General features: G+C 71.0%; 96 protein-coding genes and 1 tRNA gene (2 of these 97 running past the window's edge). 56 read left to right on the top strand and 41 right to left on the bottom strand.

The annotated features are described in order from the left end of the window. From ABD240_RS14500 to mobA, 3 genes are all read right to left on the bottom strand, one after another. Positions 1-969, bottom strand: partial view of an aspartate aminotransferase family protein gene (locus ABD240_RS14500; protein ID WP_344338023.1) — the 5' portion only. Its footprint begins 345 nt before the window's first position; only the first 969 of its 1,314 coding nucleotides appear in the window; its start codon is at positions 967-969; its stop codon lies off the left edge, out of view. Next, entirely contained in the window at positions 966-2,435 is a 1,470-nt protein-coding gene (locus ABD240_RS14495; RefSeq protein ID WP_344338022.1) for an APC family permease, read from the bottom strand. Before ABD240_RS14495 ends, ABD240_RS14500 begins: the two co-directional genes overlap by 4 nt. Positions 2,436-2,694: 259 nt before the next feature. Continuing rightward, positions 2,695-3,546 carry a molybdenum cofactor guanylyltransferase gene (gene mobA / locus ABD240_RS14490; RefSeq protein ID WP_344338021.1) on the bottom strand — a complete coding sequence of 284 codons (852 nt, stop codon included), beginning with the start codon at positions 3,544-3,546 and terminating at the stop codon, positions 2,695-2,697. Positions 3,547-3,686: 140 nt separating this feature from the next. Between mobA and ABD240_RS14485 the strand changes: the two genes are divergently transcribed. The 6 genes from ABD240_RS14485 to ABD240_RS14460 all read left to right on the top strand — a co-directional run bounded on the left by ABD240_RS14485 (position 3,687) and on the right by ABD240_RS14460 (position 9,934). Beyond that, positions 3,687-5,021 (top strand): MFS transporter, encoded by a 1,335-nt coding sequence (locus ABD240_RS14485; RefSeq protein ID WP_291795981.1) that lies wholly within the window; start codon positions 3,687-3,689, stop codon positions 5,019-5,021. Positions 5,022-5,214: 193 nt separating this feature from the next. Next, positions 5,215-5,838, top strand: coding sequence for a cyclic pyranopterin monophosphate synthase MoaC (gene moaC / locus ABD240_RS14480; protein ID WP_344338020.1), 624 nt, complete (start codon positions 5,215-5,217; stop codon positions 5,836-5,838). Then, positions 5,835-6,935, top strand: a complete 1,101-nt coding sequence (locus ABD240_RS14475; protein WP_291795984.1) for a molybdenum cofactor biosynthesis protein MoaE — start codon at positions 5,835-5,837, stop codon at positions 6,933-6,935. Before moaC ends, ABD240_RS14475 begins: the two co-directional genes overlap by 4 nt. A 38-nt stretch (positions 6,936-6,973) precedes the next feature. Further along, positions 6,974-8,140, top strand: a complete 1,167-nt coding sequence (locus tag ABD240_RS14470; RefSeq protein ID WP_425547034.1) for a ThiF family adenylyltransferase — start codon at positions 6,974-6,976, stop codon at positions 8,138-8,140. Further along, entirely contained in the window at positions 8,125-8,985 is an 861-nt protein-coding gene (gene fdhD, locus ABD240_RS14465; protein ID WP_291795991.1) for a formate dehydrogenase accessory sulfurtransferase FdhD, read from the top strand. Before ABD240_RS14470 ends, fdhD begins: the two co-directional genes overlap by 16 nt. A gap of 145 nt (positions 8,986-9,130) precedes the next feature. After that, positions 9,131-9,934, top strand: coding sequence for a metal-dependent hydrolase (locus tag ABD240_RS14460; protein ID WP_291795994.1), 804 nt, complete (start codon positions 9,131-9,133; stop codon positions 9,932-9,934). 69 nt (positions 9,935-10,003) lie between these two features. Here ABD240_RS14460 and ABD240_RS14455 read toward each other — a convergent pair whose 3' ends face one another. From ABD240_RS14455 to ABD240_RS14440, 4 genes are all read right to left on the bottom strand, one after another. Beyond that, positions 10,004-10,579 (bottom strand): TetR/AcrR family transcriptional regulator, encoded by a 576-nt coding sequence (locus ABD240_RS14455; RefSeq protein WP_344338015.1) that lies wholly within the window; start codon positions 10,577-10,579, stop codon positions 10,004-10,006. Next, positions 10,572-11,840, bottom strand: a complete 1,269-nt coding sequence (locus ABD240_RS14450; RefSeq protein WP_344338013.1) for a glycosyltransferase — start codon at positions 11,838-11,840, stop codon at positions 10,572-10,574. Before ABD240_RS14450 ends, ABD240_RS14455 begins: the two co-directional genes overlap by 8 nt. A gap of 103 nt (positions 11,841-11,943) precedes the next feature. Continuing rightward, positions 11,944-12,726, bottom strand: coding sequence for a DedA family protein (locus ABD240_RS14445; RefSeq protein ID WP_344338011.1), 783 nt, complete (start codon positions 12,724-12,726; stop codon positions 11,944-11,946). An 83-nt stretch (positions 12,727-12,809) separates the two neighbouring features. Next, the gene (locus ABD240_RS14440; protein WP_344338009.1) at positions 12,810-13,538 is read right to left on the bottom strand and encodes a FadR/GntR family transcriptional regulator; all 729 of its coding nucleotides are present in this window, start codon (positions 13,536-13,538) and stop codon (positions 12,810-12,812) included. 187 nt (positions 13,539-13,725) lie between these two features. Between ABD240_RS14440 and ABD240_RS14435 the strand changes: the two genes are divergently transcribed. From ABD240_RS14435 to ABD240_RS14420, 4 genes are all read left to right on the top strand, one after another. After that, positions 13,726-14,502, top strand: coding sequence for a crotonase/enoyl-CoA hydratase family protein (locus tag ABD240_RS14435; protein ID WP_291798934.1), 777 nt, complete (start codon positions 13,726-13,728; stop codon positions 14,500-14,502). Continuing rightward, on the top strand, positions 14,499-15,653 hold the full coding sequence (locus ABD240_RS14430) for an acyl-CoA dehydrogenase family protein (protein WP_291798931.1): 1,155 nt from the start codon (positions 14,499-14,501) through the stop codon (positions 15,651-15,653). The genes ABD240_RS14435 and ABD240_RS14430 overlap by 4 nt, the downstream gene beginning before the upstream one ends. Beyond that, positions 15,653-16,900: an acyl-CoA dehydrogenase family protein gene (locus ABD240_RS14425; protein ID WP_344338007.1), complete on the top strand. Its 1,248-nt coding sequence runs from the start codon at positions 15,653-15,655 to the stop codon at positions 16,898-16,900. Before ABD240_RS14430 ends, ABD240_RS14425 begins: the two co-directional genes overlap by 1 nt. A gap of 120 nt (positions 16,901-17,020) precedes the next feature. Next, a tRNA-Gly gene (locus tag ABD240_RS14420) sits at positions 17,021-17,093 on the top strand. A gap of 85 nt (positions 17,094-17,178) precedes the next feature. On the opposite strand, the gene ABD240_RS14415 is transcribed toward ABD240_RS14420, so the two are convergent. The 3 genes from ABD240_RS14415 to def all read right to left on the bottom strand — a co-directional run bounded on the left by ABD240_RS14415 (position 17,179) and on the right by def (position 18,863). Continuing rightward, entirely contained in the window at positions 17,179-17,601 is a 423-nt protein-coding gene (locus tag ABD240_RS14415; protein ID WP_291798926.1) for a YccF domain-containing protein, read from the bottom strand. Between the two features lie 73 nt (positions 17,602-17,674). Further along, on the bottom strand, positions 17,675-18,160 hold the full coding sequence (gene yiaA, locus ABD240_RS14410) for an inner membrane protein YiaA (RefSeq protein ID WP_291798923.1): 486 nt from the start codon (positions 18,158-18,160) through the stop codon (positions 17,675-17,677). Between the two features lie 106 nt (positions 18,161-18,266). Continuing rightward, positions 18,267-18,863 carry a peptide deformylase gene (gene def / locus ABD240_RS14405; RefSeq protein ID WP_344338006.1) on the bottom strand — a complete coding sequence of 199 codons (597 nt, stop codon included), beginning with the start codon at positions 18,861-18,863 and terminating at the stop codon, positions 18,267-18,269. A 146-nt stretch (positions 18,864-19,009) separates the two neighbouring features. Between def and ABD240_RS14400 the strand changes: the two genes are divergently transcribed. The 3 genes from ABD240_RS14400 to epsC all read left to right on the top strand — a co-directional run bounded on the left by ABD240_RS14400 (position 19,010) and on the right by epsC (position 22,307). After that, on the top strand, positions 19,010-20,284 hold the full coding sequence (locus ABD240_RS14400) for a hypothetical protein (protein WP_291798919.1): 1,275 nt from the start codon (positions 19,010-19,012) through the stop codon (positions 20,282-20,284). Positions 20,285-20,680: 396 nt separating this feature from the next. Next, positions 20,681-21,610, top strand: coding sequence for a cysteine synthase A (gene cysK / locus ABD240_RS14395; RefSeq protein WP_291798917.1), 930 nt, complete (start codon positions 20,681-20,683; stop codon positions 21,608-21,610). 7 nt (positions 21,611-21,617) lie between these two features. Next, positions 21,618-22,307, top strand: a complete 690-nt coding sequence (epsC, locus tag ABD240_RS14390; RefSeq protein WP_291798914.1) for a serine O-acetyltransferase EpsC — start codon at positions 21,618-21,620, stop codon at positions 22,305-22,307. Positions 22,308-22,358: 51 nt separating this feature from the next. Here epsC and ABD240_RS14385 read toward each other — a convergent pair whose 3' ends face one another. From ABD240_RS14385 to ABD240_RS14375, 3 genes are all read right to left on the bottom strand, one after another. Beyond that, entirely contained in the window at positions 22,359-23,237 is an 879-nt protein-coding gene (locus ABD240_RS14385) for a DMT family transporter (RefSeq protein ID WP_344338002.1), read from the bottom strand. 280 nt (positions 23,238-23,517) lie between these two features. Then, a complete protein-coding gene (locus ABD240_RS14380) occupies positions 23,518-25,143 on the bottom strand; it encodes a solute symporter family protein (protein ID WP_291798909.1) in 1,626 nt (541 codons plus the stop codon). Next, positions 25,140-25,514 carry a DUF485 domain-containing protein gene (locus ABD240_RS14375; protein WP_291798906.1) on the bottom strand — a complete coding sequence of 125 codons (375 nt, stop codon included), beginning with the start codon at positions 25,512-25,514 and terminating at the stop codon, positions 25,140-25,142. The genes ABD240_RS14380 and ABD240_RS14375 overlap by 4 nt, the downstream gene beginning before the upstream one ends. A gap of 343 nt (positions 25,515-25,857) precedes the next feature. Here ABD240_RS14375 and ABD240_RS14370 point away from each other — a divergent pair, with 343 nt between their 5' ends. From ABD240_RS14370 to ABD240_RS14355, 4 genes are all read left to right on the top strand, one after another. Further along, the gene (locus tag ABD240_RS14370; protein ID WP_291798903.1) at positions 25,858-26,901 is read left to right on the top strand and encodes an ABC transporter substrate-binding protein; all 1,044 of its coding nucleotides are present in this window, start codon (positions 25,858-25,860) and stop codon (positions 26,899-26,901) included. Between the two features lie 83 nt (positions 26,902-26,984). After that, positions 26,985-28,013: a FecCD family ABC transporter permease gene (locus ABD240_RS14365; RefSeq protein WP_425547044.1), complete on the top strand. Its 1,029-nt coding sequence runs from the start codon at positions 26,985-26,987 to the stop codon at positions 28,011-28,013. A gap of 95 nt (positions 28,014-28,108) precedes the next feature. Continuing rightward, on the top strand, positions 28,109-29,191 hold the full coding sequence (locus tag ABD240_RS14360) for a FecCD family ABC transporter permease (protein WP_425547042.1): 1,083 nt from the start codon (positions 28,109-28,111) through the stop codon (positions 29,189-29,191). Beyond that, the gene (locus ABD240_RS14355; protein WP_291798898.1) at positions 29,188-30,033 is read left to right on the top strand and encodes an ABC transporter ATP-binding protein; all 846 of its coding nucleotides are present in this window, start codon (positions 29,188-29,190) and stop codon (positions 30,031-30,033) included. The genes ABD240_RS14360 and ABD240_RS14355 overlap by 4 nt, the downstream gene beginning before the upstream one ends. A gap of 4 nt (positions 30,034-30,037) precedes the next feature. Here the strand turns inward: ABD240_RS14355 and ABD240_RS14350 are convergent, their stop codons facing one another. Both ABD240_RS14350 and ABD240_RS14345 read right to left on the bottom strand, forming a co-directional pair. Beyond that, positions 30,038-31,210 carry an acyl-CoA dehydrogenase family protein gene (locus ABD240_RS14350; protein WP_344337998.1) on the bottom strand — a complete coding sequence of 391 codons (1,173 nt, stop codon included), beginning with the start codon at positions 31,208-31,210 and terminating at the stop codon, positions 30,038-30,040. Between the two features lie 39 nt (positions 31,211-31,249). After that, a complete protein-coding gene (locus ABD240_RS14345; protein WP_291799496.1) occupies positions 31,250-32,803 on the bottom strand; it encodes an AMP-binding protein in 1,554 nt (517 codons plus the stop codon). A gap of 147 nt (positions 32,804-32,950) precedes the next feature. On the opposite strand from ABD240_RS14345, the gene ABD240_RS14340 reads away from it, so the two are divergent. From ABD240_RS14340 to ABD240_RS14315, 6 genes are all read left to right on the top strand, one after another. After that, entirely contained in the window at positions 32,951-33,607 is a 657-nt protein-coding gene (locus ABD240_RS14340; RefSeq protein WP_291799494.1) for a TetR/AcrR family transcriptional regulator, read from the top strand. A gap of 405 nt (positions 33,608-34,012) precedes the next feature. Continuing rightward, on the top strand, positions 34,013-34,921 hold the full coding sequence (locus ABD240_RS14335; protein ID WP_344337995.1) for an ABC transporter permease: 909 nt from the start codon (positions 34,013-34,015) through the stop codon (positions 34,919-34,921). Continuing rightward, the gene (locus ABD240_RS14330; protein WP_344337993.1) at positions 34,921-36,612 is read left to right on the top strand and encodes a dipeptide/oligopeptide/nickel ABC transporter permease/ATP-binding protein; all 1,692 of its coding nucleotides are present in this window, start codon (positions 34,921-34,923) and stop codon (positions 36,610-36,612) included. Before ABD240_RS14335 ends, ABD240_RS14330 begins: the two co-directional genes overlap by 1 nt. Beyond that, positions 36,612-37,406, top strand: a complete 795-nt coding sequence (locus ABD240_RS14325) for an ABC transporter ATP-binding protein (RefSeq protein WP_344337991.1) — start codon at positions 36,612-36,614, stop codon at positions 37,404-37,406. Before ABD240_RS14330 ends, ABD240_RS14325 begins: the two co-directional genes overlap by 1 nt. Then, positions 37,403-38,593, top strand: a complete 1,191-nt coding sequence (locus tag ABD240_RS14320) for a serine hydrolase domain-containing protein (protein WP_344337989.1) — start codon at positions 37,403-37,405, stop codon at positions 38,591-38,593. Before ABD240_RS14325 ends, ABD240_RS14320 begins: the two co-directional genes overlap by 4 nt. A 72-nt stretch (positions 38,594-38,665) precedes the next feature. Further along, positions 38,666-40,261 carry an ABC transporter substrate-binding protein gene (locus tag ABD240_RS14315; RefSeq protein ID WP_344337987.1) on the top strand — a complete coding sequence of 532 codons (1,596 nt, stop codon included), beginning with the start codon at positions 38,666-38,668 and terminating at the stop codon, positions 40,259-40,261. 77 nt (positions 40,262-40,338) lie between these two features. Here the strand turns inward: ABD240_RS14315 and ABD240_RS14310 are convergent, their stop codons facing one another. Then, positions 40,339-42,417 (bottom strand): alkyl/aryl-sulfatase, encoded by a 2,079-nt coding sequence (locus ABD240_RS14310; RefSeq protein ID WP_344337985.1) that lies wholly within the window; start codon positions 42,415-42,417, stop codon positions 40,339-40,341. 198 nt (positions 42,418-42,615) lie between these two features. On the opposite strand from ABD240_RS14310, the gene ABD240_RS14305 reads away from it, so the two are divergent. The 5 genes from ABD240_RS14305 to ilvD all read left to right on the top strand — a co-directional run bounded on the left by ABD240_RS14305 (position 42,616) and on the right by ilvD (position 48,132). Further along, positions 42,616-43,785, top strand: a complete 1,170-nt coding sequence (locus tag ABD240_RS14305) for a CE1758 family FMN-dependent luciferase-like monooxygenase (protein WP_291796262.1) — start codon at positions 42,616-42,618, stop codon at positions 43,783-43,785. Further along, entirely contained in the window at positions 43,785-44,522 is a 738-nt protein-coding gene (locus ABD240_RS14300; RefSeq protein ID WP_291796259.1) for a CE1759 family FMN reductase, read from the top strand. The genes ABD240_RS14305 and ABD240_RS14300 overlap by 1 nt, the downstream gene beginning before the upstream one ends. A gap of 29 nt (positions 44,523-44,551) precedes the next feature. Further along, positions 44,552-45,019 carry a MarR family winged helix-turn-helix transcriptional regulator gene (locus ABD240_RS14295; RefSeq protein ID WP_344337982.1) on the top strand — a complete coding sequence of 156 codons (468 nt, stop codon included), beginning with the start codon at positions 44,552-44,554 and terminating at the stop codon, positions 45,017-45,019. 121 nt (positions 45,020-45,140) lie between these two features. Continuing rightward, positions 45,141-46,142, top strand: a complete 1,002-nt coding sequence (locus ABD240_RS14290; protein WP_291796253.1) for a 2-hydroxyacid dehydrogenase — start codon at positions 45,141-45,143, stop codon at positions 46,140-46,142. A 256-nt stretch (positions 46,143-46,398) separates the two neighbouring features. Then, complete coding sequence (ilvD, locus tag ABD240_RS14285; RefSeq protein ID WP_425547033.1) at positions 46,399-48,132, top strand: dihydroxy-acid dehydratase; 1,734 nt, start codon at positions 46,399-46,401, stop codon at positions 48,130-48,132. 173 nt (positions 48,133-48,305) lie between these two features. Here the strand turns inward: ilvD and ABD240_RS14280 are convergent, their stop codons facing one another. The 5 genes from ABD240_RS14280 to ABD240_RS14260 all read right to left on the bottom strand — a co-directional run bounded on the left by ABD240_RS14280 (position 48,306) and on the right by ABD240_RS14260 (position 51,867). Next, positions 48,306-49,127: an aldo/keto reductase gene (locus ABD240_RS14280; RefSeq protein WP_291796250.1), complete on the bottom strand. Its 822-nt coding sequence runs from the start codon at positions 49,125-49,127 to the stop codon at positions 48,306-48,308. A 124-nt stretch (positions 49,128-49,251) separates the two neighbouring features. After that, positions 49,252-49,872 carry a hypothetical protein gene (locus tag ABD240_RS14275; protein WP_344337979.1) on the bottom strand — a complete coding sequence of 207 codons (621 nt, stop codon included), beginning with the start codon at positions 49,870-49,872 and terminating at the stop codon, positions 49,252-49,254. Further along, positions 49,869-50,090, bottom strand: a complete 222-nt coding sequence (locus ABD240_RS14270; RefSeq protein ID WP_344337977.1) for a helix-turn-helix transcriptional regulator — start codon at positions 50,088-50,090, stop codon at positions 49,869-49,871. Before ABD240_RS14270 ends, ABD240_RS14275 begins: the two co-directional genes overlap by 4 nt. Positions 50,091-50,332: 242 nt before the next feature. After that, positions 50,333-51,544, bottom strand: coding sequence for an NAD(P)/FAD-dependent oxidoreductase (locus tag ABD240_RS14265; protein WP_344337975.1), 1,212 nt, complete (start codon positions 51,542-51,544; stop codon positions 50,333-50,335). A 116-nt stretch (positions 51,545-51,660) separates the two neighbouring features. Next, positions 51,661-51,867: a hypothetical protein gene (locus ABD240_RS14260; protein ID WP_344337973.1), complete on the bottom strand. Its 207-nt coding sequence runs from the start codon at positions 51,865-51,867 to the stop codon at positions 51,661-51,663. 83 nt (positions 51,868-51,950) lie between these two features. Between ABD240_RS14260 and ABD240_RS14255 the strand changes: the two genes are divergently transcribed. Then, entirely contained in the window at positions 51,951-52,484 is a 534-nt protein-coding gene (locus ABD240_RS14255; RefSeq protein ID WP_344337971.1) for a MarR family winged helix-turn-helix transcriptional regulator, read from the top strand. A gap of 32 nt (positions 52,485-52,516) precedes the next feature. On the opposite strand, the gene ABD240_RS14250 is transcribed toward ABD240_RS14255, so the two are convergent. From ABD240_RS14250 to ABD240_RS14240, 3 genes are read right to left on the bottom strand one after another with little or no spacing between them, the layout of a single operon-like run. Then, positions 52,517-53,194 carry a hypothetical protein gene (locus ABD240_RS14250; protein ID WP_344337969.1) on the bottom strand — a complete coding sequence of 226 codons (678 nt, stop codon included), beginning with the start codon at positions 53,192-53,194 and terminating at the stop codon, positions 52,517-52,519. A 54-nt stretch (positions 53,195-53,248) separates the two neighbouring features. Continuing rightward, positions 53,249-55,105 carry an ABC transporter ATP-binding protein gene (locus ABD240_RS14245; protein ID WP_344337967.1) on the bottom strand — a complete coding sequence of 619 codons (1,857 nt, stop codon included), beginning with the start codon at positions 55,103-55,105 and terminating at the stop codon, positions 53,249-53,251. Next, positions 55,102-57,048 carry an ABC transporter ATP-binding protein gene (locus ABD240_RS14240; protein ID WP_344337965.1) on the bottom strand — a complete coding sequence of 649 codons (1,947 nt, stop codon included), beginning with the start codon at positions 57,046-57,048 and terminating at the stop codon, positions 55,102-55,104. The genes ABD240_RS14245 and ABD240_RS14240 overlap by 4 nt, the downstream gene beginning before the upstream one ends. Before the next feature lie 140 nt (positions 57,049-57,188). Here ABD240_RS14240 and ABD240_RS14235 point away from each other — a divergent pair, with 140 nt between their 5' ends. Beyond that, positions 57,189-57,752 (top strand): GNAT family N-acetyltransferase, encoded by a 564-nt coding sequence (locus ABD240_RS14235; RefSeq protein ID WP_291796231.1) that lies wholly within the window; start codon positions 57,189-57,191, stop codon positions 57,750-57,752. A gap of 160 nt (positions 57,753-57,912) precedes the next feature. Here the strand turns inward: ABD240_RS14235 and ABD240_RS14230 are convergent, their stop codons facing one another. Then, the gene (locus tag ABD240_RS14230) at positions 57,913-59,322 is read right to left on the bottom strand and encodes a methyltransferase domain-containing protein (protein WP_344337962.1); all 1,410 of its coding nucleotides are present in this window, start codon (positions 59,320-59,322) and stop codon (positions 57,913-57,915) included. 372 nt (positions 59,323-59,694) lie between these two features. On the opposite strand from ABD240_RS14230, the gene ABD240_RS14225 reads away from it, so the two are divergent. The 5 genes from ABD240_RS14225 to ABD240_RS14205 all read left to right on the top strand — a co-directional run bounded on the left by ABD240_RS14225 (position 59,695) and on the right by ABD240_RS14205 (position 67,023). Then, positions 59,695-61,560, top strand: a complete 1,866-nt coding sequence (locus ABD240_RS14225; protein WP_425547030.1) for an acetolactate synthase large subunit — start codon at positions 59,695-59,697, stop codon at positions 61,558-61,560. Continuing rightward, positions 61,560-62,066 (top strand): acetolactate synthase small subunit, encoded by a 507-nt coding sequence (ilvN, locus tag ABD240_RS14220; protein ID WP_291794235.1) that lies wholly within the window; start codon positions 61,560-61,562, stop codon positions 62,064-62,066. The genes ABD240_RS14225 and ilvN overlap by 1 nt, the downstream gene beginning before the upstream one ends. 173 nt (positions 62,067-62,239) lie before the next feature. Further along, positions 62,240-63,271 carry a ketol-acid reductoisomerase gene (ilvC, locus tag ABD240_RS14215; RefSeq protein WP_344337960.1) on the top strand — a complete coding sequence of 344 codons (1,032 nt, stop codon included), beginning with the start codon at positions 62,240-62,242 and terminating at the stop codon, positions 63,269-63,271. A gap of 205 nt (positions 63,272-63,476) precedes the next feature. Further along, positions 63,477-64,805, top strand: coding sequence for a GNAT family N-acetyltransferase (locus ABD240_RS14210; RefSeq protein ID WP_344337958.1), 1,329 nt, complete (start codon positions 63,477-63,479; stop codon positions 64,803-64,805). 97 nt (positions 64,806-64,902) lie between these two features. Next, positions 64,903-67,023: a 3-hydroxyacyl-CoA dehydrogenase NAD-binding domain-containing protein gene (locus tag ABD240_RS14205; RefSeq protein WP_344337956.1), complete on the top strand. Its 2,121-nt coding sequence runs from the start codon at positions 64,903-64,905 to the stop codon at positions 67,021-67,023. A 56-nt stretch (positions 67,024-67,079) separates the two neighbouring features. Here ABD240_RS14205 and ABD240_RS14200 read toward each other — a convergent pair whose 3' ends face one another. The 4 genes from ABD240_RS14200 to ABD240_RS14185 all read right to left on the bottom strand — a co-directional run bounded on the left by ABD240_RS14200 (position 67,080) and on the right by ABD240_RS14185 (position 73,257). Continuing rightward, positions 67,080-69,650 carry an FtsX-like permease family protein gene (locus ABD240_RS14200; RefSeq protein WP_344337954.1) on the bottom strand — a complete coding sequence of 857 codons (2,571 nt, stop codon included), beginning with the start codon at positions 69,648-69,650 and terminating at the stop codon, positions 67,080-67,082. Beyond that, on the bottom strand, positions 69,647-70,498 hold the full coding sequence (locus tag ABD240_RS14195) for an ABC transporter ATP-binding protein (protein WP_425547029.1): 852 nt from the start codon (positions 70,496-70,498) through the stop codon (positions 69,647-69,649). The genes ABD240_RS14200 and ABD240_RS14195 overlap by 4 nt, the downstream gene beginning before the upstream one ends. 150 nt (positions 70,499-70,648) lie before the next feature. Next, positions 70,649-71,470: a response regulator gene (locus ABD240_RS14190; RefSeq protein WP_425547028.1), complete on the bottom strand. Its 822-nt coding sequence runs from the start codon at positions 71,468-71,470 to the stop codon at positions 70,649-70,651. Further along, positions 71,467-73,257: a sensor histidine kinase gene (locus tag ABD240_RS14185; protein ID WP_344337952.1), complete on the bottom strand. Its 1,791-nt coding sequence runs from the start codon at positions 73,255-73,257 to the stop codon at positions 71,467-71,469. Before ABD240_RS14185 ends, ABD240_RS14190 begins: the two co-directional genes overlap by 4 nt. Positions 73,258-73,404: 147 nt before the next feature. On the opposite strand from ABD240_RS14185, the gene serA reads away from it, so the two are divergent. From serA to ABD240_RS14170, 3 genes are all read left to right on the top strand, one after another. After that, on the top strand, positions 73,405-74,994 hold the full coding sequence (gene serA / locus ABD240_RS14180) for a phosphoglycerate dehydrogenase (RefSeq protein WP_291794225.1): 1,590 nt from the start codon (positions 73,405-73,407) through the stop codon (positions 74,992-74,994). 4 nt (positions 74,995-74,998) lie between these two features. Continuing rightward, the gene (locus tag ABD240_RS14175; protein WP_344337949.1) at positions 74,999-76,318 is read left to right on the top strand and encodes an Nramp family divalent metal transporter; all 1,320 of its coding nucleotides are present in this window, start codon (positions 74,999-75,001) and stop codon (positions 76,316-76,318) included. Between the two features lie 388 nt (positions 76,319-76,706). Further along, positions 76,707-77,696 (top strand): hypothetical protein, encoded by a 990-nt coding sequence (locus ABD240_RS14170; RefSeq protein ID WP_344337947.1) that lies wholly within the window; start codon positions 76,707-76,709, stop codon positions 77,694-77,696. A gap of 20 nt (positions 77,697-77,716) precedes the next feature. Here ABD240_RS14170 and ABD240_RS14165 read toward each other — a convergent pair whose 3' ends face one another. Next, positions 77,717-78,574: an HpcH/HpaI aldolase/citrate lyase family protein gene (locus ABD240_RS14165; RefSeq protein ID WP_344337945.1), complete on the bottom strand. Its 858-nt coding sequence runs from the start codon at positions 78,572-78,574 to the stop codon at positions 77,717-77,719. A 123-nt stretch (positions 78,575-78,697) separates the two neighbouring features. Between ABD240_RS14165 and ABD240_RS14160 the strand changes: the two genes are divergently transcribed. From ABD240_RS14160 to ABD240_RS14140, 5 genes are all read left to right on the top strand, one after another. Continuing rightward, complete coding sequence (locus tag ABD240_RS14160; protein WP_291794217.1) at positions 78,698-79,738, top strand: 3-isopropylmalate dehydrogenase; 1,041 nt, start codon at positions 78,698-78,700, stop codon at positions 79,736-79,738. A gap of 149 nt (positions 79,739-79,887) precedes the next feature. After that, entirely contained in the window at positions 79,888-80,979 is a 1,092-nt protein-coding gene (locus ABD240_RS14155) for a branched-chain amino acid aminotransferase (RefSeq protein WP_344337942.1), read from the top strand. Positions 80,980-81,015: 36 nt separating this feature from the next. After that, complete coding sequence (locus ABD240_RS14150) at positions 81,016-81,945, top strand: MBL fold metallo-hydrolase (protein WP_344337940.1); 930 nt, start codon at positions 81,016-81,018, stop codon at positions 81,943-81,945. Positions 81,946-82,028: 83 nt separating this feature from the next. Next, a complete protein-coding gene (locus tag ABD240_RS14145) occupies positions 82,029-83,480 on the top strand; it encodes an alpha/beta fold hydrolase (protein WP_344337938.1) in 1,452 nt (483 codons plus the stop codon). Between the two features lie 150 nt (positions 83,481-83,630). After that, on the top strand, positions 83,631-85,130 hold the full coding sequence (locus tag ABD240_RS14140) for an MFS transporter (RefSeq protein ID WP_291794208.1): 1,500 nt from the start codon (positions 83,631-83,633) through the stop codon (positions 85,128-85,130). Positions 85,131-85,245: 115 nt separating this feature from the next. On the opposite strand, the gene ABD240_RS14135 is transcribed toward ABD240_RS14140, so the two are convergent. Further along, positions 85,246-85,887, bottom strand: coding sequence for a hypothetical protein (locus tag ABD240_RS14135; protein WP_344337936.1), 642 nt, complete (start codon positions 85,885-85,887; stop codon positions 85,246-85,248). 159 nt (positions 85,888-86,046) lie between these two features. On the opposite strand from ABD240_RS14135, the gene ABD240_RS14130 reads away from it, so the two are divergent. Next, a complete protein-coding gene (locus ABD240_RS14130; protein WP_344337934.1) occupies positions 86,047-88,389 on the top strand; it encodes a prolyl oligopeptidase family serine peptidase in 2,343 nt (780 codons plus the stop codon). A 46-nt stretch (positions 88,390-88,435) separates the two neighbouring features. Here the strand turns inward: ABD240_RS14130 and ABD240_RS14125 are convergent, their stop codons facing one another. The 3 genes from ABD240_RS14125 to ABD240_RS14115 are packed head-to-tail and all read right to left on the bottom strand — an operon-like array spanning position 88,436 to position 90,629. Continuing rightward, a complete protein-coding gene (locus tag ABD240_RS14125; protein WP_291794204.1) occupies positions 88,436-89,290 on the bottom strand; it encodes a hypothetical protein in 855 nt (284 codons plus the stop codon). Further along, a complete protein-coding gene (locus tag ABD240_RS14120) occupies positions 89,287-90,171 on the bottom strand; it encodes an ABC transporter ATP-binding protein (RefSeq protein WP_344337931.1) in 885 nt (294 codons plus the stop codon). Before ABD240_RS14120 ends, ABD240_RS14125 begins: the two co-directional genes overlap by 4 nt. Continuing rightward, complete coding sequence (locus ABD240_RS14115) at positions 90,168-90,629, bottom strand: GntR family transcriptional regulator (RefSeq protein ID WP_344337929.1); 462 nt, start codon at positions 90,627-90,629, stop codon at positions 90,168-90,170. Before ABD240_RS14115 ends, ABD240_RS14120 begins: the two co-directional genes overlap by 4 nt. A gap of 143 nt (positions 90,630-90,772) precedes the next feature. Between ABD240_RS14115 and ABD240_RS14110 the strand changes: the two genes are divergently transcribed. The 3 genes from ABD240_RS14110 to ABD240_RS14100 all read left to right on the top strand — a co-directional run bounded on the left by ABD240_RS14110 (position 90,773) and on the right by ABD240_RS14100 (position 93,876). Further along, the gene (locus tag ABD240_RS14110) at positions 90,773-91,897 is read left to right on the top strand and encodes a lipoate--protein ligase family protein (protein ID WP_344337927.1); all 1,125 of its coding nucleotides are present in this window, start codon (positions 90,773-90,775) and stop codon (positions 91,895-91,897) included. A 479-nt stretch (positions 91,898-92,376) separates the two neighbouring features. Next, positions 92,377-93,162 (top strand): FAD-dependent thymidylate synthase, encoded by a 786-nt coding sequence (gene thyX / locus ABD240_RS14105; RefSeq protein ID WP_291798808.1) that lies wholly within the window; start codon positions 92,377-92,379, stop codon positions 93,160-93,162. A 6-nt stretch (positions 93,163-93,168) separates the two neighbouring features. Further along, positions 93,169-93,876 (top strand): maltokinase N-terminal cap-like domain-containing protein, encoded by a 708-nt coding sequence (locus tag ABD240_RS14100; protein ID WP_344337924.1) that lies wholly within the window; start codon positions 93,169-93,171, stop codon positions 93,874-93,876. A 126-nt stretch (positions 93,877-94,002) separates the two neighbouring features. Here the strand turns inward: ABD240_RS14100 and ABD240_RS14095 are convergent, their stop codons facing one another. After that, entirely contained in the window at positions 94,003-95,052 is a 1,050-nt protein-coding gene (locus tag ABD240_RS14095) for an alcohol dehydrogenase catalytic domain-containing protein (RefSeq protein WP_291798815.1), read from the bottom strand. Between the two features lie 793 nt (positions 95,053-95,845). Here ABD240_RS14095 and ABD240_RS14090 point away from each other — a divergent pair. From ABD240_RS14090 to ABD240_RS14060, 7 genes are read left to right on the top strand one after another with little or no spacing between them, the layout of a single operon-like run. Further along, the gene (locus tag ABD240_RS14090) at positions 95,846-97,444 is read left to right on the top strand and encodes an ABC transporter substrate-binding protein (RefSeq protein ID WP_291798819.1); all 1,599 of its coding nucleotides are present in this window, start codon (positions 95,846-95,848) and stop codon (positions 97,442-97,444) included. Then, a complete protein-coding gene (locus ABD240_RS14085; RefSeq protein ID WP_344337921.1) occupies positions 97,444-98,472 on the top strand; it encodes an ABC transporter permease in 1,029 nt (342 codons plus the stop codon). Before ABD240_RS14090 ends, ABD240_RS14085 begins: the two co-directional genes overlap by 1 nt. Beyond that, on the top strand, positions 98,469-99,287 hold the full coding sequence (locus ABD240_RS14080) for an ABC transporter permease (protein WP_291798824.1): 819 nt from the start codon (positions 98,469-98,471) through the stop codon (positions 99,285-99,287). The genes ABD240_RS14085 and ABD240_RS14080 overlap by 4 nt, the downstream gene beginning before the upstream one ends. Next, positions 99,284-101,206 carry a dipeptide ABC transporter ATP-binding protein gene (locus tag ABD240_RS14075; RefSeq protein WP_344337918.1) on the top strand — a complete coding sequence of 641 codons (1,923 nt, stop codon included), beginning with the start codon at positions 99,284-99,286 and terminating at the stop codon, positions 101,204-101,206. Before ABD240_RS14080 ends, ABD240_RS14075 begins: the two co-directional genes overlap by 4 nt. After that, positions 101,203-102,765 (top strand): NtaA/DmoA family FMN-dependent monooxygenase, encoded by a 1,563-nt coding sequence (locus ABD240_RS14070; protein WP_344337916.1) that lies wholly within the window; start codon positions 101,203-101,205, stop codon positions 102,763-102,765. Before ABD240_RS14075 ends, ABD240_RS14070 begins: the two co-directional genes overlap by 4 nt. Continuing rightward, positions 102,758-103,693, top strand: coding sequence for an LLM class flavin-dependent oxidoreductase (locus tag ABD240_RS14065; protein WP_344337914.1), 936 nt, complete (start codon positions 102,758-102,760; stop codon positions 103,691-103,693). The genes ABD240_RS14070 and ABD240_RS14065 overlap by 8 nt, the downstream gene beginning before the upstream one ends. Further along, positions 103,690-105,687, top strand: a complete 1,998-nt coding sequence (locus ABD240_RS14060) for an FAD/NAD(P)-binding protein (RefSeq protein WP_344337912.1) — start codon at positions 103,690-103,692, stop codon at positions 105,685-105,687. The genes ABD240_RS14065 and ABD240_RS14060 overlap by 4 nt, the downstream gene beginning before the upstream one ends. An 80-nt stretch (positions 105,688-105,767) precedes the next feature. On the opposite strand, the gene ABD240_RS14055 is transcribed toward ABD240_RS14060, so the two are convergent. Further along, a complete protein-coding gene (locus tag ABD240_RS14055) occupies positions 105,768-106,553 on the bottom strand; it encodes a SurA N-terminal domain-containing protein (RefSeq protein WP_344337910.1) in 786 nt (261 codons plus the stop codon). A 128-nt stretch (positions 106,554-106,681) separates the two neighbouring features. Continuing rightward, positions 106,682-107,671, bottom strand: a complete 990-nt coding sequence (locus ABD240_RS14050; protein ID WP_344337908.1) for a 3-methyladenine DNA glycosylase — start codon at positions 107,669-107,671, stop codon at positions 106,682-106,684. A 159-nt stretch (positions 107,672-107,830) separates the two neighbouring features. On the opposite strand from ABD240_RS14050, the gene pabB reads away from it, so the two are divergent. Continuing rightward, positions 107,831-110,062 (top strand): aminodeoxychorismate synthase component I, encoded by a 2,232-nt coding sequence (gene pabB / locus ABD240_RS14045; RefSeq protein WP_344337906.1) that lies wholly within the window; start codon positions 107,831-107,833, stop codon positions 110,060-110,062. After that, positions 110,055-111,164 (top strand): aminotransferase class IV, encoded by a 1,110-nt coding sequence (locus ABD240_RS14040; protein ID WP_344337904.1) that lies wholly within the window; start codon positions 110,055-110,057, stop codon positions 111,162-111,164. Before pabB ends, ABD240_RS14040 begins: the two co-directional genes overlap by 8 nt. Before the next feature lie 98 nt (positions 111,165-111,262). On the opposite strand, the gene ABD240_RS14035 is transcribed toward ABD240_RS14040, so the two are convergent. From ABD240_RS14035 to ABD240_RS14020, 4 genes are all read right to left on the bottom strand, one after another. Next, positions 111,263-111,481, bottom strand: coding sequence for a hypothetical protein (locus ABD240_RS14035; RefSeq protein WP_344337902.1), 219 nt, complete (start codon positions 111,479-111,481; stop codon positions 111,263-111,265). Between the two features lie 73 nt (positions 111,482-111,554). Continuing rightward, on the bottom strand, positions 111,555-111,962 hold the full coding sequence (locus ABD240_RS14030; protein WP_291792283.1) for a YybH family protein: 408 nt from the start codon (positions 111,960-111,962) through the stop codon (positions 111,555-111,557). A gap of 49 nt (positions 111,963-112,011) precedes the next feature. Further along, on the bottom strand, positions 112,012-112,497 hold the full coding sequence (locus tag ABD240_RS14025) for a GNAT family N-acetyltransferase (RefSeq protein ID WP_291792279.1): 486 nt from the start codon (positions 112,495-112,497) through the stop codon (positions 112,012-112,014). A 174-nt stretch (positions 112,498-112,671) separates the two neighbouring features. After that, on the bottom strand, positions 112,672-113,305 hold the 3' end of the coding sequence (locus ABD240_RS14020) for a DHA2 family efflux MFS transporter permease subunit (RefSeq protein ID WP_291792276.1). The gene runs 839 nt beyond the window's last position; 634 of the gene's 1,473 nt are visible here — the last part of the coding sequence; the start codon falls outside the window, past its right edge; the stop codon is at positions 112,672-112,674.

Genomic DNA, 113,305 nt, shown 5'->3' with positions numbered 1-113,305 from the left:
CAGAGCGGCGGCGTGCGCGAGGAGCCCATCCTCCTCGATCGCCCCGAGCACTGCCAGACCCGCTGCTGCGCAGACCGGGTTGCCCGCTGTCGTCAGCAGTGAGGCTCCGGGTGCCGAGTCCCAGACCGCGCGGGGTGCGAGCGCGGCGGAGAGGGGCATACCGCCGCCCAGGCCCTTGCCCAGGGTGACAACGTCTGCGGCCACGCCGTCGAAGCTGCTGGCCAGCAGGGATCCGGTTCGTCCCATACCGACCTTGACCTCGTCGACCATGAGCAGGGTGCCGGTGCGGTCGCAGGCCTCGCGCAGCCTCGGGAGGAAATCCGGTGCGGGGATGACGAGGCCGCCGTCGGCCATGATCGGCTCCACCACGATCGCCGCGAAGCGCCGGGACTCCAGCGCGGCCTCGGCGGCATTCGCGTCGCCGTACGGGACCTGTTCCACTCCGGGACCGAGCGGAACCCCGCCGGCCGCCGCGAACCCGGAGACGTGCTGCGCCGGGCCCAGCCCGCCGTGGTAGGAGTTCTCGAACACGAGGATGCCGGGTCGCTCCGGTCCCGCCCACGCGCGGATCGCCCGCAGCGCCGCGGAGTTCGCGTCGGAGCCGGCCAGGCCCAGGTGCACCGCACGTTCGGCATCCCTGCCGGGGACATCGGCGAGGAGGCGTTCGGCGAGTTCGACGCTGAGCGGGTTGGTCGAGGACAGCACGCCCACCCCGGGCATGCGTCTCACGGTGCGGGAGACGGCCTCGGTGACAGCGGGGTGTGCGTATCCCAGCACCGCGGCACCCCATCCCGCGGAGAGGTCGATGAGTTCTCGCCCGGACGGAGCCGTCATCGTCGCGCCTGCGGCGCGGTCGACCTCGAGCGGGAAGAACCGCAGATGCTCCGAGCAGGCGACGGCGGCGGAATCGCGTGTGTACAGATCCGGGTGGGGGAATCCGGCACCGGTCAGGGCGTTGCGGCTCGTCATTCCAGCTCCTCCTGCGTGAGGCGGGCGCCGATGCGCTCCGCCAGCGCCGGGCGGGCGAGGACGATGACGAGGCCGATGAGGCACCATGCCCCGGCCATCCACGGGAACCAGGTGTAGGGCGCCTCCTGGCCGATCACCTGCACCACGTACACGAACACGAGGTAGACGAGACCGAGCACGGGGAAGACGAGCTCCCAGTACGGGATGCGGCGGCCGGAGTTGAGCACGAATCGGATCACCCCCACGGACGTCATCCCGTACGCCACCACCATGCAGAGCGTGGCGATGGTCGCATACCAGTAGTAGACGTCCACGGATGTGGCCCCCAGCACGCCGGTGCCGCAGGCGAGCACGACGGTGGTGACGACGACGAAGAGAACGGCGGGTCCCGGGACGCCCGTGCGGGGGTGGGTGCGCGCGAAGGCCTTGGGCCCGAACCCGTCGCGGGCGAGCGCGAAGAGCAGTCGCGATGCCGCCGCGGTGGAGGACAGCAGCGAGGCGAACGCCACGAGGAAGGCGATGACGGAGATGAGCACCGCGAACCACGAGCCGATGTACGTGGACGAGAGCGCAGTGAGCGTGGAGGAGGCGCCGGCGAAGGCCGCGACGCCGGCCTCGTCCGTGCCGAAGCCGATGGTCTGGGCGAACATGACGAACGTGTAGAGGATCCCGGCGAGGACCACCGCGCCCAGGAGTGCGCGGGGGATGGTCCGCTTGGGCTCACGCGCGTCCTCGGAGAGGGAGGTGCCCGATTCGAATCCCGCCCAGGAGAGGAAGCCGAACACGGAGGCCGTCATGATCGCGGAGACCGGCGCGTCGCCCGGGAGCAGGGTGGAGAGGTCGACTCCCGTGGACACCGGGGCGGAGCCCGAGGCGACGCGGACGATGATGACCACGCCCAGGACCACCATCGCGAGCACGCCCACCAGCCCGATCGCCAGCAGCGTCCGCGCCGTCACCGTGGACTCGCGCAGGTTGAGCCACAGGACGAACACCGCGACGACGAGGGGGATGAGGACCCAGAGGGAGTCGGCGAACGGGAGGCCCAGCTCCGCCGCCATCGCCTGGAAGAACACCGCACAGGCACCGGCGATGCACGCGGCGAAGAAGAGGTAGGTGCCCAGGAGCGCGAACCCTCCGAAGAATCCCGCCCGAGGTCCCATGGTGGTGCCGGAGAGCGCGTAGACGGAGCCCGCATGGGTGACGAAGCCGGTGAGCCGGATGAAGGCGTAGGCCACGAACATCGTGCCGAGGAAGGAGACGAGAAAGGTGAAGGGCACGGACGTGCCGGTGAGGTCCGCAACGCCGATCCCGTTGAGGCTCATCGCCATGACGGGACCCATGAAGCCCACGGAGATCGCGGCGACCTCCGGCGTGCGGAGCCTGCCGCGGGAGGCGGGGGACGTCTGCGCGGAGGGGGACGACTGCGCGGCCGCGGCGGGAGGGGTGGAGGGCGAGTCTGCCATCGGACCGGTCTTTCCGCAGCCACGGTGGCGGGTGAGGTCCATCGGCGCCTCATCCGGCATCGACGGTTCCCGCGGACTGCTGGGGCGGAGAACAAGGAGATGTAATGCACATTACATCTCGACGGCAGAAAGCGGAATATGTGTCTCATGGTAGAAGGGGGCGGCCGCAGATGGGCGCAGAGCGGTGTTTCCACAGCCGCGAGGCCTCGACCGTTCGCAGTCTTCGACCGTGTGTGCCCGTGTGCGCATGGCAGCTGCGTCAAAGGGTGCGAGGGGCCTGCGGGTGCTCCGGAGGGGGAGCCGGTGGCCGGACGGCGGGAACGAACCGGCCTGCGGCATCGCGCGTGAGCAGACCCTCGCGCTGGACGTCGTCCCAGGTGTCGACGTCGCGGATGGCGGCCTCGGGCACGTCGACCGTGGTCATCCGCAGTCGCTGGGTCAGCGCACGGACCGGGGCATCCGCAAAGGCGTCCGCAGGTCCTGCGGTGACCGCATGGAGAGCTGCGGTCCGCACGGCGCTCACCAGCGGCTGCGGGCGGTCCGTGAAGGCGACGAGCATGTCGCGGGGCCCGTCGCCCGGGGTGGTCTGAGCATTCCCACCGGCTCCGTTCTCGCCGGCTCTGCGCGACTGTCCGGCCTCACGCGGCTGCCCGTGCAGGTCTCGTCCACTCGGCGCAGCCTCGGGTGCAGGGGAGCCCGGCAACCCTTCGCGCAGCAGTGCGGCGAGGGCCGCGGCAGGGTCGGCGAGGTCACAGGAGAGGAGGAGTGTCCACGCGGGAGGACCCGCATGGGCGACGGTGTGGGGCTCCGCACGCGTGCCGACGGGTCCAGCCTCGCGCAAGGCCCTCGCGCCTGCCGCGATCGCCGCCGCCGGTCCTGAGAAGCGCGGCCGCTCCTGCACCAGACGCACGGACCGGGGGAGCTGGGAGGCGAGCTCCTCCGGGCCCACGACGACCACGGCCTCGGGCGCGGTGCCCCTCTCCAGCACGGCGTCCACCACCCGCCGCACCAGAGGCACCCGCTGCCCGGTGAAGAGCAGGGCCTTGGGCACCCCGCCCAGCCGGGAGGAGCGTCCACCGGCCAGGACGATGGCGGAGCCTGGAGCGTTCATGCCCCGGATGCTACCGGGGTGCCCATCTCGCCATGAGAACGCACTGCAGCCGGTCGCGGCCGATCCGGGAGAATGACGCGGCGCCGTGCAGGACGGCGCCCCTGCACACCCCGCAGCGCGCACCGAACAGGGGAGAGCCCATGAGTTCCTCGACAGCGACGGACACGCACGATCCCGCGTCCGCTCACACCACTTCGCCCCGTGAGATGCGCAAGATCGCAGGTGCCAGCGCGATCGGCACGGGCGTGGAGCTCTACGACTTCCTCATCTTCGGCCTCGCCGCCGGCCTGGTGTTCCCGCAGCTGTTCTTCCCGGAGTCCGACCCGCTGGTGGGCACCCTCCTGTCGTTCATGACCTTCGGCGCGGGCTTCCTCGCCCGGCCGCTGGGCGGCATCGCATTCGGCCACTTCGGTGATCGCTTCTCCCGCAAGACCATGCTGGTGATCTCCCTGGTGGCGACCGGCGCGGCCACGGTGGCGATCGGCCTCCTGCCCACCTACGACACCGTGGGCATCCTCGCTCCCATCCTGCTCGTCTCGATGCGGATCGCCCAGGGATTCTTCATGGGCGGCGAGCAGTCCGGGGCCTTCCTCATGGTCACGGAGCACGCACCTGCCGGGCGCAAGGCCTTCTACGGCTCCTTCGTCACCTCCGGCTCACCCATCGGCAGCATCCTCGGGATCGGCTTCTTCAACCTCGTCGCGGTCCTCACCGGTGACCAGTTCGTCGAATGGGGCTGGCGGATCCCGTTCCTCGCCTCCGCGATCCTCATCGCGATCGGCATCTACGTGCGCCTGGGCATCTCCGAGAGCCCCGTCTTCGCCCAGATGGCCAAGAGCGCGAACGTCGCGAGGATCCCGCTGGTGGGTGTACTCTCCACCGCGCTGCCGCTCGTGCTCGGCGGGGTGCTGGTGAACATGGGCTTCAACACCTTCATCTTCATCGTCAACTCGTTCTCCACCTCCTACGGCACGCAGGCCCTGGGCATGGACCGCAACACCCTGCTGCTCTCCAGCCTCACCGGTTCCGTGGGCATGCTCATCGCCGTGTTCGTCGCCGGCTGGCTGGCGGACAGGTGCGGCCTGATCCGTGTGATGGTCGCAGGCGCGGCGTTCCAGATGCTCTGGGCGTTCCCCTTCTTCTGGCTCTTCGACACCGCTGTGCCGGTCCTGCTCTACGTGGCGATGATCTTCGCCTACATCGGGCTCAGCTTCGTGTTCGGTCCCATGGCCGCCTACTACGTGAGCCTCTTCCGGCCGGAGTACCGCTACTCCGGCGTCGCCCTGTCCTACAACCTGGGTGCCGTGCTGGGCGGCGGGCTCTCTCCCACCATCGCCACCGCCCTGCTGGGCCGGTTCGACTCCAGTACGGCGATCTCCGCCTATGTGGCGCTGGGCGGGCTGCTCTCCATCGTGGGCCTGCTGCTGACGGCGCGTCAGGTGCGGCGCGCCTCGACGGCGACGCTGGGAGACTGACAGCCGGCCCGGTTCCCTGCCGGGCTGCGGCGGCAGGAGGCTGACGTCCGGGCCGCGCCCGAGGCCGACTCCGGTGCCCGTGCCGCGCCGGCTCCGCGCCCACTACCATGGCGGGAGGCGCGGCAGCCGTGCGCGGTGACCGCCGTGCGCAGGCGCTGACACCGCGCAGCACACACGGATGTAAGGCGGAAGAGTGAGCACTTCAGGACACAGCGACGCACGCCTGCACGGCGGCCTCACCCACGTGCGGGAGGACGGCTCCGCGCACATGGTCGATGTGAGTGAGAAGGCGGTCACCGCCCGCGTCGCCCGTGCCTATTCGCGCCTGCAGACCACGCCCGAGGTCGTGGCACAGGTCTTCGACGGCTCGCTTCCCAAGGGGGACGCCGTGTCCGTCGCCCGGATCGCCGGCATCATGGCGGCGAAGAGGACCTCGGAGCTCATCCCGCTGTGCCATCCTCTGCCCGTCAGCACAGTGACCGTGGACATCCGGCCGGAGGCGGATGCGGGCCCAGGCGCTGCAGCGGGTCCGGAGGCGGGTTCTGAAACGGACTGCGGAACGGGCACCGAGGGCGACCAGGAGGCCCGCCCGGTGGGCGGTTCCAAGGAGAGCGGCGCTCCGTCGTCCATCCTCGTCGAGACGCTGGTGAAGACCACCGGTGTGACGGGCGTGGAGATGGAGGCGCTCACGGCGGCCTCGGTCGCCGCACTCACCCTCTACGACATGGTCAAGGCCCTGGACCGGGGCGCGGTCATCGCGGAGACCGGTGTGCGCTCCAAGTCCGGCGGCGCCAGCGGAGACTGGGTGCGGGTATGAGCGAGGAGCACCGCCCGCCGCACGCGCAGGTCTACACGCCCGGGGCACACCCGCCCAAGCGGGACCCGGACTTCGGCAGAGGCAGGCGTGCGGTCGTCATCGTCGCCTCGACCAGCTGCGCGGCGGGGGAGGCGGAGGACACCGCCGGTCCGGTCGCCGTGCGCTGGCTCCGGGGCCTCGGCTACGACTGCCCCGATCCGCTCGTCGTCCCCGACGGCGCACCCGTGGGCAGGGCGCTGGACCACCAGCTCACCGAGCTGCCGTGGGACGAGCGCCCTCGCATCATCGTCACGAGCGGCGGCACCGGCCTCAATCCGGATGACGCGACCCCGCAGCTCACCTCCGCCCGGCTGGACTACGAGGTGCCGGGCATCATGCACGCCATCTGGGAGTACGGCCTCAAGAAGCTCGACTACGCCGTCATGAGCCGGGGCGTGGCCGGCGTCCGCGACCGGACCTTCGTGGTGAATCTGCCCGGCTCCCGCGGCGGGGTGAAGGACGGGATCACCGTCCTGGACACACTCATCCACCACGTACAGGCCCAGATCGAGGACCTGCGCGACCATCCGGACGCGCGCCGGCAGCCTGCAGGCGCCTCCGGCCTGTCCCTCACCCGGGACGCGGCTCACGCCCTGGACGCCGCTCCCACCCAGGACCCTCCCGGCGCGGTGCCCGGCGAGGTCGTCCATGCCGAGGTCACCACCCGTGTGCTCTCCGCGACCGCCGCCGAGGCCGCGGTCGTCACCCGCGCCACCGGTGCCTCGGTCGTGTTCACGGGTCTCATCCGCGACCACGACTCCGGCCGGTCCGGGGTGACGGGCCTGGACTACACGGCGCACCCGGATGCGCAGGACGCTCTTGCCCGCACGGCTGAGGAGATCGCGCGTGCTCATCCCGGAGTGCGGATCTGGGCGGCGCACCGGATCGGGCGGCTGGAGATCGGGGATGCGGCGCTGGTGGCGGCCTGTGCCAGTGCGCACCGGGCCGAGGCCTTCGCAGCGGCCTCGGACCTCGTGGATGCGATCAAGGAGTCCGTGCCCATCTGGAAGCAGCAGTTCTATGCCGACGGCAGCCACGAGTGGTCGGGGATCCGGTGACTTCTCCGGATACAGGCACCGGGCGCTATGACCGGCAGATGCGTGTGCCCGGCGTGGGAGCTGAGGGCCAGCATCGGTTGAGCCGGGCGCGTGTGCTGTTCATCGGCGCCGGCGGGCTGGGTGCGCCTGCCGCTCTGTACTTGGCCGGTGCCGGTGTGGGCACGCTGGGGATCGTCGACGACGACGTCGTGGACCTCAGCAACCTGCACAGGCAGATCGTCCACACGACGGCGGCGGTGGGCGAGCCCAAGACGGAATCGGCGCGGCGGACGCTGCAGGCCCTCAACCCGGACGTCACCGTCGAATGCCTCACCACCCGTCTCACTGCGGGCAATGCCGTGGACCTGCTGCGGGGCTGGGACATGGTGCTCGACGGCTCCGACGACTTCGCCACCCGCTATCTCGTCTCCGACGCGGCCGCCGTCCTCGGCATCCCCCACGTGTGGGCCTCCGTCATGGCCTCCGGCGGACAGCTGAGCGTCTTCGATGCGGCGCGCGGTCCCGTCTACCGCGACCTCTTCCCGGTCATGCCCGCGCCGGGCAGCGTGCCCTCCTGCGCGCAGGCCGGCGTGCTCCCCGTGGTGCCCGGGATCCTGGGTGTGGCGATGGCGGCGGAGGCGCTCAAGCTCGCCCTGGGCCTGAGCTCGCCCCTGGTGGGGCGGGTCGCGATCTACGACATGCTCACCGCGGAGTGGGACCAGGTGCCGGTGCAGGCGCACCCGCAGGTGAAGCGCCCCTCCACCGCCGCCGAGGTGGGCGCGGGGCTCCCTCCCACGGTCACGGTGGAGGAGCTGGCGGACGTGCTGGGGCAGGCTGGTGCGCTCGCCCGGGCCGGCGCATCGGAGGACAGGGGCTCCCTGCTTTCCGTGCTCGACGTCCGCACAGCGGCCGAGCGCGCTGCCGGCACCGTGCCGGGTTCCGTGCACGTGCCGGTGGAGGAGATCGAGGAGGATCCGCTGAGAGTGCTGGACGGCCTCGGGGGTGGTGCGGGGACCGTCTACGTGTTCTGTGCCTCTGGGGCGCGTTCGGCGCGGGCCGCCCATGCCCTGCGCCGGGCGGGGGCCGAGGCCGTCGACGTGCTGGGCGGATATGAGGCGTGGGAGCGGCGGATCGGCGACGGGCGCGGTCCGGCGGAGAAGCAGACCGGCAGACAGCAGACCAGTGAGCAGGAGACACCAGGAGGCGGGGAATGGCGACACGGCTGACGGTGCGGACGCGGGCGCACCGCTTCGACGCGGACGGGCTGGTGCGCTCCCGCGCGGACAAGCTGGCCGGCGAGGAGCCGTTGGAGGTCCGTCTGGACGGGGAGCAGTTCACCGTCACGATGCGCACACCGGGCAGCGACGTGGAGCTGGTGATGGGATTCCTGCTCACGGAGGGCGTCATCACCCACCGGGACCAGGTGAGGGAGATCGACTTCTCCTCCGGCCTCAACCCCGACGGCAGCCGCAACCTCAACGTGGCGAGCGTGTTGCTGGAACCCGGGACCTGGGATCCGGCGAGCTACCGGCAGAGGCAGGTCTACACCTCGAGCGCGTGCGGGATCTGCGGCACCGCGTCCATCGAGGCGGTGCAGAAGGTCTCGCGGTATCCGCTGGCCCGCCCCCGTCCCCTCGTGACCCCGGCGACGCTGCTGGGGCTGCCGGATGCGCTGCGCGCGGAGCAGGCGCTGTTCGACGCGACCGGGGGAGTGCACGCGGCCGGGCTCTTCCGGGTGAGCGACCGCCCCGGTGCGGAGGCACAGGAGAGCGAGCTGCTGTGCCTGCGTGAGGACGTCGGACGGCACAACGCCGTGGACAAGGTGCTCGGATGGGCGCTGGGGGAGGACCGCCTGCCCCTGGGGGACACGGTGCTGCAGGTCTCCGGCCGCGCGAGCTTCGAGCTGGTGCAGAAGGCGGCGATGGCCGGCGTGCCGGTGCTCTCCGCCGTGAGCGCACCGTCCTCTCTGGCGGTGGACCTCGGGCAGCAGCTGGGGCTCACGGTAGTGGGCTTCAACCGGGGCAGGACGTTCAATGCCTACTCCGCGGTGGAGCGGATCCGGGAGCAGTAGTCCGGACGGCGGCCGAACAGGCCGTGCCTGCCTCACGTGCAGAGGAACAGTCGGCTCGGACCCTCGCTGCCGCGTCCGTGCCTCCGGATAGCCTGACGTCCTTCTCTCTTCCCTGTCTCACAGACCAGAAGGACACGCCACCACCATGATGGGTGCACACCACGCCTCCACCGGCGCTGCCGCCGGAATCGCCGTCGCCGGGAGCTCTGCCCTGGCACTCGGCCTCCTGCCGGGGATCTCGATCTCCGAGGTCGCCGCGGTCACGCTCATGACCGCCGGTGCCGCGCTGCTGCCGGATGCAGATCACCACAACGGCTCCATCGCCAACTCCCTGCCGGGATTCGGCCCGTTCCCCGGACTCAGCGAGGTGCTGTGCCGGGTGATCTCGCGCCTCTCCGGAGGGCACCGGCGAGGCACGCACTCGCTCGTGGGGATTGCGGTCTTCGTGGCCCTCACCTGGGCAGTCGGCAGAATCGTGGTGCCGGTGGGAGGCATGGAGGTGGCACTGGGGGCGGGCATCCTCGGCGTCGTCCTCGCCGCCTTCGCCTTCGACGCGCTGAAGATCTCACGCCTGGGCCGCATCTGGCCATGGGCACTGGCGCTGGCCGCAGGCGTCTACCTGGCGCTCGCATTCCCCACTGCCGGGTGGGTGCTTCCGCTGTCCGTGGGGCTGGGCTGCGCCATCCACATCCTGGGTGACATGCTCACGACAGGGGGAGTGCCGCTGCTGTGGCCCCTCGTCGTCAGGCCGCCGCGGTGGGTTACCGGGATTCCCGGCATCCGGCGCATCTGGCGCCGATCCGGCCTGTTCTCCGTCCCGGTGCTGGGCAACACCGGTTCCGCACGGGAATGGGTGCTGGGTTCGCTCGTGGGGCTCTACGTGGTCCTCGCCTGCCTCGCAGAGGCGCAGGTGACCGGCTCAGACCTCTGGAGCGCGCTCGCCGGCTGAGGGCGCGCTCGCGGGCACACGGTGCGGGGGTGTGGCACGGACGCGGGAGCCGGCTGCTCAGGCCTGCCCTCACATTGCCAGGACGCCGGCGACGGCGGCGACGACGACCCGTGCGGTCGCCGTGTCGGTGAGTTCCACTGCGCCGTCCGGTTCCTCCGCACGTGCCTCGGACTCACGGCGCCACCGGGCGGCACTCGTCACCAGGGAGAACAGCACGGCCATCGCCGCTTCCCCGTTCCTCTCTCCGCCGGGGTGCGGTCTCATGACGGCGAGCACGTGGTCGACGGCGGCCCGCGTCTGCGGTCCGGGCACCCGCTGCCCCGGTGCGAGGGACAGCCACGGGTGTGAGGCATGGACAGCGAGGAGCTCCCTCACGAAGGTCAGCAGGTCCGCTTCCGGGGAGGCGGTGAGCGGCCGGCGCCTCACCTCGCCGAGCGCGTGGTCGACCATCGCCTCCAGCAGTGTGTCGCGCCGGCGGAAGTGGCGGTAGAGCGCCGCGGGAGCGCACTCCACACGATCGGCGACCTGTCGCATGGTCACGCTGGGCAGCCCCGCCTCATCGGCCAGCCTCACCGCGGCTTCCACGATCCGCGCACGGTCCAGGCGGGGTGGGCGGCCCGTCCGTCTGCTCGCCGGTTCAGCCATCGAGCCCGTGCACCCACTCCCTGATCCGGGCGGTGCCGGGGGCCTGACCGCTGGAGGTCTGCGCTGCCGCTGCCCGCTCCGCATTCTCGAGCAGGCGGGCGCCCGCCTCCGCCCTGAGGCGGAAGGAGGCATCGCTCCGCAGGTGCGCAAGTGCACGGACGACGACATCCGGACTCATGGACCGCGCGCGCAGAGTCTCGCCGGCTGCGCCCAGGGTGATCAGCCTGCGGGCCCAGAAATGCTGGTCCGTGTGCAGGGGCACGGGTACCGAGGGCACTCCGGCGCGAAGGGACGCGGCCGTCACCCCGGCACCCGCCTGATGCACGACTGCGCTCACCCGCGGCAGGAGCCACTCGTGCGGCACATCGCCGGCGACGCAGACGCGGTCCTCCTCGGTTCGCAGGAGGTCGGACCCCAGGAGACGGTCCCAGCCCGAGCCCTGGAGCACGAAGCGCTGCGGCTCCCGCGAGACGGCCGCCGCGATCGCCTGGGCGGCCTGCGCGCCCACGGCCACGCTGCCCAGCGTCACGAGAACCGGGGCGGGCCCCGCCTCGAGGAATCGGCTCAGCTCCTGCGGCGGTGCCCAGTCGCGGGGCACGAGAGGCCACCAGCAGCCGTCCATCGTCGCCTGCGCAGGCCAGTCCCGCGGGCGGGGGAGGAGAACCTCGCTGATCCCGTGGTGGAGGGGCATGCCGGCGCGGAGGCGGCGCCGCTGAGCCGTCCGCCGGGGCTCCCGTGGCAGGCCAAGCTCGGAGCGGACCCAGTCCACCGCCGGATCGTAGGGGGCCGGCATCCTCCCCGCGAGTCTGCCCGCGAGCAGGTTGCCCAGGCCGCCCAGCCGGAGCGCCGAGGCCGTCATCGGCGGGTACTCACGGCTGGGAGGGGCGGGCTGCAGGTGCGTCTCGGCCGAGGGCGCTCCGAGTGCCTCTGCGATGTCGTGGCCGTAGGGCGCGATCGGATTGGTCAGCACGACCTCGGCGCCGGCAGAGGCGCCCAGCGCGGCCTCCGCGCCGGCCTGCATGTATCGGCGCAGCTGTGCCAGATGCGTGCGCACGCCTGCCGCGGCGTTCGTGGGCAGCACTGCCGGCTCCATCGGTTCCTGGAACGCTGCGTGCCGGCAGCCTGCGTCGGAGACGGCATCCGCGAAGTCGGCGTGGGCGACGATGGTGACGGAATGCCCCTCAGCGCTGAGATCCGCACCGATCCGCGCCGCCGGCGCGACGTCTCCCCGTGAGCCGGGTGCCAGGAGCAGGACCTGCATGGATCTCCTTTGTGAATGCTGTTCGCAAACTCTAGCAGGAGACTCACCCAGGGGCAGGGCCGGTGCGGCGTGAGAGGCTCGTCCGTCGTGAGGTGGGCCGGGCTCAGGCTTCGGACTCGTTCCCGGAGCCGGCCTCGGCGGCGGTCTGCCGGCCGGCCTGCTGCTTCCGTGACTCCCGCCAGAACGTCCAGGCGAACAGGAGCACGATGAAGCCCAGCGTCACCCACAGGGTGTACTTGTCGATGATGCCCAGCACTTCCACGGCGGCCTCGCCCAGCTGGTAGCCCAGCGTCGTCCAGATGAGTGTGAAGAGCAGTGCGCCCAGCAGATCTGCCGTGAGGAACAGCCAGAGCCGCATGCGGCTCCACCCGGCCACCAGCCAGACGAGCGTGCCGGGGATCCCCGGGCAGCGGGAGACGAGCGTCATGAGGAACAGAGCCCAGTCGGGGATGCGCTTGAGCTGCTCGATCCGGCGCCTCTGGCGCTCATTGGACGCGAAGAGGTTGAGCACCCCGTCGCCCCAGCGTCTGCCCGCCAGCCAGAAGACCCAGTCCAGCTTCGCCATGCCGACGAAGCCGGCGAACACCACCAGCCACAGTGGGATCTCCCCCACCCGGGCGTAGGCGGCGGCCGCCACGATCGAAGTCTTGGCCCCGTTGATGAATTCCTGCAGCACCGGGGCATTCACGAGCATCCAGGGACGCAGCGGCATGAGGGCCAGATAGATGATCGGCACCCCCAGGACGATGAAGAGCAGCGCCTTGTCCAGTCGCTTCGCCTTCCCCTGCCAGGGCTTCACCTGTGCCCAGGGGTCCTCCGGCGTGTCCTCCGCGGTGCCCGCAGGTGCGTCCTCGGGCGTCTCCTGCCGGGCGTCGTCATCGCTCATGTCCACCATCGTAGAGTGCAGGGTCGGCATGAGAGGAGAAGCCTGCTTGAGACGCCTGCGGTTCTCGATACAGAGTGATCCCCTCAGAAATCCTGCCAGACGATGGGGCGCTCCAGTGCCTCTGGGTGCGTCTGGGTGAGGTAGTGGAAGTACTCATCGATGTGCCGGCGCATCGAGGCTTCCGCTTCCAAGGGGTCCTGCGCTGTGAGGGCGTCGAGGATCGCCTGGTGAGCCTCGACCACCGCAATGCGACGCTTCTCCGGGTAGTCGACGCCTATTGCACTGCCGTCGAGCAGATTGAGCAGTGCCTCGATGGTGGAGTTGAGGAGCGCGTTGCCGGACCCTGCGGCCACGAGCGAGTGGAACTGCTTGTTGGTCTCGAGGAACACGCTCTGGTCGTCGATCCCCTCGCGCATCACGGTAACGCTGTCCGTGAGCTCCGCCAGCAGCTCCGGTGACATGCGCGTGGCGGCCAGCTGTGCCAGCAGCGGTTCGATCCCGAGACGTGATTCCGCGATGGCGCGATAGGGTGCCTGCTCGAACTGGAGCAGCAGGGTGAGGGTCGTCTCCAGGCTGGAGCTGTCCGGCCTGCGGATGATGGGGCCACCGCCGGGGCCGGGCTTGAGGGTGAGGACGCCTTGGATCTCCAGGATGCGCAGCGATTCGCGCAGGGTGCCGCGGCCCACGCCGTAGTCGGCCAGCATCTGGTGCTCAGGCGGGAGGCGGTCGCCGGGCGCCTTGTGCTCACGGCTGATGTCCGCGACGATCCGCTGCGCCACCAGTACCGCGGTCTTGGGGGGCCGCGTCCGCATTCTGCTCATGCTCTGTCCCGTTTCTGCCGATCCCGTCTGTGCACTCGTCATTGTGCCGAGTCGTCTGGGCTGACGCCTCCGGAGGAGTGAGGATTGTTGACAATCCCTGATAATGAATCGCTAGGATAGCCGATGGTGACGCCGTGCGGGTGACGAAGCCCGCTCCACCTGAGGAAGGACGCCTGACATGGACTCTCCCCTGGACGTCTCCCGGCTCGGAGCCGTGGAGATCTGGACGATCAACCGGCCGGAATCCGGCAACGCGATCACTGGCAGCGATTTCGCAGACAGGTTCGAGCGTGCCGTGGACGAGGCCAACGCGGACACCGAGGTGAGGGCGGTCATCCTCACCGGAGCGGGGAAGATCTTCACCGCCGGCGGAAACGTCAAGGAGATGGCGGACGGTGAGGGCATCTTCGGGGAGGATCCGCAGGTGCAGCGGCAGGCGTACCAGACGACCATCCAGCGACTGCCGCGAGCAGCGACGCGCTTGGAGGTGCCGATCATCGCGGCCGTCAACGGCGCGGCCGTGGGTGCGGGCTGTGATCTTGCCATGATGTGCGATATGCGCATCGCCTCGGAGAAGGCCTCCTTCGCGGAGAGCTTCGTCCAGGTGGGTCTCATTCCCGGAGACGGCGGCTCATGGTTCCTTCGGCAGGTCGTGGGGCATGCGCGTGCGGCGGAGATGACCTTCACGGGTGATCGCGTGGATGCCGCGACCGCGCTGGAGTGGGGGATGGTGAGCCAGGTGGTGGCCCCCGAGGATCTGCTCACGGCTGCCCATGCACTGGCCGACCGAGTGGCGAAGAACCCGCCGCACCCGCTGCGCATGGCCAAGCGTCTGCTCAACGAGTCCCGCACCGCCTCGCTGGACACGGTGCTCTCCATGGCGGCGGCCATGCAGCCGCTGGCGCACATGGATCCGGAGCACCATGCGCGCGTCGCGAAGTGGAAGACCACATGAGCGCTGCCACTCGCCTGTTGCCGCGTGTCAGGGCAGAGGCGCCTGCGCTGCGGCGGCTTCGCGACGAAGTGCGGGAGTTCCTCGCAGAGCAGCGCGCGACAGGCGCTTTCACCCCCACCGCTGACAGCTGGCTGACGGCCTGGGACGAGGACTTCTCCAGAGCACTGGGGGCGCGTGGTTGGCTGGGTATGACACTGCCGCAGCAGTACGGCGGCCACGGTCGCAGCTTCGAGGAGCGCTTCGTGGTCACGGAGGAGCTGCTGGCGGCAGGTGCACCGGTCGCCGCGCACTGGATCGCAGACAGACAGAGCGCTCAGTCGATCCTTCGCTTCGGCAATGAGAAGCAGAAGCAGAAGTACCTGCCCGGGATTGCGCGCGGCGAGGTCTATTTCGCCATCGGGATGAGCGAACCCGAGTCAGGGTCCGATCTCGCGAGCGTGAGGACTCGTGCGGTCCGGGTGGAGGGCGGCTGGTCGGTCAGCGGCAGCAAGGTGTGGACCTCGGGTGCGCACCGTGCGGACGCATTCATCGTCCTCGTCCGCAGCGCTCCGCTGGACACGGCACATCGGCACGCAGGACTGAGTCAGTTCATCATCGATTTCGACCAGTCCGGTGTGGATGTGCGCCCCATCGTGTCGATGAACGGTTCGCACCATTTCAACGAGGTCTTCCTCGAAGACGTCTTCGTCCCGGATGACATGGTTCTGGGGGAGCCGGGAGACGGTTGGATGCAGGTCACCTCGGAGCTGGGGTTCGAGCGGAGCGGCCCGGAGCGACTGCTGTCGACGTTCCCGCTGCTGTCCGGACTGGTGGACGAGGCGCGTGACGGGAACGCGCTCGCCTCGCCGGACATCGGCCGGGCAGTGGCGCGCACGGTGGGCCTGCGGAAGATGTCCTCGGCGGTCGCCGGCGCATTGGAGCGGCGCGAACCCGCCGACGTCTCGGCCGCGCTGGTGAAGACCGTCGGCACCACCGCCGAGGGCGACATCGCCGAGCTCGCCGATTCCCTCATCGGGGATGACACCGCGGTGTCCGCGGAGTTCGCCGCTCAGGTGCAGCGTGCCGTTGACCAGCGTCCCGGTTTCACTCTCCGCGGGGGGACGAACGAGGTGCTGCGTGGTGTGATCGCACGGGGCCTGGGGCTGCGGTGATGAGAAGCAGCAGGACGGAGACGAAGAGGGCGGAGACGGGCATGCCGGAGACGGACGGAACGAAGGCGGAGAACCTCGGTTCACGCGGGGGCGGTATCGGAGACGGAGGATCATTGAGCCTGCAGGCGGCTGGGCTGGAGGCAGATCCCGATCTCGTGGATCTGTTCGAGTCGGTGTTTGCGCGGTACGCGGAGAACCGGCAGACAGCCTCGGCTGGAGCCACCGTGCCTCATTCCGCTGCGCCCGAGGCCGGCCTCGACGTGGCGCTGTGGGCGCAGCTGGAAGAACTGGGCCTCACACGGCTCACTGCCGCAGAAGAGGCCGGAGGGAGCGGCGCGGGCTGGGCCGAGGCCGCAGAGCTCCTGAGCGCGGCTGCTCGTCATGGCGTGAGGGTTCCGTTGGCGGAGAACGACCTCCTTGCCGAGTGGCTGCGTGAGGTTGCGGGACTGACGGCGGCAGACGCACATCCGGACGATGCTTCGGGAACGGTCGACTCCTCGACGACTGGAGCAGGAGCGTCCGGCAATGCGGTGCGCACTGTGGCAGTCCTCGACGGCTCCGGTCGTGCCGCGCACGTGCCGTGGGCCAGTGCTGCGGACAGCATCCTGCTGGTGTGGGAGGACCGCGGGCGGCATTTGGTCGCTGAGGTGGCCGCAGCTTCCGTGGTGATCACGCCGGGACGCAACGCCGCCGGGGAGCCGCGCGATGCGATTGCGGCAGACCTGAGTGCGCTCGTCGGTACGGAGATCTCTGCGGACGTCGTGGAGCAGCTCCGTTTGCGCAGTGCACTGGTGCGTGCCGTCCAGGTGTGTGCGGCACTGGACACGGCGCTCGACCTCTCGGTGGGGCACGCAGGGGCACGCACGCAGTTCGGCAGGCCGCTGGCGAAGTTCCAGGGCGTGCAGGCGCACCTGGCAGACATGGCGGCAGAATGCGCCCTGGCACGTGCAGCCACGGAGTCGGCACTGCTGGAAGCGGTGGCCACGGAATGGAGCAGTGAGAACTTGGGCTTCCTGGTGGCGGCCGCACGGTCATGCGTCGGCCATGCGGCCTCGGCGGTGGTCCGCAGTGCGCATCAGGTGCACGGGGCGATCGGCACGACGCTGGAGCATCCTCTCCATCTGAGCACGCGCGCGGCCCTCACCTGGCGTTCCGAATACGGCTCGCTGGCATCGTGGGACCGGCAGGTGACGGAAGCCGCGCTCGCAGCAGAACCCGGCGGGCTCTGGGAGCTCGTGACAGGCTGAGCGGATGTGCCCGCTCATTTCGCTGAGGCGAGTGCGGGCACATCCGCTGCGCGCGGTTCACCGGATGTGCGTTCAGCGAGGCGACGGAGTATGCTCATGCATGTTCGCGTGAGAGCGCGTGCGGATGTAGCTCAATTGGCAGAGCGTCAGCTTCCCAAGCTGAAGGTCGCGGGTTCGATCCCCGTCATCCGCTCAGGGAGAAGGGCCCCGGAATCGGTGAGATTCCGGGGCCCTTCAGTCGCATTCGCGCGGAGCCCCTTCAGCCGGGCCTTCCGCTCTCACGCCCGCGCCGTCGGCACCATCCGGGAGCGGGAATCGGCGGAGGAGACGACCTCCTTGCCGAAGGGGAAGCAGGTCACCGGAATGAGCTTGAGGTTCGCCCAGGCCAGCGGCAGGCCGATGATCGTCACCGCCTGCGCCACCGCCGTGACGACGTGGCCGAGGGCCAGCCACCAGCCGGCGATGACGAACCAGATGACATTGCCGAGCGCGCCCATCGCACCGGGCGTGCGTGACTCCACGACCTCACGTCCGAAGGGCCACAGCACGAATCCGGCGATCCGGAACGAGGCGACGCCGAAGGGGATCGTGACGATGAAGATGCAGGCGAGGACACCCGCGACGACGTAGCCGAGGAACAGCGACCAGCCCGCGGTGAGCAGCCAGATGATGTTGAGGATCAGGGAGATGAGTGCGCGCATGTGCTCACGATAGTCGGGCGAGATGGGTAGCACCTGGCCGTGGGCTGAGCTGAAGCCGCGCGGTCGGCAACCGTCAGTAGTTGCCCGCGTATGGGTTGTACGGAGGTTCCAGCGGGGGTTCCGCAGGAGGCTCCTCGTCCTCATCCGGCTTGAACTGTGCGAGGTCCCGCACGTTCTTCTGCACCGCGATCGCCGCGAAGATGCTCAGCGCGAACGCCATGGCGTAGAAGCCCTTCTCGCTGAGGGACAGGCTGCCGGCGTTCCACAGACCCACTGCCAGCAGAGTCAGCGTGAGAACGACGGAGAACCATGCCAGCCCGTAGTAGAGATTGGTGACGGGGATGTCGTCGGCCCGGTCGCGCACGGTCTTCTGGAGGGAGACTGCGGCGAAGAGACCGAACATGAGAACGGTGAAGTAGTAGCCCTTCTCGTTGAGCTCCATCTCCGCGTTCCAGAGCCCGATCAGAAAGGCTCCCATTCCCAGCAGCAGAGCTGCCCATGAGGCGCCTATGAAGGCAGGAGTGGGCTTCTGCGGCGCCTTTGCCTTGTGGGGGTCCATGCTGCGGTTCCTCTCGATGCGGCCCGTGTCCGGGCCGGAGTGCACGCCCTTCTGCGCATGGGCAGTGCTTGACAGGAAGCGTAGCCGGGATCGGGACGATTCGCCCTCAGTCCTCCGCGGTATCCAGGTCGTGTCCGAAGGGGTCCGGGTCCACTCCCGGCATCCACGACTGTCCGGGCACGTCGTAGCCCTCCGCCTTCTGCGCACGCTTCCAGCGCCGCTTCCACTTGTCCTGCAGACGGTCCACGTAGAGCGTGCCCTGCAGATGGTCGTACTCGTGCTGCATGATCCGGGCGAACCAGCCGGTCACGGCCAGGGAGACGGTCTCCCCGTTCTCGTCCACGCCCGTGATCGTCACCTTCTGGCTGCGTTTGAGCGGGAAGTCCAAGGCGGGCACGGAGAGGCAGCCCTCGGACTCCGTCTCCGGGTCGGGGCGGCCCTCGGGCACCTTGGATCCCACCAGGACGGGGTTGATGAAGACTCCGCGACGGCGGACGCGCGCGTCCTCGTCGTCCGCGTCGTAGACGAAGATCTGCTTGCCCACGCCGATCTGCGGTGCTGCCAGGCCCACTCCGTTCGACACCGCGAGGGTCTCGTACATGTCTGCGACGAGGGTGCGGAGCTCGTCGTCGAACTCCGTCACGCGCTCGGCCCGGCGGTGGAGGACGGGCTCGCCGTACACGACTATGGGATGAATAGACATGCGGGCAATCGTATCCGGCAGCAGGCGGCGAGTGCCCGTGCGCACGGCGTGAGACATGCCGGGCGTGACGCATCTCAACCGCACGGCCCGCTGTCCACGCCTCGAACTCCACGTGGTCGGCCGCCCGCTTGGCTAGACTCGCGAGAATGTCCAGTGCTTTCGGTATCCCCGCAACCGGCCCGGAGATCGCTCCGGGCGTCGAACACAACCCGGAGCTCTCGCAGGAGAGCCTGGAAGAGCTCACACCGTTCCTCGAGGAGGAGGGGATCGACCTCGACGATCCCTCCAGCATCGACCCGGACCGGCTCGACGCCGCACTCGCCCGCGCCACCCGCAGACGCAACGACCTCCTCTTCTCCGCGGAGGGGGAGCGCCGCCTGCAGAGCATCGCCCTGCTGGGTGAGATCGCCGAGGCGGTGATTGCCGGTCAGCTGCCCGTCGCCCAGGCGCTCCTGCGCGCCGTGGAACCGGATCCCACCCCGGCGCTGCCCTCTGTGGCGCAGGTGATCGGCACGGCGCTGGAGCTCATCGACACCTGGCACGCAGACGCGGAGCTCACTCCCGCATCCATGCTCATCCCGGTGCCCAAGGTGCCCAAGAAGACCGGCTGGGATCGGCGCTCGCGCAACGCGGCCGTCGACGTGCTCGCCATCGCCCGCAAGGGCCGTGCGCGTGACTCGCTCGGCAGCCTCATCCTGCGCTACGCCGGCACCGCGGTCCTGGAGGGCAGCGCGCTCGCCGTCACCGGATTCTTCCTCGCCGCCGCGAAGCGCACCGGCGCTGACGCTGCGGCGCTGGGCCAGGAGCTGCTGCTCCGCGAGGCTCCGGGCGTCACGAGCCTCAGAGAGGTCTTCTCCGCCCCGGAGCCTGTGCGTGCGGATTCCCTCGCAGCTCCGGCATCTGATCCAGAGCTGCGGCCGGAGACCGTTCGGCCGCAGGAGAGCGCAGGCCGGGTCAGCACGGCACCGGCGGCTGCGGCAGAACCTGTGCCCGAGGCCGTGGAGGCGCAGGCGAACGCGTCCCCCGAGGTGCCTGTCGCCTCAGGGACGGAAGCGGTCCCGGGCGGGGAGTCCGATTCCGGACATGCAGCTCCCGCAGCCGCTGAGGCTCCTGCCGCTCAGGGTGAGGCCGTCCTCGCGCTCTTGGAATGGATGGGTGCCGGGCAGCCCATCGCGCGCTCCGGCGGGCTGCGCCGTGCGGACATCGAGCCGGTGGCGGCACTGCTGGGGATCAACGCCAAGGGTGTGAACCGGCGCGTGCAGAACGAGCCCGGAGACTCCACCGTCTACGCCATGTCCATGGCTGAGGTGCCGGAACTGGCGAGCTGGTGGCAGGAGCTCCTCGACTCCCAGATCATCGAGACCACTGCGACACGGGTGAAGCCCGGTCCGGCAGCCACCTCCCTGCGCGAAGGCGCCTGAGCGCTGCGGCTGCGCCACCCTGCACCTCGCCGGCCCGGTGCGCATGTCGTGTGCACCGGGCCGGCTGCGCGTGGACACTGAACTGGTTCCGCGTCACCCTCACGTCGGACGATGCGGTGTGACTCCCGCGGTGTGACCCCACGGGAACAGATCCGACAGTGAGACGGTTAGGATCGTCAGTACGCACGACAATCAGCAGCTGAAGCCATTGGCTGGTGTATGAGCGGGGAGCTCGACGCCGCCTGGCCGTCCGTTCTCCGCGCGTCATGATGAGACCCATCTGCGCCCGTCCCACCGTGCGCTCGCCACCGGTCGTCCGGCAGCAGGCGCACAGGGGGCGGGACCTCACGGGACCGCAGCCAGCGGCCCAACCGCGAAGGAACGGAAGAAGGACTTATGACCATTCACTCTGATGTCACACAGATCGTGGGCGGGACCCCTCTGGTCCGCCTCAACAAGGCCAGCGAGCGCACCGGTGCGGAGATCGTGGCCAAGCTGGAGTCCGCCAACCCGGCCAACTCCGTCAAGGACAGGATCGGCGTCGCCATGATCGACGCGGCGGAGAAGTCCGGCCAGCTGCAGCCCGGCGGCACCATCGTGGAGGCCACCAGCGGCAATACCGGCATCGCGCTGGCGATGGTGGGAGCGGCCCGCGGATACACCGTGATCCTCACGATGCCGGAGTCGATGTCCAAGGAGCGCCGTGCGCTGCTGCGCGCGTTCGGTGCGACCCTCGAGCTCACGCCCAAGGCCGAGGGCATGCGCGGTGCGGTGGAGAAGGCGGAGTCCCTCGCCGCGGAGGGCGCCGTCCTCGTCCGTCAGTTCGCCAACCAGGCCAACGCCGCCATCCACGAGGCGACGACCGGACCGGAGATCCTCGCGGACACGGACGGCTCCGTCGACGTGTTCGTCGCGGGCATCGGCACCGGCGGCACCCTCACCGGGGTGGGCCGGGCGTTCCGGAATGCCGGTGTGAAGGCACACCTCGTCGCCGTGGAGCCCGCCGCGTCGCCGCTCCTGAGCAAGGGCGAGGCCGGTCCCCACATGATCCAGGGGATCGGTGCCAACTTCGTGCCCGAGGTGCTCGACACGGAGATCTACGACGAGGTCCAGGCCGTGGAGAACGAGGTCGCGTTCACCACCGCACGCCAGCTCGCCAAGGACGAAGGCCTCCTCGTGGGCATCTCCTCCGGTGCAGCGCTCTCTGCGGCCGAGGCCGTCGCCTCCCGTCCGGAGTTCCAGGGCAAGCGCGTCGTCGTCGTCCTCCCGGACTTCGGTGAGCGGTACCTCACCACCCCGCTGTTCGCGGAGTACATGGACGCGTGATCTCCTCATGAGTGCACCACTGCGCGGACTGGGCCGCACGGCCCTGCGCGGCGCGCTCCTGGTCGCGGGTGCGGCGGCCGCCTACGGGCTGTCCCGCCCCGCCGTCCGGCAGACGCTGCGCGAGGACCTTGACACCGCACGACGACGCGACCCGGCCGCTCGCAACGACCTCGTGATCGCGGCCTCCTACCCCGGCCTCCACGCGATCTGGGCCCACCGCGGGCTCCATCGGATGTGGAACCTGCCCGCGGGCCGCGGACAGGCCCCGGCTCGGCTGCTCTCACAGGCGGTCCGGACGCTCACCGGCGTGGAGATCCATCCCGGCGCCAGGATCGGCCGCCGCTTCTTCATCGACCACGCCAACGGCGTGGTGATCGGGGAGACGGCGGAGATCGGCGACGACGTCATGCTCTACCACCAGGTGACCCTGGGCGGCCGGTCCATGAAGCAGGAGAAGCGGCACCCCACCGTCGAGGACGGCGTGGTGATCGGCTCCGGCGCCAAGGTGATCGGCCCCGTGGTCCTCGGCGCCGAATCCGCCGTGGGGGCCAATGCGGTGGTCGTCCGGGACGTCCCGGCCGGAGCCACCGCGGTGGGTGTGCCGGCCCAGGTGAAGTTCCCGCGTTCCCGTCCCGCCGACGAGGAGGGGCATCTCACTCCGGACGGCGTGCTCACGGATCCTGCACTCTGGATCTGACCGCGTGAGAGCCCGGGCCGCCCGGACTCACTGCCCTCATCGCAGCGGGACTCAGCCCGCTGCGATGAGGGCCACCCCGGCCACCACCAGCGCCGCACCCGCGAGCCGGGAGGCCAGCCCCCGTTCGCCGAAGAGGATGCGGGCGAGGACGAGTCCGATCACCACGCTCGTCTCCCGCAGCGGCGCGATGAGCGAGACCGGAGCCTGCTGCATGGCGAAGAGCACGAGGATGTAGGCGGCCGGTGACAGCACGCCCACGGTGAGCACGGTGCCCCACCGCCGGGTGAGGAGGCCGCGCAGCTCGCTGCGCCTGCGCACGGCCACCGGTCCCAGCAGGAGGGCCTGCAGCGCGCTGCACAGCCAGAAGTAGAGGACCGGGCTCACCTCCCCGGCGCCCACCACATGATCGTCCCAGAGGGTGTAGCCGGCGATGAATGCGCCGGTGAGCAGGCCCCACAGGAGCCCCCGTCGCAGCGTGGCTGGGTCGGGGGAGCCCGAGACGGACGAACGGCCCTGCAGGGTCACGATGACGATGCCCGCGACGATGCCCACCGCACCCGCCGCCGCCCACACTCCGGGTCGTTCGCCCAGCACCGCGACCGCGATGAGGAGTGTGAGCGCGGGTCCCGTGCCCCTGGCGACGGGATAGACGACGGAGAGGTCTCCCTGCGCATATCCCTTCTGCAGGCTCACGCCGTAGCCGATGTGGAGGAGCGCCGTCACGACGGCCGCGGCGAGGACGCGAGGTGTGAGAGCCTCCGGATCCCGGAGGAGCAGCACCGCCGCCGGGCCGGTGAGCAGCACCGCCCCCGCCGCCTGGTACGCCCACACGAACAGGGCGCCGGAGCCGTCCGCCCGCTTGGCGGCGATGTTCCAGACGGCGTGGAGCACGGCCGCAGTGAGCACCATGCACAGGACGGCCGCACTCAACGCAGGCTGCTCCCGGCCTCCGGGCTTCCCGGATGAGGGCCACCCACGGGGGGCTGTCCGTCCGAGGAGCGCGGACGGAGGGGGGAGAGGGGCGGGAGCGGTGCGGTGGTCATCCTCCCCAGTCTGCCAGGGGAGGGGCACCGGTGGAGAGGCGGGCGCGGACGAGTGCCCACGTCGCCCGAGCGGTTCAGCGAGAACGGCTGGGTGACGTGGGCACTCGAGAACGGGAGCGCGGTCGAAGGCCCGGCGGCTGGAGCCCCGGCGGCCGGGCCCCAGACGCTCAGTGCTCCACGGGCGGCTCCGCGCCGTGGCCGGTGAGCTCTCGCACCTCCATTTCCGCGGCGAGCTCCGGGCTCTCCGTGCCGGAGTCCGTGAGGGAGCCCAGCCAGCCCAGCAGGAAGCCCAGGGGGATCGAGACGATGCCCGGATTGGACAGCGGGAAGAGCGCGAAGTCCACCCCGGCCCCCAGCATCGAGGTCTCGGAGCCGGAGACCACGGGGGAGAAGGTGATGAGCAGGACGCAGCTGATGAGTCCGCCGTACATGCTCCACACCGCGCCCCGCGTGGTGAATCGCTTCCAGTAGAGGGAGTAGAGGATGGTGGGCAGGTTGGCGCTCGCCGCCACGGCGAAGGCCAGCGCCACCAGGAAGGCGACGTTCTGACCCTGCACGCCGATCCCGCCGATGATCGAGATGGCACCGATCACCAGCACCGTGATCTTCGCGACCTTCACCTCCTGCTTCTGGTCCGCCTTCCCCTTCCTGAACACGCTGTTGTAGATGTCGTGGGCGAACGACGCCGAGGCGGTGATGGTGAGGCCGGCGACCACCGCGAGGATGGTGGCGAAGGCCACGGCGGAGATGAAGCCCATGAGCAGCGGTCCGCCCAGTGCCTGCGCCAGCAGCGGAGCGGCGGAGTTCTGCCCGCCGGGCGCCGCGGAGATGACCTCGGGGCCCACCAGCGCCGCGGCACCGTAGCCCAGCACCAGGGTGAAGAGGTAGAAGACGCCGATCAGCCAGATCGCCCAGACGACGGACTTGCGCGCCTCGCGTGCCGTGGGGACGGTGTAGAAGCGCATGAGCACGTGCGGCAGCCCCGCCGTGCCCAGCACGAGCGCGAGCGCCAGGGACACGAAGTCGATGGGCAGCGCTCCGTACTGGATGCCCGGAGCCAGGAGGGCCTCGCCGTGCGGCGACATCTCCACCGCCTGGTCCAGCAGCGCGCTGAAGTCGAAGCCCTTGAGCGCCAGCACCCAGATCGTCATGACGAAGACGCCGGCGATGAGGAGCACCGCCTTGATGATCTGGACCCAGGTGGTGCCCTTCATGCCGCCGATCAGCACGTAGAGGATCATCACGGCGCCCACGACGGCCACCACCACGGACTGCCCCACGCTGGAGTCCACGCCCAGGAGGAGTGAGACGAGGCCGCCGGCCCCGGCCATCTGGGCGAGCAGGTAGAAGAAGCAGACCGCGAGGGTCGTGATGGCCGCGGCCATGCGCACGGGGCGCTGCTTGAGGCGGAACGAGAGCACGTCCGCCATCGTGAATTTGGCGGTGTTGCGCATGAGCTCCGCGACCAGCAGCAGCGCCACCAGCCAGGCCACGAGGAAGCCGATCGAGTAGAGGAATCCGTCGTAGCCGTTGAGGGCGATCGCTCCCACGATGCCCAGGAACGAGGCGGCGGAGAGGTAGTCGCCGGCGATGGCGAAGCCGTTCTGCGTGCCGCTGAAGGAGCGGCCGCCCGCATAGTAGTCAGCGGCGGACTTGTTGTTCCTGCTCGCGCGGAACACGATCACCAGCGTGACGGCGACGAACGCCAGGAAGATGGAGATGTTGAGGACGGGGTTGTTCTCCGTCGTCTCCGCGGCCTGTGCGAGGACGGGCTGTGCGAGTGCCTGAGTCATGCGGCGGCCTCCTGCTTCTCCAGGTCAGCGCGGATCGCCTCGGCCTGCGGGTCGAGGCGGCGGTTGGCGTACATGACGTAGGCGGTGGTGATGACGAACGTCGTGACGAACTGCAGGAGCCCCAGGAGGATGCCCATGTTGATCGTGCCGAACACGGGCCGGGCCATGAATTCGTGGGCATAGGCGCCCAGGAGGACATAGGCCGCGTACCAGAGGAGGAAGAACACCGCCAGGGGGAAGACGAAGCTGCGGTGGGTGCGCCGAAGGCCGCTGAAGGCAGGGGACTCCTGCACGGCGACGTAGTCGACGCCCGGGCCTCCCGCCGGCGGGCCGCCGGGGGAGACGCTCTCCGGAGGTCTGTGATCTGTCATAACCACTCCGTTGTGTCGATGGACATCGGGGCCGAGGTGCCGGCCCGGTCACAGCAGACTGCGCAGTGACCTGGAGCACAGTGTGTACGAGCAGTGCGACCCTCGCAACAGATCGAGCGATCAGTGCGGAGCCGGGCGAGGTCGCAGGACGACCTGCCGTTCCTGCCGCCCGGGAGCGCTGAGACGCGCGGCGGCACTCCTGCGCATCTCGAACAAATTAAGGCAAGCCTACCCTAATGATGTACGCTGTCCTCCGTGCTCGCGTCGCTCGACTTCGAGCATGATGATCTTTCCTAATGCAGTTCTGATGAGGGCCGCCGAGGCCCCGAGGAGACGACCGCTCATGCACACCACTCGCCGCACCGTCCACGGCACCGCTGCGGCCCTCGCCGCGTCCGCACTCGTCCTCTCCGCCTGCTCCGGGTCCGGAGCTGCGGAGGAGGACTCCGGGGCGGCCTCGGGCGAGGGCTTCCCCGTCACCGTCGAGCACGCCTTCGGCGAGACCACTGTCGAGGCCCCGCCGGAGCGCGTTGCCTCCGTGGCCTGGGGCAACCACGAGGCGGCGCTCGCCCTCGGGGTCGTCCCCGTGATCATGGAGAAGGCGACGTGGGGCGACGACGACGGCAACGGCGTCCTGCCCTGGGTCGAGGACAAGGTGGAGGAGATGGGCGCGGAGATGCCGGCGACCTACGATCCCACCGACGGCATCGACTTCGAGGCCATCGCGGACGCCCAGCCCGATGTCATCCTGGCCGGCTACTCGGGACTCACCCAGGAGGAGTACGACACGCTCAGCAAGATCGCCCCGGTGGCGGCCTACCCGGACACCCCCTGGGGCAGCACCTGGCAGGACACCCTGCGCATCGACGGTCAGGCGCTGGGCAAGGAGGCCGAGGCCGAGGAGGAGATCTCCCGGCTCGAGGGCGTCATCGACGAGAAGGCGCAGGCGCGAGAGCACCTGGCCGGTGCGGCCGGCGCCTACGTCTACGCCGAGCCGACGGATCTGAGCTCGATCTCCCTCTACACCACCCATGACCCCCGGGTGGCCTTCCTCGAGGAGCTGGGCATGGAGACGCCGGCGGCCGTGGCGAAGCGCAGCGAGGAGACCGAGGAATTCATGTTCTCCGAGTCCGCTGAGACCGCGGCGGACTCCTTCTCCGACGTCGACGTCGTCCTCACCTACGGCGGGGACGCCGAGGCGGCCGACCTCCTCACCGGTGACGCGCTGCTGAAGAAGATCCCTGCGGTGGAGCAGGGCGCGATCGCGAAGATCCCGGCCGACGGCCCCGTGGCGGCCGCGCTCAACCCCTCGCCGCTCAACATCGAGTCCGCGCACATGGACGACGCACTGGACGCCGTCGACGCCGCGGCCGCGCAGAGCCGGTGACGCAGACGGGCGCGGGGACCGGCGGCACGCAGGCGGCGGGCGCACGGGCGGAGGCGCCGGCCCGGGACGCACGGGCGGAAGAGCTGCGGGACGGCGCGGAGGAATCGCGCTCCGGTCCTGCGCCCACCGTGCGGGTTCTCGCGCTCGCCGGGATCGTCGCGGTCCTCGTCCTGGCGGCCCTGGCCTCGGTGGCGTTCGGCGCGAGGACCGTCGGGTTCGACGACATCCTCTCCGCGCTCGGCGGCGCGCAGGACACCGTCGCGCAGGCCGCCGTCGCCAAGCGCATCCCGCGCACCCTGCTGGCCCTCCTCGTGGGTGCCGCCCTCGGCACGGCGGGCGCCGTCCTCCAGGGAGTGACCCGCAATCCGCTCGCGGACCCGACGATCTTCGGCATCAACAACGGGGCCGCGCTCGCGGTCGTCGTCGGGATCACGTTCTTCGGACTCAGCAGTCCGCACGGGTACATCTGGGTGGCGCTCACCGGTGCGGCCCTCACCGGCGTCCTCGTGTACACGATCGGTTCGATGGGAGGCGGCGGCTCCACGCCGCTCAAGCTGGCGCTGGCGGGAGCGGCGACGACCATCGCGCTGTCCTCGCTCTCCTCGGCGATCATCCTGCCGCGCGCTCAGGTGATGGACATGTTCCGCTTCTGGGAGATCGGCGGAGTGGGCGGCGGCACCTACGAGTCGCTCGCCCGCGTCGTTCCGTTCCTGCTGGTGGGCTTCGTGCTCTCGGTCCTCTCCGCCCGAGGCCTCAACTCGCTCGCACTGGGCGATGAGATGGCCCGCGGGCTGGGGGTGAGCGTGGGGCGCACGCGGATCCTCGCCTCGGCGGGCGCCGTCATCCTGTGCGGGGCCTCGACCGCGGTGGCCGGTCCGATCGGGTTCGTCGGCCTGGTGGTTCCGCACGTGTGCCGGCTGCTGTTCGGTCCCGACCACCGCTGGCTGCTGCCGCTGTCCGCCCTCGCGGGTGCGGTGCTGCTGACGGTCGCGGACGTGCTGGGGCGCGTGGTCACGCGTCCGGAGGAGCTCGAGGTGGGCATCGTGACGGCCTTCGTGGGTGCGCCCGTCTTCATCCTCATCGTGCGTCGCATGAAGGTGCGTGAACTGTGAGCGGCCGGTCGTCGAACGCACAGGCCACGCGCGCCGCGGTCACACGCACCGTGGTCGCACGCACCGTGGTCGCACGCACCGAGGGCCCGGGTCACGTGAACGCCGGCCCCCCGGACGCGGGCAGCCCCCTGGGCTCCGCCACCGCGGCCGTCGCAGCGGGCCGGCGCTCGCGGAGGCGCAGGTACGCGTGCGTGTGCCTGGGCCTGTCGCTGCTCGTCGCCGCCATGCTCGCCGTCTCGCTCATGTGCGGCCACACCGCGTATTCGCCGGGGGAGGTGCTGCGCGTGCTCGCGGGACGGACCGTGCCGGGCGCCAGCTTCACGGTGGGCGAGCTCCGGCTGCCGCGGGCGGCCACGGGGCTGCTGGCCGGTGCGGCGTTCGGCATGGCGGGGGCGACGTTCCAGACGATGCTCGGCAATCCGCTCGCGAGCCCGGACATCATCGGCATCACCTCCGGGGCCTCGGCGGCCGCGGTCTTCTCCATCGTCGTCCTCTCGCTCTCGGAGACCGCGGTCTCGCTGGTGGCGACCCTCGCCGCGCTCGGTACGGCGGGCCTCATCTATGCGCTGTCCTACCGCGGCGGCATGTCCGGCACGCGGCTCATCCTCATGGGGATCGGGATCGCGGCGATGCTCAAGGCCTTCGTCTCCTGGACGCTGGCGCGAGCGGCGCAGTGGGACCTCCAGGTGGCGACGCGCTGGCTGCACGGGAACCTGCAGAACTCGACATGGGAGCAGACGCTGCCCCTGCTGTGCGCGGTGTTCCTCGCCGGCCCGGGGCTGTTCCTGCTCTCGCGCCGGCTGGACACGCTGCGCATGGGGGAGGAGGCCTCGGCGGCCCTGGGTGTGCCGGTGGAGCGGACGCGGATCATGCTCATCGTGCTGGCGGTGGTCCTCATCGCCTTCGCGACGGCGGCGGCCGGGCCCATCGCCTTCGTCTCGTTCCTCGCCGGTCCGATCGCCGCGCGCTTCCTGCGCGGCGCGGGCCCGCCGCTGCTGCCGGCGGCCCTGGTGGGCGCGCTGCTGGTGCTCGCCGCGGACTTCGCAGGGCAGTTCGCCACCGGGGTCCGCTTCCCGGTGGGCGTCGTCACGGGCGTGGTCGGAGCGCCCTATCTCATCTATCTGCTCGCCCGGACGAGCCGGAGCGCGCGCTCCGGCGTGACAGGAGGATCCCAGTGACCGCAGGGAAGGACGTCCGGGCGCAGGCCGGGCCCGCCGCACACCATTCGCTCCGGGCCAGCGGTCTGAGCCTCACCTACGGCGACCGCTCGGTCATCTCGGACCTCGACCTCGAGCTGGAGCCCGGGCAGATCACGGTGATCGTGGGTGCGAACGGGTGCGGCAAGTCCACGCTGCTCAAATCCCTGGCGCGGCTGCTCGCTCCGGCCGAGGGCACCGTGCTGCTGGACGGGAAGTCCATCCACGCACTGCCCACGAAGGAGGTGGCGCGGGTGCTGGGACTGCTCCCGCAGTCCCCGCTGGCGCCGGAGGGGATCGTCGTCTCCGATCTCGTGGGCCGCGGACGGCATCCCCACCAGGGCCTCTTCGCCCGCTGGACCGCGGCGGACGACGAGGCCGTGGCCCGTGCCCTGCTGCGCACCGGCACCGCGGACCTCGCCGAGCGGCCGGTGGACGAGCTCTCCGGCGGACAGCGGCAGCGGGTGTGGATCGCGATGGTGCTCGCGCAGCAGTCCGCGCTGCTGCTCCTCGACGAGCCCACCACGTTCCTCGACGTCACCCACCAGGTCGAGGTGCTGGACCTCCTCACCGACCTTAACCGGAGCGAGGGCACCACGATCGTGATGGTGCTGCACGACCTCAATCTCGCCGCCCGGTACGCCGACCGGCTCGTCGCGGTCCACGGGGGCACCGTGCACGCCCAGGGGACCAGCGAGGAGGTGCTCACGGAGGAGACCGTGCAGCAGGTGTTCGGCCTGCGCTCCCGTGTGATCGGCGATCCCGTCTCCGGTCGGCCGCTGGTCCTGCCCCTGGGCAGGCACCACTCGGCGGCGGGCGGCTGAGGCCTCAGCCCTGCAGCAGCGCCTTTGCGATGCCGTTCTTCTGGATCTCGTCCGAACCGGTGAGCATGCGGAACATCCGCACCTTCCGCCAGATCCACTCGATCTCCGCGCCGTGGACCATCCCGGCCTTGCCGTGGAGCTGCAGCGCCATGTCGACGATGGAGAAGGCCTTCTGCGCGACGAAGAGCTTGCACATAAATGCCTCGGGCATGATGTCCTCACCCCGGTCGAGCGCGGCGAGCGCGTCGTAGGTCATCGAGCGCGCCGCATAGTAGTCGGTGGTCATCTCCGCGAGCGTGTGCTGCACGGACTGGAGGCCGGACATGAGTCCGGCGGCCACCTGCCGGGAGGAGACGAAGTCCAGCGTGAGCGTGAGGACCCGTCGCACCTGGCCGAGGACGGAGGGGCAGTGCAGGAGCCTGTTGGTCGTCACCCGCCCCAGGCCGATCCGCAGTCCCCGGCCCTCCTCGCCCAGCAGCTGGCTCCGCTCCACGCGCACGTTCGTGAGCTCGATGTCCGCCTCGATGTGCTGGCCGGACATGGGCGTCTCACCGGGCAGGACGCGTACGCCGGGGGAGTCGAGGTCGACGAGGAAGGCGGAGTAGGCCTCCTCCGTCCCCGCCATCCGGGCGATGAGCACGGAGAAGTCCGCGAACGGTCCTGCGGAGGAGAACACCTTCCTCCCCGCGATGCGCCATCCGTCGCCGTCCGGCGTCGCGGTCGTGGTCATGGCCCGCACATTGGAACCGGCGTCCGTCTCCGTGAGCGAGAAGCAGCAGGCGCGCTCACCGCGCACCACGGGGAGCAGGTAGCGCTCCACCTGTTCCGGAGTGGCGTACCGGAAGATCGCCCCCGCGCGCAGCGGTCCGCCCATGTCGCCCAGGACGCTCTGGGAGAGGACGCGTCCGGAGGCCGCGACCTCCTCCTTGAGGACGGCGAGCTCGGAGTGGCTCAGTCCCTTCCCGCCGTACTCCTCGGGCAGATGCACGCCGTAGAAGCCGAGCTCGTACGCCCGCTTCCACACGGGCTCGAGCACGCTGCGGTCGTAGGGCGTCTCCGGCCCGAGGCCGAGGCGGGCCTCGTACTCCGCGAGCTCGCCGTCGAGATAGCGCCGCAGGTGGGTCACCGTCTCTGCGAGCGGGTGGTTCGAGTAGTCGGGTGCGAGTGAGAACGACATGAGTGCTCCATTCGGGTGGGGAGGGGTGGGCGGACGTGCTCAGACGGCTCTCTCCGCGCCGGCCCAGTAGCCTGCGCGGACCTGCCTGCGGTCGATCTTGCCGTTGCGGTTGACCGGGAGCGTGGAGACGAAGTCCACGCGCCGCGGCTTCTTGAAGCGGTCGAGGCGCGTGCCGCAGAACTCGATGAGGGACTCAGGGGTGGGTGCGGCGCCGGCCTTCGGCACCACCACCGCGGTGACGGCCTCGCCCCACTGCGCGTCCGGGGAGCCGACCACGCAGACCTCGTGCACATCGGGATGCTCGTACAGCGCGGCCTCCACCTCGGTCGAGTAGATGTTGAAGCCGCCGGAGATGATCATGTCCTTCTTCCGGTCGACGATGAAGACGTAGCCGTCGTGCCGGATGTATGCGATGTCGCCGGTGCGCACCCAGCCGTTCACGAACGTCTCCGCGGTGAGCTCCGGTGCGCCCCAGTACTCGTGCACGCAGTCCGGCCCGCGTACGGCGAGCTCGCCCAGCTCGCCGGCGGGCACCCGCCGGCCGGCGTCGTCGAGGACCGCGACCTCGGAGTCGAAGACCGCCCGCCCGCAGGACAGCAGGATCTCCGGATCCTCCTCGATGCCGCGGACGATGTCCTCCCGGCTGAGGGTGGTCACTCCGCTGGTGGTCTCGGCCTGGCCGTAGCCCTGGGCGATGATCGGCCCGAAGGCCGCCACCGCCTCCCGCAGACGCTGCGGGCTGACCGGGGCTCCGCCGACGGTGAGGCTCTCCAGCGTCGCCACGTCGCCGCGGTCGACCCCGTGGTCCAGGAGGGAGTGGAGCATCGTCGGGACGACGAAGGTCGAGGTCACCCTCTCCTCGCGCACCAGCCGGAAGAATCCGGCAGGGTCCCAGCGGGGCAGGACGACGATGGTGGTGCCGCGGGAGAGTGCGGCGAGGATCCCCATGCCGGAGGCGTGGGTGATGGGGCCGGCGACGAGGTAGCGGGGTTCGGCAGCGGCGTCCCCGGGGCTCATGAGGCGCTTGCGCATGTTCGCGAGGCGGTTGCCCACCGTCTGGATCGCCGCCTTGAGCTTCCCGGTGGAGCCCGAGGTGAAGTTGAGCACGCAGGGATCGGACTCCTCCGCGTCGATCATGACGGCCTCGGCGGGCGTGCCCTCGCCTGAGGCGAGGAAGCTCCGATAGCCCTCCGGACCGTCCTCCCCGAGCACCACGAGGCGCGTGTGCGCGCCGCTGCGGGTGATGGCCTCAGCCGCGGCCTCCCGGTGCTCCTCGTCCGTGAAGAGCACGCGGACACCCGCGTCCCCGAGGATGTGGGCCGTCTCCTCGATTCCCAGACGGGCGTTGATCGGCACCCGCAGGGCGGAGAGCCTGTACAGCGCCGCCTCGATCTCCACGAGTTCGCCCGTGTTCCCGGCATAGGTGGCCACCGGCGTGCCCCGTCCGGCGCCGAGGCCCGCGAGTGCTCCGGCGAGAGCCGTGCTGCGGGCGTCCAGCTGGGCGAACGTGAGCCGGAGGTCCCCGGCGACGAGCGCCTCGCGGTCCGGCCAGTGCTGCGCTGCGCGGGCGATGTAGTACCCGAGGTTGAGCATGGGGGTCTTCTCCTCACGACGGTGTGACTAAAATCAGACACAGTGTACAACTTTGGTCGCCGCCGTCCAGAGGGGATGATGCATTCAGGTGCGCAGGGCCCCTGCCGGTGCCGGCAGGTGGGGCTGACGGGACGGAGGGGAGATTCCATGGCGGAGAATCGCAGGACGCGAAGGACGAAGAGGGCGCTCAAGGAGGCGATCGTCTCGCTCGTCCTTGAGCGCGGATACGAATCCGTGACGATCGAGGACATCACGGAGGAGGCGGACATCTCCCGGGCGACGTTCTACGCCTACTTCAAGGACAAGCAGGCCCTGCTCACTCAGATCGTCCTGGATCTGCAGGAGGGGCTGCGGGAGAGGCTGGCGGATCTCCGCCTCCGGGAGCGGTCGTACTTCTCCGGCGATGCCGTGCGCATCCTCTTCGAGCATGCGGCTGAGGAGCGGGACGCCTACCGGGTGATCCTGCGGGGCGAGGGCAACGGGATCGCCCTGCGGAGGTTCGTCGACGAGCGCACGGCGTCCTCACGGGCGATCTTCGAGAAGCGCGCGGAGCTCACCGGGGCGCAGTTCCGGCTGGACCCGGAGATCCTCACCCGTGCCTGGGTGGGGGAGCAGGTGACGGTCCTCCAGTGGTGGCTGGAGCCCGAGGTGCCTCCCATGAGCGCGGCGGAGGTGGCGCGGATCCTCACGGACCTCTCGATCCACGGCCGCATGTGGGCGAGCGGATTCGACGCCGTGCCCGAGGTGCCGAAGGGCGAGCTCGGGCAGCCGCTGAGTGCGGAGCCGGCGAGCCCGGGTCCCTGAGCGGCTCGCCTCCCTCTGCGGGCGGCGACGCGTCCGCAGAAGGGGCGAGCCGCGGCGTCCGTGGCCGCAGGCGCTGCGTGCGGCTCTGTCCCGCCTCACCCGTGCCTCCCGGTCGATCTGGCGCCCCCTCCGCGTGAGGGGGCGCCTTCTGCGTGCCTAGGCCACGCGGCTTCAAAATCTTGACATGCTGTCTGAAAAGCAACATTATGTTCCTTGACACACATGCTGACGAACCGGCCTCCTGCGCCGCGACCGGCATGTCTCGTCGCACTGACACAAGGAGGTGTTGCTCATGGCGCTGGCCATCTCATCGGGTGCATCGGTCGGCACCCGTCCGCCGGGGGCGGAGCGGTCCCGGCCGGCTGCTCACCCGTGGGCGCGGTTCGCGCTGCGCAGGGGCGGGGAGTGCTGCTGTCGTTCGCGCTCCTGCTGCTCATCACGTTCCTCATCGTCCCGCTCCTGCCCGGCGACCCCGCCGTCGTCGCCGCGGGGGAGGGCGCCACGGCGGAGCAGATCGAGCGGACGCGCGAGTCCCTCGGCCTCGACGCCCCGCTGCTCGTGCAGTTCGCGCAGTACCTCCGCGGAGTGCTCACCTTCGACCTGGGCACCTCCTTCGCCACGGGCACTCCCGTCGCCTCGGTGGTGTTCGCACGGCTGCCGTTCACCGCGGAGATCGCCCTCATCGCCATCTGCCTCACCCTGCTCATCAGCGTGCCGCTGGGCACCGGCGCGGCGCTGCTCACCCGGGGCGGCCGCCGCCCGGGGGTCGACCACGTGTTCAACGCCCTGACCAGCTTCGTCTTCGCGGTCCCCAACTACGTGCTCGCGACGCTGCTCGTGTACGTCTTCGCGATCCACCTCGGCTGGCTGCCGGCGTCCGGAGCCGCCACCCTGTCCTCGCTCCTCCTGCCCACGGCCGCGGTGATGATCGGTCCGGCCTGCGCGCTCGCCCGCATCGTGCGCCGTGAGGCGGCGTCGATCTTCGAGGAGGACTACGTCCGCACGGCGCGCGGATGGCGCCTGAGCACGTGGCACATCACGTCCCGCTACGTGCTTCCCAGCCTCCTCACCACGACGCTGACCCTCTCCGGTCTGATCCTCGCGGGGATGCTCGGCGGCGCAGTGGTCGTGGAGACGGTCTTCAGCTGGCCCGGGCTCGGCACCGGGATCGTCCAGGCGATCACCCAGCGGGACTACCCCGTGATCCGGGGGATCATCCTCCTGCTGGGCGTGCTCGCGACCCTGCTCATCCTCGTGGTCGACATCGTCCTCGCGCTCGTCGATCCCCGCACCCTCGACGGAGAGGCCGCCTGATGACCGCACGCAGACGCACACTCTGGAAGCCGGCCTTCACCGCCGGAGTCGTCGTGATGGCGGCGCTCGTGCTCGTCGCCGTGTTCGCACCGCTCCTCGTCTCACAGCAGGCGCACCAGTTCACCGACGACGTCGCGCTGCCGCCCGGCGGGGCGCACCCGCTGGGCACCAACGACTTCGGCCAGGACAACCTCGCCCGCGTCCTGGTCGCCACCCGTCTCACTCTGGTCATGACCGTGTGCGCCACGGCGATCTCCGTGCTGGGCGGCCTCGCCGCGGGCGTCGCGATCTGGCTCTCCCCGCGCGCAGTGCGGGAATGGTGTCTGCGCCTGCTGGAGACCGCGGTCGCCTACCCCACCCTCATCACCGCTCTCGTCATCGCGGCGATCCTGCTGCCGGGGGCGACCACCGCCGTCATCGCCCTCGGGATCGCGGGCATCCCCGGCTTCGCCAGGGTCACGGCCAATCTCGCCGGCCGCACGGCCCGCGCCGAGTACTTCCTCTCGAGCCGGTTCCTCGGGGTGGGCTCGTGGCACCTCGCCACCCGGCACATGATCCCCTCGATGGCGGAGCCGCTGCTCGTGCTCTCCACGACGATCTTCGCCACGGTCCTCGTCGAGATCTCCGCGCTGTCCTTCGTGGGGCTCGGCGTGCAGCAGCCGCAGTACGACCTCGGGTCCCTCCTCAACGACAGTCTCGAGGCGCTCTACACCCAGCCGGCCGAGGCCCTGGGGCCTGCGGTCATGATCGTCCTCGCCTCGGTCGCGGCGATGCTGATCGGGGACGGGCTCGCCGCGCATGCGAACCCGCGCGCCTCGCGCCGCTGGGCGCCCCGGCCCCGGGCCGCGAGTGCCGTGGCCGTCCCCGCTCCGGGGGACACCGCGCTCGTCCGGGTGCGCGATCTGCGGGTGAGCGCCCCCGAGGGCGGGGACGCGCTCGTCCGGGGCGTGGATCTCCACGTCGAGCCCGGGGAGATCGTCGGCATCGTGGGCGAATCGGGATCCGGGAAGTCGCTCACGGCGCTCTCCGTCGCCGGTCTGCTCGCCGACGAGCTCGGACAGAGCGCCGAGGAGCTGCGCGTGGGCGAGATGAATATGCTGGGCAGCCCTGCCGCCGCGGAGCTCGCACGGCAGATCGCCCTCATCTACCAGGACCCCGGGACCACCTTCGCCCCCTCCCGCACGATGGGTCCGCAGCTCACCGAGGTCCTGCGCACCCACATGGGAGTGCCCCGGAAGGAGGCACGGGCCGCCGTGATCGAGGCGCTCGAGGCGGTGGGCATCACGCAGCCGGAGCTGCGCATGCGGCAGTACCCGCATCAGCTGTCCGGCGGGATGCGGCAGCGGGCGATGATCGCGGCCGCCGTCGTGACCCGTCCCTCCCTGCTCATCGCGGACGAGCCGACGACAGCCCTCGACGTCACCGTGCAGGTGGGGGTGCTGCGTGCCTTCCGGGCCCTGCGCGAGCGGCTGGGGACCGCGATCCTCTTCATCTCGCACGATCTGGGAGTGGTGCGGGAGCTCTGCGACCGCGTCGTGGTCATGCGCGGCGGGGAGGTCGTCGAGGAGCTCCCCGCCGCTCAGCTGGACCGGGGCGAGGTCTCCCATCCCTACACCCGGGCGCTGCTGGACGCCGTGCCGGAGATCGACACCGAACGCGGGCGGATCCTCGCCGGCGCGGAGGAGGAATGATGCACGCAGGCAGGAAGGATCCGGCTCCGCTGGTGGTCCGCACCCGGGCGCTCAACGTGAGCTTCGGCTCCCACCACGTGCTCAGGGACATCGACCTCGAGGTGGAGCGCGGACGGGTGGTGGGCCTCGTGGGCGAGTCGGGCTCCGGCAAGTCGACGCTGGCCAAGGCCCTCGTCGGCATGCTGCGGATCGACAGCGGGCAGCTCGAGGTCGTGGGCGAGGACGTCGCACGGCCGCGGCGAGCCCAGCGGCATGCGCTGTACCGCAGGGTCCAGTACGTCCCGCAGGACCCCTACTCCTCCCTCAACCCGCGGCGCACGGTGGGGCAGACCCTCGCCGAGGCCTTCGACCCCAGGCGAGGGAGTGTGCGGTCGCATGCCGCGCAGATCGCGCGGGTGCTCGCCGAGGTGCAGCTCGATCCGGAGCTCGCCGGCCGCTATCCGCATGAGTTCTCCGGCGGCCAGCGGCAGCGGATCGCGATCGCGCGTGCCCTGGCGATCGGACCCGAGCTCATCGTCGCGGACGAGATCACCTCGGCCCTGGACGTCTCCGTGCAGGCAGGGGTGGTCCGGCTGCTCGCGGAGCTCCGGGAGAAGGGCGCCGATCACTCGATGCTCTTCATCACCCACAACCTGGCGGTCGCGCAGGAGGTCTGCGACGACATCGTCGTCATGCGCCACGGGCGGATCGTCGAGACCGGCCCGGTGGACAGCGTGTTCGCGGCTCCGGCTGAGGAGTACACGCGGACGCTGCTGGACTCGATCCCCGGAGCGAAGGGATTCGCACTGTCATGACCACTGCCCAGGCGCCGCAGAGCGATCCCGCCGCGAGGTTCCGGGATCCCGCCGTCATCCGCGCGCACATGATCGACGACGAGCAGCGCATGCGCACGCGGCGTGTGCGCAGGGGCGACGGTCCTCCGGCTGCCCTGCCGGACCCGGGCGCGGACCCGGCACTCGGGAGCCTCCCGGTCCCCGGGCCGCACGGGAAGGATGTTCCGCTGTCCGCATTCCTGGACAGCGCGGACTCCACGGCACTCCTCGTCCTGCATCGGGGGCGCGCGGTCCACCAGGAGTTCCGGCACGGCCTCCGTCCGCGCGATCTGCACGTGACCGCCTCGATCTCGAAGTCCGTCTTCGCGCTGCTGTTCATCAGCCTCGTCCGCGCTGGTGAGATCGACCTGCACCGGCCCGTGCGCCGCTACGTGCCCGAACTCGCCGGCACGGGCCTGGGCGAGGCGCTGGTGGACCACTGCCTGCACATGCTCACCCAGGTGCGCTACGGCGACCGGCCGTTCCACAAGGAGACGGAGGCGCGCGCGTTCTTCGCGGCCGTGGGGATGGTGGAGCCGCCGGCGGGGTACAGCGGGCCGCGGACTCTCCTGGACCGGCTGGCGACCACCCGGGCGGACGGGCCCGGCGGCGTCCGTTTCCGGTATGAGAACGGCAACACCGAGGCGCTGGGCGAGGTGGTGCGGAGGGTGACCGGACAGCCCGTCGCGGAGCTGCTCTCCGCCCTGCTCCACTCGCGGATCGGTGCCGTGGAGGACGCGCAGTTCTCCCTCGACACGACCGGCCGCGAACTGGTGTCGGGCCGGTTCTCCTGCACGCTTTCGGACCTTGCGCGGATCGGTGAGACGCTTCGCTGCGAAGGGCAGGCGGCAGGTGCGCAGGTGCTGCCCGCCTCCCTCGTCGCCGGTCTCTTCCGCGTGCCGGACGGGCCTGCGGGCGATGTGCTGGGAACGGGGGACCGGCGCCCCGACGGCCGCCCGGTCCTCGCCTACTCCCAGGCCTGGTGGCTGCCGCTCGACGGGGAGGGCGCGCTCGTCGCCCGCGGCCGCTCCGGACAGCGCCTGTACGTCTCACCGCACCGTGAGGCGGTCATCGCCCTCTTCGGGGCGCATCCGGTCGCCGATGATCTTCCGATCCCCTTCTTCGAACCCGTCCTCGCGCGCATCGCGCAGTCCCTGCAGGCGCGGTGACGACCTCCGCCCCGCGGCCTCGCCTCGAGCCCGCCCGCCCTTCGATCCCCCTTCCTTCGATGAGGAGAAACCATGCACACTCCACCTCACGGCCGACGCGCCGTCGTCCGCCGATCTCACCGCCTCGTCCCCGCCGCCGCGGGGCTGCTGGTGACAGCACTGACGCTGTCGGCCTGCACCACCGGTTCCGGCGGCGCACCGGGAGAGAGCGGAACGACCACCGACACGATCAGGTCGACGCTCATCGCAGATCCGTCCAGCTTCAACCCGATGACCTCCTCCGGAGTCCCCGGCACGACCGCGAACGGCCTCCTCTACACCACCCTGCTCGCGCAGGACGAGGGAGGAGCGCTGGCCGGTGAGCTCGCCGCTGAGTGGGAGGTGACGCCGCAGAAGGGGACGTTCACCCTGCGCGAGGGAGCCGCCTGCGCAGACGGCACGCCGATCACGGCCACCGTCGTCAAGGACTCGCTCGAGGCATTCACGGAGGTCTCCAACAACAAGGATCTCGTGTTCGGCCCGTCCACACCGGAGGTCTCCGCCGACGACGAGGCGGGCACCGTGACCATCGAGCTGGACACTCCCTGGGCGGACATGGGACCGGGGCTCACGATGCCGGAGACCGGGATCGTCTGCCCCGCGGGGCTCGAGGACCCGGAGGAGACCGCGAAGGGGACCGTCGAGGGAGCCTTCTCCGGCGCATACACCCTGGGCGATTTCACCCCGGGCGCCAGCGTCTCCTTCGAGCTGAGGGAGTCCGGCTACACCTTCCCCGAGTACGCCGAACCTCTCGAGGGCACGCCCGCCGCGCGCATCAGCTACACCGTCAGCGCCGACTACAACAGCATCGCGAACAGCCTGATCGCGGGCGATCTCGATCTGGCGACGCTCACGGGCGAACCCCTCACGCGCTTCGACGACCAGGAGGGCTTCACCGCGGAGAGGTTCTCCACCGGCAACCTGTTCCTGCTCTTCAACGAGAGGGAGGGGAAGCCGTTCGCAGACGCGGAGGCACGGCGGGGAGTCGCGCAGGCCCTCGACCGGCAGGCGTTCGTGCAGGCGGCGACGGGCGGGCTGGGCACCCCGGCGGACAGCTTCGTGGGCGACACGGTGCCGTGCGTGAATGAGGACCCCGACGCCCTGCTCGCCCCGGATCCCGAGGCGGCCTCGGCGGCGCTGGACGGGGTCTCCGCCGTGCAGCTGGGCACCCAGGCCGTCGGCAAGGGCGCCGGGAACACCTACATCAACCAGGTGCTGAACGAGGCCGGGGCCGAGGTGGAGCTGCGCACCGTCGACAACGCCGGGCTGGCGACGGAGCTTGCGAGCAAGCCCGATTCGTGGGACATGGCGGTCATCAACCTCATCAACCTCTCCGGCACCGTCTACGGCGGGCTCTCCCGGGTGGTGGGGCCCACGACGGAGGACGGCGGACGCAACAGCACCGGCGATCCCCACCCTGAGCTCCTGGCGATGCTGGGGGAGGCGATGGCCGAACCGGATGAGACGAAGCGCTGCGCGATCTACGCGGATCTGCAGCAGCAGGTCTTCCAGGACGGCATCGTCGTGCCGCTCAGCGACCTGCCTGCGCAGCTGACGGCCGCGGAGGGCTTCAGCCAGCGGGTGATCGGAGGGCTGCCGGTCGCCAAGACCATGCGCATCGCCGGCTGAGCCGAAGGGCCCGGCGGAGGGAGCTCCCTCCGCCGGGCCCTTCGCCGTGCCTGTCGCCCGGTGGAGTACGTGCCGGGTCAGTGCGGTGCGACGATGGGGAAGCGTCGCCGCGGTGTCGTCAGCAGGCTGCGGAACCGCTCCCACACCGCAGGGTCGCCGCTGTGGTCGAACCCGTCCAGCCCGGCGTGCGCCAGTCGCGCGGCCTGCCCGGGAGGGACGCGGATGCTCAGCTGGGCCTCGGGATCGGAGTCCGTTGCGGTGTGCTCCGTGCGCCCGGCGATCTCCTCGCAGCTGTGCCGGAGCACGCCGTTGCGCAGGTGCGCGCGGTGCACCCGCACTGCCTCGCCCGCGGCGTCGAGCTCTACCAGATCGAAGCTGAGGGAGGTCTCGGCGGCCGCCGGACCGTCGAGGCGGACCGCGCAGGAGTCCAGCACGTCCGCCGGCCCCAGCCCCCGCGCCAGCTGGTTGCGCCCCTGGACCGGTCCGCGTGGGGACCCGGCGGCGGGTGCGGCCGCCGGGGTGGGTCCGGCAGCGCGGGCGGCCTCGGCCTCCCCGGCGGCACGGGCAGCACGGGCGGGGGAGGACATCCGGAGTTCTGCGGCTCCCGTGAGGTACTCGTTGCGCCAGACGGCGTTCTCGCAGCCGTGGGCGAGCCGTTCGAAGACGGCGGCGAGGAGCTCGCGGGCCTCTGCATACGGTGCCACTGCATACGGTGCGTCCGCCTGAGTGTCCGAGGCCGGCGCAGGCGGTGCCCCCGGTGCGGGCGCAGGCTGGGCGAACACGCAGGCGTCGAGGAGCTCCGCCGCGAAGCGCAGGTCCTCGACCGAGGCGGTGCGGATCGCCTCGGTGCGCTGCGGAGCCCCGGCCGCCTCGGCCTGTTCCCCGAAGAGCAGTCGCCGGGCATGTCCGACGGCCTTCTCCGCTCCGCCCAGCAGGTCGATCCAGCGCCGTGCGCCGGCGCGGTGCGGGAGCTTCCAGAGGTGGGCGGGACTGCCGTCGTACCAGCCCAGATAGAACTGGTAGATGCCCTTGACGTTGTGGCTCAGCGAGCCGTAGAAGCCGCGGACCACGGGCGAGGCGGCCAGTGCTGCGGGCAGGGTGAGCGTCTCGGCGATCTCTTCGGGAGTGAGGCCGTCGTTCATGAGGCGGACGGTCTGGTCGTGCATGAAGCCGTAGACGTCGCGCTGCACGGAGAGGAACTCGTCCACGCGCTCGCGGCCCCACGGGGGCCAGTGATGCGTGGCGAAGGCGACCTCCGTGCGATGGCCGAAGAGTCTGCGCGTCTCGTCGAGGTAGGCGGACCACCGCTTGGCGTCGCGGACCTGCGCACCGCGCAGGGTGATGATGTTGTGGAGGGTGTGCACCGCGTTCTCCGCCAGGCACAGGGCGCCTCGCTGGGGGAGGAAGATGTTCATCTCGGCCGGGGCCTCCGTGCCGGGAGTGAGCTGGAACTCGAGGAGGACGCCGTCGATCTCTCGCGTCTCGCCGGTCTCCCGGATCGAGTCCGTGGGCTCCGTGAGAGTGGTGGTGCCCGCGGCGACCCGCTGTCCGAGCCCGCAGCCCACATGGCCGGCGGGGCCCGCGGGGAGCGCACCGCCGTACATGTACCCGGACCGGCGGCGCATGGCAGGGCCGGCGACGACGTTCTCGCTCGTGGCGTGGTGATGGAAGCCCTCCGGGGCGAGGACCGGGACGGGCTCCGCGGCTCCCTGTCGCAGCACCGCGGCCACTCCGCCGAAGTGGTCGACGTGGGGATGGGTGAGGACGACGCCTGCCACGGGGCGCCGGCCGCGATGGGCGAAGTAGAGCTCGAGAGCGGCCTCGGCGGTCTCGGTGCAGGTGAGCGTGTCGATGACGACGACCCCGCTCTCTCCCTCCACGAGGGTGAGGTTGGCGAGGTCGAACCCGCGCACCTGGAACACGCCCTCGCAGACCTCGAAGAGGCCGTGGCGGGCCACACGTCGCGAATGCTCCCAGAGCACGGGATGCGCGGTGGCCGGGGCCGGTTCCCCGAGGAAGGAATAGGCGTCCAGGTCATAGACCTCCGCGCCGGATGCCGCGCGGATGAGCGGGTCCCGGCGCGTGCCGAGGAAGCCGCGACGGCTGTCCTCCTCGACTGCCGCCAGTGCGTCCGGATCGGGCGGGAGCTGCGTCATCGGATCTCCTCCATGCAGTGTTTCCATACACTCTGTCTGGTTTCAGCCTATATGACTGAGTGGATGAGCGGTGGTGACGGCTGCAGGGTCCCCTCGCCCTGCCTGTGACCAGTCGCACTCCTCGGCGGGAACATCTGCTCGCCACTGATGGTTAAACTTTTCACCAAGTGATTGAAACTGCAACCAAAAGGGGCTGTCATGGAGTTCGGCATCTTCACGATCGGCGATGTCACCACCGATCCCACCAACGGCACGACGCCGAGCGAGCACGAGCGGATCATGTCCATGCTCACGATCGCCAAGCATGCGGAGGAGGCAGGCCTGGACGTCTTCGCGACCGGCCAGCACCACAATCCGCCGTTCGTGGCGCCGGCCAACCCGCCGGTGCTGCTGGCGCACATCGCTGCGCAGACGGAGCGCATCCACCTCTCCACCTCCACGACGCTCATCACCACCACGGACCCGGTGCGCATCGCGGAGGACTACTCGTACCTGCAGCACCTGGCCGGCGGCCGGGTGAGCCTCATGATGGGACGCGGCAACACGGGGCCCGTCTACCCCTGGTTCGGCAAGGACATCCGCGCGGGCATCCCGCTCGCCGTGGAGAACTACAACCTCCTGCACAGGCTGTGGCGTGAGCGGAACCTCAGCTGGGAGGGGAACTTCCGCACGCCGCTGGACGGCTTCACGGTCACGCCCTGGCCGCTGGACGACGTGCCGCCCTTCGTCTGGCACGGCTCCATCCGCAGCCCGGAGATCGCGGAGCAGGCCGCCTACTACGGCGACGGCTTCTTCCACAACAACATCTTCTGGCCCACCAGCCACACTGCGCGCATGGTGAAGCTGTACCGCCAGCGCTACGAGTACTACGGCCACGGCGCCGCGCATCAGGCGTTCGTGGGGCTGGGCGGTCAGGTGTTCATGCGTGCTGACTCCCAGGCCGCCGTGCACGAGTTCCGGCCGTACTTCGACAATGCGCCGGTCTACGGCCACGGTCCCAGCCTCGAGGACTTCGCGGAGCAGACGCCGCTCACCGTGGGCAGCCCGCAGCAGGTCATCGAGCGTTACGCGGGCTTCCGCGAATGGGCCGGCGACTACCAGCGGCAGCTGTTCCTCCTCGACCATGCCGGCCTGCCGCTCAAGACCGTCCTCGAGCAGATCGACATCCTGGCCGAGCAGGTCGTCCCCGTGCTCCGCAAGGAGCTCGATGCGGCGCGCCCCGCGGACGTCCCGGACGCCCCCACGCACGAGTGGCTCCGCGTTCGCCACCTCGCGGGCCAGGACCCGGTGCCCGGCGGCGCTCCCGGCTCGCGCGCCCACGAGGAGCGTGAGGCCGCAGCGCAGGAGAAGAAGGGAGGGCGGCAGTGATGACGGATGCCCGCTTCTCAGACAGCCCCACCGTCCCGGCCGTCAGTGCCGCGGAGAGCGTCGAGCTCGTCGCGGTGTCCGCCGGCATGAGCGAGGACTCGACCACCGATCGCCTCGCCGCGCGCATGCTCGCCGAGGCGGCCTCCGTGATCGAGGCCCGCGGCCTGCGGGTGCGGACCACGCACGTGCGGCTGCGGGAGCTCGCCCGCCACCTCGCGGACCTCACCGCCACCGGTCTGCCCGCGCCGCAGGTGGAAGAGGCCTTCGCCGCCGTGCGGCGGGCCTCGGGCGTCCTCACGGTGGCGCCGGTCTACAAGGCCGCCCCGGTGGGGATCCTCACCCTGTTCTGGCAGCTCATCGACGACGCCTCCCTCGCGAGCACCCCCGTGCTGCTGGGCTCCACGGGAGGCACACCGCGCCACTCTCTGGCCGCGGAGACCACGCTGCGCCCGCTCCTGGCCTACCTCAAGGGCATCGTGCTCCCCACCGCCGTCTTCGCCGCGACCGACGACTGGGGTGCGGGTGCGGCGAGCGGTCTGCGGGAGCGGATCACCGCTGCCGCGGAGGAGTTCGCGGCACTCGTGGTGCCCGCCGGTACGGATGCGGAGGCTTCCGAGGCCTTCGCCGCCGAACCTGCTCCCAGCGCGTCGGTGCGCACCTCCGCGCGTCTCGACCGGATGCGCGATGAGTTCGATCCGGAATCCGTCACGCCGTTCGCGCAGCTGCTGGGACGGTGAGCGCGGTGGAGGAGAGAGGGGGTCTTCCGGTGGGACCGCCTGCACCCGGCGGCGAACTCCTCGCCGAACCGGCCGTGATGGCCGCCTGGCGGACGTACTTCGAGACCGCCCAGCGCCTCACCACGCGCATGGGGGAGTGGATGAAGGGCGATTCCGGGGTGGACCTCGGCGACTTCAACATCCTCATGGTGCTGGCGGAGGCTCCGGACAGGGTGCTCGCGATGTCCGTGCTCGCGGAGCGGCTGGTGTTCTCGGTGCCGCGTCTCAGCTACCGGGTGAGGAGCCTCGAGGAGCGCGGCTGGGTCCGCAAGGAGCAGGACCCGGACGATCGCCGCGTCCAGCAGGTGCACCTCACCCAGGAGGGCGCCCACACGCTCGTGCGGGTGGGGCAGGTGCACCGGCAACGGGTGCGCCATGTGTTCGACGAAGTGCTCACGCGGGAGGAGATCGAGGCGCTCGGTCGGATCACGGCGAAGATCGCCGGTGCCGTGGGGTGACGGGCGCTGCGGGTCAGGCTGCACCGGCATCAGGGTCCACCTGTGCCCGGTCCCGTGAGCGTCCTGTCCTGACTGCGGAACACCCTCTTCCCGCGTCCGGCCCTCGTGCCACACTGTGGGCATGAGTGAGAATGCACACGCCGGCACGTCTGCCGGAGCACAGGACCTGCCCGCCGGTCTCGTGACCACCATCGCCTTCCCGGACAACGAGCTCCGGGCGCGGATCGACTCCCGGATCGTCGACCATCAGCAGGGACGGCTGAAGTTCGTGGTCTGGAGTGCCGAGCATCAGTCCCGCGGGCTCAACCCGGACACGATCGACGCGGTCATCCTGCCGTACATGAATGCAGGACCCACGATCGACCGCCTGCATGAGCTGAAGAACCTCAAGTACGTCCAGCTGCAGACCACGGGCTACGACGCGGTTGTGGGCAAGGTGGGGCCGGAGGTCACGGTCGCCACGGCCTCGGGCGTGCACACCGCTGCCACCGCGGAGCTCGCAGTGGCCCTCACCCTGGCGAGTCTGCGCGGCATCGACGACGCGGCCCGGGACATGCTCAAGGAGAAGTGGGACCACATCCACCGGCGCTCGCTCGCGGACCGGAACATCGTCATCGTGGGCGCGGGCGGGATCGGCAACGCGATCTTCGACCGCTTCGCGCCCTTCGAGGTCAAGCAGACCCGTGTCGCCACGCGGGCGCGCGAGGACGAGCGCGGGCCGATCCTCGCCATCGACGAGCTGGAGGGCCTGCTGCCGACGGCGGAGGTCGTCGTCCTCATCACCCCGCTCACCCCGCAGACCGAGAAACTCGTGGACGCGGAGTTCCTCGCGAAGCTCCCGGACGACGCGCTCATCGTGAACGTGGCCCGCGGCGGCGTCGTGGACACCGATGCGCTCGTGGCGGAGCTGCGCACCGGCCGCCTCCATGCGGCCCTCGACGTGGTCGACCCCGAGCCGCTGCCGGCGAGGCATCCGCTCTGGTCCACGCCCAACACGCTGCTCACCCCGCATGTGGGCGGCGATGCCTCCGCCTTCCACCCGCGCATCGCGAACCTCCTCACCGAACAGGTCATCCGGCTGGGGCGTGGGGAGAAGCTGCTCAACGTCGTCGAGATCGACTGAGCCGCTCCGTGCCCCCGGAGCGGCGCTGCGCGTCCGAATCGGCACTGGCCGGCGCATTCGGGCAGTCCGGCGTTCTCTATTGGTGAGACGGTCACCCGGCGCATCTGCCATATGGGACTGGAGCGGGACCTCAGGCGTGCCGAAAGTGCAGGTGAGGGGGTGCACGAGTGCCCGCAGACCTTCGTTAGGCGTCCCGCGGGTCCGCATGGCGGGACCTGCGGGAGGGGCCTGCCGGTCGCGGTCCTAAGATCAGGGCATGAGCATCACTGACGACACCCGCGCAGCCACGCCCACCAAGCCCGGCGTGGACATCAAGCCCCGGTCTCGCGACGTCACCGACGGTCTGGAGCGCGCCGCAGCACGCGGCATGCTCCGGGCCGTGGGCATGGGCGACGACGACTGGCAGAAGCCGCAGATCGGTGTGGCCTCGTCCTGGAACGAGATCACCCCCTGCAACCTCTCGCTCCAGCGGCTCGCCGGTGCGGCCAAGGAAGGCGTGCACGCAGCGGGCGGCTACCCGCTGGAGTTCGGCACCATCTCCGTCTCCGACGGCATCTCGATGGGCCACGAGGGCATGCACTACTCGCTCGTCTCCCGTGAGGTCATCGCGGACTCCGTGGAGACCGTGTTCGGCGGTGAGCGCCTCGACGGCTCCGTGCTGCTGGCCGGCTGCGACAAGTCGATCCCGGGCATGCTCATGGCGGCGGCCCGCCTGGGCCTGTCCAGCGTCTTCCTCTACAACGGTTCGATCATGCCGGGCACGGCCAAGCTCTCCGACGGCACGGAGAAGGAGGTCACCCTCATCGACGCCTTCGAGGCGGTGGGCGCCTGCCGCGCCGGCAAGATGACCGAGGGCGACGTCGATGCGATCGAGCGCGCGGTCTGCCCGGGCGAAGGCGCCTGCGGCGGCATGTACACGGCCAATACGATGGCCTCGGCGGCGGAGGCGATGGGCATGTCCCTGCCCGGCTCCGCCGCTCCGCCGGCCATCCACCGCAACCGCACGATGTACGCGCGTCAGTCCGGCGATGCCGTGGTCAACATGCTGCGCCAGGGCATCACGGCACGCGACATCATCACCAAGAAGTCGCTGGAGAACGCGATCGCCGTGGTGATGGCGTTCGGTGGATCCACCAATGCGGTCCTGCACCTGCTGGCGATCGCCCATGAGGCGGGGGTGCCCCTGGACCTCGAGGACTTCAGCCGGATCGGGGACAAAGTCCCGCACCTCGGCAACGTCAAGCCCTTCGGCCAGTACGTGATGAACGACGTCTTCAAGATCGGCGGCGTGCCGGTCATCATGAAGGCGCTGCTGGATGCGGGCCTGCTGCACGGAGACTGCCTCACCGTCACCGGCAAGACCGTGGCGGAGAACCTCGAGGCGATCAACCCGCCGGACCCGGACGGCAAGATCCTCCGCGCGCTCAACAATCCCATCCACGCCACCGGCGGTCTGTCCGTGCTCAAGGGCTCGCTCGCGCCGGAGGGCGCGGTCGTGAAGTCCGCGGGCTTCGACGCGGACGTCTTCGAGGGCACCGCACGCGTGTTCGACCGTGAGCAGCCGGCGATGGACGCCGTGCTGAACGGCGAGCTCAAGGCCGGCGACGTGGTGATCATCCGCTACGAGGGCCCCAAGGGCGGCCCCGGCATGCGAGAGATGCTCGCCATCACCGGTGCGATCAAGGGGGCCGGGATCGGCAAGGACGTCCTCCTCATCACGGACGGCCGCTTCTCCGGCGGGTCCACGGGGCTCTGCATCGGCCACGTGGCGCCCGAGGCGGTGGACGGCGGCCCCATCGCCTTCGTCCGCGACGGCGACCCCATCAGCGTGAACATCCCCGAGCGCACCATCGACCTCGGTGTGTCCGAGGAGGAGCTGGCCGAGCGCCGCAAGGACTGGACGCTGCCGGAGAACCCGCGCCTGCACGGCGTGCTGGGCAAGTATGCACAGCTGGTGAAGTCCGCTGCCGTGGGCGCGACGACGGTCTGATCCCACGCTGACGGCCGGCCCCTCCGTGCTGCTGGCGGAGCCGGCCGGAGGTGCGCACGAAAGGTCCGGGTCACGCCGCAGCGTCGTGACCCGGACCTTTCGTGCTGTGAACCCGCGGCCGGGCCGCAATGCGGAGGCTGAGTGTCAACGCGGACCCGTCGGCCGGGTGCAGGTCAGTTGACCTCGGCGGGATCCGCGGAGACGCGCTCGTTCCTCTCCAGCGCGTCGATCGCGGCGACCTGCTCGGCGGTGAGGACGATGTCCTTGGCCGCGAAGTTCTCCGCCATGCGCTCCGCGCGGTTGGACTTGGGGAACACGATGTGGCCCTTGGCGAGGTGCCAGGCGATGACGACCTGCGCCCAGGTGGCACCCACGGCCGCGGCGATCTCGCCCACCACGGTGCTTGCGTAGTCGACCTTGCCCTGGCCCAGCGGGCCCCAGGCCTCGATCCTGATGTCATGCTCAGCGAGCAGCGGCAGGGTCTCGACCTGCTGGAACTGCGGGTGGAGCTCGATCTGGTCGACGGCCGGTACGATGCCGGTGTCCAGGATCGCGGGCAGGAAGCGGTGGTCGAAGTTGGAGACGCCGATCGAGGTGGTCAGGCCCTCCTCGCGGAACGTCGCGAAGGTCTCCCACGTCTCGATGACCTTGTCGTTTGCAGGCGTAGGCCAGTGGATGAGGTAGAGGTCCACGTGGTCGAGGCCCAGCTTGGTGAGGCTCTCATTCAGAGCTGCACGGGCGTCGTCCGCGCCGCGCCGGTCGTTCCACAGCTTGGTGGTGACGAACAGCTCCTCGCGCGGGATGCCGGACTTGGCGATCGCTGCGCCCACACCCTCCTCGTTGCCGTAGACGGCGGCGGTGTCGATGTGGCGGTAGCCGGCGGCGAGAGCGTCGGTGACGATGCGCTCCGTCTCCGCCGGATCGACCTTGAAGACGCCGAATCCCAGCTGGGGGATCGTCCTGCCGTCGTTGAGTGTGAGTGTGGGAACCGTCATGGGATCGCCTCTCTGGTCCGAATGGTGTGCGTTTTGCAGAGCATGCCCGGTGCCGGGGGAGCGGATCCGGCCGGCGGTGAGCGGACGTGGACCACTCTAGCCGCGCGACCGCTGCCGGCTCGCCTCAGTCCTCGTCAGGGGCGGTGCGCTCAGCTTCAGCGCGGCGACGGCCGGACCGGGCCATGAACCTGAAAACCACGAAGGTCACCGCGATGCCTGCGACACCGCCCACGAGTGCTCCGGTCCAGGTGCTCGTGTTCTCCATCCGAGACGTCACCCAGCTGACGTCGATGAGCGGGGCACCGGTGACGGCGTAGGCAGCGAGCAGCCCCAGCCAGACGAGCGCACAGATCGCTCCGATCGCCAAGCCCCAGCGGCGACGCCGCGGTGCGGTGCGGCTGTACACCTGCGCGTTGTCGACGCCCTCGCTGCTGCAGTAGAGGAAGTAGGCGAGGTTCGGCACTGCCGAGGCGAGGATCGCCAGGCCCGACTGCAGTATGGCTCCCGTCGCGGCGAGGAGCAGGCCGAGGCCGATGAAGGTATAGATCGCCGTGGTCATCGACACCGTGCCGGCACGGAGGATGATGTCCCTCTCGCGCTCATCGCCCATGGAGGGGTCGGTGAGGCCGGTGATCCGGTCGGCGGCACGGGCGAAGCGTCGCTGCTCCCGGGCGAAGCGGTGGCCTCGGCTGTCTGGTGTGCCCCTGCCCGGGGATCCGAACTCATGCGGCTGTGCGGTGCTCATGGCTGTTCCTCCTCCAGGGGGAAGAGCTGCTCGACGGTGGTCGCCAGCTCACGGGCGATGCGCAGCGCCAGATAGACGCTGGGGGCGTAGTCGCCCTTCTCCACTGCGACGATCGTCTGCCGTGAGACGCCCACCTGCGCCCCCAGCTGCGCCTGCGTGAGCCCGGCGGCCTTCCGCAGCGTGCGCACCGGAGAGCTCTCAGCGACCACGCCGCTCACGTCCCTCCACCGTCGATGTCGAGTTCTCTTGACATGTCGATGGTAAGCATCGTGGACATGTGCATGTCAAGAGAACTCGACATCCTCCCGGAGGGGAGAGGCTTCGCCGTAAGCCTGCCGCCTGTCGTCGAGGCTGGCCGTCGGACGCGTCGGATGCCGGTCCCCGGGACGCCGGGGCCCCTTGCCCGAGGTCCGCCGGCCGGGGCCCGTTGCCCGAGCTCCGCCGCCCCGGGCGCACCGCCTCACCCGAGGTCTATCGACCCGCGCAGCTCGTCGCCGGACCTGGGCTCCACGGCGGTCTGCTCGATGACGGCCTTGGCCTTGTCGGTCGAGTCCCACACGTTCCAGAGCAGGACGCCGCGTACGTGGTCCTCGTGTGCGTAGTACACGACCCCGGAGCTGCGGTCCGCGCTGAAGTCCTCCGTGGTGTCCGCCTGTGCGCTGAGCTCACCCACGGCCTCATAACCGTAGTCGAACAGATCCGACCAGAAGATGGGTGTGTAGGTGTAGGACTCCGGCTCTCCGGAGCCCGTCTGCGCGGTGGCCATGTTCCGCCCTGCGACCGTGCCCTGGTGCTCGGCGTTGTCCACGTGCTCCACCCGGCGCATGCCCAGCAGCGCGTCCGGGTAGCGGGCGACGTCTCCGGCGGCCCAGACGTGTGGAGCGCTGGTGGCGAGCCGGGCGTCGACCACGATGCCGTCGTCCACCGTGATTCCCGCCAGCCGTGCGACCTGGTCGTTGGGGACCACGCCGGCCCCGATCACGACGACGTCCGCCGTGTGCGCTGTGCCCTGGTCCGTCGACACGGTGACGGTGTCGCCCTCTGTGCGTGCGCCGGTGACACGCGTCCCCGTCACCATCTCGACTCCGCGTTCCCGGTAGGTGCGGGTCACCTCGGCGGCGAGGTCCGCGGGGAACATGGACCCCTGGACCGAGGTGCCCGGCATGATGAGCGTGACCCCTACCTCGTTCTGCCGCAGTGCCGCACTGATCTCCGCGCCGATGTAGCCGCCTCCCACCACGACCGCCCGCGTGCCGGAGTTCGCGAGCTCCCGGAGCCGCCGGTAGTCGGCCACGGTGCGATAGGTGAGGATGCGCGGTGAGTCCGGCAGGTCCAGCGTCCGAGGCTCGGCGCCGGTGGCGAGGAGCAGCTGGCCGTAGGTGAGTGTGCGTGTGTCGGAGAGCGTGAGTGTGCGGGCTTCGGTGTCGATCGCCGTCACCGAGGTGCCGGTGAGCAGGTCTGCGCCGATCTGGTCATCCAGCAGCCAGCCGTTGTCCAGGCCCGCGTTCTCGTCCAGCCAGAGCGTCTTGGACAGGTCCGGACGGTAGAAGGGGCCGTCGTCCTCCCTGCCGATGATCGCGAGAGAGCCCTTCGCGTCCTTCTCCCGGATCGCCGCGGCGGCAGCGGCCGCGGCGACTCCTGCTCCGACGATGACGTAGTCGTAGGAATTCATGGTGCCGGTCCTCCTGAGCTCATCGGGTGCAGTGCCCGCTCGGTGCGGGAGCCTGAGAGCGCGGGGCCGCTCATGAGCGCCCGTCCCGGTCGAGGTGGTGGTGCCAGTGTGTCAGCTCACCGCGCTGCCTTCCACTGTTCGTGGAGGGTGCGGCGCCGTTCGTACTCGCGCTTGAGCCGTGCGCGCGGATCCATGGACTCGCTGAGGCGGGGCGGGCCGATGACGTGGAGCACCGCGTACTCGAAGCGGTTCCAGAATCTGAACCACCGGCCGAATCCGTCCTCGCCCGAGGGCTTCTGCGCAGGGGTGTCCTCGCGGGGCATCGTGGTCCTTTCGTCCGGGCGTGCGGGGTGGGGATGCAGATGAAAGTTAGTGCACTAAGGATATCAGGGGTTACGCTCGGAGGGTGAGTTCCAGTAACTTCCTCCGCCTCGACGAGCAGGTGTGCTTCGCCCTTGCAGTGGCTGCCCGCAAGGTCATCGGCCTCTATGGGCCGCTGCTCTTGCCCATGGGGCTGACTCACCCGCAGTACCTCGTGATGCTCGCGCTCTGGGAGGAGAGCCCGCGGCGGCAGGGGGAGCTGGCACGTGCGGTGCACCTGGAGCCGGCCACGCTCTCTCCACTGGTGGCCAGGCTGGAGCGATCCGGCTATGTGCGGCGTGTGCACGCCTCTGACGACGAGCGCGTGCGGATGGTGGACCTCACGGATGCGGGGCGTGCGCTGCGGGAGCGTGCGCTCGACATCCCGCCCAGCATCCTCGAGGCGCTGGACATGAGTGCGGACGAACTGGCCTCACTGCGGGATACGCTGCACGATCTCATCGACCGCTCCGACGCAGGTGCGGGCGAGGGACGCTCGCGCCGGGACGAGGCGGTCCGGGGCAGGGAGCAGAGCTCGGGCACAGGCTCTGCCCGGTCCCCGCGTGGCACGGAGGACTGAGGCCGTCGCCCGGGCCGCCGGCTGCGCGCGCCTCAGTTGCTGAAGTCGTAGATGTTCTCCGACCTCCGCGGGAAGAACCGTTCCATGAATTCCTGGTCTGTGGGCATGGGCGGCCAGATGAGCGGCTCCTCCGGCGCGTCCTTCCGGGTGAAGTGCATGCACGCGAGTGCCTCGTGCTTGCCGGGCAGCGCATAGACCGTGAAGGTGAGGACTCCCGTGGCGGGCTTGTCGAGGAACATCCGATTGCCCAGGTGGACCGAGTCGAGGTCTCCCTGGGCCATCCGCGCGCGGATGTAGTCCGCCGTGGCAGTGGTGCACCGATACTTCTCTGTTCTGCTGACCATGCTCCTGCCGCTGGCTGCGTGTCGCACACTGCCGTCCGCAAGCAATGAACCGCAACCCCAGAACACGACGAGCACGAGGAAGATCACCGCACCCGCAAGCGCATAGGCGGCGAACCCCTCGAACTCCCGCGGCGCGGTGAGTCGCATGACGATGACGCCGGCAACCAGCGCAGCAGTGAGCACGATGCCCACGACCTTGAGGACGAGGCCGGCGCGAGGACGGTTGCCGAACTTCCACGGCCCGCTGTGCAGCGCGAGGACGGGATCGAGGTCGAAGAGGCGGCGCCGGTCCGGCTCCACGTCCCAGCGGCCTGCACTCACCGGCGGTTCCGGCTCAGTCTGCGGCCGCGGGTCGGATTCCTCCATTGTCGCCTCCTGCGGTCCAATCTGCCGGGCAGTCCTCCGTTCCCCGCCATTCTCCTAGGCCCGCGACTCCTCCCACGCCGCGTGCAGGCCCGCGAAGCGACCGCCGGCGGTGATGAGGTCCCCCGGCGCGCCGTCCTCCACGATCTCTCCGTGCTCCATCACGAGGACCCTGTCCGCGATCTCCACGGTGGAGAGTCGGTGGGCGATGATGACCGCGGTGCGTCCCTCCAGCACCGTGGCCAGCGCTGCCTGCACCTGGCGTTCGGAGGGGATGTCGAGGTGCGCGGTCGCCTCGTCGAGGACGAGCACGTCCGGATCCGCGAGGAAGGCACGAGCGAAGCTCACCAGCTGCCGCTGGCCGGAGGACAGGCGGCCTCCGCGCTTCTTCACGTCCGTGTCGTAGCCGTCCGGCATGCGCGCGACGAACGGTGCCAGGCCCACGGCCTCGGCAGCGGCACGCACCTGCGCATCCGTGGCCTCCGGCCTGCCGATCCTGATGTTGTCGCCGATCGACCCGCCGAACAGGTAGGACTCCTGCGTGACCATGACGACGGACTGCCGCAGCTGCGCGTCCGCGAGATCCCGCAGACACACGCCGTCGAGGCGGATCGTCCCGCCGGTGGGATCGTAGAACCGGGCGAGGAGCTTGACGAGCGTGGACTTGCCCGCGCCCGTCTGTCCCACCAGCGCCACGGTCTGCCCGGCGGGGATCGTCAGGTCGAACTCCGGCAGCACCGTCTCCCCGCCCGCATAGGAGAACGAGACGCCGGAGAACGAGACGGTGCGACCGGCCCGAACCTCGCCTGCGGGCGGGGGAGCCGCACCGGCACCGAGCGCCGCTCCACCGTTCCCTGACCCGCTCCGGGAAGGGAGGCGAACGGGGACGGACGGCTCCACGACCTCGGGCTCCGCGTCCAGCACCGCGGTGACCTTCTCCAGCGCGGCCTGGGCGGACTGGTACATGGTGAAGGCCTGCACCAGCTCGTCCAGCGGCCCGTAGAAGCGGCGGACGTAGAGCAGGAACGCGGTGAGCACGCCCACCTGCAGGCCGTCGCCCATGACCAGCCAGCCCCCGGTGAACAGGACGCCGGCCATGGAGAGGTTGCCGATCCAGCGTGTGGACGCGGCGAACCACCCCACGTTCCGCAGGCTCGCGGCCGTGGCCTCGCGATACTTCGCGTCCTCCGCGGCGAGGCGCCGTTCGTTGGTCCGCTCCCTGCGGAAGGACTGGACCGCGCGGATCCCTCCCATCGTCTCCACGAACTGCACGATGACCCGTGCGATGGCGGTGCGGGTCCGGCGCTGGTTGCGCCGCTGCGCGCGGTTGGCGGCGATGGAGACCCAGAGGAGCGGGACGAAGCCGGCGAAGATCACGAGAGCCAGGCGCCAGTCCATGACGAGCAGCGCCACGGCGATCACGCCCATGGTCGAAAGGCCGATCGCCATCTCCTGCAGCGAGCCGGAGAGGAAGATCTGGATGTTCTCCATGTCCGAGGTCTGCCGCGCCACGAGCCGCCCGGAGGTCGACTTCTCGTGGTAGCCGATCCCCAGCCGCTGGACGTGGTCGAACAGCCTGCGTCGCAGCGCCACCATCAGCCGCTGCGCGAGCGTGCCGGTGAGGCGGGTCGAGGCGAAGTCGAAGAGACCGGTGAGACCGGTGATGAGGACGAAGACCAGCAGCGGTGACATCAGTGCCCAGGTGTCGCCGGCGACCGCACCGGGGATGCCCTCGTCCAGTGCGCGGGCGATGAACACCGGCCCGATCGCATTGCCGAGGCCGAAGGCGGCGAGCAGTCCGATGAGGAGCGCATAGCCGCGCAGCTGCGGACGCACGAGCTCGCCCAGCAGCCTCCGGGCGCGTGCGGCGATGTCCTCCGGCAGAGTGTCCGGCTCCTCCGGGTTCCGGTTCATGCGTGCACCCCCATGAGATCTCGATAGGCCGCCGAGGCCTCCAGCAGCTCCTCGTGCCCGCCCACGGCCTGCACCCGGCCGGAGTCCAGAACCGCCACCCTGTCCGCGAGCGCGGCGGTGGAGGGGCGGTGGGCGACGATGAGCGAGGTGGTCCGCGAGAGCACCTCCCGGAGCCTGCGCTGCACGCGGTCCTCCGTGTCCACGTCCACGGCGGAGAGCGGATCGTCGAGGACCAGGTACTGCGGCCTGCCCGCCACCGCGCGGGCGAGCGCGATGCGCTGGCGCTGGCCGCCGGACAGCGCCAGCCCCTGCTCTCCCACCTGCGTGTCGAGCCCGGCGGGCAGCGCGCGGACGAAGTCCGCGGCCTGAGCGATCTCGAGCGCCTCCCAGACCTGGGCGTCCGTGAGTGCGGGAGGCTCCTCGCCGTCCGCACCGTCCTCGCCGGCGACGGCCTGTGCGCCCATGAGCACGTTCTCCCGTACGGTGGAGGAGAAGAGGATGGGGTCCTCGAACGCCACGCCGATGCGTGAGCGCAGGTGCGGCAGAGGCAGCGCACGCACATCCGCGCCGTCGACCGCCACGCGACCGGAGGTGACGTCGAAGAGGCGCGGTACGAGCGAGGCCAGGGACGTCTTGCCGCTGCCCGTGGTGCCGACGAGCGCGAGTGTCTCGCCGGCCGCCACGCGCAGCGTGATCCCGTCGAGGACGGGGCGGTCCGCATCCTCGTGGGCGAAGACCACCTCGGAGAACTCGAGGACGCCGGCGTCGGGAGAGTGCTCCGCAGCGGGAGCGGTGCGCGGTGCTGCCGCAAGGGACTCGCCGCGGGATCCGCGGCTCGCGGAGACCGTTCCGCCGGCATCGGAGACGGTTCCGCCGGCATCGGAGACGGTTCCGCCGGCATCGGAGACGGTTCCGCCGCCCGCGGTGCCCGTGAGCACGGGAGATCCCTGCGAAGTGCTCCCTGCCGAGCCGGCCTCGGGCGCGGTGATGCGGGGTGCGATGTCCATGAGCTCCCAGTAGCGGGTGGCCGCCGTCAGCGACATGAGGGCGTCGGAGAGGAGGAAGCCGAACATCTCGATGGGCATGCGCAGGTACATCATGAGCGTCACGGCGGCGACGACGTCGCCCAGGCTCGCCCAGCCCGCGACCACACCCCAGGCTCCCACCCCCGCGATCGCCGCCTGCGCGAGCTGCGGCAGGAGCATGACGACACCCCAGAGCCAGGCGTCGAGGCGGACCTTCCGCAGCTCGTGGTCCCGCAGCCGCTCCACGATCAGCCGGAAGCGCCGCGCGGCCCAGGGGCTCCGGCCGAAGGACAGGAGCACGCGGATGCCCTGGACGGACTCCTCCACGGAGGTGGAGACCTCGCCCATCGTGTCCTGTGCGGCGCGGGAGGCCACTTGGTAGCGGGTGTTGAACCAGGCCACGCCGGCCATCGTGGGGAGGGCCATGAGCACGAGGATGAGCGCGAAGACGGGATGGATGAGGGCGAGGACGACTCCGCCGATCACCACGAGCACCGGGGTGATGACGAGGAAGGGGAACCCGAAGGCGAAGAACCTGCGCAGCTGGGAGAGGTCGTTGGTGGCGCGGGAGAGCATCTGCCCGGAGTCCCATTCGTCGTGCCGGGCCACGTCCAGACGCTGCAGATGCCGGTAGAGGCGGTGGCGCCACTGCACTTCCCAGTCCGCGGTCATGCCGGCGGTGAGGAGGCGGCGGATCAGCTGGAAGAGGGCCTCGGCGGTGCCCACGAGGACGACGAGCCCGGTGATCGCGAGGAGGCCCGGCAGGCTGCGCTCCGCGAGGGGACCGTCGATGGCACGGCCGGTGAGCACGGGGATGAGCAGGGAGATCCCGGTGGACGCGAGCGCGAAGAGGATGCTCGCGACATAGCGCACCGCACGGGGGCGGATGTCGGGCCAGAACCGCAGGAGGATGCGCATAGTTCAGCATCGTAGGCGAGGGCACGGACGTGGGCAGGCGGACGGGCTCTGCTGATTGCTTAGGAGGGCTGCATCGGCCTGCGCCTCGCTCGCGCCGCAGGTCCTAGTGTCCGGCTGACCTGTGCAGATAGTGTCGGCACATGGAACCCGTGAGTCTGCAGACCGCCCGCGTCGAGCTCAGCGCACCCACGCCGGCAGACACCGGGGCGATCTTCTCCACCTGCCAGGATCCCGAGGTCCAGCGCTGGACGACGGTGCCCTCGCCCTACACCCGCACGCACGCGGAGGAGTTCGTGGCGCTCACGGGGCAGTGGTGGGCGGACGATGCCGAATACGCATGGGCCATCCGGGCGGAGACGGGGTTCTCCGGCATGATCAGCCTCCGCCGGACGCAGGCGGGGGAGGCTGAGATCGGGTACTGGCTCGGCGCCTCGGCTCGCGGCCGCGGACTGCTGGCCGAGGCCGGCGCCGCCGTGCTCGACTGGGGGTTCGACCCCGAGGGCGGCGCGCTCGAGAGGATCATGTGGCGGGCGATGGCCGGCAACGTCGCCTCCGCCCGCACAGCCTGTGCGCTGGGCTTCCGCTACGAAGGGCTGCTGCGCAGGGGGCTGCGCATGGAGTCCGGCGGTGTCGACGGGTGGATCGCCGGTCTTCTCTCCACGGATGACAGAGCGCCGCACCCCTGGCCGGTCCTCGCGGACTGAAACGGCCGGCGTGACTGACCCGGTCGAAAGGCTCGGCCGGCATGACTGACCCGGTCGGCGTGCTCGGCCGGCTTCGCAGCCGGCCTGCTCTGTCCACCGGAGCCTGCCGAGGCCACCGGGCCTGCTCAGGCCCCCGGACCTCTCAGCTGTCCAGAGCCGTTCAGCCCGCTGTGCGCCGGAGGCGGACGACGACCTCCGAATGCGCCGTGTGCGGGAACATGTCCAGCAGCCGCGCGGCGGTCACCCGGTATGCCGGCATGGAAGCCAGATCGCGGGCGAGCGTGCGCGGACTGCAGCTGGAGTAGATGACCTCGCGGATGCCGGAGTCCTGCACCCACTCCGCGAGCCCGCGCCCGAGGCCGCGGCGCGGCGGGTTGACGATGAGCAGGTCGGGGCGGGGGAGGGGCGGGCCCGAGGCGGACGCGGCGGTCCCGGCCCCAGTGCCCGCGCCGCTCGCGAACGTCGTTGCGTCCGCGGCATGGAACTCCGCCTCGAGCCCGAGCTGTGCGGCAGTGGCCTGTGCGGACGCGATCGCCTCCGCGGAGACCTCGACACCGATCACCCTCCTGGAGCTGTGCTCCTCACGCGGCCGCGCGCAGTGCAGCGCGAAGCCGCCCACCCCGCAGAACAGGTCCCATACGACGAACTCCTCCTCGTCGCCGCCGGCCCGGAGCCCGCTGCCCTCGGCCCGGTCACTCTCGGTCCGGAGCTCACCACCACCGGCCGGGAACCCGTCGTCGTCCGCCCGGACGGCGGCCTCGGCCCGGAACGCGGCCTCGGCGGCATCCGCCCACTCCGCGGCCTGCACGTACAGCTGCGAGGCGACGGCGGTGTTCGTCTGCAGGAACGACTGCGGCCGCACGCGCAGCGGGATCCGCCCCTGCCGCACCGTGAGCGCGTCCTCACCCCAGATGTGCACCTCCTCCGGCCCCTCGAGGACCGCGGAGTGCTCGGGCTGGAGGTTCGCCGTCACCACACGGACTCCCGGCACCGCCTCGGTGAGCAGGCCGATGTGCTCGCGGATCCGCGCCACGGGTGTGGCGTCCCGCAGCACGAAGCGGACCATGAGCTCACCCGCGTCCGAGGCCGTCACCAGCACGTGCTTGAGCTGGCCTCGGCGGCGGCTCACGGAGTACGGGGGCACCTGCGCGCGGCGGATGAGCCCGGGCAGCGCGGCCAGAGCGGCGTGGACGGGAGCGGGGTACAGGGGGCAGTCGCTGAGGTCCACGCCTGCACCGTCCTCGTCGAGGATGCCCAGGACGGGTGCCTCGGCCGTTCCGCTCACCACCATCTTCGCCTTGTTCCGGAAGCCGGCCAGCGGACTCCGCACCGGCGCTCCCCAGTACGAGCCGCTCGCCGTTGCGTGGACCGCCGGAGTGCCGCTCGCCGCGGTGCGGTCTGCCGACCGGACGTCCGCGTAGGGGTCGAGGAGGGCGGCGACCTCGGCCTGCACCCGCGTGAGGCGGTCCTCCGTGGCCACCGGGAGGAGCGTGCAGGAGCGGCACTCGTGCGCATCGAAGTGCGCGCAGGCGAGGAGCGTGCGCTGCGGGACGGAGAGGAGCTCATTCATCGCTCCCAGGGTACGGGCCGTCGGCGGACGCCCGTCCCGTCTCACTGGCCGGCAGACATGAATCCCATGAAGTGAGACGGGAGAGGTCGCGAGTTGGGAACGGTGCGAGGCGCATGTAACATTCCTGTCATGAACTTCCTTCTCGTCGTCATTACCCAGCGCGCGGAGACCCGCAGCTGACGCTCTGACGACGTCCCGCGCGCCCTTTCCACCAGGAAGGGCGTTTTTTTGTGCGAGGCGGACGGTGCGCACTCCGTGAGGAGCGCGGATCGATGCCGAGCGAGGAGCGGGGCATCCTCCGCCGTCCGGGCCCATCCCGGCGCGGGCGGCGGAGGACAGAAGATCTTCGAGGCCAGCAATAAGGAGCTACCCGTGGCAGGTCCAGCACCGGCGCGCACAGCGCGCGCCGAATCCCCCACGCCCGCCTCCGTGCCGCATCCCGGCACGGCGCGCCGCGCATCCGCACCCCGCAGTGAGGTCATCACCGGGGCGCAGGCGGTCATCCGCACACTCGAGAGGCTGGGCGTCGACACGGTCTTCGGCCTGCCCGGCGGCACGATCCTGCCCACCTACGACCCGCTGCTCGACTCCGAGCAGATCGACCACGTCCTCGTCCGCCATGAGCAGGGCGCGGGCCACGCGGCCACCGGCTACGCGGCGGCGACCGGCCGGGTGGGCGTCTGCATGGCGACCTCCGGTCCCGGTGCCACCAACCTCGTGACCCCGCTCGCGGATGCGCACATGGACTCCGTCCCCGTGCTCGCGATCACCGGTCAGCAGTCCTCGGCGCTCCTGGGCACGGACGCCTTCCAGGAGGCGGACATCGTCGGCATGACCATGCCCGTCACCAAGCACTCCTTCCTGGTCACGCAGGCCGAGGACATCCCGCGCGCCCTCCGCGCCGCCTTCCACATCGCCAGCACCGGCCGCCCCGGCCCCGTGCTGGTGGACATCACGAAGGACGCGCAGGCCGCGCAGCTGGAATTCGTGTGGGAGGACGACGTGGAGCTGCCCGGCTACCGTCCCGTCAACCGCCCGCACGCCAAGCAGATCCGCGAGGCGGCCGCTCTCATCGCGAGTTCGAAGCGGCCTGTCATCTACGCCGGCGGCGGCATCGTCCGCTCAGGCGCGCACGCGGAGCTCCTGGCACTGGCGGAGGCCTCGGGCATCCCCGTCACCACCACCCTCATGGCGCGCGGTGCCTTCCCGGACTCCCATCCCCAGCACCTGGGCATGCCCGGCATGCACGGCACGGTGCCGGCGGTGGCCGCCATCCAGAAGGCGGACGTGCTCATCGCGGTGGGCTCCCGCTTCGACGACCGCGTGACCGGAGACCTGTCCACGTTCGCGCCGCACGCCAAGGTGATCCACGCGGACATCGACCCGGCGGAGATCGGCAAGAACCGCACGGCGGACGTGCCGATCGTGGGCGATGCCCGTGAGGTGCTCTCCGCGCTGCTGGACGAGCTGAAGAACTCCTTCGCCTCCTCGCTGGAGGACGGGCGCGCGGCCTGGTGGAAGCTCATCGACGGCTGGAAGGCCTCCTACCCGCTGGGCTACGAGCGCACGGACACGGGTCTGTGCGATCCGCAGTACGTCATCGAGCGCATCTCCGCGCTCACCGGTCCCGAGGGCGTCTACGCCGCCGGCGTGGGCCAGCACCAGATGTGGGCGGCGCAGTTCGTGCAGTACGAGCGCCCCCACTCCTGGCTGAACTCCGGCGGGCTCGGCACCATGGGCTACGCCGTGCCCGCGGCGATGGGTGCGAAGAAGGGCCAGCCCGACCGTGTGGTCTGGGCCATCGACGGCGACGGCTGCTTCCAGATGACCAACCAGGAGCTCGCCACCTGCGTCATCAGCGGCATCCCCATCAAGGTCGCCATCATCAACAACTCCTCGCTGGGCATGGTGCGCCAGTGGCAGACGCTGTTCTACGACGGCCGCTACTCGCACTCGGACCTCAACACCGGCCACGAGACGGTCCGCGTGCCCGATTTCGTCAAGCTCGCCGACGCCTACGGCTGCTTCGGCCTGCGGGTGGATCGCAACGAGGACGTCGACGCCGCGATCGAGCAGGCGCTCGCGGTCAACGACCGCCCCGTCGTCCTCGACTTCACGGTCCCCGCGGACGCCATGGTCTGGCCCATGGTGGCCGCCGGCGTGAGCAACGACCAGATCCAGTACGCCCGTGACATCCGCCCGGACTTCTCCTCCGAGGCCGAGGAAGGTGAGATCTGATGAGCCGCCACACGCTCTCGGTCCTGGTCGAGGACAAGCCGGGTGTGCTCACCCGCTTCACCGGCCTCATCGCCCGCAGGGGCTTCAACATCCACTCCCTTGCCGTGGGAACCACGGAGCTCGAGGGCCTGTCCCGCATCACCGTCGTGGTCGATGTGGACGACACGCCGCTCGAGCAGGTGACGAAGCAGCTCAACAAGCTCATCAACGTCATCAAGATCGTCGAGCTCGAACCGGAGAGCTCCGTCCGCCGCGCACACATGATCTTCAAGGTCCGGGCGGACGCCGCGGCCCGTGTGCAGGTGGCCTCCGTCGTGGAGATGTTCGGCGCGCGCATCATCGATGTCGCCGTCGACGCCGTGAGCGTCGAGGCCACCGGTGAGCAGGACAAGGTCGATGCCCTGCACCGCGTCCTCGAGCCCTTCGGCATCAAGGAGATCGTGCAGTCCGGCACGCTGGCCATCGGCCGCGGCTCCAAGTCCATGACGGACCGCGCCGGCCGCTGAGCCCTCGCCCTCCCGGTGCGCGCGGCGCGTGTGCGCGGGGAGGGCACCGGACGGGCGTCTGCGGGAAGTCAGGCGCATCGTCCGCACCGTGAGATTCTGAGAGGGTGCCCGCGCACCCGTACTATCCTGGGATGCGGATATACGCATCCCACCCCGTGAGAAGGAGTAACCCCATGGCAGCAGAGCGCTTCTACGACGACGACGCAGACCTGTCCGTCATCCAGGGCAAGAAGGTCGCCGTCATCGGCTACGGCTCGCAGGGCCTGGCCCACTCGCTGAGCCTGCGCGATTCCGGCGCCGAGGTCCGCATCGGCCTCAAGGCGGACTCCAAGAGCCGCGACAAGGCCGCCGCGGAGGGCCTCGAGGTGGGCACGCCCGCCGAGGTCGCCGCATGGGCCGACGTCATCACCATCGCCGCTCCGGACCAGGTGCAGGCCGAGATCTTCAACAACGAGATCAAGGACCAGCTGAGCGAGGGCAAGTCCCTCGTCTTCATCCACGGCTTCAACATCCGCTACGGCTACATCACGGCTCCCGAGGGCGTCGACGTCTTCATGGTCGCGCCCAAGGGCCCCGGCCACGTGGTGCGCCGCGAGTACGTCGACGGCCGCGGCGTGCCGGTCCTCGTCGCCGTCGAGGTGGACGCCTCCGGCAGCGCATGGCAGACCGCACTGTCCTACGCCAAGGCGATCGGCGGCCTGCGCGCCGGCGGCATCAAGACCACCTTCACCGAGGAGACGGAGACGGACCTCTTCGGCGAGCAGGCGGTCCTCTGCGGCGGTGTCTCGCACCTCGTGCAGTACGGCTTCGAGACCCTGACCGAGGCCGGCTACCAGCCGGAGATCGCCTACTTCGAGGTGCTCCACGAGCTCAAGCTCATCGTCGACCTCATGGTGGAGGGCGGCATCGCCAAGCAGCGCTGGTCCTGCTCCGACACCGCCGAGTACGGCGACTACGTCTCCGGCCCCCGCGTCATCACGCCGGAGGTCAAGGAGAACATGCAGGCCGTCCTCGCGGACATCCAGAACGGCGCGTTCGCCAAGCGCTTCATGGACGATCAGGCCGCGGGCGCTCCGGAGTTCAAGGAGCTCCGCGCCAAGGAGGAGACGCACCCCATCGAGGCCACCGGCCGCGAGCTGCGCAAGATGTTCGCGTGGCTCAAGGAGACCGACGACGACTACACCGAGGGCACTGCCGCTCGCTGAGTCCCGTCTGCCTCCGGTGAGGCGCGGGAGCGTCCCGCACCCGCCACCTCCTGAGTTACGTCTGCGTACCGGCCGCTCACCACGGCCGCTACGCAGACGTAACTTGCATTCAGGGGCAGATGGCACCTGCACTCAGGGGGCACGCGCACCACGCTGCGGGTCCGCGGAACGAGACGCGCCTCACGTCCTGCTATAGGCTCGGACGGTGACTGAGTACCGCTTTGAGACATTCGAGCCCACCTTCAGCGACGATGCGCCGGAAGCGCGCACGGCGGCCTACCTCCAGGCCGTCACCGCCGGATTCCACGGCAAACGCGACGAACCGGAGCAGGTGAAGCGGCGGGTGGAGCGCTCTCGTGCGGACGGGCGCGTCTTCACCGCGGTCTACGCGGACAAGACCCCGCAGCACGCGCTGGACGCCTCCATCCCCGTCGCGACGTTCGCGCACTTCGAGAAGACCGTCCACGTGGGCGGCGGCCGCCTCGTGCCGGCCCACCTCATCACCTGGGTGACCGTCCGCCCCACCCACCGCCGCCGAGGCCTGCTCCGGTCCATGATGACCGCCAACCTCGTGCGCGCCCACAGCGAGGGCTACCCCTTCGCCGCGCTCACCGCCACGGAGGGCTCCATCTACCGGCGCTTCGGGTTCGGCCCGGCCACCTGGTACAACGAGATCGAGCTGGACACGAGCCCCGGCTTCCAGCTCGCGGTGGAGCCGGACCGCCGCCTCGAGATGGTGGATCCGCAGGTGCTCCGCGAACTCGGTCCCTCCCTCTACGAGCGGTTCCAGAAGGTCTCGCCCGGCGCCACGGGACGTCAGCGCACCTACGTGGACGTGGCGGCCGGCGATCTCGACCGGGACACGGGGGACAAGGACCGGGGCATCCGCGCCGCCGTCCACTACGACGAGGCGGGCGTGCCGGACGGATACGTCTCCTATCGCTTCGCCGGCTGGGACGTGAAGCCCACGACCATCGACGTCATGGACTTCGTGGCGGTCTCCGACGCCGCCTACTCCTCGCTCTGGGCCTTCCTGGGCGCGGTGGACCTCGTGGAGCGCGTGCGGTTCGGCTATGCCGCGCAGGAGTCCCCGCTGCCGTGGCTGCTCGCGGACCCGCGCCGGGTCACCATCACGGCGCAGGAGGACGGGATGTGGCTGCGCATCCTCGATCCGGTCAAGGCCCTGGAGGCGCGCCCCTACACCGTGCCGGGCACGCTCACGCTCGCCGTCACGGACGACATGGGGTTCGCCGCGGGCGTCTACCGGATCGAGTCCGCAGGCACCGGCGCCCGCAGTGCGGAGCCCGGCGATGGCCGCGTGGAGAAGCTCAGCGACGATCCGGCGGGGAAGCAGGCGCAGGACGCGGATCTGCTGCTGGACGTCTCCGAGCTGGGCTCGCTCTTCCTGGGCGGGGCCGATCCCGTGGTGCTGGCCCGCGCCGGGCGCATCACGGAGCGCACGCCGGGCGCGGCGACCTGCGCCCGCTCGCTGTTCGCCCTGGAGCGCGCGCCCTACGCGCCCAACGACTTCTGACATCATCCCCACGGCTTCCGGCAGGAAGACACGGCATGCGCACCGCTGCGCTCATACACACCGCGCGGACGGCGATCCGGCGGAAGGAAGGACTCGCATGAGCACGCACACCTCGGAGACGGTGACCTGGCGGAAGGAGGGCGGGATCGCGGTCGTGGAGATCGCGAACCCTCCCGTCAACGGGCTGGCGGACACGGTCCGGGCGGGCCTCGCCGGAGCGCTCACGGCCATCGCGGCGGACGCCGAGGTCGCCGGCGTGGTGCTCACGGGCACCGGAAGCGGGTTCTGCGGCGGGGCGGACGTCCGGCAGTTCAACACGCCGGCCGCCTCCGCGGAGCCCGGTCTGCGCGCGGTGCTGGCTCAGCTGACCTCCCTGCCCGTGCCCACCATCGCTGCGATCCACGGCTTCGCCCTGGGCGGGGGCCTCGAGCTCGCACTGGGCGCGAACTACCGGATCGCCGCGGAGGGCTCCTCGATAGGCCTCTCGGAGACCACGCTCGGCCTCATCCCGGGCGGTGGCGGCACGCAGCGCCTGCCGCGCCTCATCGGCGCCGCACCTGCGCTTGACCTCATCCTCGCCGGTGCGCGTCTGGACGCCGCCGAGGCCCACGCGCGGGGCATCGTGGACGCGGTCTTCACCGGCGACCCGGCAGAGGCCGGGATCGCCTTCGTGCGGGCACGGGTGCAGGAGGCCGAGGCCCAGGGAACGGAGTCACAGGGTGCCGCTGCGCACCCCTCCCTCGACGCCGTGCCCGCGCCGGACGCGACGGGACTGGACCTCGCCGCCGCCCGCGCCAAGGCCGGGCGCAACCGTCGCAACGGCACGGCCCAGCTCGCGGCCGTCGACGCCGTCGAGGCCTCGCTGACCCTGCCGCTGGAGGCCGGCCTGGACCGCGAGCGCGAGCTGTTCACGGTCCTCGTCGAGGGCCCGGAGTCCAAGGCGCTGCGCCATCTCTTCTTCGCCGAGCGCACCGCCGCGAAGATCGACAGTGTGCCCACGGGCACCCCTGTCCGGCAGATCGAGACCGCGGGCGTGGTGGGTTCCGGCACCATGGGCTCCGGCATCGCGATGGCACTGGCGAGCGCGGGCATTCCCGTCACGGTCGTGGACACCACCCCGGAGGCGCTGGAGCGGGCACGGGACCGCGTCGACTCCACCTACCGCTCGCAGGCCGCGCGCGGGCGGATCAGCGAGGAGGCCGCCGAGGCCGCGATCGCCCGGATCTCGCTCACCACCGGCCTGGAGGAGCTTGCGCCGGTGGACATCGTCATCGAGGCGGTGTTCGAGGACATGGACGTGAAGAAGGACGTCTTCGCGCAGCTGGACGGGATCGTGAAGCAGGGGGCGGTGCTCGCGACCAACACCTCGCGGCTGGACGTCGACGAGATCGCCGCGGCCACCCGGCGCCCGCAGGACGTGATCGGCCTCCACTTCTTCAGCCCCGCCAACATCATGCGGCTGCTCGAGGTCGTCCAGGGTCGGGAGACCGCCGCGGACGTGCTCGCCACCGCGATGGCGCTCGCCGGCCGCATCGGCAAGCAGCCGGTGCTCTCCCAGGTGGGTGAGGGCTTCATCGGCAACCGCATGCTCTCCCCGTACAAGCGCGAGGCCGAGCAGCTGCTGGAGCAGGGCGCCACGCCCGCCCAGGTGGATGCCGCCATGGAGGCATTCGGGTTCGCGATGGGACCGTTCGCGGTGGGCGACCTCGCGGGACTGGACGTGGGCGAGGCCGGCCGGCGGACGTTCCGCGCCACTGCCACGCCGGTGCAGATGCAGGCGTTCTCGGAGATCCCCACCAAGCTCTTCGAGGCCGGCCGCTACGGGCAGAAGACGGGGGCCGGCTACTACCGCTACGAAGAGGGCGACCGCACCCGTCACGAGGATCCGGCAGTGCTGGAGATCATCGAGCAGTGTGCCGAGGCCGCCGGTGTCACCCGCCGTGAGGTCACGGACGAGGAGATCGTGGAGCGCTGCCTCCTCGCGCTCGTCAACGAGGGCGCCAAGGTGCTCAGCGACGGCATCGCCCAGCGCCCCGGCGACCTCGACGTCGTGTGGGTGCACGGCTACGGCTTCCCCGCCTACCGCGGCGGTCCCATGCACTGGGCCGCGCAGCAGGGCTGGGCGCAGGTGGTCTCCCGCCTGGAGGAGTTCTCACGGATCCACGGTGAGTACTGGGCGCCGGCGCCGTGGCTCGTGGAGCGCGCACAGGAGGGCTGAGCAGAAGGCCCCCGTCCTGGGCGGACGGGGGCCGGTACTGCCCCGAGGCGGTCGGCTCACTCCTCGCTCATGCCCTCGGCGGGCGGGATGCGGGACATGGTCCGTGCCGGCACCGCCGAGGCCAGCACGGCAGCCAGCAGTGCGACCGCCGCGATGAGCGCCAGCTGGCCCGGGGCGGCGTCCAGCACGGGAGAGGCCGCGTCCCCGAGGAGGGCGGCGGTGCCGACCCAGCCGTAGAAGATGCCCAGTCCCAGGCCCACCACGAGCGCCACGACGGCCATGAGGAGGGCCTCGACCGTGATCATCCGGGCCAGAGCACCGCGGCTGAAGCCCAAGGCGCGCAGCAGTGCTCCCTCCCGCCGGCGGTCGATGACGGCCAGGGTGAGCGTGTTGCTCACGCCGATCACCGCGATGACGACGGCGGCGGCGAGCAGGCCGAGCACCACGGCGAGGGCGACCTGGAACGCCTGGGCGTACTGGGCGCGCTCGGCGGCGGCATGCGGATCCACCGCGTAGCCCTCGGCACCCAGCTGTGCGGTGAGCATCTCGAGCTGCGGCATCGTCGCGTCCTCGGCCGTGCGCACCCAGGTCTGGGCTCCGCCGGCCGGGGCGGAGGCGCTGCCGGAGGCACCGATGCCGAGGGCGCGGGCGTCCTCGGCGGAGAGGAGCGCGGTGCCGGCGGGCGCGGCGAGAGAGGCGTCGAGCTTCAGCTCGAGCTCCTTCCCGCCCACCGTCACCGTGACCGGAGCGTTCTCGTAGTCCGCAGTGGGCCCCTGACCGCCCACCTCCTGCTGGCTCAGCAGCAGGGTGCCGGGCTCCACCTCGTAGCCTCCGCTGCGCAGCACCGCACCGGAGGCGTTCGGTGCGGCGGCCTCGGCGGCGGTGAGCACGGTGAGCTCGCCGGTGAGAGGACCGGCCGGGTCGCCCGCGACGGAGGAGTCGAGGGAGACCTCGGCCCGCGCGGCGGGCACCGTCTCGACGGCCTCGGTGACGGGGGAGTCCGCCAGGAGCGCCTGGATCTCGGATCCCGCTCCGTCGATGACGAGGTCGACGGGGTACTCGCGGGAGGTCTCCAGCTCCACGGAGCGCTGCACGGAGGCGGAGCCCACCACCACGGCGCTCACGAGGGTGACGCCGATCAGCAGCGCCGCCGTCGTCGAGGAGGTCCGGCCGACGGCTTCCCGGGCGGAGCGCCCCGCCAGCAGCACGGTCTTCGAGCGCCGCGTGAGCACGCTGAGGCCCGTCGCGAGCAGACCGATGAGCGGCGGCACCACGGCGCGGGCGGCGAGGAGGACGGCGAGGAAGAGGGCGAAGCAGCCCACGATCGCGACCGGCACGCCGAGGCCGAAGGCTCCCGCCAGACACAGCGCCGCTCCGCCGAGCCCGAGCACGGCGCCCGCGATCGTCCGCACCCAGGGGAAGCGCGACTGCGCGGGTCGGACGTCGGCCGGCCGCAGCGCCTCGATGGGGGAGACGCGGGTGGCGCGGCGCGCCGGTGCGAGCGCTGCCGCCATCGTCACGAGCACTCCCACCGCGGGACCCACGAGCAGGGCGGCGGGCCCGGGGGCGATCTGGGCGAACTCGGGCATCCAGAGCGCGCGGGCGAGGGCGGTGAGCCCCCAGCCGAGCAGCAGGCCCGCGCCCACGCCGGCGGCGGAGCCGAGCAGTCCGAGTGCCGCGCCCTCGAGCAGTGTGGCCCCGCGCAGCTGTGTGCGCGTGGCGCCGACGGCCCGGTAGAGGGCGAGCACTCGGGCGCGGGAGGCCACGAGCACCTGGAAGGTGTTCGAGATGACGAGGGCGGCGACCCCGGCGGCGAGCAGGCCGAAGCCCAGGCCGATGGTCGCGAGCATGTCCGCCTGCCCGGACATCTCCCTGAGCTGCGCCTCGACGTGCTGTTCGACGGTCACGGCCGTGAAGCCCCCGCCGGCGGAGTCGAGCGCGGTCTGGACGTCCGCGGCGAGCGCGGCCGGATCCGTGCCGGGGTCCGCGGCCACGCGCACGGCGGTGGGGAACACCTCCGCCGGTGCCGTGTCGAGTCCCGCGTCCGTGAGGTAGAGCGTGGTGGCGAAGGGGGAGCTGCCCTCCAGCAGGCCGGTGACGGTGTAGCTGTCCGCATCGTCCGCGGCGTCCGTGGCAGCGGGGTCGGGATCGGCCAGGCGCAGGGTGTCGCCCGGTCCGAGCCCCAGCACCTCGGCATCACCGGCGGGCAGGGCGACCTCGTCCGCGGCAGCGGGCAGGCGCCCTGCGCTGAGCCGTTCCTCCAGTGCGGTGGGGAGATTCGTCACCACACCGGAGACCTCGGTGTCGCCGCTGGCCACCTGGAGGTAGCCGGAGCGCTCCAGGACCGCCTCGGACACGCCGGGCACGGCGCCCACCTCGTCGGTGAGCTCCTGGGTGAGCGCGGTGTCCTCGGCCGCGGGCATCGCCGCGGCCTCCCGATCCGCCTCGAGCACCGCGACATCGGCACCGGCCCACTGCTGGCGGACCTGGTTGCCCAGGGTGTCCCCGAAGGCGGTCGAGAACAGGAACGCGGCGACGATGAAGGCCACGGAGACGGTCACCGCGATGCCCGCGGACAGCAGCCTGCCCGAGGCGCTGCGCAGATTGGCGAGCGCGATGCGGATCATCGAGCGCCTCCTGCACGCGTCTCCGCCGCCCGGTGGGCGCTCGTGGTGATGTGCATGAGCGCCTGTGCCACGGCCTCGGGCGTGGGGCTGTGGAGCTCGCCGGCCAGACGTCCGTCCGCCAGCAGGACCACCCGGTCCGCGCGGGCGGCCGCCTGAGCGTCGTGGGTGACCATGACGACGGTCTGGCCGAACTCGTCGACCGAGGCGCGCAGCAGCCCCAGCACCTCGTCCCCGGAGGCGGAGTCGAGGTTGCCGGTGGGTTCGTCCGCGACGATGAGGTCCGGCCGGGTGACGAGTGCGCGGGCCACGGCGACACGCTGCTGCTGGCCGCCGGAGAGCTCGTGCGGCCGGTGCCGGAGGCGGTCGCGGAGCCCCAGCAGCTCCACGATCCGGGCGAACCAGGCACGGTCGACCTTCCGCCCTGCCAGCTGGGAGGGGAGCAGGATGTTCTCCTCCGCCGTCATCGCGGGCACGAGGTTGAAGGCCTGGAACACGAAGCCGATCCGGTCCCTGCGCACCCGGGTGAGGGCGGCGTCGCCGAGGCCGGAGAGCTGGGTGTCTCCGATCGTCACCTCGCCGGAGTCCGGGGTGTCCAGCCCGGCGAGCATGTTGAGCAGCGTCGACTTCCCGGAGCCCGAGGGGCCCATGATCGCGGTGAAGCGGCCGGCGGCGATGTCGAGCGAGAGGCTGTTCAGCGGCCGGACCTGCGCGTCGCCCATGCCGTAGGTCTTGGTGAGGGCGGCGGCGCGGATGGCCGGCCGCGGGCGGCCCGGCTGCTGCGGACGATCCGTGGGCGGGGCCTGGGCGGCGGGGGTGTGCGTCGCTGAGTGACGGGGATGAGTGTTCATGCCTGCCAGTCAACCGCCGCCGCGGAGAGGGCGAATCGGCCTCGGGGATGGTCTTCGCGGTGATGCAGGACACCCGGCCTCCGGCCTCGTCCGCCGGGGTGTCATACCGGGGGATGAGGTGAGGCAGCCCGGAGGGCCGCGGACAGGTCCTCAGTCCTGCGGTGCGACGAGTCCCGCCTCGTAGGCGAAGACCACTGCCTGCACGCGGTCGCGCGCGCCGAGCTTCATGAGGATGCGGCTCACGTGGGTCTTCACGGTGGGCGCGGCGAGGTACAGCTCCTCGACGATCTCCGCGTTGCTCATGCCGCGCGCCACCAGCCGGAGCACCTCGAGCTCCCGCGGGGTGAGGGATTCCAGCAGCCGCGTCTGCTCCGGGGACGGCGTGCGCGCGGCAGGGGCTGCGGCGGCGCCGTGACCTCCGCCGGGAGCAGCGGATCCGGCCTCGGAGCCCTCCCCGGTCCCGTGGCCGGGCCCCGCACTGCCGCCCTGTGCGGCGGCGGGATGCTCCGGGCCGGGGGACCCGCCGCGGGCGAACACCGTGTCCAGCAGCCGCCGGGTGGTGGTCGGGGCGATGACGGCGCCGCCGTCCACCACGGTGCGGATCGACTCGAGCAGCACCTCCGGCTGCGCGTCCTTGAGGAGGAAGCCCGCGGCCCCGGCGCGGAGCGCCTCCAGCGCGTACTCGTCCGTGTCGAAGGTGGTGAGGACGATGATCCGCGGTGCAGGCAGCGTGCCGGAGTCCGCGAGCGCGTGGAGGCGGACGGTGGCCTGGATGCCGTCGACGCGGGGCATGCGCACGTCCATGAGCACCACGTCCGGGTGCAGCTCCGCTGCGAGCGCGAGCGCTTCCTCACCGTCCCCGGCCTGTCCCACCACGCTCATGTCCGGCTGGGAATCGATGACCATGGCGAAGCCCGCCCGGACCAGGGCCTGATCGTCCACGAGCATGACCCTCAGCTGTGTGTCGCTCACGCGTGCGCTCTCCTCGTCTCGTCCCTCGGGGTGCTGCCGTCCTGCACGTCGGCGCCGGCAGGCCCACCGTGCGGAGTCCCATTCTGCCCGGTCCCGTCCGCGGGTGCGCCGGTCCCCGGGGCACCGCGCGGCGACTCTGCCGCCCGCGCGGCCGCGGTGTGCCCGGCCCCCGCCGCAGCCGCTGGTGCCTCGGACGTTGTCGGGGTCGCGGGTCTCGCGTCCTCCGCCGCACCGCCGGAGCCGTTCGGCCGGAGCGCCGCGGGAGCTCCGACCGGGAACCGCGCCGTGACCCGGAAGCCGTTCGCCGTCCCGTCGGCTCCCCAGACCGGTCCGGCCTCGAGCTCGCCGCCGTGCAGCTGCGCCCGCTCCCGCATGCCGATGATGCCGTTGCCCCCGCCCGTCCGCGCCAGCGCCTCGTGGTCCGCAGCGCGCCGGCGCCGGCCTGCGCGGCGGCCCGCGGCGCCGTCGTCCGTGCCTTCCCGCGTGCCTGCGCCCGCCCACATCCCGGCTCCGGCCTCGGCGGAGGGCAGGCCCTGGAGCCCGGTGTTGACCACGCTGACCGTGAAGGCTCCCTCGCCCTCGGCGAGCTCCACGGTCGCCTGTGCGCTCGCGCCGGCGTGCTTGAGGACGTTGGTGAGCGACTCCTGGACGATCCGGTAGACGGCGAGCTGCACCGGCTCCGTCAGCCCGGAGCCGCGGGTGAGGACCTCCTCGCCCCGCAGCCGCACGTCGAGGCCCGCGGAGCGGATGTCGGCGAGGAGGGCGGGGACCTCCGTGAGACCGGGCAGCGGCTTGGCCTCACGCTCCTCGCCGGACTCTGCGCGGAGCACCCCCAGCAGCGAGCGGGTCTGTGCGAGGGCGCTCCGACCGGTCTCCGCGATGGTGGCCAGCACCTCTGCGGCGGCCTCCGGGTTCGTCTTCGCGACGTATCGTCCGCCGTCGGCCTGGACGATGACGACGGACAGGGAGTGGGCGATGACGTCGTGCATCTCACGGGCGATCCGCATGCGCTCGGCATCGGCCGCGAGCCGGGCCTCGGCCGCCCGCTCCTGCTCCAGCAGCCGGTTGCGCTCCCGGATGCCCTCGATCTCCCGGCGGCGGCGATATGCGACCCCGCCCAGCAGCCAGGCGCTCAGCACCACGGCGGCGCAGAACCCGGAGTAGATGGCGATGACCGCGTAGGTCGACGGTTCGAGGGGACTGGCGTCCGGCCCCACCGTGCCCTGCAGCAGGGCGAGGTAGATGCTCAGCCCCATGAGCAGCGAGCCCACGAACCCCAGCGCGAGCACGATCTTCCCGTGGGCGGCGGTGCCCCACTTGGTCGTCGAGTAGATGGTGAGCGGGACGGCGAAGACGGACAGCGAGGGGCCCGTCATGGTGAGCACCGTGAGCAGACAGGCCCCGGCGATGAGGAGCGAGCTCAGCAGCGGTGCGGCCCGGCGCAGGGCCAGCGGCGCGGCCATGAGGAAGGAGAGCGCCACGGCCACCTGCACGGGCATCGCGCTGTCCGTGTACAGGAAGCCTTGCTGCGAGGAGGAGAGCACGCTCACGAATATGAGCGGCAGCGCCCACACCAGGGTGTCCGCGATCCACGGACGGCGGGCGAAGAACCGGCGGAACCGGGTGAAGGCGCCGGACAGCTCCGCGGACGCGCCTGCCGTCTCCGGGGGCCGGACGGGTGCCGCGCCCTCCGCACGCGCTCCTCCGGCGCCCGAGGAGGCGGCACCCGCAGGCGCTGCGGGACCCGGGCCGCGGGCACCTGCGGAGGAGGCGGGAGGAGAGGTCATGGGCACCACGGTAGTGCGCGCATGCCCGCCGGTCATCATCCCCCGGGACGATGATCCGGCTCACGATGTGATCCCCTCCACCGCCGGCCGCGGGCGGCACCGTAGGCTTGGGGGATTCCGCATCGACGCTCCTTGAGGAGGAGAACTGTGCCCAAACCCGTTGTGATTCTCGCTGAGAACCTCTCGCCGGCCACCGTGGAGGCGCTGGGTCCGGACTTCGATGTGCGCCAGGTCGACGGGACGGACCGTCCCGCGCTCATCGCCGCACTCGCGGACGCGGACGCCGTGCTGGTCCGCTCCGCCACCCAGATCGATGCGGAGGCCATCGCCGCCGCTCCCGCACTCAAGATCGTCGCCCGTGCCGGTGTGGGCCTGGACAACGTGGACGTCTCCGCCGCGACGAAGGCAGGCGTCATGGTCGTGAATGCGCCCACGTCCAACATCATCTCCGCCGCGGAGCTCACGATGGCTCACCTGCTCGCGTCCGCCCGCTTCCTGGGAACGGGCAACTCCTCGCTCAAGGACGGCCGCTGGGAGCGCAAGCGCCTCACCGGTGTGGAGCTGTACGAGAAGACCCTGGGCATCATCGGCCTCGGCCGGATCGGCGGGCTCGTGGCGGAACGTGCCAAGTCCTTCGGCATGAGGATCGTGGGCTACGACCCCTACATCTCCGCCTCCCGCGCCGCGCAGATGGGCGTGACGGTGCTGAGCCTCGACGAACTGGTGGAGACCGCGGACTTCCTCACGGTCCACATGCCCAAGACCCCGGAGACGGTGGGCATGATCGGCGCGGAGCAGTTCGCGAAGATGAAGCCCGGCGTGCGCGTGGTGAACGTGGCGCGCGGCGGCATCATCGACGAGGATGCGCTCGCCGAGGCCGTGGCCTCCGGCCGCGTGGGCGGCGCGGGCATCGACGTGTGGAGCCAGGAGCCGCCGGAGCACGGCCCGCTCATGGAGCTCGACGCCGTCAACGTCACTCCGCACCTGGGCGCGTCGACGGACGAGGCGCAGGAGAAGGCCGGCATCGCCGTCGCGAAGTCCGTCCGCCTGGCGCTCGCCGGCGAGCTCGTGCCGGACGCCGTGAACGTGGCCGGCGGCCGCATCGACGAGGACGTGCGCCCGGGTATCCCGATGGTGGAGCGCCTCGGCCGCATCGTGGGCGCGCTCGCGGACTCCGTCACCCACCTCGAGGTGGCGGTCAAGGGCGAGATCGCGTCCAAGGACGTCGCCGCGCTCAAGCTCTCCGCGCTCAAGGGGCTCTTCCGCGACCACGTCTCCACGCCGGTGTCCTACGTCAACGCCCCGGTGCTGGCCGAGGAGCGCGGCATCACCGCAGAACTCGTCACCTCCGAGCAGGCCGACGGCTTCCGCAACGTCATCACACTCACCGCATCGACCTCGACCGGTGCGCGGGTGTCCGTCTCCGGCACGCTCACGGGCCCCAAGCAGATCCAGAAGCTCATCGAGGTCAACGGCTTCGAGCTCGAGATCCCCCTCACGGACCACCTGCTGATCTTCCAGTACGTGGACCGTCCCGGCGTGATCGGCGTGTTCGGCCAGGCCCTGGGCCGCAACCAGATCAACATCGCCGGCATGCAGGTCTCGCGTGCGGGCGAGGGCGGCGAGGCGCTGTCCGTGCTCGCGGTGGACTCCGCGGTGACGGCCGAGGTCGTCCAGACCGTGGCCGCTGCCGCCGACGCCTCGCACGTGGCCGCCGTCAACCTCACGGAGGACTGAGCCGATGGCGGGGGAGAGGCCCGAGGCCGGTGCGGGCACGAGCGTCACCGAGCCGCGGCCGCCGGCGAGCAGGCGCGGCCATCTGCGGATGCTGGGTCCGGGGATCGTGCTGGCGCTCGCGAGCGTGGGCGCCTCGGACATGGTCACGACGCTCAACTCGGGTGCCGAGTACGGCCTCGCGCTCATCTGGGTGTTCGTCGTGGGTCTGCTGCTCAAGTACGCGCTCTCCGAGGCGATCGCCCGGCTGCAGCTGAGCGCCGACCGCTCGTTCCTCTCCCACGCCACGGACGTGGGCGGCCGCCTCTTCCCCGTCGTGCTCCTCATCGCGGAGGTGATGGTGGGCCTGTTCTTCGGAGCGGGCGTCGCCTCGATCACCACGCGCATCGTCCAGGCGATCTTCCCCGGGCTGCCGTTCTGGCCCACCTTCGTGGTGGTGCTGGGCTCCGCCGTGGTGCTGCTGCTCGTGGGCAGGTACGGCATCGTGGAGAAGGCGATGGTGGGCTTCGCCATCCTCATGTTCTTCGGAATCGTCTTCATGGCGGTGGGCTCCGCAGTGGACCCGGACGCGCAGCAGACTGCGGTGGAGACCGTCGTCCCGATCTTCCCGCAGGGATCCCTCATCACCGTGCTCTCGCTGATCGGCGGCGTGGGCGGCGCGACGGGGATCATGGCCTACACCTACTTCGTGCGGGAGAAGCGCTGGCGCGGTCCGGCGTGGAAGAGCGTCATCCGCACGGACCTCGGCTTCAGCTACTCCCTGGTGGCGATCTTCGCGATCGCCATGACCGCGGTGGGCGCCTTCTGGCTGTTCGGCCAGGGGCACACCATCGAAAGCAACGAGGCGGTGTTCGACATCGGCACCCTGCTGGGCGAGCAGCTGGGCGGCTTCGTGCACGTGCTCTTCCTGCTCTCGTTCTTCGCCGTCACGTACTCCAGCCTGCTGGGCGGCTTCCAGGGCATCGCCTACGTCACGGGCGACTGCCTCCGCGTCATCCGCACCTACCCCCGCCAGGACGCGCCGAGCGCGGACATGCGGGCGAACGGACCGGAGTTCCGGATCGCGCTCGCCTGGCTGACGTTCGGCACCCTCCTGTTCATGGGCACGGACAAGCCGGTGAGCCTGGTGCTGATCTACGCCTCGATCAGCTCTCTCATCCTGCCCGTGCTCGCGATCCTGCTGCTCATCCTCCTGAATCGGAAGAGCATGGACGCGCAGCTGCGCAGTGGACCGCTGTCGAACGCGATGCTGGTCCTCTGCCTGCTGCTCTTCACCTTCCTCGCCGGAGTCCAGATCGTGGAGACGGTGAGCGGACTGGTGGGCTAGCGGCGCGCGGCACCTCTCGCGCACGGCCGCTGCGCTGCGCGTGCCGCCCGCCCGCAGCCGCTGTGCAGCGGCCTCCCGCCCATGTCTCACTTCACGTCGCCATTTCCGTGAATCTTCGACGTGAAGTGAGACATGGGCAGCAGGGAGCTGCCGGGGTGCGTTCCTCCGCCTGTGTATCGCTTCCCGTGGTATCCACAGATTCGCAGGCCCGCCTCCGCGCCGCACGGATTCGGTCTACCGTCCGGGAATGGGCCGTTCCTCTCCGTCTTCCGGGAGCGCAGCCTCAACCGCTGAGTCCGCTGTTGCTTCCGCGCCTGCCACCCTTGCGCCTGCTGCCGCGCCTGCTGCCGCGCCTGCGCCCGCTGCCCCCGCGCCTGCGTCTCCCGCCGTGCCTGCTCCTCTGCTGCGCACGCAGACTCGGCGCACTCGCCTGGTGCAGGCACCGGTGCTCCTCCACGCCGGGAACCTGGCGGAGTACGGGCTGCCTCCCTATCAGCTCTCGAATGCGCGGGGTCTCGAGGCGGTCATCCGCGGGGTCCGCCGGCATCCGGAGCGCACGCAGACCCTCCACGTCCCCTCCTGGGCGGACGAACGGTGGCTCAGTGTCCGGGAGAGGGCGGAGGCGCTGCAGCTGCGCATGCCGGAAGCCGTGGTCTCCCACGCCTCTGCGGCGGAACTTCGAGGCTGGGTGCTGCCCCGCCGCTTCACCGCGGAGCCTCTCCTGCACGTCACGAGCCCTGTCTCACACGTGAGGCGTGAGGGGTGCATCGGACATCGGCCCAAGGAGACGGAGACCTGCACGGAGTGGGGCGTCAGCCTCGTGGAGGCACCGGAGGCGCTGCGTCAGATGTGCGCGCTTCTCACGGACGAGGAGCTCCTGACTCTTCTCGAGGGCCTCTGCGGGCCCTGGCACGGAGCTGCGGTGAGCACCGTCGCAGAGCTTGAGGCTGCGGCTGCGGAGTGGTCGCGCTTTCCAGGCTGCCGGCGGCTCAGCAGAGCCCTCCGCCGGGCACGGGACGGGGTCGCATCGCCGCAGGAGACCCGGCTCAGGCTCGAGATCGTCGCAGCCGGGCTGCCGGAGCCGGAGGTGAATGCGGAGGTGAGGGCGAACGGCATGGCCTACCACCCGGACCTCTCCTACCGCAGGGCGCAGATCGCGCTGGAGTACGAGGGCGACCACCACCGCACGGATCCGCAGCAGTGGGAACACGACATCCGGCGGGAAGCGGACTTCCGCGCTGCAGGCTGGGAGTACCTCCGGGTCACGCGCCGCACCCACAGGTCCGCGCTGTTCGCAGACCTGCGTTCCATGCTCCACAGGCGATCACCCATGTCTCACTTCACGTCGAAGAATCGCGGGAAAAGCGATGTGAAGTGAGACACGGGTGGCAGGGAGGCTCAGGCGTTCCAGAGGCCGTAGGAGTCGGAGAGTGCGGCGATCTTCTTCGCGCGCGCCAGGCGGGGCAGGTAGGAGCCGTCCGTGATCTCGCCGGTCTCCGCGTCCTTGAGCAGCTCGCGCGCCCACTTCCGGTCGTCCTCGGACGGGGCGAGCGCCTCATTGATGACCGGCGCCATCTCCGAGCGCAGCGAGAGCTTGCCCGCCATGCCCATCTTCATCGTCCAGGCGCAGTCCTCGAGCACCCGCGCCTTCGAAGCCCCCGCCGGGGAGGGGCCGTCGATGGCGCCCGGCAGGCCGCCCACGCGAGAGGCGATGACGAGGCGCGAGCGCGCATAGGCCAGGGCGATCGGGTCGTCCGCCACGCCCGTGTCCTTCCTGAAGTCGTTCGTGCCGAGGGCCAGGCGGAAGGTGCCCGGGGCCTCGGCGACGCGGGTGGCGTTCTCCATGCCGACGGCGGTCTCGATGAGGGCGAGCACAGGCACGCCCGCGCCCGCCTTCATCGCCGTCCACGTCACCTGATCGGGCCGCTCCGTGTTGGGCAGCATGATCCCGCGGAGCCCGGGGAGCCCATTCAGCGCGGCGAGGTCCGTCTCCCACTCCGAGGTCTCCGTGCCGTTCACGCGCACCCATGCCGTCATGCCCGAGCTGCCGTCGAGGGCGGCGACGACGTTGGCCCGGGCGTCGTCCTTGCGCTCCTGGGGAACGGCGGCCTCCATGTCGAAGATGACGGAATCCGCCTCGGACCGCTGGGCGTCCTCGAAGAGATCGCTGCGGGAGGCATTCACGAGCAGCCAGGAGCGGGAGAGCTTGGCGGGGAGGGCGGCGGCACGGGCGTTGCGGATGGTGGGAGTCGGCATATGCCCAAGTCTAGGGATCATTCCGCTCCGTGGACCAGCCGCGAGAGGTATGCGAGCCGTCACGTGTCCCATATCGCGAACAAGGGTGACGAATGCTGAGACCCCATGCATAGCATCGGAGGCATGACGACGTTCAAGATCGCAGTGATGCCCGGCGACGGCATCGGCACCGAAGTTGTTCCCGAAGGCCTCAAGGTCCTGCAGCGCGCAATCGAGGTGACCGGCACGGATGCGGTCCTCGAGACCGAGCACTTCGAGGCGAGCGCGCGCCGCTGGCACGAGACCGGGGAGACCCTCACGGATGCGGAGATGGAGCGTCTGCGTGCGTTCGACGCGATCTTCTTCGGCGCCTGCGGCGATCCCACCACGCCGTCCGGCGTGTTGGAGCGCGGCATCATCCTCAAGATGCGGTTCGGGTTCGACCACGCGGTCAACCTGCGGCCGTCCAAGCTCTTCCCCGGCATCACCTCACCGCTGGCGGATCCCGGCGAGATCGACTTCGTGGTGGTGCGCGAGGGCACGGAGGGCGCCTACACCGGCCAGGGCGGCGTGCTCCGCCAGGACACCCCCGCGGAAGTCGCCACCGAGGTCTCCCTCAACACCCGGTACGGCGTGGAGCGCACGGTCCGCTACGCCTTCGAGAAGGCGCAGTCGCGGCGGAAGAAGCTCACCTTCCTGCACAAGCACAACGTCATGGTCCATGCAGGCCACCTCTGGCGCCGCACGGTGGAGGCCGTGGCCGCGGAGTTCCCCGAGGTCGCCGTCAACTACCAGCACACGGACGCGTCGATGATCTATCTGGTCCAGGACCCGGGTCAGTACGACGTCATCGTCACCGACAACCTGTTCGGCGACATCGTCACGGACCTCGCCGCCGCCGTCACCGGCGGGATCGGCCTGGCCGCCAGCGGCAACATCAACGTCGCGGGCACGGCTCCCAGCCTCTTCGAGCCCATCCACGGCTCTGCGCCGGACATCGCGGGTCAGCAGATCGCGGACCCCACGGCCTCGATCCTCTCCGGCGTCCTCATGGCCGAGCACCTGGGTCTGACCCAGGTGGCCTCCGCCATCCAGGCCGCGGTCGAGGCGGACCTCGCCGAGCGCGGCGACACCCCCCGCAGCACGGCGCAGGTGGGCGACGCCATCGCCGCCCGGCTGGGCTGAGGCCCGCCTCCCGGGCCTTCGCATCCTCCACGGGCCACGGCACCGCACAGCGTGCGGTGCCGTGGCCGCACCCCCTGATCTGTGGTCCGCGGACCTGCGCTAGTGTGTGCCTTAGCACAGTTCTGCTCACAGAAGAGAGAAGAATCCACATGTCGGAATTCGCGCTCAAGAAGAACCCCCAGCCGCAGTCGGACGCGGTGCGGGAGGCGATTCTTGCCGCTCCTGCCTTCGGCACCCAGTTCACCGATCACATGGCCCACATCCGCTTCACGACGGAGCAGGGCTGGCACGGCCACGAGCTGATCCCCTACGGCCCGCTCACCCTGGACCCCGCCGCCGCCGTCCTGCACTACGCGCAGGAGATCTTCGAAGGCATGAAGGCCTACCGTCACGCCGACGGCTCCGTGTGGACCTTCCGGCCTGAGAAGAACGCCGCACGCCTCAACAGGTCCGCCGGCCGCCTGGCGCTGCCGCAGATGGTCGAGGAGGACTTCATCGAGTCGCTGCGCGTGCTCGTGCAGGCCGACAGCTCCTGGGTCCCCACGCCCAAGGACGAGCAGGATGAGGTGAGCCTGTACCTGCGTCCGTTCACCATCTCCGCGGAGCGCTTCCTGGGCCTGCGCCCCACCCAGCAGGCCGACTACTACGTCATCGCCTCACCCGCCGGAGCCTACTTCTCCGGCGGTGTGAAGCCGGTGAGCATCTGGCTGTCCCAGAACCTCAAGCGCGCCGGGCGCGGCGGCACCGGCTTCGCCAAGTGCGGCGGCAACTACGCCGCTTCCACGGAGGCGATGATCGAGGCCGGTCAGAAGGGCTGCCAGCAGGTGATGTTCACGGACGCCGTGGACGGCACGCACCTGGAGGAGCTGGGCGGCATGAACCTCATGCTCGTCACGAGCGACGGACGGCTCATCACACCGGAGGTCTCGGAGACGATCCTCGACGGCGTCACCCGCCGTTCGCTGCTCGACCTCGCCCCCTCGCTGGGCCTCACCCCGGAGGAGCGCCCGGTGACGGTGGAGGAGTGGCGCACCGGCGTGGCCGACGGCACGATCGTCGAGGCCTTCGCCTGCGGCACCGCAGCCGTCATCACGCCGATCGGCGCTCTCGTGTCCGAGGACTTCACCGTGGACCACGGCGACGAGCCCGGCGAGATCACCATGAAGCTGCGCAAGACGCTGCTGGACATCCAGTACGGCCGTGCCGAGGCCCCCGAGGGCTGGATGGTCCGCCTTGCCTGAGGCTCTGCCCGCCGTCGGGACGCGTGTGTGACGCCCATGCGCGACATCGCCGCCTGCGCCGCCTGTGGGGTGGAGACCGATCTGGTCACTGCCGCCCAGGCGGCGCAGGCCGTTTCGGGGCAGTTCCCGGATGTGCGCGGGGGTGCTGCGGAGGGGACGGCAGACGGTGACGGCACCGCTGTCCCGCAGCTCCCCGTCTGCCCCATCTGCGCGGACGAGCGCCAGTTCGTCCCGGCCGGCGGTCAGGAGTGGACGAGCCGGAACCTGCTCGAGGCCTCGGGTCGGGCGGTCTCCGTCGCCGAGGCCGAGCCCGGGCTGTTCTCCCTGCGCACCTCGCCGAAGACCGGGATCGGGCAGACCTGCTATCTGGCGCAGTGCCCGGCCGGCGGCACAGGGGGTCTCCTCTTCGACGTGCCGCCGTACATCGACGATGCGGCGGTGGAGGCCGTGGCCGCACGCGGGGGAGCGGCGGCGATCGTCGCCAGCCATCCCCACATGTACGGCCTGCAGCTGGAGTGGAGCGCGGCCTTCGACCATGCGCCCGTGTTCGTGGCCCGCAGGGATGCGGAGTGGGTGCAGCGCCGCGGCGCCGCGATCGAGCTCTTCGACGAGGAGATCGCGCCGCTGGCCGGTGTGCGGGTGCGCCAGGTGGGCGGGCACTTCCCCGGCAGCTCGGTGGCGCTCTGGCGATCGCCGGCGGACGAGGCCCTCGTCATGCTGGGCGGCGACACGATCTCCCCGGTCGCCAGGACCGGCTGGGTGACCTTCATGCGCTCCTTCCCCAACTACCTCCCGCTCTCCGGGGCCGTGGTGAGGCGGATCGCGGCGGCGGTGGACGACGTGGAGGTCGAGCGCATCTACGGCAACTTCGGACAGAGACTGACCAGCGGCGGGAGCCGCGCGATCGAGGAGTCCGCGCGGCGCTATGCCGAGTGGGTCTCCGGAGAGCACGACGACCTGACATGAGCAGCGAGACAGGCGGAAGTTCTGTGACAGAGGAGCATCGAGGGCGCCCGTTCGCCTCCCGTCGCGGGCGGAAGATGCGCCGGATGGCGGAGAACACACCGGGTCTGCGCCGCCTCGACCGGCCGGTCCATGCGGGACGGGCAGGAGACGCGGAGCCCACGGACGAGGATGCCGGTCTGCGTGCCGGCAGGGGCGCGGGACCATCCGGAGCAGATTCCGCTGCATCGGCCGGACCCGTGTTCTCCCTCGCGTATGTGCGCACACGGCCGGAGGCCCCCGTGCCCGGACGTCCGCCGGTGGTGATCGTCCCCGGCGGGCCGGGGCTGGCCTCGGCCGTTCCCTATACGGCTCTCCGGGCACAGGCGGCACAGCGCGGTCTCGACGTGCTCATGGTCGAGCACCGCGGGGTGGGTCTCTCGCGGCGCATGCCTGACGGCGAGGACCTGCCTCTCGAGTCCATGCGGATCACCGCCGTCGTGGACGACCTCCGTGCGGTGCTGGAGGCGGAGGGCATCGGGCGTGCACTGGTGGTCGGATCCTCCTACGGCACGTACGTGGCCCAGGCATTCGCCCACGCGCACCCGGAGCTCACCGCCGGTCTCGTGCTCGACTCGCCCATGCTGAAGGCGGGCAACGGTGCAGAGGAGGAATGGGCGACCGCGCTGCTCTACGACGGGACGGCGGGAGACGACGAACATCGGCGTCTCGCGCACAAGGTCAGGGATCTGGCCGCCGAGGCCTACGGGAGCGAGAAGCCGGGTGAGCTGGCCGCGCTGGGCAGGGCGGTGCGGATCGTCTACGAGTTCGGCGGGCCCGAGGTGCTCGACGCCTTCCTCAATCAGAGGAAGGTGGGTGCCTCACGACTGGTCCGCAGGCTGCTGGCCGCCATGGGCGGAGGTGATACGGGCACACCTGTGCCGTACTACATGGAGTTCGACCGCACAGGTGAGATCGCCTTCCGTGAACTGGACTACGGCGGGACGGGCCGGAGGCCGGGCACTGCAGCGGTCGGCGCCGAGGCGGAGGGCACGGAGGCAACCCGCACCGCCGCAGGGGATGGCCCGGCCTCCGGCACCGAGTCCGTCGCCCTCGCCGGACCCCGTCGCCTCTTCGCCCGCAGCGAGGACTTCGCCGAGGTCGCCCGGCAGTTCTCCCCGTTCGCCGGGGAGCCCGTCGACCTCGAGGCCGTCCTGCCCCGCATGCGCATACCGGTCACAGTGCTCTCCGGCGACCGGGACCTCCGCACACCGCGGCCGGTGGCCGAACGCATCACCGCCCTCGTGCCGGAGGGAGTGCTCGTCGCCGTCCCGGACCACGGCCACAGCGCCCTCGACACACATCACGCCGCTCTGCTGGAGACGCTGGTGGCCGGTGCGGACGGGAAACCGGGCGAGATCGGGACGGCGGAACCGGGCGAGCCGTGCAGACGCCGGCTCCACTGCCTCGGCTCCGGTGGCGGTCCGAGCGCGGCGGTGGGGCCGATCATCGCCCTCACCCTCGCCCTGGATCGCCTGCTCCCGCGCGAGCGGCGATAGCACACCACCCCCGTCTGCCGGTTCCGAGGCTGCGCACCCGCGCGAGCGGCGGAAAGACCAGATGTCCGCGCGGCAGACGGCCATAGCGCCTTCGCCGCTGTGTGACCGCCGGTGCCGTCCGGGAGTGTGACTGGCGGTACTCTTCTGCTCATGCCTGAGCACTCCGGCGCCACGCCCTCCAGCGCCACTCGACCCGCCACGCCGGCGTCCCCGGCGACCTCGTCCGCCACCCTGCCGACCACCGCGGACGTCATCGCGCATCTGCCGTGGCGCTGGCGCGTGCAGGGAGCCATCTTCCTCGTCGGCGGCCTCGGCTTCATGTTCGACGCCTGGGACGTGGCGCTCAACGGCTTCCTCATCCCCCTGCTGAGCGACCACTGGGACCTCACGGTGGGCCAGGCGGCGTGGATCGCCACGGTGAACCTCATCGGCATGGCCGTGGGTGCGTTCGTGTGGGGCGGGATCGCGGACCGGATCGGACGCAAGTCCGCGTTCACCCTCACCCTCCTCACGTTCACGGTCTTCACCGCGGCAGGAGCCTTCAGCCCGGACCTCGTGCTGTTCTGCGCGTTCCGCTTCCTCGCCGGATTCGGACTGGGCGGCTGCATTCCCGTCGACTACGCCCTCGTGGGGGAGTTCTCACCGGCGAAGCACCGCGGCCGCGTCCTCACGGCGCTCGACGGCTGGTGGCCGGTGGGTGCCACGCTCTGCGCGCTCACCTCGGCCTGGCTCATCCAGTTCTTCGACTGGCGTGCGCTCATGCTGGTGATGATCGTCCCGGCGCTGCTGGTGTTCGCCATCCGCCTCTTCGTGCCGGAGTCGCCCATGTACCTGGCGAGTGCGGGCAGGCATGAGGAGGCGGACGCGATCGTCTCACGGCTGGTCGCCAGGACCGGGGCCGAGGTGACCGCCTGGCGCCGCGCCGAGGTCGCCTCCCCGGCGCGCGCGGGTGGCGCGGTCGGAGCTGGGGCGGGAGGTGCCGGCGCCGGCGGTGCCTCAGCCGGCGGCGGCTGGCGCTCGCAGCTCGCGGCGGCCACGGGCCAGATCGCCGGGCTGTGGCGGTGGTCGTGGAAGATCACCCTCACCGCGTGGCTGCTGTTCGTCTCCGTGCTGCTGCTCTACTACGCCGCACTCACGTGGCTGCCGGGAATCCTGCGCAGGCAGGGGCTCGACGATCAGGCGGCCTTCCTGGTGACGGGGCAGATGACGGGGATCGGGATCCTCGGCGTCCTCGCCTCCGCGCTGCTCGTGGAGGTGCTGGGGCGCCGCTGGCTGCTGGGCGCATCCGCCATCGCGGCCTCGGCGGCGCTCGTGGGCTTCGCCTGGGTGCTGGGCAACTCCGGTGCGGAGCTGGTGACGAGTGCACAGGTGCTCATCCTCGCGTTCGGCTTCCTCATCCAGATCTCCGTGCCGACGCTCTACACCTACGTCTCGGAGCTGTATCCCACGCATCTGCGCGCCTCCGGGTTCGGCTGGGCCTCGAGCGCCTCTCGCGTGGCGACGGGTGTGGCTCCGCTGGTGTTCGGCTCCTTCATGTGGCCGGTGCTGGGACTCACGTGGACCTTCGTCTGCACGGGCGCGCTCGTGGTCGTCGCGATGCTCGTCATGGCCTTCCTCACCCACGACACGACGGGCCGCGAGCTGGACTGAGCGACAGCCCGCCCGCGTCAGGGACCGTTCGTGCGGAGGCGGGAGGCTTTTATATTCTTTTATATTGGGGCCTTCTCCTTTATAGCCTTTATACAGTTCTGCAAAGCCCGCTGTCTCAGCGCTGCGGCCACGCGCCCATGTGGGTCCGTGCGCGGTTGAGGAGTTCGATGACCTCCCGGGTGCTCATGTCCTGCACTCCCGGCACGAAGACCCAGGAGTGCTGCTGACCCCGGCCGAATCTCCGCACAGCGGGGGAGAGCAGCGGGCGCAGGTGCAGCGGCATCCTCGTGTTGACGTTGTGCAGGCCCGAGGGCGTGAGCATCATGACGGCCCGGAGCGTATGGCTGCCGCTGCTGGGGAGCATGACCAGCCGATTCTCCGCCGGACCCAGGTCCTGCCACGGCAGCGGGCCCACGCCGCGCAGTGTGAGCCCCCGCCCGTCGATGACGACGGGACTGTTCTCCGTCTCCTGGTACTGCTGCTGTCGCTTCCGCATGGAGCGCACCAGAGCGACCATGAACACACCCAGCACCATCACGCCGAATCCGCCGACGAGCGCCGGCACGGGCAGCGGTGTGCCCGTGAGGAAGACGACCAGGAGCACAATCGGCGGGGCGATGGCGAGCAGCGTGACGAGGCCGAGGAGCACGGTGAACAGCCCCAGGGTCAGCCGTACCCAGCCGGACGCAGTGCCGCGCAGCTCGATCCTGCCGTGCGTCTGCAGCGTGCGCAGCGCCTGGTCGACCGGGAGTGTCATGCCCCATACGCTAGTGGAGGTTCTGCGCTGCAGACGGCTCTGCGCATGCAGCATCCCTGCTTGCACGGGACCTTGCATGTGTGGAGTCCCTGCGCATGGGGAGTCCTGGTATGCGGGGAAGCCCCTACGCCTGCGGGCCGCAGTCGATAGGGTGACCGTATGACGAGCGGACCCTCCCAGACGACGAAGACCACGCAGGCCGCTGAGCAGGAGGACACCCTGCCCCACGATCCCTATCTCTGGCTCGAGGAGATCGAGGGCGAGGACGCGCTCGCGTGGGTGGAAGCACAGAACGCCCGCACGCTGGCGCGCTTTGCGGATCCCGCGTACGAGGACATGGTCGGTGCCATCCGCAGCGCCCTCGACTCCGAGGACCGCATCCCCGGCGTGAGCAAGCTGGGCGACTTCTACTACAACTTCTGGCGCGACCGTGAGCACCCCAAGGGTCTCTGGCGGCGCACCACGTGGGAGTCCTACACGACGCAGAGCCCGGAGTGGGAGATCCTCCTGGACCTCGACGCGCTGGCCGCGGCCGAGGGGACGGAATGGGTCTTCCACGGTGCACGGGTCCGCCGCACGGACCGCCGCAGGGCGCTCGTGTTCCTCTCCCCGGACGGCGGCGACGCCCACACGGTGCGCGAGTTCGACCTCGAGGCCAGGGCGTTCGTGGCGGATCTCGCCGCCGGGACCGCGGGCGCGGGGGAGAAGGCCTTTGTGCTCCCCACCGCCAAGGCACAGGCGAGCTGGGTGGACGACGACACCCTCCTCGTCGCGACGGACTGGGGCCCGGGCACGCTCACGGACTCCACCTACCCGGCCAGCGCCCGGCTGCTGCGCCGCGGCCAGGACCTGTCCGAGGCTCAGGAGATCCGCACGGTGCCGGCGGAGTCGCTGGCGATCTTCTCCGGGACGGACCGCACGCCGGGCTTCGAGCGCGCCGTCGTCACCGAGGCCCTCGACTTCTTCAACTCCCGCACCTGGATCCGCGACCTGCCCCTGGACGGCGGCGACCCCGCCGCGGGCTGGACCCTCATCGACGTGCCCACGGACGTCTCCGTCGACGTGGACCGCGACCTCCTCCTCTTCCGCCCGCGGACGGACTGGCGCGGGACGGGGCCGGACGGTGCGCCCTTCACGGTGCCCGCCGGAGCACTCGCGGTCGCGCCCTGTGCGCAGTTCCTCCACGGTGCCGAGGCCTCCGGCGCCGGGACTGCCGAGCAGACGGGGGAGAACCGCTCCGGTGCCCGTCCGCGGATCGTCTTCGCGCCCGAGGCCGTGGCCCAGCCGGCGGCCTCCCTCCAGGGCTGGTCCTTCACCCGGAACCACCTGGTGCTCGCCTTCCTGCGCGACGTGCGCTCGGAGCTGCGGACGCTGGACCGTGCCGCGCTTCTGACGGAGGGTGCGGACTCCGTCCCCGGCGAGCTGCCGGGCGGGGCCGTCCCCGGTGTGGATCCGCTGCTGACGGTGGGCATGGGCGCGGTCGACCCCGATGACGAGGACTGCGGCGACGACGTCTGGATGACGGTGAGTGGCTTCCTCACCCCCACCACCCTGATGCGCGGAACCCTGGGTGCGGCTGCCGCGGACGGGGAGCCGCCCGCAGTGGTCAAGACGGCCCCGCATCTCTTCGACGCCGGCGGTCTCGCGGTCACCCAGCACTTCGCCACGAGCGCGGACGGCACGCGGGTGCCGTACTTCCAGGTGGGGCCGGTCTCGGCGGAGGACCCGACAGCAGGACTGGACTCCGGCACCCCGGAGAGCCCGGCCTCGGCGGAGGGGCCCGAGGCCGCACCCGTCATGCTCGACGGCTACGGCGGCTTCGAGCTCAGCCGCCTTCCCGGATATGCCCCCACGGTGGGCCTGGGCTGGCTGGAGCAGGGCGGCACCTATGTGCTCGCCAACATCCGCGGCGGCGGGGAGTACGGCCCCGGCTGGCACGCCGCGGCCCTGCGGGAGAACCGGCACCGGGCCTACGAGGACTTCGTCGCAGTGGCACGGGACCTCGTGGCCCGCGGCGTGACGACGCGCGAGCGGATCGCCTGCTCCGGGGGCTCCAACGGCGGACTGCTCGTAGGGAACATGCTCACGCAGTTCCCGGAGGACTTCGGTGCGGTCTCCTGCGGAGTGCCGCTGCTGGACATGCGCCGCTACACGCGCCTGTCCGCCGGTGCCTCCTGGGCCGCGGAGTACGGCGACCCGGACGATCCGGAGCAGTGGGAGTCCATCCGCACCTTCTCGCCGTACCACCTCGTCGAACCGACGGCCGCGTACCCGCCGGTGCTGTTCTGGACCGCCACCTCGGACGACAGGGTGGGGCCGGTGCAGGCGAGGAAGATGGCCGCGAAGATGCAGGATGCGGGGATCGGCGGCGTCTGGTTCTACGAGGACAGGGAGGGCGGCCACTCCGCCGCCTCGGACAACGAGCAGGCCGCCCGCACCCGCGCGCTGTCCTATCGCTTCCTCATGGAGCAGCTCACGGGTGCGGACGGTCAGGTGGGCTGAGGGCCTGCCCACCGAGGGCGGAGCGAGGCCGCCGCGTGACGCCTGGTCACGGCACCGACCGCCGCAGCGTCAGCCAGGATCCCGCCCCGAGCACCACGACCAGCAGCCCGAGCACTCCGGCGGCGCTCAGCGGCCCCAGCTGCGCCACCCAGCTCACCACCTCCGGCCATGCCTCCAGGCGGGTGATGGCGAACACCACCACGAGGAGGCAGAGGGCCAGACCGATGATGACGAGGGTGAGCACCGTCGTCCCGAGGCTCCGGTAGAGGGTGGAGAACCAGAAGCCGACGATGAAGAACAGCATCACCATGACGAAGACGAGAGCGGCGCCGCTGGCCCAGCCGCTCTGCCAGATCCACGGCAGATAGGCGATGTAGCCGTTGATCCCGTAGCCGTCCGTGGCGCGTTCGAGGAGGCCGAGGAGGACGTAGACGGCGGCGAGACCTGCTGCGGCCAGTGCGGAGGCGAGCAGCGTGCCGAGGAAGAACTCCCGCCGGGCCAGGCTCATGGCCTGGGAGAACGGGAAGGTCAGGGTCATCGCCTGGACGCCCACCACCAGGAAGTACCAGAGTGCGGCCTGGGAGCCGCCGCCGTACATCGGTTCGTCGGAGCCGATCATCCAGTAGACCGCCAGTGAGATCACGATCGCACCGCTGAGCACGATGAGCGGGACCCAGACGAAGATGTAGCTGTTGAGGTACTGCAGCCGCACCACTCCGAGCACGCGGGAGAGTGTGGTGGGGGCGTGCGCGGCCGATGCGCTGCTGTGCGTACCGGCGCGGGGTGCTGGGGTGCCGTGCATGGCGGTCCTCTGCTTCCGGGGACGGTGGACGGGTGTGGAGGGGCGAGGCGGGTCGTGTGCGAAGTCTGCCGAGGTGAGCGCCGTTCCGTAGCGATTCATGTCCTGCTCCTCTCGTGCTGCCGGCTGAGGCGGACCACGAGCTGCTGGAGGGGGACGGGGGAGAGCTCCACGCCCGCGGCCCGGGCCTCCGCGGTCTCCGCGTCCGTGAGCGTGCCGCGGACCGTCGTCGCTGCGACCCTGCCCAGGCTCTCCCGGTGCAGGACCTCGCGCTCGCCGGCGATCCGCTCGACCTCCTCGGCGGTGCCCGTGAGGGTGACCGCCTCGCCGCGGAGCTCCTCCGTGGACCTGTCGACGAGGATCCGGCCGTCGTCGATGACGATGACGCGTTCGATGAGGTCGGCGATCTCGTCGATGAGGTGCGAGGAGAGGACGACGGTGCGCGGGTGCTCCGCGTAGTCCTCCATGAGGCGTTCGTAGAAGAGCGACCGGGCCACGGCGTCGAGACCCAGGTACGGCTCGTCGAAGAATGTGATCTCCGCACGCGAGGCGAGTCCCAGGATCACCCCCACGGCGGACAGCTGCCCGCGTGAGAGCTTGGAGATCCGCGTCTTCACCGGCAGGCGGAAGTCCTCGATGAGGCGCTTCGCGTACTCCTGGTCCCAGTGGGGGAAGAAGAGCGCGGCGGCGCGGAACGCGTGGACGGGGGTGAAGTCCTCCGGGTACTTCTGCCCCTCGCGGACGAAGCACATGCGGGAGAGCACGCGCCTGTTCTCGAACGGCGCCTCGCCGAACACGCGGACGCTGCCGGCGGTGGCGAAGTTCTGCGCCGTGAGGATGGACATCGTCGTCGTCTTCCCGGCGCCGTTGCGGCCCAGGAACCCGTAGATGGCGTTCTCCTCGATGCGGAAGCTGACATCGTCGACGGCGAGGGTGTCCTTGTACTTCTTGGTGAGGTGTTCGACCTCGATCACGGCGGTCATGGTGCGTCCTCCTGCGGGTGGCGGGTGGTCTGCGTGCGGGTGGCGGTCTGGGGGCGGTGGTCTGCGGGGACGTCGTCTGCTGCGGTGTCTGCTGCCGCGTCTGCGCTGCCCGCGCTGCGGACGAGGCCCTCGACGTCCGCAGGGCCGAGGCCCAGGCGGCGGGCCTCCGCGAGCATCGGGACGATGTAGGCCTGGGCGAAGCGCTCGCGGCGCTCCGCGAGCAGGACCTCCCGGGCCCCGGTGGCGACGAACATGCCGATCCCTCGCTTCTTGTAGAGGATTCCTCTGTCTGTGAGTGCCGCGACGCCCTTGGCCGCCGTGGCCGGATTGATGCGGTGGAAGGCCGCGAGCTCGTTGGTGGACGGCGCCTTCTCCTCCTCGGCCAGGCTGCCGTCGACGATCGAGTCCTCGATCGATTCCGCGATCTGCTGGAACAGGGGCCGTCCCGGGTCGAACATCTGCGCTCCTGCTCTGTGCTCTCCGGACCGATGGGACCCGGAACACCTGCTTGGTTAGTTACTCAACTAATGAACCATTCAAGTGGGGTGCCCGTCAAGGGCCCGTCCTGCCGGCGCGGACCGGTGGGGCTACCGTGAGGGGTATGAGCGAACAGACGGCGGAGCACGCAGACGAGTACGGAGCGGGAGCGGAGGGCGCGCAGGAGGAGTCCTTCCACGGGGAGCTGAAGGTGCCGGGCGGCAAGCTCGTCGTCGCGGACGTGACGACGGACGGCAGGCACATCACGGGGGCGAAGATCTCCGGCGACTTCTTCCTCGAGCCGGAGGAGGCCTTCGCGGCGCTCGCCCCCGCACTGGTGGGGGCCTCGGTCGCGGATGACGGCGGCGTGCTCACCGGCCGGCTCGAGGCGGCGCTGGCGGAGTTCCGGCCGGAGCTCGACCTGCAGGGATTCTCACTCGCGGACATCGCCACGGTGGTGCGGCGGGCGCTCACCCGTGCCCGGGACTTCACCGACTACGCGTGGGAGGTGGTCCACACGCCGGTCCTGCCGACCCGCCTCAACGTGGCGCTCGACCAGCAGCTGCTCGACGAGGTGGCGGACGGCAGGCGCGGACCCACGGTCCGCTTCTGGGAGTGGGACGACAAGGCAGTGGTGATCGGCTCGTTCCAGTCCTATGTGAACGAGCTCCATCCGGAGGGCGTGAAGGAGTACGGCATCGATGTGGTGAGGCGCATCTCCGGCGGGGGCGCGATGTTCATGGAGGGCGGGAACTGCATCACGTACTCGCTCTACGCTCCCCTCGAGCTGGTGGCCGGGCTCGACTACGCCGAGTCCTACGCGTACCTCGATCGCTGGGTGATCGAGGCGCTCGCCAAGCACGGGGTGGACGCGTGGTACGTGCCGATCAACGACATCACCTCCGCGAAGGGGAAGATCGGCGGAGCGGCGCAGAAGCGCAGGCGCGGTGCCGTGCTCCACCACGTGACGATGAGCTACGACATCGATGCGGACAAGATGACGGACGTGCTGCGCATCGGCAAGGCGAAGATCTCCGACAAGGGGATCGCCAGCGCGAAGAAGCGCGTGGACCCTGTGCGGAGCCAGACGGGAGCTGCGCGGGAGGAGATCATCGAGACGATGATCGACACCTTCGTCACCCGCTACGGCGCCGTGCGCGCAGACCTGCGGCCGGAGGAGATCGCCGCGGCCGAGGCCCTGGTCGAGTCGAAGTTCGGCACTGAGGAATGGACCCACAGGGTGCCGTGAGGCCTTCCTTCCGCAGGCCGCGCGCGATAGCACTGATAGCGTCCGGCGGCGGTCGAGTCCGGTGAACCGCCCCAGGAGAAGCCGTGGCTGCTTCAGCTGCGGGAGCTCGCCCTGGGATACGGCGGTGTGGATCTGGACATCCCCCTGCTCGAGGGGGATCTCACTCAGGTGGATCCGGATGCCGGATTCCGCGAGCGGCCATGATCGCCTCCATCTGCCTCACCCGCGGCCTGCCTCTGGCGACGAGGAACACCCGCGATTTCGAAGGGCTGGGCATCGACGTGATCGGCCCGCGGGACCCGGGCGGGCGGTGACCGGTGCCCCTGCCGCTGATCGTGCCCTGAGCGTCTGCTCACGGCGGCGCGGCGGGTATGGGCGCAGCAGCGGCACTGTGGAAGACTTGGCGTCTGTACCCGGTGCGGCGCCGGGAGGTCTGCGGTGCCGGGTCGGTCCTGCCCCGCCACTTCCGGAGGTCATCCGTGCGCCACGTCGAACCCACCGTCTCACTCATCGCCCGTCCGCAGATCGACTGGGACGCAGTCGAGGCATACCTGGGCGAGGTGGGCGGCACTGCGTGGTCGGACCGGGTGCGCGAGGCCGAGTCGCCGGACGGTGAGGACCTCCTCGAGTTCGCCGGCCGCATGTGCTATCGCTCCTGGGAGCCCGGGCTCAACCCGAACGTCTCCCGCGTCCGCACGGATTCGGAGAAGTACCTGGGCAACGTCATCGGCTCCCAGCACGGCTCCGTGCTGGAGCACGCGAACTACACGTTCGTCCTCCACAACGTCTCCCGGGTGCTCACGCACGAGCTGATCCGGCACCGTGCCGGCTGTGCGTACTCGCAGGAGTCCCTGCGCTACGTCCGCCTGGACGAGATCCCCTTCTGGTTCCCGGAGTGGGCACGCGAGGACGCAGAGCTCATGGAGCGCAGCCTCGCGGTGCTCGACACGCTGGAGGAGCACCAGAAGTGGATGGCCGCGCACTTCGGTCTCGACGAGGAGGGGACCAACTTCTCACACAAGAAGCACATGACCTCGTTCATGCGCCGCTTCGCGCCGGAGGGGCTGGGCACCGGAATCGTCTACACGGCCAACCTCCGTTCCCTGCGCCACGTCATCGAGATGCGCACGGCGGCCGGCGCGGAGGAGGAGATCCGCCTGGTCTTCGGCAAGCTCGCCGCGATCATGAAGGAAGAGGCTCCCGCGATCTTCGCCGACTACTCCGTCGAGGACGGGGAGTGGAAGCCCGGTACCAGAAAGGCCTGATGCACCGTGTCGACCCTCTACGCCGCCTCGCTCTCGCCCTCGAAGCCGGAGGCGCTCGCCCTGCTGTTCTCCCGGCGCGCACCGGGCGCCGAGGTCTCCGCGGAGGGGATCGAACGCATCGCCGCCTACCGGTTCGACGATCCGGCCGGTGAGGTGGGGTGCGAGACCCACATCGTCGCGACGGAGGCCCTCGGCACCGTCCAGGTGCCGCTCACCTATCGCGGTGCTCCGCTCGCCGGAGCGCCCGCCGAGGCCCTGGTCACCACCATGCAGCACTCCGTGCTGGGCGAGCGCTGGGTCTACGACGCGGCCCACGACCCCGTCTACGTCGAAGCGCTCATCCGCGTCATGGCGGAGGGCGGAGCGGGTGCGGAGCAGTTCATGGTGCGCGAGGACGGCTCGTTGCAGCCGGTCAGCGAAGGACTGGCACGTGTGCGCGGCACGGGGCGCGGCGGTGAAGGCGTCATCCGCGCCGATGCCGCGGCGGAGTCCGTGCGGGCCCGTGAAGCCGTGCAGGAGCCGGAAGCCGGGGACTCAGGGCTGCCTGCCGTGGAGCAGCGTGAGTCGTCGACGCTCATCCGCTTCCGAGGCGTGGCGGTCGAGGTGCGCTTCCTGCTCGCCGGGTCCGGCCCCGCCGGTGGTGAGGCGCATCAGCTCGTCGGCACCTGGGACGGGCAGGCGGAACCGGTGCTGCTCGCCACGTACCTCGCCTGAGACGTCTCCGGGCGGAACGGGGGAGCGGACGCGGCGATCCGGCACAGTCCGCCCGGGCATGAGCGGAGTCGCCCCACAGCGCAGACGGCACTCGTCTGCGCGTGGCGGTGTCGCCGCCCGGACGATTCAGGGCCGGATGACCGTGAGGCCGGGCAGCGTCCCCTCGTTCATCGCAACGAGGGCGTCCGGAGTCTCCTCGAGGGAGAGTGTCCGGGTGACCAGGTCCTGCGGCCGGAGCCGCCCCGAGGCCACGAGGTCGAGGAGCGGCGGATAGTCCGCCGCGGACATGCCGTGGCTGCCCAGGAAGGCGATCTCGCGACCGATCACGGCGGGCACCGCGGTGAGCGGTGCCTCGGCGAACAGTCCGATCTGCACGTGCCTGCCCAGCGGCTGCAGCGAGGCCAGCGCTGTGTTCATCGTGACGGGCAGGCCGAGCGCCTCCACCGTCACGTGCGGACCGTGCTCCACGCCCTGCGCGGCCGCCGCGGCCCGGACCGCCGTGGCCGCCTCCGCCTCTGACCGGCCCGTGGTGTTCACGGCGTCCGCGGCACCCATTCGCAGCGCGAGGTCGAGCGCGCCCTGGTTGATGTCCACGGCGATCACATGCGCCCCCATCGCCGCGGCGATCATGACGGCGGACAGTCCCACCCCGCCGCAGCCGAACACCGCGACGACCTCGCCCTCCCGCAGCTGCGCCCGCGCGTGGAGGCCGCGGAACGCGGTGGCGAAGCGGCACCCCAGGGAGACGACGGCCTCGGCGGGAAGCTGCTCAGGCACCCGCACCAGGTTCACGTCCGCGTGGTGGATGACCACCTCCTCCGCCCAGGAGCCCCAGTGGGTGAAGCCTGGCTGGGTCTGGTCCGGGCACACCTGGGCGTTGCCGGAGGCGCAGAATTCGCAGGCCCCGCAGCCGGAGACGAACGGCGCCGTCACCCGGTCACCAGGTGCGTACGCCGTGACCTCCGCACCTGTGCGAGCCACCGTGCCCACGAACTCGTGGCCGGGCACGTGGGGGAGGGTGACCGTGCCGTCGTGGCCGGCCCAGGCGTGCCAGTCGGAGCGGCAGAGGCCGGTCGCCTCCACCGTGATGACCACGCCGTGCGGCGGGGGCTCCGGTGCCTCCACCTGGGTGACGGCGGGGGTCTGGGCGAAGGTGTCGAAGTGGACTGCGCGCATGGACAGGAGTGTAGGGCGGAGGAGGGCCGTCGCCGAGGCCGGTCCCGGCAGTCGGGCACGCCGGGGGAGCGTGGACCGGAGAGGCATGACGGCTATGAATGCGCCACGGATCGTCATGCGGCGTCACCGGCTTTCACGGATTGGTGACCTGTGTCGGAGGACGCTATTGTTGTTCTCGGTTCAGAGATTTCGCCTCCACGGGAGGACTTTCCCTCAACCGCTGTGCGGAAGACCGCTTCCGCTCGTCTGCCGGTGCAGAAGACCGACACAGAGGAAGACACACGATGATCGCATTCAGGAACTCGCAGGTCTGGGCACTGGCCGCCCGCTTCGAGGCCCTCGATTGTCGTCGCTCCATGTGTGCGCGCATCTGTATGTGAGCATCTCGATGTGACCACGGTGCCCGTGCAGGCACCAGCACTCGCGTAGGTGCGGTGCGTCTGCGATCCGTTCCGTGCGAACGGTCCTGCTCCGTGTGACCGTGTGAACAGCACTGCTCTGCCTCATCCGGGCTGCTGAGCATGACCCCAGCGCTCGCAGAATCACTGCTCGCAGCATCGCTGCACACGCATTCTCCATTCCCTTTCCGCTGACGCGCAGAGTCCTCTGACTCGTCAGTTTCTCCGGTGTGCCGCATTTCCGGCGCTCCGCCATTCCCCCCTGCCATTTCTGCGTGCTGTTCCATTCTCACCTGATCATTTCTCCCAGCCGCTGCGCCGCATTCGGCTGAGTGAAGTGATCACACCGCGAACAATCCGCACCTCCCTCTCTGCCCATCCAGGAGACGCCTTCCATGCACACACGTTCCGCCCTCCCGCTGACCGCAGCGGCGCTGTCCGCCGTCCTGCTGCTCAGCGCCTGCGGGAACCAGTCAGCCTCCACCGCCGCCGCAGGAGAACCGGTGAGCGGGGGCACCCTGCGCATCGCCTACGACACGGATCCGCAGTGCGTCGACGGCCAGCAGGTCGGTCAGAACACGGCGCTCAACGTGACGCGCCAGGTGACGGACTCACTCACGGACCAGGATCCGGAGACCGGGGAGATCGTGCCCTGGCTCGCGGAGAGCTGGGAGGTCAGCGAGGACTCGCGCGAATTCACCTTCCATCTGCGCGAGGGGGTGACCTTCCAGGACGGGACGCCCTTCACCTCGGCCTCCGTGGCGGAGAACTTCGCGGCGATCCAGGACCTCGGGGCCAGGGCCACGCAGGGCTCCTCCTACCTCGCGGGCCTGCGCTCCGTCGAGACGCCGGACGAGCACACCGCCGTCGTCGCCTTCGAGGAGCCGAATGCCCAGTTCCTGCAGGCGACCTCCACCATGATCCTCGGCTTCTACTCCTCTCGGACGCTGGAGAAGACCCCTGAGGAGCGCTGCGGCGGCGAGATCGTCGGGACGGGTCCCTTCGCCCTCGAGAGCTTCACCCCGGCGGAATCGGCCTCGCTGGTCCGCTACGACGACTACGCCTGGCCGTCCTCGCTCGCCCGGCACGAGGGCCCCGCCCACCTCGACGGCATCGAGATCACGGTGGTGCCGGAGGCCACGGTGCGCAACGGCAGCCTCGGCTCCGGGCAGATCGACGTCGACACCGCGGTGCTGCCGCAGGACGAGGAGACGCTGGAGGCTTCGGGCTTCCCCGTGCTCTCGCGGCCCAATCCGGGCATGACCTACAACCTCCTGCCCAAGGAGTCGAAGCCCATCGCGGAGGAGCCGGAGGTGCGTCAGGCGATCAGCAAGGCGATCAACCGGGAGGAGCTCGCCGCCGTCATCTCCTCCCACCAGTCGCCGGCGACCTCGGTCCTGTCGCAGTCCACGCCCCAGTACACCGACCTCTCCGCACACCTCGCCTTCGATCCGGAGGGGGCCGCTGCGCTGCTGGACGAGGCCGGCTGGGAGCTCAACGCGGAGACCGGCATCCGCGAACGCGACGGCGAGCCGCTGAGCATCGAGCTCAGCTACTGGCAGACGGTGCCGTTCCTCGAGCTCGTGCAGCAGCAGCTGCGCGCCGCGGGCATCGACCTCCGGCTGGAGCGGGCCACGCTGGCCGAACACACCGCGGCGCAGGAGGCCGGCGACCTCACCTTCGACTTCTACAACCTCACCCGTTCGGACGCGGACATCATCAGGACGGTCTTCGACGCGAGAGCCCGCAACGTCAACGAGCGCGAACCCTCGGAGATCGAGGACATCCTCACGGAGACGACCGTGACCACGGACCCGGACGCACGCACCGAGCTGTTCGAACAGGCCGCGGTGAAGCTCATCGAATCAGGCCACGCGATCCCGCTCGTCGAGCTCTCCGGCGTCTGGGCGACCTCGCCCGAGGTGCAGGGCCTCCACTTCGAGGCGTCCTCGCGCGTCCAGCTCTACGACACCTGGCTGGCGGGTGAGGGCTGATGCGGCTGCATCCCACCGCAGGCCTCGTCCTGCGGCGCCTGGGACACGGCGCCGTGGTGCTGTGGGCGGCCTTCACCCTGGCCTTCCTCGTGCTCTACGTGCTGCCCGGGGACCCCGTGGCGATCCTGCTGGGCGGGGACCAGTCCACGGCCACCCCGGAGGAGATCGCCGCCGTCCGGGCCGAGTACAACCTCGACCGGCCGCTGTTCGTCCAGTACCTCCTGGCCCTGACCTCTGCGCTCCGGTTCGATCTGGGGAACTCCTTCGCCACGGGCCAGCCCGTGCTCGAGGCCATCGGGGCCGCACTGCCCTCCACCGTCGCGCTCGCCGTCGCCGCCCTCGTCCCCGCCCTCGTGGGCGGGCCCCTGCTCGCGGTCCTCGCCGTGAATGCCCGGCGGCCGGCACTGCGCGCTCTCCTGTCCGAACTGCCCGGCCTGGGCGTCGCACTGCCGACGTTCTGGGCGGGCCTCATGCTGCTGCAGGTCTTCTCGTTCCGGCTCGGCTGGGTGCCGGCACTCGGCGCGGAGGGTCTCCTCGGTCTCGTCCTGCCCGCTGCGACACTCGCGCTGCCGCTCGGGGCGATGGTCGCGCAGGTCCTGCTGCGCGCGCTCGACCGCGCCTGGCGCGAGCAGTACGTCACGACCTTCCGGGCCGCGGGGATGGGCCGGCCCCGCCTCCTGCTCTCGCATGCGCTGCGGGTGGCGAGCCTCTCCCTGCTCTCCGTCGCCGGCGTCATCACCGGCAACCTCCTGGGCGGGACGGTCATCGTCGAGACGGTCTTCACCCGCAGCGGCCTGGGCCGGCTCGCGGAGTCCGCGGTCTCCTCGCAGGACATCCCGCTGGTGCTCGGCATCGTGGTCTTCTCCGCCGTCGTGTTCGTGCTCGTCAACCTCGCCACGGATCTGCTGTACCCGCTCGCGGACCCGCGCACGCGCCCGGCGGTGCGGACGGCAGCGCAGAGAGCGCCCGAGGCTCCCCGACCCCAGCACCCCGTCCCGTCCCCTCCGACCGAGGAGGTGCGCGCATGAGCGCCGCTCCGCCGGGCCGCATCCGGCCGGGACTCGTCCTCGCCGCGCTCCTCCTCGCGCTCGTGACGGCCTGGGCGCTCGTCCCGGACCTGTTCACGGGCCGCGATCCCCTCTCCGGCGATCCGCTCCAGCGGCTGCAGGCGCCGGGTGCCGGTGCGCTGCTCGGCACGGATCAGCTGGGCCGCGACGTGCTCGCCAGGGTCATCCACGGAGCCGGCTCCTCGCTGGGCACCACGGCGGTGGCAGTGCTCCTCGCCTTCGGCGCGGGCACGGCGATCGGCGTGATCGCGGGATTCCTCGGACGCGGCGTCGATGCGGTCCTCATGCGCATCATCGACGTCCTCCAGTCCATCCCCGGACTGCTGCTCTCCATGTCCGTCGTCGTAGCCCTGGGCTTCGGCGCGGTGAACATCGCACTCGCGGTCGCCCTGGCCTCGGTCCCCGCCTTCGCCCGTGTGGCGCGCGGCGAGGTGCTCCGCTGGCGTTCGACGCTGTTCGTCGAGGCCGCCCGCCTGAACGGCATCCGCACGCCGGAGGTCGTGGTCCGTCATGTGCTCCCGCACGCCGTCGGCCCCGTGTTCGCGCTCGCCGCACTCGAGTTCGGCTCCGCGATCCTCGCGGTCTCCGCACTGAGCTTCCTGGGCTACGGTGCACCGCCGCCGCAGCCGGAATGGGGTCTCCTCGTCTCCGAGGGCCGCGACTTCATCGCGAGCGCGTGGTGGCTCACCACGATGCCCGGACTCCTCATCGCCGCCGTCGTCCTCTCCGTCAACCGCATCGCCCTCGCCCTCGGATCCGGAAGGAGCCGTTCATGAACCCCGCAGCCCGGGCACGGGCCGCCCTCGCGCGGCCTGCCCTGCCCAGCCCGCTCTCCCTCCTCCTCAACCTGGCCCGTCACGCCGAGCAGGAGCTCACGGGGACCACCCTCACCTCGGTGCCGGCACCCTCCGTGGCTCGGGCGGGGGCAGGGCCCGAGCAGCCGCCCGGATCAGGGGACCGGGAGAACCCCGGCGCCGCCGCACCCGAGGCGGGTCCCGCCACCGTGCCCGGGGCGGCCTCGGCTCCCGTGCTCCGCCTGCGCGATCTCACGGTCCGCTATCCCGCCCGCGGCGGCGAGGTCACCGCCGTGGCCGGGGTGGACCTGGAGGTGCGTGCGGGGGAGACGGTGGCGATCGTGGGCGAATCGGGCTCCGGCAAGACGACCACGGCGGCCGTCGCCGCAGGTCTGCTCACCGCGGGGGCGCGGATCGAGGCCGCGGAGCACAGCGTGTTCGGCACGGACATGCGCGGTGCCGGGGAACGGGCCTGGCACGGCGTGCGGGGCACTCGCATCGGCTACGTCCCGCAGGACACGGGGGCCGGACTGAACCCCGTGCGGACCATCGGCTCGCAGCTGAAGGAGGTCCTCACCCTCCACGGCCACACTCGCGCCGAGGCACAGGACCGCCTCCGGGAGGTGCTCGCGCAGGTGGGCCTCGATCCCGAGGCGCACCCGGCCCGCTTCCCCCACGAGTTCTCCGGCGGACAGCGGCAGCGGATCCTCATCGCCCTGGCCCTGGCCGGCGATCCGGGCCTCATCATCGCGGACGAGCCCACCTCGGCCCTCGACGTGACGGTGCAGAAGCAGGTGCTCGATCTGCTCGCCGGCCTCGTCGCAGAGCGGGGCGCGGCGCTCGTCCTCATCACCCACGACCTCGGCATCGCGCGGGACAGGGCCGATCGGGTCCTCGTGATGTCGGGCGGCCGGCTGGTCGAATCCGGTCCGGCCGCGCAGATCCTCGAACGGCCGCAGGAGGAGTACACGAAGCGGCTCCTCGCGGCGGCGCCGGGGCTCACCGGTGTGCCGCTGCTGCAGAGCCGGCGCGTCCAGGTCGGACAGGAGCCGGCGGGCGAGCCCCTCATCCGCGTCACCGGTGTGCGAAAGACCTACGCCGGGCACCGCGCAGGCACCGTTCGTCCTGCCGTCGACGGCGCATCCGTCACGCTGCGTGCGGGGCGGACGGTGGGGATCGTCGGGGAATCGGGCTCCGGCAAGTCGACGACCGCCCGCATCCTCGTCGGTCTCGAGAGCGCGGACGCGGGCACCGGCACCGTGCTGGGCGAGGACTTCGCGACGCTGCCGGCACGGGTGCGGGCACTGTCCCGCAGGGCGCGGTTCGTGCACCAGGACGCGACGGCCGCGCTGGACCCCTCCTTCACCGTGGGGCAGTCCCTCGCGGAGCCGCTGCGGGGCTTCCGCCTCGGCAGCCGGGCGGAGCGCCGGGCCAGAGTCGCAGAGCTGCTCGATCTCGTGGCGCTGCCGGCGGAGTTCGCCGACCGCCGGCCCCGGGAGCTCTCCGGCGGTCAGCGTCAGCGGGTCACGCTCGCCCGCGCGCTCGCCAGCACTCCGGAGGTCCTCGTCCTCGACGAACCCGTCTCCGCCCTCGACGTCTCCGTGCAGCAGCAGATCCTCGAACTGCTCCTCGACCTGCAGGAGCGTCTGGGGCTCGCCTATGTCTTCATTAGCCACGATCTCGCGGTCGTACGGCACATCGCCGACGACGTGCTGGTGATGTCCGGCGGTCGCGTGGTGGAGTCCGGACCTGCCGCCGAGGTCTTCGACTCTCCGCGCACGGAGCTCACCCGCGCACTCGTCGCCGCGGTTCCCGGCACCGGCGACCGCGCTCCCGCCTCCGGCACGGAGGCACACAGCGCACCCGCACACAGCACACCCGTCACGATCGGAGCACGATGACCACGCATCCCACTCACAGCACCCACGCCGCACCCGTGCGCCCGGTCCACCTCGCCGCGCACTTCCCGGGCGTCAACAACACGACCGTCTGGACGGATCCGGCCGGCGGCTCGCACATCGAGTTCGAGAGCTTCGAGCACTTCGCCCGCACGGCGGAGAACGGGCTCTTCGACTTCCTGTTCCTCGCGGAGGGCCTGCGGCTGCGCGAGCACAAGGGGGAGATCTTCGACCTCGACGTGGTGGGCCGGCCGGAGACGGCCACGGTGCTCGCCGCCCTCGCCCAGGTCACTCGGAACCTGGGCCTCGCGGGCACCTTCTCCGCGACGTTCAACGAACCCTACGACCTCGCCCGGAAGCTGGGCACGCTCGACCACCTCTCCGCAGGCCGCGCGGCGTGGAACGTCGTCACCACCAACAACGCCTTCACCGGCGCCAACTTCCGCCGCGGCGGCTATCTCGACTACGCCGACAGGTACGCCCGGGCGGAGGACTTCATCTCCGTCGCGCGCACGCTGTGGGAATCCGGTGCGGCCGGTCCCGGAGCCGTCAGCGGCAGTGACACCGGCGCCGGCCCCGCGGGCACCAGCGCCGGCCTCGGTGAGAGCGGTGCCTTCTCCCACCGCTCCGACTTCTTCGACATCGCGGGACGGTACCCGCTGCCGCGGAGCAGGCAGGTCCACCCCGTGATCTTCCAGGCCGGGGACTCCCCGGACGGGCGGGACTTCGCTGCGGGCAGCGCGGACGTGATCTTCACCCGGCACTCGGAGCTGGAGGAGGGGAAGGCGTTCTACGCGGACATCACCCGCCGGCTCGCCCGCTACGGCCGCGGGGAGGACGAACTCAAGATCTATCCCGGCGTCACCTTCGTCCTGGGGGACACCGCCGCCGAGGCCGAGGAGAGGGCCGCCCTCATCCGCCGCCAGCAGGTCTCCGGTCCCGGTGCCATCGCCTTCCTCGAACAGCTCTGGGGCCGCGACCTCACCGCCTATGATCCGGACGGCCCGCTGCCGGACGTGGACCCGGACTTCGACAACGCGGACATCACCCGCGGCCGGGTCCGGCACGTGAAGGACCCACGCCCGGTGGCCCGTGCCTGGCGCGAGAGGGCGGAGGCGGAGGGACTCTCGATCCGCGAACTCGTCATCGAGGTGTCCGCACGCCACTCGTTCGTGGGCACCCCGGGCCGGGTGGCGGAGCAGATGAACGAGTACGTCCAGCAGCGCGCGGCCGACGGCTTCATCCTCGTCCCGCACCTCACTCCGGGAGGCCTCGACGAGTTCGTGGCGCGTGTGGTCCCGGAGCTGCAGGAGCGCGGCGTCTACCGGACGGAGTACCCGGAGGGCGGGACGCTGCGGGACAACCTGGGCCTGGGCGGGTACCGGCCGGATACGGAGTGGGCGGCAGCCAGGGCGGCGGCGCGCGACGCACACCGCGACGGGACAGGACACCACAACGGGACAGAGCACCGCGACCAGGCAGGGCACAGCGCCGCAGCAGAGCACAGCACGGAGAACAGCACGCAGCCACCGGCTGCGGAGAAGGAGACCGCACATGTCTGACGCACACGCATCCGCCACCGGCACCGCCGCACCCGCAGAGGTGACCGCCTCCGTGTCGGCTCCAGTGCCGGTGCCGGCATCCGGTCCTGCGCCCGCACCCACTGCGGTGCGCCTCGATCCGGGCGCGCTCGCGGACCCGCCTGCGCTGCGGGACGCGGTCCGCGCCCTCGACGAGGCGGGCGTGCGGTGGATCGTGCTGGGCGACGACGGCGCTTCGGGCGCGGACGCCCTCACCACCGCAGCCTGGCTGGGGCCGGCCACCGCGCAGGCGGTGCTCGTGCCGGAGGTGCCGGTCACCCACACGGAGCCCTTCCACGTCGCGACGGCCACCGCCACCCTTGACCACGTCTCCCGTGGTCGCGGGGGCTGGTCGCCGGTGGTGCAGACGAGTGAGGCCGCCGCCCGGCTGACCGGTCGCAGGCCTGCGGCACCGCTCGCCGAGACCTGGCGGGAGGCCGGGGAGATCGCGGATGTCGTCGCCCGCCTCTGGACGTCCTGGGAGCCGGATGCGGAGATCCGCGACGAGGTCACTTCCCGCTTCCTCGACCGGGAGAAGGTGCACTACGTGGACTTCACGGGCACGGACTCGGTGGGCGAGGAGTTCACCGTGAAGGGCCCCTCGATCGTGCCGCGTCCGCCCCAGGGAGAGCTGCCCACGCTCGTGAGTGCGGATTCCCCGGAGGCCGCTGAGGCCGCGCTCGCCTTCGCGGACGTCGTGCTGCTGGCGCCCGAGGCAGGGGTGAGCGGCGAGGAGCTGCGTGCCCGCGCCGCGGCGCGGAGCCGCGAACTCGTCGTGCTCGACGACGGAGGCACCGTCACCGCGGACGAGGCGCTCGCTCTCGCGGCCGGTTCCGGAGCCGCGTCCGCCGACGCTCCCGGACCTGCCGCCCCCTCCGTGCCGCCGGCCGGTGCCGGAGTCCGCCGATGACTGCCCGCCTGGTGTTCGTGGGCGGAGGGCCCAAGACGACGGGGCTGCTCCTCGCGCTCGCCGCCGCGGCTCGGGCGGATCGCGCGGCGTTCCCGGAGCGTCTGGAGATCCTGGTCGTCGATCCGTTCCCCGCCGGCGGCGGGAGGATCTGGCGGCACGCGCAGTCGCCCACGCTCTGGATGAACTCGCTGGCCGAGGACGTGACGATCTTCCCGGACGAGGGCGCGGAGTTCCCCTCCCTCAGCGGTCCGAGCCTCGCGGAGTGGGCCGCGGGGCGGGACCTGGAGCACCTGGGCGCTCCCGCCGCAGGGCTGCGGGGCACGGACTTCGCTCCGCGACGGATTCAGGCGGAATACCTCGGATGGGCCTACGCGCGGGCGCAGCAGGAGCTCCCGGACGGTTTCGTGCTCGAGACGGTGCGGGGGCGGGCGCTCGCGGCGGAGCCCCTCGGGGACCGGCACATCGTCTCCTACGAGGAGTACGGGACCGGGCATCCGCACGACTCCGCCCACCCCCGCGGTCCGGCCGCACCCGGAGGCGCCGGCACCCCGCGCTACCAGACGGTGCTCGCGGACGCGTTGGTGCTCGCACAGGGCTTCCTCGAGGTCGCGGACGACGCGGAGACGGCGGAGCTGCGGGAGCAGGCGTCACGGTCCGGGCTGGGGTACACCGCTCCGGGCTACACCGCGGACGTGGACCTCAGCGGTCTGCCCGCGGGCGAGGACGTGCTGGTGCGCGGACTGGGACTGGCCTTCGTGGACGCCATGATGATGCTCACGGAAGACCGCGGCGGCCGCTTCGAGCGCGTGGCCGGTGCGGACGGCTCCGCAGACGGTCCCGTCGTCTACCACCCCTCCGGCCGGGAGCCGGTGCTCTGGGCGGGCTCCGGCCGCGGTGTCCCCTACAAGTCCAAGCTGGGCCACCGGCCCGAGGGGCTGCGGATCGGTCCGACCCGCTGGCTCACGGCGGACACCGTGCGCGGCCTGTGCGGTGCGGACGGGACGGTGGACTGCGAAACCGTGCTCTTCCCGCTGCTCGAGGCGGAGCTCGCCCATGCCCACTACGCGGAGCTGGCGACCCGGTACGAGGGCCGGACGACGGCCTCGGCTGAGGAGTACGGGCGGCTGTTCGCGGACTGGCACCGGGCGTTCGTCGCGGGGGAGCCGGTGACCGCACAGCGGTGCCGGGCGGAATGGATCCGCTTCGCGGAGTGGACGGTGCCGGACCCCGCGGACCGCTTCGACCTGAGCGGACTGGACCGGCCCTTCGCCGGAGCCTCCTTCGCCTCGCAGGAGGAGTTCGAGGCGGAGGTCGCCTGGCATACGCGTGCGGAGATCGACAGGGCGGCCGATGCCCGGTACTCCCAGGACGCCGCGGTGTTCTTCGCGCTCGTCTCCGCGTACTACGTCACGCGAGAGCTGGTGGGCCAGGGGGTGTTCACCTCGGCAGACAGGATCCGCAATGTCGACGGCCGCTTCCACGGCCTGTTCTCCTACATCGCCTCCGGCCCGCCCCCGGAGCGGCTGGAGAACCTGCTTGCCCTGCACCGGGCGGGCATCGTGCGCTTCCTCGGCGCCGATGTGCGGGTGCGTGTGGATGCGGGGGACCCCGCCTTCGTCGCGACGAGCGGTGCCCACCCGGACGAGGTGCGGGCACGGTGGCTCGTGGACGCCCGCCTGGCACCGGTGAGTGCGGCACGGGCGACGGACACGCTGCTGCGCGGACTGCTGGAGGACGGACACCTGCTGCTGGAGGACAGCGGGGGAGGCGCGGCCAAGCTGGTGGCGGATGCCGACTGCCGCGCGGTGCGCCCGGACGGCGGCACGCAGCGGAGCCTGTTCCTCGTGGGCCCCTCGGTCGCAGGCGGGGTGGCGGAGGCCTTCACCCGTCCGGGGATCGACGGGCGCGTGTTCCGGGAGAACGCCCGGATGGTGCGGTCCCTGCAGCACGTGCTCTCACCGCAGCGGGCGAGCACCGCAGCGCCATATGCGTGAGGCGCGGGGACGACGGCGGCCGAGGCCGTGGGCGGGCCCGCCGCGCACGGCTGAGGCACCCGCGCCCCCAGGCTGCGCGCTCAGAGGTTGATCGTCACGTCCGCGTCCTCGCCCAGTCCCTTGACGATCTCCTGGGCGGCGGCGTTCTGCTGCTGGGTCACCATCTCCTGCGCGAGCTGATCGCGGATCTCCTCGAACGGCGGGACCTGGGACTGCTGTGCGCCGCCGCCGGACTGCATCTGCTCCACGTAGCCGTCGTACTGCGTGCGGAGCTCCTCCTCCGTGGGCTCCTTGATGTCGCCCTCCTGCTGGACGTAGGTGTTCACCCGGAACTGTGAGGCGGCGTCCTCGCGGATCTTGTCCTCGCTGATGCCCTGTTCGGAGAGGGCGGACACGACCTCGTCCGCGGAGCCCATGCCGTTCTGGGCGGCGATGTCCTCCAGCGTGTCCTCGACGTCCTTCTCCGTGGGCTCGATGCCCGCGTCCTCCGCAGCCTGGGTGAGGAGCCTGTTGTCGACGAGCATCTGCGCGACCTGCTTCTTGAGCGTGTCCTGGTCGACCTCCTCGCCGCCGGACTGCATGGCGCTCTGCTGGAGCTGGCCCTCGTAGTTCTTCGTGAACTCCTCGCGGGAGATCTCCTCGCCGTTGACCTCGGCGACGACCTCGGGGACGCCCTCGAGATCGGCCTGGGGCACCTGCGGCTGGCCCTCCGCGCCGCCGTCCGGAGCAGCGCCCTCCTGCCCGGCCGGCGCGGACTCCGCCTGCGCGGATCCGTCCTGCTCGGGCTGGTCACCGCCGGACCCGCAGCCTGCGAGTGCGACGAGGCCGGCTGCCGCGAGTGCGACGAGGGTGGGTGCGGTCCGCATATATGGACTCCTCAGCGATCGGGGACTGCGACGGTACACCTTCAAGCTCCACGGCGTACACACACTCGCATCGTCGCCGGTCAGCGGGTCAGCGGGTCAGCGGGTCAGCGGGGCTGCCGAGCCGCCGGTCAGCCGGGCTGCCAGTCGCCCAGGGCGGAGTCGAGCGCGCTGAGCAGGTCACGGCGGATCGCGTTGCCGCGCTCGGCGAACTCCCGCTGGCGGCGCACGTACTCCGCCTTGCCCTCCGGTGTCTCGATCGCGACCGCGTCGTAGCCCCAGCCGCGCACGTCGTAGGGACTCGCCTCCATGTCCAGCACGCGGATCTCCCGGGCGAGGTCGAAGGCGGCGAGCGTCACCTCGCTCGGCACCACGGGGCCCAGCTTCATCGCCCACTTGTAGAGGTCCATGCCGCCGTGCAGGCAGCCGGGCTGCTCCATCTCCCGCATGGTCTCCCGCGCCGGTGCGAGGGTGTTGAGCGGGCGCGCGGGCGGTGTGAAGAAGCGGAAGGCGTCGAAGTGGGAGCAGCGGATGCGGTGGCCCTCCACCACTGCGTCCGTGTCCGCGCGGCTCAGGCGCAGGGGCACCTGGGTGTGGCGGTGCTCCTCGTCCGTCTGCTTGTAGACCATCGCCCACTCGTGCAGGCCGAAGCAGCCGAAGGTGCCTTCGCGCCCCAGCGTCCGCGCCAGCAGGTCGCGGATGAAGAGGGCGCCGGAGCCGCGGGCCTCACGCCACGCGGTCAGGTCCAGGGTGAGGACCGAGGTGCCGTCCGGCAGGGCCCGGGCGCGGTACCACTTGCGTGCGGAGAGCCGGGAGAGGACGGCGGCCTGGGCGTCAGCCGAGGCCGTGGCCGTGGCGTCGGCCTCGGGCTCCGCGCCGGCCTCGGCACTCACCGCCGTCCCCGCGCCGGGGTGCCAGGTCGCCAGCTGTCCGGGCGTGAAGGGGTAGTAGGTGTAGAGGAAGTCCTCGACGGGATGCTTCTCTCCGCGGGAGCGGCGCTCCAGGTGCGCACGGGTCCGGGAGCGCACGGCCGCCTCATGTGCGGCGGCGCGTGCGGCGGCCTCGGCGGCGGTGAGCGGAGGCGCGTCCGGGGTGGCGGGGGAGACGGGAGCGGTGGACATCGCCTCCAGTGTAGGGACCGGGCGCAAGGAGCACGGCCAGGCGAGCAAGGGGCACTGCGGCGGCGTGCGGGCACGGACGGTGCAGGGACTGCGCGGGGCGGACCGGAGCGCGGGGCACGCCGGCGCAGGAGGGCGGTCCGCTCGTGGGAGAATCTGCGCATGCCAGGGATCCAGCCCGCCCTCCGTGTGCTCGTCGTCGACAACTACGATTCGTTCACGCACAACCTCGTGCATCAGATTACGCGCGTGACGGGGGCGGTTCCGCGCGTCGTGCCGCACGACTGGACCGGCTGGGAGAGCGCCGTGCTGGACTCCGTGGACGCCGTCGTCGTCTCGCCGGGACCGGGCACACCGGAGCATCCGGAGGACATGGGGATCAGCGCGGACGTGATCGCAGAGGCGCTGGCCCGGGGCACGGTCCCCGTGCTGGGGGTCTGCCTGGGGCATCAGGGGATCGCACACGCGCTGGGCGCCGCCGTGGTGCGCGCGCCTGAGCCGCGGCACGGACGCACCTCGCCGGTGCGGCACGCGGGCGAGGGCGTCTTCGCGGGCCTGCCGGATCCCTTCACCGCCGTGCGCTATCACTCGCTGGTGGTCGAGGAGGGGCCGCGCGGCGAGGTCGCGGGCACGGCCGGCGTCCTGCGCGTGACGGCGCGTGCGGACGACGGCACGGTCATGGGCCTCGCACACACGGAGCTCCCGCTCTGGGGCGTGCAGTTCCACCCCGAATCCGTGCTCGCCGAGCACGGCGACCGGTTGCTGGAGAACTTCGCACGGCTGGCACGGGAACACGCCGAGAGGCGATCCGTACGGGAGATGCGCAGCGCACGCCCTGCGCCGGACCACGGCGAGCGGACGCACGCGGCGCCTCCACTGCCGGAGCACTCAGGGCTGGGCTGTCGCACACCCGTCGTGCAGGAGGCGCCTCGCACCGCTCCTCTGCTCCGCACGCTCACGACCGCGGCGGCTCCGGAGCAGATCTTCCACGCCCTCTACGGTGCCGAGGACTGCGCTGTCTGGCTGGACGGCAACCTGCCCGGCGATCCCCGCGGGTGCTTCTCCGTGATGGGCGCGCCCTCGGGTCCCGGTGCTGCGCGCGCGTGGGCGGACGTGAGTGCCGGCACCGTGACCGTGCAGCGGAGAGGCCGCTCGCCGGAGACGCTGCGCACAGGGTTCTTCGACTGGCTGGAGGCAGAGCTGCGCGGGCAGGACACCGTCGCGGAGGTGGTGGACGGCTGCTCCTTCGCCCTCGGCTGGGTGGGATGCCTGGGCTACGAGCTCAAGGCCGAGTGCGGAGGGGTCTCCACTCACCGCGCAGAGACCCCTGATGCCGCATTCGTGTTTCTCGACCGGGCGGTGGTGTGGGACGCGGAGACGTCCTCCGCGCACCTGCTCGCGCTGCCGGACGGCGGGGCGGCGGGATCCGCCCAGCGGTGGCTGGAGGAGACTGCGGCGGTGATTCGCGGCCTCGGCCCGGACACCTCGGCGGAACCTCCCGCGGGTGGCCGCCAGGGCGCACGGACCGGCTCTCCCGCGCTGCGGGCCCGGCATTCGCAGGACGACTACCTCTCGCTCATCGCGGAGGTGCAGGAGCTCATCGCCGCGGGGGAGACCTATGAGGCCTGCCTGACGAACGAGCTCGGCGTCGAACTCGCCGGGGCCGTGGACCCCTGGGTCACCTACCTGCGTCTGCGGCGTCGGAACCCGGCTCCGTTCGGTGCGTTCCTGCGCTTCCCTGAGCTGGGGGACAGAGAGGCGTTCACCGTCATGAGCACCTCCCCGGAGCGGTTCCTCCGCATCGATGCGGAAGGCCGGGCGGAGTCCTCGCCCATCAAGGGCACACGGCCGCGCGGGCCGACCGGGGCGGAGGACGCCGGGCTCCGGGAGGAGCTGCTCACGGCGGAGAAGGACCGCTCCGAGAACCTCATGATCGTGGACCTCGTCCGCAACGACCTGGGCCGGGTGGCGGAGGCCGGGACCGTGCACGTGGAACGCCTCTTCGCGGTGGAGAGCTACGCGACGGTGCACCAGCTGGTGAGTACGGTGTCCGCACGGCTCGCCGCGGACCGTTCGCCGGTGGAGTGCGTCCGTGCGGCGTTCCCTCCCGGGTCCATGACGGGTGCGCCCAAGGTGCGGACGATGGCTCTCCTCGATGCGCTCGAGGGTGGGCCGCGCGGTGTGTACAGCGGTGCGCTCGGCTGGTTCTCCCTGAGCGGCGCGGTGGACCTCAGCGTCGTCATCCGCACGCTCGTGCACACGGGGAACAGGCTGAGCAGCGGGGTGGGAGGGGCGATCGTGGCGCTCTCGGACCCGGACGAGGAATATGCGGAGACGCAGGTGAAGGCGTCACCGCTGCTGCGGCTGCTGAAGGAGGAGGAAGAGGGTGTCTGAGGACGCGGAGCACGGCGGCGCGGAGCACAGCTCCGAGCCGCGGCGTGAGCGCGGTGAGGGGCAGATGCAGGAGCAGGCGCAGGAGGCCCGGCCTGACCGCGGTGGTCCTGGTGGGCCCGCTTTCGAGGCTCCGGGGCTGTGGGTGTGGAACCGGCGGTCGCAGCGGTTCGAGGAGGAGCGGTCAGCGGCGGACCGGGCCGAGGGCGCTGAGCCTGCAGGGGAGCCGTCCGAGAACGGGGCCGCGGGGCAGGCTCCTCCCGCGCTCCTCGCCGCGGACTCCTGGTTCGTGAGAGACGGGCACGTCCGCGCCTTCGACCGTCATGCGGCGCGGTTCACCCTGGCGTGTGAGGCACAGGGTGCCGCTCTGGTGCCGGGTGCCGCTCTGGGACTGATCGCCCAGGAACAGGAGACCGCGCAGGGTGCTCGCGGCGGCCTCGGGCCCGGTCCGGCGGCGCTCGTGGAGCAGCCGGACTTCTGGGACCGCCTCGCCCGGGGCCTGCCCCGCCGCGGGGAGTGGTTCCCCCGGATTGAGCTCGTGTCCCCGGTGCGAGAGGGATCTGTGCCTCAGCTGCGTTTCCGACTGCGCCCCGCGCCCCCACGCGGCGAGGCGGTCTCACTCTGGGTGCCGGAGGTGCCGGACCCGCGTACCCATCCGGCGGTGAAGGGGCCGGATCTGGACAGGCTCGCGCAGCTCCGGACGCAGGCGGCGGAGTGGCACTCGCAGGACGCACTGCTGTGCACGCCGGAGGGCGTAGTGGTCGAGGCCGCCCACGCCAGCCTGCTGTGGTGGGAGGAGGACGCGCTCTGCGTGCCGGATCCGCGGCTGGGGGTGTTCGCGGGTGTGACCGTGGGGCTCCTCGTCGAGGAGGCCCAGCGGCGGGGGATCGAGGTGCGCGAGCGGCGTGTGCCTCTCACAGACCTCCTCAGCCGGGAGGTGTGGATCGCGAACGCCCTCCACGGCCTGCGGAGAGTGCGGGCATGGACGGGTCGCGGAGCGGACGACGGAGTGCTCGCCCGGCCCGCGGACTTCGTGTCCGGCGACGTCGAGCGGCAGCGGGAGCGGAGATTCGCGCGGTGGAGCGCCTGGCTCGAGGCGCAGTGAGGCTCATCCGCGCAGCGCGGGCGCAGGCGGTGGTGGCGCACGCTCCACGCGGAGGGGCGGATACGCGTCTCCCGTGAGGGCAGGTGCCTGCGGTGCGCTCAGCGGTTGCGGGGATGCTGCCGGGAGGTGCGTTCGTTGCCGTGCCTGTAGTTGCCGGTCCAGCGGGCCATGACCAGCTGGCCGTCGCCGCTCTGCGCCTCGGCGAGGAACTTCTGAGCGCGCCCGCCGCGCAGCCGGGTCACGACGCGACCGTGATGGCGGATGGCGACCGTGCCGTCGCCGTGCTCCTCGTACTCGAACCCTGCGGGCCGTCCCATGAGTGCTCCGTTCTTCGAGTGCTCTCTCCACCCTGCGGCGAGCGTCGTTCAGCCTGCAGAGCGGTACGGCGGATCAGCCTGCGGTGTAGGTGAAGGAATGGTGTTCGTGCTGCACCAGCCATTCGCCGGCGTGCTTCACCAGGCCCAGGGTGATGCGGAGGCGCTGCTCGGGGGATCCGGCGAGGTCTTCAGGAGTCCCGCATCTCAGCAGGGCGAAGGCATAGGCTGTGTCCTTTCCCGCCCGGACCTCGAGTTCGACCATGTCGAAGACTGCACCGGAGGCGATCCACTCGAAGAATCCTGACCAGGTCGCGCTGTATCGGCCCAGCCCACGCACCCCGCGTTCGGGAGGAGGGACATCGAACATCACGATGTCCTCCGCGTGGTGGTCGAGGACCCCGGCGAGATCTCCACGCTGGATTGCCGTGACCCAGTGCGTGATGAGTGCGCGGATCTGCTCTTCGTCGGACGTGCGTGTCATGTCATGAGCTCCTCGTTCTTCGTCACGGGGCAGCCGCGGCGCGGGCCCATCACAGTTCACGCAGATAGAGGAGCATCCGGTAGTCCTGACCGGGCTGGACGTTGACGAAGCCGTGGCGTTCGTAGAATCGACGGGTGTCGGAATCGATCTCATCGACGCCGATGTGCATCTCGAGCGAGCCGCGGGAACGAGCATGCGCCGACGTCGCACCCAGGAGGGCCGTGCCGATGCCCTGATCGCGGAGAGGGGGCCGGACGTAGAGCTCCTCCAGCTGTGCCAGGGGACCTTCGGAGTACGGTGTAGGGCGGAGGCTGAGCAGTGCGAAACCGCTCGTGCGGACTGCCGGATGTTCGACTCCCTCCGCACACTCCGCGAGAAAGGCGACGAGGTCGGTGCCGGCGAGCAGCGAGCGGAACCGCTCAGCGAGAGCGGAGGCCGTCGGCGTGGGGGCCTCGAACTCGGTGTTGAAATCGAACAGCAGCTGCCCGAGGAGGTGCGCATCCGCGGTGCCCGCCCTGCGAACCGTGTGCTCCATCGCCGTCTCCCGTCCTCGCCGTCCCAGACTCGCACCTCGGCGCGGCTGCGGCAAGACCTTCACCTGATGGGACGCCGCTCCGCTCACGCGTCACCCGACGCGTGAGCGGAGCGGCGTCCTCGTCGCCTGCCGAGGATTCACGGCTTCGCGGCGCGCGTGCTGCTCAGGGGTGCCTCACTCCTGATCCGCCGGCTTGCGGATGAAGTAGGCGAGCACCATCGGCGCGATCGCGATGCACGCGGCCACGAAGAACGCCGCGCGAGCTCCCGGCGCACCGGCCTCGGCGACCTCCACCCCGGCGGCCTCTCCCGCATGCAGGAACGAGGAGTAGATGGCGATGAGCAGCGCCGTGCCGGCGGCTCCCGCCACCTGCTGCAGGGTGTTGAGCGCGGCGGAGCCGTGCGAGTACAGGGTGCGGTCCAGGGATCCCAGCGAGGCGGAGAACAGCGGGGTGAAGGAGGCTGCGAGCCCCAGCGACATGACCGTCTGCGCCACGACGAGCAGCAGCACCGGAGTGTGCACGCTCACCGTGGAGTAGAAGAACATCGCCGCGGCGATCATGACCGTGCCGGGGACCAGCAGGGTCTTGGGGCCGCGCGAATCGTAGATGCGGCCCATGACCGGGCCCAGCACTCCCATGAGGATGGAGCCGGGCAGCAGCACCAGGCCCGCCTGTGTGGGCGGAAGCTGCGCGACGTTCTGCAGGTAGAGCGGAAGCAGCGCGAAGGTGCCGAACATCGACAGCGCCACCACCGCCATGATGATGACCGCGAGGACATAGTTGCGCGAACGGAAGATGCGCAGGTCC

It is taken from the genome of Brevibacterium salitolerans, from assembly GCF_039531405.1.
In the GTDB taxonomy this organism is placed as follows: domain Bacteria; phylum Actinomycetota; class Actinomycetes; order Actinomycetales; family Brevibacteriaceae; genus Brevibacterium; species Brevibacterium salitolerans.
The sequence above is the reverse complement of the archived record's forward strand: the minus strand, read 5'-3'. Positions and strand labels throughout refer to the sequence as shown.

What these genes read in the sequence shown, in the direction of transcription:
- ABD240_RS14495 (WP_344338022.1), bottom strand. Translation starts at nt 2,435, where the DNA reads ATGGCAGACTCGCCCTCCACCCCTCCCGCCGCGGCCGCGCAGTCGTCC.
- mobA (WP_344338021.1), bottom strand. Translation starts at nt 3,546, where the DNA reads ATGAACGCTCCAGGCTCCGCCATCGTCCTGGCCGGTGGACGCTCCTCC.
- ABD240_RS14485 (WP_291795981.1), top strand. Translation starts at nt 3,687, where the DNA reads ATGAGTTCCTCGACAGCGACGGACACGCACGATCCCGCGTCCGCTCAC.
- ABD240_RS14475 (WP_291795984.1), top strand. Translation starts at nt 5,835, where the DNA reads ATGAGCGAGGAGCACCGCCCGCCGCACGCGCAGGTCTACACGCCCGGG.
- ABD240_RS14470 (WP_425547034.1), top strand. Translation starts at nt 6,974, where the DNA reads ATGCGTGTGCCCGGCGTGGGAGCTGAGGGCCAGCATCGGTTGAGCCGG.
- fdhD (WP_291795991.1), top strand. Translation starts at nt 8,125, where the DNA reads ATGGCGACACGGCTGACGGTGCGGACGCGGGCGCACCGCTTCGACGCG.
- ABD240_RS14460 (WP_291795994.1), top strand. Translation starts at nt 9,131, where the DNA reads ATGATGGGTGCACACCACGCCTCCACCGGCGCTGCCGCCGGAATCGCC.
- ABD240_RS14455 (WP_344338015.1), bottom strand. Translation starts at nt 10,579, where the DNA reads ATGGCTGAACCGGCGAGCAGACGGACGGGCCGCCCACCCCGCCTGGAC.
- ABD240_RS14450 (WP_344338013.1), bottom strand. Translation starts at nt 11,840, where the DNA reads ATGCAGGTCCTGCTCCTGGCACCCGGCTCACGGGGAGACGTCGCGCCG.
- ABD240_RS14445 (WP_344338011.1), bottom strand. Translation starts at nt 12,726, where the DNA reads ATGAGCGATGACGACGCCCGGCAGGAGACGCCCGAGGACGCACCTGCG.
- ABD240_RS14440 (WP_344338009.1), bottom strand. Translation starts at nt 13,538, where the DNA reads ATGCGGACGCGGCCCCCCAAGACCGCGGTACTGGTGGCGCAGCGGATC.
- ABD240_RS14435 (WP_291798934.1), top strand. Translation starts at nt 13,726, where the DNA reads ATGGACTCTCCCCTGGACGTCTCCCGGCTCGGAGCCGTGGAGATCTGG.
- ABD240_RS14430 (WP_291798931.1), top strand. Translation starts at nt 14,499, where the DNA reads ATGAGCGCTGCCACTCGCCTGTTGCCGCGTGTCAGGGCAGAGGCGCCT.
- ABD240_RS14425 (WP_344338007.1), top strand. Translation starts at nt 15,653, where the DNA reads ATGAGAAGCAGCAGGACGGAGACGAAGAGGGCGGAGACGGGCATGCCG.
- ABD240_RS14415 (WP_291798926.1), bottom strand. Translation starts at nt 17,601, where the DNA reads ATGCGCGCACTCATCTCCCTGATCCTCAACATCATCTGGCTGCTCACC.
- yiaA (WP_291798923.1), bottom strand. Translation starts at nt 18,160, where the DNA reads ATGGACCCCCACAAGGCAAAGGCGCCGCAGAAGCCCACTCCTGCCTTC.
- def (WP_344338006.1), bottom strand. Translation starts at nt 18,863, where the DNA reads ATGTCTATTCATCCCATAGTCGTGTACGGCGAGCCCGTCCTCCACCGC.
- ABD240_RS14400 (WP_291798919.1), top strand. Translation starts at nt 19,010, where the DNA reads ATGTCCAGTGCTTTCGGTATCCCCGCAACCGGCCCGGAGATCGCTCCG.
- cysK (WP_291798917.1), top strand. Translation starts at nt 20,681, where the DNA reads ATGACCATTCACTCTGATGTCACACAGATCGTGGGCGGGACCCCTCTG.
- epsC (WP_291798914.1), top strand. Translation starts at nt 21,618, where the DNA reads ATGAGTGCACCACTGCGCGGACTGGGCCGCACGGCCCTGCGCGGCGCG.
- ABD240_RS14380 (WP_291798909.1), bottom strand. Translation starts at nt 25,143, where the DNA reads ATGACTCAGGCACTCGCACAGCCCGTCCTCGCACAGGCCGCGGAGACG.
- ABD240_RS14375 (WP_291798906.1), bottom strand. Translation starts at nt 25,514, where the DNA reads ATGACAGATCACAGACCTCCGGAGAGCGTCTCCCCCGGCGGCCCGCCG.
- ABD240_RS14370 (WP_291798903.1), top strand. Translation starts at nt 25,858, where the DNA reads ATGCACACCACTCGCCGCACCGTCCACGGCACCGCTGCGGCCCTCGCC.
- ABD240_RS14350 (WP_344337998.1), bottom strand. Translation starts at nt 31,210, where the DNA reads ATGTCGTTCTCACTCGCACCCGACTACTCGAACCACCCGCTCGCAGAG.
- ABD240_RS14345 (WP_291799496.1), bottom strand. Translation starts at nt 32,803, where the DNA reads ATGCTCAACCTCGGGTACTACATCGCCCGCGCAGCGCAGCACTGGCCG.
- ABD240_RS14340 (WP_291799494.1), top strand. Translation starts at nt 32,951, where the DNA reads ATGGCGGAGAATCGCAGGACGCGAAGGACGAAGAGGGCGCTCAAGGAG.
- ABD240_RS14330 (WP_344337993.1), top strand. Translation starts at nt 34,921, where the DNA reads ATGACCGCACGCAGACGCACACTCTGGAAGCCGGCCTTCACCGCCGGA.
- ABD240_RS14325 (WP_344337991.1), top strand. Translation starts at nt 36,612, where the DNA reads ATGCACGCAGGCAGGAAGGATCCGGCTCCGCTGGTGGTCCGCACCCGG.
- ABD240_RS14320 (WP_344337989.1), top strand. Translation starts at nt 37,403, where the DNA reads ATGACCACTGCCCAGGCGCCGCAGAGCGATCCCGCCGCGAGGTTCCGG.
- ABD240_RS14315 (WP_344337987.1), top strand. Translation starts at nt 38,666, where the DNA reads ATGCACACTCCACCTCACGGCCGACGCGCCGTCGTCCGCCGATCTCAC.
- ABD240_RS14310 (WP_344337985.1), bottom strand. Translation starts at nt 42,417, where the DNA reads ATGACGCAGCTCCCGCCCGATCCGGACGCACTGGCGGCAGTCGAGGAG.
- ABD240_RS14305 (WP_291796262.1), top strand. Translation starts at nt 42,616, where the DNA reads ATGGAGTTCGGCATCTTCACGATCGGCGATGTCACCACCGATCCCACC.
- ABD240_RS14300 (WP_291796259.1), top strand. Translation starts at nt 43,785, where the DNA reads ATGACGGATGCCCGCTTCTCAGACAGCCCCACCGTCCCGGCCGTCAGT.
- ABD240_RS14290 (WP_291796253.1), top strand. Translation starts at nt 45,141, where the DNA reads ATGAGTGAGAATGCACACGCCGGCACGTCTGCCGGAGCACAGGACCTG.
- ilvD (WP_425547033.1), top strand. Translation starts at nt 46,399, where the DNA reads ATGAGCATCACTGACGACACCCGCGCAGCCACGCCCACCAAGCCCGGC.
- ABD240_RS14280 (WP_291796250.1), bottom strand. Translation starts at nt 49,127, where the DNA reads ATGACGGTTCCCACACTCACACTCAACGACGGCAGGACGATCCCCCAG.
- ABD240_RS14275 (WP_344337979.1), bottom strand. Translation starts at nt 49,872, where the DNA reads ATGAGCACCGCACAGCCGCATGAGTTCGGATCCCCGGGCAGGGGCACA.
- ABD240_RS14265 (WP_344337975.1), bottom strand. Translation starts at nt 51,544, where the DNA reads ATGAATTCCTACGACTACGTCATCGTCGGAGCAGGAGTCGCCGCGGCC.
- ABD240_RS14260 (WP_344337973.1), bottom strand. Translation starts at nt 51,867, where the DNA reads ATGCCCCGCGAGGACACCCCTGCGCAGAAGCCCTCGGGCGAGGACGGA.
- ABD240_RS14250 (WP_344337969.1), bottom strand. Translation starts at nt 53,194, where the DNA reads ATGGAGGAATCCGACCCGCGGCCGCAGACTGAGCCGGAACCGCCGGTG.
- ABD240_RS14245 (WP_344337967.1), bottom strand. Translation starts at nt 55,105, where the DNA reads ATGAACCGGAACCCGGAGGAGCCGGACACTCTGCCGGAGGACATCGCC.
- ABD240_RS14240 (WP_344337965.1), bottom strand. Translation starts at nt 57,048, where the DNA reads ATGCGCATCCTCCTGCGGTTCTGGCCCGACATCCGCCCCCGTGCGGTG.
- ABD240_RS14235 (WP_291796231.1), top strand. Translation starts at nt 57,189, where the DNA reads ATGGAACCCGTGAGTCTGCAGACCGCCCGCGTCGAGCTCAGCGCACCC.
- ABD240_RS14230 (WP_344337962.1), bottom strand. Translation starts at nt 59,322, where the DNA reads ATGAATGAGCTCCTCTCCGTCCCGCAGCGCACGCTCCTCGCCTGCGCG.
- ilvN (WP_291794235.1), top strand. Translation starts at nt 61,560, where the DNA reads ATGAGCCGCCACACGCTCTCGGTCCTGGTCGAGGACAAGCCGGGTGTG.
- ilvC (WP_344337960.1), top strand. Translation starts at nt 62,240, where the DNA reads ATGGCAGCAGAGCGCTTCTACGACGACGACGCAGACCTGTCCGTCATC.
- ABD240_RS14205 (WP_344337956.1), top strand. Translation starts at nt 64,903, where the DNA reads ATGAGCACGCACACCTCGGAGACGGTGACCTGGCGGAAGGAGGGCGGG.
- ABD240_RS14200 (WP_344337954.1), bottom strand. Translation starts at nt 69,650, where the DNA reads ATGATCCGCATCGCGCTCGCCAATCTGCGCAGCGCCTCGGGCAGGCTG.
- ABD240_RS14195 (WP_425547029.1), bottom strand. Translation starts at nt 70,498, where the DNA reads ATGAACACTCATCCCCGTCACTCAGCGACGCACACCCCCGCCGCCCAG.
- ABD240_RS14185 (WP_344337952.1), bottom strand. Translation starts at nt 73,257, where the DNA reads ATGACCTCTCCTCCCGCCTCCTCCGCAGGTGCCCGCGGCCCGGGTCCC.
- ABD240_RS14175 (WP_344337949.1), top strand. Translation starts at nt 74,999, where the DNA reads ATGGCGGGGGAGAGGCCCGAGGCCGGTGCGGGCACGAGCGTCACCGAG.
- ABD240_RS14165 (WP_344337945.1), bottom strand. Translation starts at nt 78,574, where the DNA reads ATGCCGACTCCCACCATCCGCAACGCCCGTGCCGCCGCCCTCCCCGCC.
- ABD240_RS14160 (WP_291794217.1), top strand. Translation starts at nt 78,698, where the DNA reads ATGACGACGTTCAAGATCGCAGTGATGCCCGGCGACGGCATCGGCACC.
- ABD240_RS14155 (WP_344337942.1), top strand. Translation starts at nt 79,888, where the DNA reads ATGTCGGAATTCGCGCTCAAGAAGAACCCCCAGCCGCAGTCGGACGCG.
- ABD240_RS14150 (WP_344337940.1), top strand. Translation starts at nt 81,016, where the DNA reads ATGCGCGACATCGCCGCCTGCGCCGCCTGTGGGGTGGAGACCGATCTG.
- ABD240_RS14145 (WP_344337938.1), top strand. Translation starts at nt 82,029, where the DNA reads ATGGCGGAGAACACACCGGGTCTGCGCCGCCTCGACCGGCCGGTCCAT.
- ABD240_RS14140 (WP_291794208.1), top strand. Translation starts at nt 83,631, where the DNA reads ATGCCTGAGCACTCCGGCGCCACGCCCTCCAGCGCCACTCGACCCGCC.
- ABD240_RS14135 (WP_344337936.1), bottom strand. Translation starts at nt 85,887, where the DNA reads ATGACACTCCCGGTCGACCAGGCGCTGCGCACGCTGCAGACGCACGGC.
- ABD240_RS14130 (WP_344337934.1), top strand. Translation starts at nt 86,047, where the DNA reads ATGACGAGCGGACCCTCCCAGACGACGAAGACCACGCAGGCCGCTGAG.
- ABD240_RS14125 (WP_291794204.1), bottom strand. Translation starts at nt 89,290, where the DNA reads ATGAATCGCTACGGAACGGCGCTCACCTCGGCAGACTTCGCACACGAC.
- ABD240_RS14120 (WP_344337931.1), bottom strand. Translation starts at nt 90,171, where the DNA reads ATGACCGCCGTGATCGAGGTCGAACACCTCACCAAGAAGTACAAGGAC.
- ABD240_RS14115 (WP_344337929.1), bottom strand. Translation starts at nt 90,629, where the DNA reads ATGTTCGACCCGGGACGGCCCCTGTTCCAGCAGATCGCGGAATCGATC.
- ABD240_RS14110 (WP_344337927.1), top strand. Translation starts at nt 90,773, where the DNA reads ATGAGCGAACAGACGGCGGAGCACGCAGACGAGTACGGAGCGGGAGCG.
- ABD240_RS14095 (WP_291798815.1), bottom strand. Translation starts at nt 95,052, where the DNA reads ATGCGCGCAGTCCACTTCGACACCTTCGCCCAGACCCCCGCCGTCACC.
- ABD240_RS14090 (WP_291798819.1), top strand. Translation starts at nt 95,846, where the DNA reads ATGCACACACGTTCCGCCCTCCCGCTGACCGCAGCGGCGCTGTCCGCC.
- ABD240_RS14085 (WP_344337921.1), top strand. Translation starts at nt 97,444, where the DNA reads ATGCGGCTGCATCCCACCGCAGGCCTCGTCCTGCGGCGCCTGGGACAC.
- ABD240_RS14080 (WP_291798824.1), top strand. Translation starts at nt 98,469, where the DNA reads ATGAGCGCCGCTCCGCCGGGCCGCATCCGGCCGGGACTCGTCCTCGCC.
- ABD240_RS14075 (WP_344337918.1), top strand. Translation starts at nt 99,284, where the DNA reads ATGAACCCCGCAGCCCGGGCACGGGCCGCCCTCGCGCGGCCTGCCCTG.
- ABD240_RS14070 (WP_344337916.1), top strand. Translation starts at nt 101,203, where the DNA reads ATGACCACGCATCCCACTCACAGCACCCACGCCGCACCCGTGCGCCCG.
- ABD240_RS14065 (WP_344337914.1), top strand. Translation starts at nt 102,758, where the DNA reads ATGTCTGACGCACACGCATCCGCCACCGGCACCGCCGCACCCGCAGAG.
- ABD240_RS14060 (WP_344337912.1), top strand. Translation starts at nt 103,690, where the DNA reads ATGACTGCCCGCCTGGTGTTCGTGGGCGGAGGGCCCAAGACGACGGGG.
- ABD240_RS14055 (WP_344337910.1), bottom strand. Translation starts at nt 106,553, where the DNA reads ATGCGGACCGCACCCACCCTCGTCGCACTCGCGGCAGCCGGCCTCGTC.
- ABD240_RS14050 (WP_344337908.1), bottom strand. Translation starts at nt 107,671, where the DNA reads ATGTCCACCGCTCCCGTCTCCCCCGCCACCCCGGACGCGCCTCCGCTC.
- pabB (WP_344337906.1), top strand. Translation starts at nt 107,831, where the DNA reads ATGCCAGGGATCCAGCCCGCCCTCCGTGTGCTCGTCGTCGACAACTAC.
- ABD240_RS14035 (WP_344337902.1), bottom strand. Translation starts at nt 111,481, where the DNA reads ATGGGACGGCCCGCAGGGTTCGAGTACGAGGAGCACGGCGACGGCACG.
- ABD240_RS14030 (WP_291792283.1), bottom strand. Translation starts at nt 111,962, where the DNA reads ATGACACGCACGTCCGACGAAGAGCAGATCCGCGCACTCATCACGCAC.
- ABD240_RS14025 (WP_291792279.1), bottom strand. Translation starts at nt 112,497, where the DNA reads ATGGAGCACACGGTTCGCAGGGCGGGCACCGCGGATGCGCACCTCCTC.